The sequence below is a fragment of the Ralstonia sp. 110700041-2 genome (genome assembly GCF_056280165.1).
The window spans coordinates 56,351-171,193 of record NZ_JBSFAI010000003.1 but is presented as its reverse complement, the minus strand read 5'-3'; the positions used below and the strand labels follow the sequence as shown (position 1 = coordinate 171,193).

Genomic DNA, 114,843 nt, shown 5'->3' with positions numbered 1-114,843 from the left:
TCGAATGCGGCCCGCGCTTGCGGCCAATCGGCATCGATGATGGAGAACCACGCGGTATCGCGGCTGCGCCCCTTGTAGACCACCGCTTGGCGGAAGATGCCCTCGAACAGAAACCCCAGCCGCTGCGCAGTCTGCCGCGACGGTGCGTTCAGGCTGTCGCACTTCCACTCGTAGCGCCGATAGCCGAGATCTTCAAAGACGTGCTTCATCAGCAGGAACTGCGCTTCTGTCGATGCCGGCGTCCGTTGCAGCAGCGGCGAGAACGTAACCGCGCCCACCTCAATCACGCCGTGTTCCGGCGTGACGCGCATCAGCGCCAGCGTGCCGACCGGCTGATCGTTGCGCGCGTCGATCACCGCGTACTGCAGTGGATCGCGCTTGGCCGCAATGCGCTCGATATAGGCGCGGTGTGCCGCCACATTGGCAAACGGGCCTTCCACCATGTACGTCCAGACACGGTCGTCCTGCGCCTGGCTGAACGCCTCGAATAGCGCGTCGGCGTGACGGGCGGCGTCAAGCGGCTCCAGCCGGCAGTAGCGGCCGGCGAGCGGCGTATGCGGCGGCAGCGGACGGGCCGTCCAGCTGGACAGCGGCGCACCGATGGGTTGCTGATAAGCGTTGAGCGTAGTCATGCGTGGAACCTGCACCGAAAGCAACAAGGACCTCTCACCCTACCTAACTTTCTGGCCCCATGAAAAGAGCCATGGATGGGCATGCCGATAGAGCCACATCAACACACCTACGGCCGGATTAAACCGTTCGATGCCCCGCCACACGCCGATAGCGCACCTGCATGCAAATCGATATGTTGGTGGCGGGGGAAGACAGCGCCACAAATGGGCGCGGGCATACGCATTGCTGTGCGGGGGTATGCACACGCCCACGGAATCGTCCGCCATCTTTTCTGCCAGGAGCCCGCGAGTGGCGCCGTTCATTACAGAGTGGTATCGCCGCTGGGGCCGCTGCGTCCGATACATATGCGCAGCCGTATGGATCACCTTTGCCGGCATGGCTCCGTGGAGCCCGACCGGCGCGGCGCCGAAATTCGCCTACCCGGTCACGCAGCGCATCGACGCCAGTGCGAGCCTCGCATTGCCGCGCACGTGGGGCCCACTGCGGCTGACCAGCGAAACGCCCATTCCGTCCATTGCGGCGACCATCAACTCGCCGTTCGGTCCGTCACGGCTCGTGTTTGCGCAGCAAACCGTGGCACCGGAGAGCTTCGCGCTGGTCACGGTGCGCAAATCCGATTTCGACAAAGGCACGCCCGGTTACCTCGAAACCCTGCGGCCACGCGATCTGGCCATCCTGCTCAACCACATGGAATCGCGCGTGCATGGCGATCGCCCGGCCTGGGCCGCCCGCCTCGTGCGCGGCAAGGCCCCGGCGTTGCAGGTGCTTGCCGGGCGCCGGGTCCTCTACTGGGAAGGCGAATGGAGTACGTCCGCCGCCCGGACGGTCGTCGTGCGCGGGTATGCCTTCTTTGGTAATGGTGCGGTTTATCTCCTGCGCATATTCGGCACCGCGAGCGGCAGCGAACCGGTGGAATTTGCCGAAGAAGCGCGCTTTGCCGACCTGGTCGCCGCTACCTTCCACACAAAATAACCGCCGAGCCTCTGCTGCAATTGTTGCAATGCAACAACAAGAGAAGCGCTGGCAACGGCGCCAGTTCCCAAGCGCAGGCCCGTCCACGCAAGGACTGAAATCTGTTGTTACTCTTGGAACAGTCTGTTCACCCAAGGCCGTATTGTTCTTCCGCATTGCAACACCTACACTTTGTGACAGTTGTTCAGACATCGATTGCCTGAACAAGCAATGCAAGTGTTGTAAGGAGAACAATGATGAAATGGTTGGATATTGGCGCCGTCATGGTCGCCTGGATTGCGAGCTGCGTGGCAGCAGGCTGGCTCATCAGCGCCGCCGCCTTCCTGGCTTAACGCCCTTGCCCTAAAGGCAAAACGGCCGAGCGGGAATCCCTTCCCCGCCCGGCCATGAACACCCCGGTCGATTGATTCGTCAGGCTGGCTTCTGACCTGCCCACTGAACGAATCGGTCGACAAACCCCTGCAAGAACTGGCGCGTACGCGCATCCGTCACCCCGCCCTGGGCATCAAAGGGCTCCCCCGCAAAGTGGAAAAACACCTCCGGCAACGGTAAGACCTTCACGCCGACCGCCGCGAGCACATTGCGCAATTGCGCCTGCGACAGTGCAGTGCCAATTGCGCCTGGCGATGCGCCCGCAATGCCTGCCGGCTTGCCGTCCCACACGCTCTGGCCGTACGGCCGCGAACCCCAGTCAATCGCGTTCTTCAGCACGCCCGGTATGCCCCGGTTGTATTCCGGCGTGACGAATAACAGGGCATCCACGCCCGCCACCGCCGCCTTGAAGCGCTGTACCGGCTCGGGCAGGCTCGCGTCCAGGTCCTGGTTGTACAGCGGCAGCTCGCCAATCTCGATGAACTGCGCGGTCGCGCCCGACGGCAACAAGCCCGACAGCGCCTGCGCCAGCTGGCGGTTGAACGACGCCTTGCGCAGGCTGCCGACGATCACTCCGATAGTCAGATTGCTCATAAACCCTCCTTGCGTGGAAAAACAGTTCAGGACTCCCTGATGCTCAATCCGCCGTCGCCGGCTCCGGGGCCACCTCGCGTTTGAGACGGTTGATCAGGGCAAACATCAGGGGGTTCAGCAGAATCGATAGAATCGCTGCCGACAACAATAGGCCCCGTGCACGGTCGGGCAGGATTTCCAGGCTGATCCCCAGCCCGATCAGGATGAACGAAAACTCGCCGATCTGCGCAAGGCTGGCCGAAATCGTGAGCGCCGTGCGGTTGCCGTGACCAAACGCGCGCACTACCGCAAACGCGGCCAGCGACTTGCCCACCACCACGATCAGCACCGTGCCGAGCACCGCCCAGGGGTCTTCGATCAGCACGCTCGGGTCGAACAGCATGCCCACCGATACGAAGAACAGCACCGCAAATGCATCGCGCAGCGGCAGCGACTCTTCCGCCGCGCGCTGACTGAATTCGGACTCGGCCAGCACCATGCCCGCAAAGAACGCGCCGAGTGCGAACGACACGCCAAACAGCACCGTCGCGCCATAAGCGACGCCCAGCGCCGTGGCCAGCACACCCAGGCGGAACAGCTCCCGGCTGCCCGTCATGACGATACGCTCCAGCATCCAGGGGATCACGCGGCGGCCCACCACCAGCATGAGCGCGGCAAACGCCACCACCTTCGAGAGCGTGACCGCCAGCACCTTGATGATGTCCCATGCGCCGACCGCTGTGCTGCCTGCGCCGCCCAGCGCACCGGCCAAGGCCGGCAGCAGCACCAGCGTCACCACCATCACGAGGTCTTCCACGATCAGCCAGCCCACGGCGATATGGCCTTCGTGCGAGTTGTCGATGCCGCGATCCTCCAGCGCCTTGAGCAGCACCACCGTGCTCGCCACCGACAGCGCCAGCCCGAACACCAGCCCCGGGCCCCAGTCCCACCCAAGCAGCCACGCCAGGCCCATACCCATGAGCGTGGCCAACGCAATCTGCCCGATGGCACCCGGAATGGCGATGGCCTTGACCGCCAGCAGCTCCTTCATCGAGAAATGCAACCCCACCCCGAACATCAGGAGGATCACGCCCAGCTCGGCCAGTTGCGGCGCGAGGCTTTGGTCGGCCACGAAACCGGGCGTGAACGGCCCCGCCACCACACCCGCCATCAGGTAGCCGACCAGTGGCGGCAGGCGCAGGCGCTGCGCAATGGTGCCGAAGATGAAGGCCAGCACGATGCCACCGATGATGGTGGAGATGAGCGGGGTGTCTACGTGCATGCGTTCGTGGAAAGGGGCGGGTTCAAAGACGGAAGAGCGGGAAAGCGAAAGGGGCCGGGCCGGCCCTGGTGCGACAACGGCGGCGCGGATTTTTATTCACGTTGCGTCACAACTATAAGGATTGCCCTTTGCGAAACCTTACGAAGCAAATGTCATGCAGAAGACATCGCGCCGCAAACCCCGCTCCTACACTGCGCCGCAGACCCGCTCGCCCAGGGCGGCACCAAGGAGACACCCCATGCGCTATGCCAACAAGGTCCTTTCCGTGGACGAGGCCATCGCACACGTCCGCAGCGGCAGCCGCCTGATGCTGGGCGAATTCGTCGGCGCCGGCGAGCCGGCCTGCTGCATCGAGGCGCTGCTCGCCAGCGGCATCGGGCAACTGACGCTCATCACCAACACGCCGGGGCTGCGCGGCGGCTTTCTCAAAGCCCGGTTGTTCAGCTCCGGCCAACTGGCCGAGTTCATCGGCACGCACGTCGGCACGACCGACGAATCGACGCAGGCTTACCTGACCGACTCCGTGCACGTGGCCGAGTTCTTCCCGATGGGCACCTGGGCCGAGAAAGTGCGTGCGGGTGCGCTGGGCCTGGGCGGCGCGCTCGTGCCGGTGGGCGTGAGCATCCTCGACCAGCCCGGGATGTTCCCCAAGCGCGGCGCCCCCAAGCAGTCGCTCACCGTCGATGGCACGACCTGCTTCGTCGAGCCGCCCCTGCGCGCCGACGTGTCGATCATCAAAGGCTGGCGCGCCGATACCTTCGGCAACGTGGAGTTTCGCGGCACGGCGCTGCAGAACCAGCGCGACATCGCCATGGCGGGCGATTACACCATCGTCGAGGTGAACGAGATCGTCGAGGTGGGCACGATTCCGCCCGAGCGCGTCGGCTGCCCGGGCGTATTCGTCAATGCAGTGGTGCAAGGTCTGTCTTTGGACGACCAGCACGCGCTCTACCGGCACCACTGGACGAAGCTTGGCCGCCTGCCCGCTGCCGCAGAAGCCTGATCGCCGATCGCCACAACAGGAAACCGCCATGCAAGCTCTGCCCGAAACACCCAAGCAACGCATCGCAGCCCGCTGCGCGCAAGAACTGCACCCGGGCGAAGTCGTCAACCTTGGCCTGGGTATCCCAACGCTCACAGCCAACTACCTGGACGCCGAAGCGGGCGTCATCTTCCATACCGAAAACGGCGCCTTCGGCTTTGGCGGACGCCCCGCGCTGGACGCCATCGACAGCGACTTCACCAACGCCGGCTGCGAGCCCATCACCCTGATGCCCGGCGCGGCGCTCATGGACCTCGCCACGTCGCTGGGCGCGATGCGCAACGGCTACATCGACGTGACGATCCTCGGCGCGTTGCAGGTGGATGCGCTGGGCAACCTCGCCAACTGGGCCTGCGATCGCAACGGCAAATGGTGGCCCGGCATTGGCGGGGCGATGGACCTCTGCTACGGCACGCGCAAGGTGATTGCCGCGCTGGCGCACACCGACAAACACGGCAATTCCAAGATCCTGCCGCGCTGCACGCTGCCGCTCACGGGCCGGGCCTGCGTGAAGGTCATCGTCACCGAGCACGCCGTGTTTGACGTGACCGATGCGGGGCTCGTGCTGCGTGAAATCCTCTCGCATGCGACACTCGACGACATTCGCGCCATGACAGCAGCGCCCTTTACACTGGCGCCGCTGCTGCAGATGCGCGCCGCCTGAGGAGACTGCATGCCCGCCACCGTCGATTGGTTCTTCGATGTCATCTCGCCGTTTGCCTACCTGCAGCTCGAACAGTTCGACGCGCTGCAGAAGGCGAACGACATCGTCATCCGCCCGCGTCCGCTCGTGCTGGGCGCGATCCTGCATCACTGGGGGCAGAAAGGGCCGGCCGAGATCAGCACCAAGCGCGTGTTCACATACCGGCATGCGCTGTTTCGCGCGCAGCAGCTCGGCATTCCCTTTCGCATGCCGCCCGCGCATCCGTTCAACCCGATCAAGGCATTGCGGCTGACGATTGCGATGGGCGGCTCGCTCGATGTCGTGCGAGCGGTGTTCCGGCATATCTGGCGCGACGGCAACGATGTGGCGTCGCCCGAGGGCTTTGCCGCGCTGTGCGAGGCGGTGGGCTTTGCAGAGGGCGCGGCCGCTGTCGAACAACCCGCTGTGAAAGATGCGCTGCGTGCGCACACCGATGCAGCTATCGCGCTCGGCGTGTTCGGGGTGCCCACCCTGGTGCACGAAGGCGAGCTGTTCTGGGGTGAAGATGCGACCGCCATGTTCCTGCAGAGCCTGCGCGCCGGCTGGCTCTCCACGCCCGAAGCGCAGCGCGTGAGCACGTTGCCGGTGGGCATTCAACGTGGCTGAACACGATACAAACTCGCGCCCCGGCATCAGCCGCGCACGGCTGGCGCATATCGCGGCGTGGTCGATTGATCTGCCCGCGGAAGAAGCCGACCGCGCCTGCGCCGGCATCGTTGAAAAAACCTACGCACGCGGCGCGTGCATCTGCCCGAAAAACACGTTGCTGGAAAGCTGGACGGGCGTGGTCACGGGCCTCATCAAAATCGGCACGGTATCGCCCGAGGGGCGCAGCGTCACGTTTACGGGCGTGCCTGCCGGCGGCTGGTTTGGCGAAGGCACGGTGCTCAAGAACGAGCCGCGCCGCTACGACATCGTTGCGCTGCGCGACACACGCATGGCCTTCATGGAGCGCGCCACCTTCATGTGGCTGGTGGAAAACAGCGTGGCGTTCAACCGCTTCCTGGTCAAGCAGCTCAACGAGCGGCTCGGGCATTTCATGGCGCTGCTGGAATACGACCGGCTGCTTGATGTCACGCCGCGCCTGGCGCGTTGCATTGCGTCGCTGTTCAACCCGGTTCTCTACCCCGGCGCGGGCGACCACCTGGAGATCACGCAGGAAGAACTCGGCCTGCTTTCCGGCATGACGCGCCAAGTTGCCAACCAGTCGCTCAAGACCCTGGAGAAGGACGGCGTGGTGCGGCTGGAATACGGCGGCGTGACGGTCGTGGACCTCGATCGGCTGCGCAGCTACGGCGCCTGAAGACGCCACCTTTATTAACGAATCTTCATCCGGCGGAGCAGACCACACCCGCTGGAATCGCGGCACAACAAGACAGGGTCATTACGCTGCGGCATGCATCACCTCTTCCCGACGTATAGCCATTGGCACTATCCAGCGCTGGCAGCGCGTGTGGCGGAGGTGGCGCGTGCCCATGCGCTCGACTACCGCGCGCTCACCTACCGGGAGCTGCTGACTGCGCAGCAGACCTTCCCGCGCGCCATGGGTCAACGACCGAACTGACGCGCAAGCCACACGCACCGTCTCGGTTGCACGCCTCGACCGCGTGCACTGCATCGAGGATCATCTTCGCTAGATCCCGCGGCCGCGACTGCTATGGCACATGGCTTGTCGGCAGCGTCGTCACCTTGGCGCTAATCTTCCTGGCCATGGCGCGCTCCAGATCCGGCTGGGCACCGAAGGCGTTTGTGCAGGCGATGCTGGATGTGGTGCGCCTCTGAGCCATCGAGCCCACGACGCTTCTGGCTTACAGCGCCGAAGCAACCCTTGCGGTCATCCGCGCGTCAGGGCCAGCAGCGTCACCACGGCCGGCGTGGCCGCTGCGGTAAAGCCGGCCATGAGCGGGGCGTACCCCTCACCACAGCCCGGAGCGCCTCAGTTACAGCGCCCACCCTTCGCACCGGCCAGACACGCCGCCTACGCCAGCATGGCAGCCAGCGCAGGAGGCAACCCGCGGTTTGGCTTGTGCGGCGGACGCGTAAAGCTGCCTTCCGCTGCACCGTTGGGCGCAAGCGCAATCAGGCTCTCGCAGTGGCGGATGGCGCTGGAGACGCCGTCCACGACCGGCACCGGAATGCGGTCCTTGAGTGTACGGGCCAGACCGGCGAGCGGCGCGCCGGCCACGATGATCACGTCCGCGCCATCTTCACGCACCGCTTGCATGCTGAGTTCCTCAAGACGTGCCGCGTGGTCTTCCTGCACGCTGCCGATGTCGCGTAGCGGCTGCTGCAAGGAGCGCACACTCGCCAGCCGCGACGACAGCCCATTGGCGGCCACGCACTCGCGGTACCACGCCTGGATGCGGTTCGAAATGGCGATGATGGAAAAGCGCTGACCCAGCAGGCAGGCGCTGGCCAGTGCCGCCTCGGTCATGCCCACCACCGGCACATTGCAGAGCTCCTTGATGCCGGCCAGGCCGGGGTCCCCAAACGCCGCCACCACCACGCCATCGAATTGGCCGGCGTGCTCAGCAACGACGCACGCGGTGGCATAGCCGCCCACCAGTGCTTCGAAGCGCGTTTCGATATAGGCCACGCCAAATGGCGCTGTCGCCATCGTGAGCGTGGTGCCGGGTGAAACGGAGCGACGCGCCTCCGCATGGATCAACTCCGTCACGCTCTCGGAGATGTTGGGATTGACGACCAGAATACGCATGATGAAACCCTGAGAATCAAACCAGAAACGTCAGACCAGCGACGGCGCGCCCGCCGGCAGGAACTGCCCCCGCCCGGGTGCCGGTTCGAGGTACTTGCCGTTTTCGACCAGCAGCTCGCCGCGCGAGAAGCAATGCACTGGCCAGCCCGTCACTTCAATGCCTTCATAGGGCGTGTAGTCGACCGCGTGATGCAACGCATCGTTGGTGATGCGCACGCGCCGCTCCGGATCCCACAGCGTGATGTCGGCATCGGCACCCACGGCAATCGTGCCCTTGCGCGGGTACAGACCGTACAGCCGTGCCGGGCGATACGACGTCAGTTCCACAAACTGATGCAGCGAAAGCTTGCCGCGCGCGATGCCATCGAACAGCAACGGCAACCGCGTCTCGATGCCCGGCACGCCGTTCGGAATATGGTCGAACGGTTGCGCTAGACCGCCGAGCTTCTTGCCCTGCGCATCGTCATAGTTGAACGGTGCATGGTCTGAAGAAAACACGCTGAATACGCCCCCTGCCAGCGCGCGCCATACAGCCGCCTGGTTTTCCGGATCGCGCGGTGGCGGGCTGCAGACGCACTTGGCACCTTCGTAGCCATCGTCACCGTGCAGGCCCATGTCTTCAGCGGTCAGGTAGAGGTACTGCGGGCACGTCTCGGCCAAAATCTGCAGGCCGCGGCTTTGCGCCCAGCGAATCTGCTCGATGGCTTCCTTGCCGGAGACATGCACGATCAGGATCGGCACGTCCACCAGCTCGGCAAAGGTGATGGCGCGGTGCGTGGCTTCACGCTCGACGGCAGCCGGGCGCGAGAGGCCGTGGAAGCGCGGCGAGATGCGGCCTTCGCCCACCAGCTTCTCGGTCAGCCACGAAATGCAGTCGGCGTTTTCTGCATGCACCATCACCAGCGCGTTGTTTTGCTTGGCCACGTCAAGCACGTCCAGCATTTCGCGGTCGGACAGCTTCAGGTCGTCATACGTCATGTAGACCTTGAACGAGGTGTAGCCCTGGTGGATCAGCTCCGGCAGTTCGTGCTTGAGCACCTCGGGCGTGGGGTCGGCCACGATCAGATGGAAGCCATAGTCGGCCACCGCCCGGCCCTCGGCACGGCGGTGGTAGTCGGCCACCGCCGCTTTCAGCGAGCCGCCCTTCTCCTGCGCCGCAAACGGGATCACCGTTGTCGTGCCGCCGCAGATGGCCGCGCGCGTGCCGGTGAAGAAGTCGTCGGCCATGCGCATGCCATCGGGCATGGGCTGATCGAGGTGGCAATGACCATCGACGCCGCCGGGCAGCGCCAGCAGGCCGCTTGCATCCAGCTCCCGCACGCCGCGCGGCAAGCCGTTGCCGAGCACGGCGATGCGGCCATCGCGCACCCCGATGTCGCAGGTAAAGCGGTCGGATGCGGTGACCACATCCGCGTTGCGAATCACCAGGTCGAGTTCCGTGGACATGCTTGGCGCTCCCTCATTCCGTTAAGCAACGTCCGCGAACAGGCGGCCCCAGCCGTGCAGCTCGCGCGTGTCGACACCCGCCAGCCGCAGCGATTTCCACACGACGGTCGAGATGGTGTCGTACACCGGGATGCCCGTTTCCGCTTCCAGTGCTTCCACCAGATGCGCGGCTCGCAGGTTCGTGCAGAACGTGGTGATGGCGGCCGGCTTTTGCTGGGCCACTTCGCGCACCAGGGTACGGATCGTGTCTTCTTCCACGTCGGCAAAGCTGTGGTTGACGTGCAAGTCCAGATGACGCTCGGCCACGCACTTGAAACCGTGGCGCGCGTAGTTCTGCACGATGCGCTGCTGCACGTCATCCAGGTACGGCGTCACGAGGGCGAAATCGCGTGCACCGGTCTTGGCCAGAATCTCGTTGAGCGCCAGCACCGAGGTGGTGGCCGGAATGCCGGTGGCTTCCGTGATCTGGCGGCACAGCGCCTCGTCCTTCTCAAAGCCGAGCCAGCCGGACGACGTGCCGTTCCAGGCGATCACGTCGACGTGCGCATCGGCCAGCAGCTTGGCGGCGTTCAGGATATTTTCCAGGTCGAACTGCCCCAGCGCCTGGTCGCGCAGCGAGATTTCCGTCACGGTAAAGCGCGAGAAATGCGCGCTGACGTTGGGCAGGCCGCTCACCATGGCGCTGGTAATGGGTTCCAGCGCCGTGTTGGATGATGGCGTGAGCATGCCGAGCTTGATGCGTTTTTTCATGGAAGTCTTCTTCGTGGTTTGTAGGCCCCGGCGCGCGCAGCAGCGGGCATCGGAGCTTGCTTGTTATGTTGACGTGTCGGGTCTCAGCTTGTCGCCGGAAGTCAGGAGCAAACGCCGCGCCGCAGGCGTAGATGGCATCGGCCTACGTGAGTGCATCGCACCTTAGACCGGCAGCTTCTTGCTGTAGTCGATCAGCAGCGTCGAACAGATGAACAGACCCGCACCGGCGGCTGCAAACAGCATCAGCGCCATGTCGTACGAACCGGTCGCCTGCACGATCAGGCCGACGATGATCGGCATGCCGACCCCTGCGAAGTTGCCGCCCAGGTTCATCGTGCCGCCCAGGAAACCGACACGCTTGCGCGTACCCAGGATCGACGGAATGCACCAGAACAGACCGCACCAGCGCAGGAAGAACAGAGTGGTCGACAACAGTGCCACCACCACAACCGGATCCTTGAAGCGCGCCACCGTGTAGATGGCGATCGTGGCCAATACCGAAGCGATGCCGAACAGGGTGCGCAGCACGCGGGCGCGCGATGCCCCGGTGGCCATCCACTTGTCGGCAATCCATCCACCGACCATCTCGCCCACAAAACCGGAGAAGAACATCGTGAAGACGGCACCGCCCATCTCCTTGATGTCGAGCCCGTGCACCTTCGACAGGTATGTCGGCATCCACGTCAACAACCCGTAGAACAGTGCGTTGAAGCACATCCAGCCGAAGAACATGCCCCACACCGAGCGGTACTTGAAGAAGTCCAGCACGTTGCCGCTCAAGGCGGCGGGCTCGGCAGCCTGGTCGGCTGCGTGTGCCTCTTCAATGTAGGCAGCTTCAGCATCATTGACGGACGGATGCTCGCGCGGGTGGTTGCGGATGTACCACCACGCGAAGAGGCCTGCCACCATCGTGCCGATACCAGCCACCACGAACGACGTGCGCCACGAATTGAACTCGGCGATCAGCCCGGCGATGATGAGCGCGCCCAGTGCCGCACCCAGCGGCGCACCGCCGTCGAGCAGCGTGGCACCGCGGCCGCGTTCGTTCTGTGTCATCCAGATGGCGTTGAGCTTGCCCCCGGCGGGGTAGATGGGTGCCTCAGCCGCACCCAGGCCAAGACGCGTGACAAGCAGCGGCACCCAACCGGTACACAGGGCCGCGATGGATTGGAAGAAGCCCCAGCCCAGCGTGGCACCGGCAATCACCACACGCGGGCCGAACCGGTCGGCCAGCATGCCGCCTGGGATCTGCATGAGCGCGTACGTCAGAAAGAACGAACTCAGCAGTAAGCCTTGCACCGCGGGGCCGATGTTGAATTCCTTCGCGATCAGCGGCATCGCGACTGACAACGATGCGCGGTCGACGTAGTTGATGGAAATCAGCATCAACATCATCAAGAAAATCTTCCAGCGCACAGAGCTCTTCGTCTCCGTTAGCGCCATGGCCGGGGCCTGGCTTGCGGTTTCCATTACGCGTGTCTCCTGGTAGCTCGGAAAGCCCTTTCGAGAAGCGGGCTGGGAGGCCGGTCTTGACGCCGATCCTCCCGCCTTCACCCACCGAAACGACCTCCTGAGTCGATTTGATTGGTTTGTGTTGCGCAACGTGGCTGAGTATAGGATACGTAATCTGTAATTACAACATCTGTAAGTCATTGATTTTATTGCATACCAAAAGCATAATATCGGTGTGTGATAGCCTTTTGTGGTGCATCTTCCCCATTCTGGTGACGTCTGTGACCCAACCGCTGCTCCAATCCCCTCGCCTGCGCACGCTCGGCATGTCGGCCGAAATCGCCTCGCGTCTGCGCACCCTCATCGAAGAAGGCGAATTGCCGCCCGGCGCCCGTATCGACGAGCGTGCGTTCTGTGAAATGTTCGATGTCTCCAAGACGCCGCTGCGCGAGGCGCTCAAGGTGTTGGTGGCCGAGGGTCTGGTGCTGCATCGTCAGTACATCGGCTACCGCGTTGCACCGCTCGATCTCGATGAACTGCGCGCGACCTTCGAAACGCTGCATGGGCTGGAATTCACGGCAGGAGAACTGGCGGCGGCCCGTCTGTCCGAGGTGGCTCTTGCGCGCCTGGAACGCAGGCACCAGGCGATGCTCGACGCGCACGCGGCAGGCCGGCGCACCGAGTACTTCCGCATCAACCAGGAAATTCACCAACTCATCATCGACGGCACGGCCAACCCCGTACTGGCCGGCATTTATGCGGCGTTGATGAGCAGGGTGCACCGCGCGCGCGGCGCAGCCAACGCGGACATGCTGCGCTGGCAGGAATCGCACGAAGAACACGAAGCCATCATGGCCGCCCTTCGCGAGCCAGGGCGCCCGCGCCTTGCACAAGTGCTGCGGCACCACTCCGAGAACACCGCCAAGGAAGTGCTGAGCGTCGTGGCAAACAGCCTCGCCGAGGCCAGCCGCCCAACCCGATCAACCAAGGAATCCCCCAAGAAAGGAGCGCAATGAAACTCGTACGCGTAGGTGCACCCGGCGCAGAACGTCCGGGCCTGATCGATACGCAAGGCCGCGTGCGCGACCTGTCAGGCGTGGTCAGCGAGCTGGGGCCGCAGCAGTTGTCTGATGCCGCCCTCGCGCGACTCGCAGGCGTCGACATGGCGAGCTTACCGGTGCTGCCGGATGCCCGTTTTGGTGTGCCATGGACGGGCATCGGCAAAATCATCGCGATCGGCCTGAACTATGCCGACCACGCAGCAGAAGCCGGCTTGCCGCCACCCGCAGAACCCATCATCTTTCTCAAGGCCAACAGCGCACTGAACGGCCCCAACGATGCCGTCATGCTGCCGCGCGGCTCGGAAAAGACCGACTGGGAGGTTGAACTCGGTGTGGTGATCGGCAAGACGGCGAGCGATGTTTCCCGCGAAGCAGCGCTCTCACATGTGGCCGGCTACTGCGTGGTGAACGATGTATCCGAGCGCGAGTTTCAGCTTGAGCGCGGCGGCACGTGGGACAAGGGCAAGGGCTGCGACACCTTCTGCCCCGTCGGCCCGTGGCTGGTCACGCGTGACGAAGTGCCCGACCCGCAAGCGCTTGGCCTGTGGCTCGACGTCAATGATGAACGTGCGCAGCGGGGCAACACAGCCACCATGGTGTTTGGCGTGGCGCATCTGGTGAGCTACGTCAGCCGTTTCATGACGCTGCACCCGGGCGACCTCATTTGCACCGGCACGCCGCCCGGTGTCGGCATGGGAGCCAAGCCCCCGCGCTATCTCAAGGCCGGCGATACCATGCGCCTGGGCATCGACGGCCTTGGCGAGCAGATGCAGACGGTCGTCGCCTACACCAAAGCCTAAGTATGCGGCGCGGCGCGCTTAGCGCTGCGCCGCCACCAGCTTGCGCATCGCATCCACCAGCTTCGGATCGACCGCGCCCAGCGTATTGGTGCGCGCGTTGATGCGCCCTTCTGCGTCCAGCAGCAGGATCGTGCTCGAATGGTTGAAATCGCCATCTGCCAAGCGTCGGTACTGCACGCCCAGCAGGGCCGCCACCTCGCGCGTGCCGCTGGCGTTTGCGCGGGCGACTTGCCAGCGGTCGTCGGCGCCATGCGCGCTGGCCGTCTTCTTGAGCGCCGCAACGGAATCACGTTCGGGGTCGACCGTCACCATCAGCACCCGCACACCATCGTGCGCGGGCTTGCCGCCCTTGGCTAGGGTCGCGCGAATGGTCTCGAAGATCATCGGGCAGACCATCTGGCACGACGCATAGAACATGCTCACCAGCACCGGCTCGCCGCGCAGATCCGCCAGGTGAAAGACGCGGCCGTTCTGGTCGGTCAGCGCCACATCGGATTGATACAGCGAGGCCGAGGGCGCTGGCCCCGCAGCATGGGCACCGGCTGTTGCGCCGGCCAGCAGGAGCACCACAAAGGCGCGTCGGATAAAAGTCGTGAACATCATGGATGATCTCCATTGAGGGATCGGGCGCAGCGAAAGCCGAGGCTGCCTGTGGCGTCTGCGCCTTCAAGGGAAGACAGCAACGCCACGCGCATCAGCACGGCATAGCTGTCGCGGCGGACGATGCTGATGGCACCGGCGCCGCAGAATTTCTGCTTGTCGGGGTCGCCCTGGGTGCGGCTGTCTCCGGCAATGAACAGTGCGTTGAAATCGTCGACCCATTCCCAGATCAGACCGTGCATATCGCGCACGCCATGGACATCCGCTGGGCCGCCCACTGGTGGCAACACACGCGTGGCGGGCCGCTCGTACCAGCCGAGAATGCGTTGTGCCCATTGCGGGTCGTCGCGGGCGTCTGTGCGTGTGGCGTCGGCCGCGGCGGCGGATTCCCATTCCAGCCATGTCGGCAGCCGAGCGCCTTCGTTTTCGCAATAGGCACGGGCGGCAAACCAGCTCACGCCGGTCACCGGCGCTTGCAGCGACGCCTGCGCATCGGCGTGCGTCGCATCGGCCCAGTCGGCAAGGTAGGCCTTACCGGCAAAGACTTGCGGCACACGGCCACGCTGCCAGGCCTCGTGGCGTTGCACGAAGGCCTGGAACTCGCCGATGGTGACGGGCGTGGAGCGCAGCTCAAACGGCTCGATGCGCACCCGCTGCGGCTGCCCCGGCGCGTTCTGGGGCAGCACGCTGTCGAAGTCGCCGCCGGGCAACCGCACATAGGTGGCCCCGTGTGCGGTTGCACTGGCCAGCGCCATCAACATGGCAGCAATGTGCGAGGTCAGGCGGGACATGGTCGTGCAGATCCGCTCAATGTTCGGCCACGGCCTTGGCGGGCGCCGGCTGGGCACGCACCTTCTTGACGTCTTCTGCGCTCACGCGGCCGCCGGGGTTGTCCCAGCTGTTGAGCACGTAGGTCAGGATGTTGGCGACCTCGTCGTCATTGAGTTGTGTCATCGGCGGCATGACGGAGTCGTATTCCTGGCCATTGACCTTGATCTTGCCGTTCAGGCCATGCAGCACGATGTTCATGGCGCGCTTCGGATCTGCCGCCAGGAAATCCGACTTGGCAAGCGGCGGGAACACGCCCGGCAAGCCGGCGCCATTGCCCTGGTGGCACACCGAGCAGGTACCCGCAAACAGCGCGCGGCCTGCCTGCACCTGATCCTGCACGGTCAGCGTGCCGCTCACCGACGCCTCGGTCGCCTTGGTGACGGCGCTCATGTTGGGCGCGGCACGATCGCCCAGGTACACCGAATCCAGTTCCTTGCCGGAATAGACCAGCTTGCTCTCCGGCCCATCGATCTTGAGGATGGCCAGCGCACCCTTGTTGAAGGCACGGAAGATCGAGTGGTCGACCAGCACATAGCTGCCAGGCACGCGCGCGGTGAACTTCACAACCGCCGCGCCACCCGCCGGGATCAACGTGGTCTGCACGTTCTTCTGCACGTTGGTGCCGCCCTCGTAGCGCACCTGATCGAAGATGGCGCCGATCACGTGGAAGCTGGAGACCAGATTGGGCCCGCCGTTGCCCACGAAGATGCGCACCGTTTCGCCCACCTTGGCGTGCAGCGCCTTGTCACCGGTGAGCGCGCCTTCCGCACCGTTGAACAGCACGTAGCTCGGGCGTTCGTCGATGGCCTTTTCCATGTCGAACGGCTGCAGGCCCTTCTCGCGGTACTTGCCGGCGGTGTAGAAATCGCCCTGCATGACGTAGTACTCGTGATCAACCTTGGGCAGGCCTTCGGGCGGTTCGACCAGGATCAGGCCGTACATGCCGTTGGCGATATGCATGCCCACGGGTGCGGTAGCGCAGTGGTAAACGTAAATGCCCTCGTTCAGCGCCTTGAAGGTGAACTGCGATTCATGGCCCGGGGCGGTAAAGCTCGATGCTGCGCCGCCGCCCGGCCCGGTCACGCCGTGCAGGTCGATGTTGTGCGGCATCTTGCTGCTCGGGTGGTTCTTGAGGTGGAACTCCACCGTGTCGCCCTGCCGCACGCGGATGAAACTTCCAGGAACGGTGCCGCCGAACGTCCAGAAGGTGTAGCTGACCCCTTCGGAGATCTGCATTTCCTTCTCGACCACTTCCAGCTCCACGATGACCTTGGCTGGATAGTTCCGGTGCACCGGCGGCGGCACAAGCGGTGGACTCGTCAGGACGGCGTGGATCGGCTCGCCGCGTGGCGGCCCGAAGTCACCCGGCAACTTGGCGCTGGCGGCGCGGGCCGCAGTGCCCGCAAGCAGTGCGCCCAGCACCACAGAAATCAAGCCCGCGCGCATCAGGCTGCGGACGGTGTGAAGACGGCTCATTTTTTCCCCCGTGTATCGGTCTGGTGTCGTCCGCTCCACGTTAGGCCCCGGCAGCCATTAGGGCTTTGATACAGCGCAAACGAAAACCCGCCCCGACCGGCCCATCCACCCCCACCGCGTGGCACGCAAGCCCAGCCGTGGCCTGATTTGCGACATCAAGGCACCCATAAAACAAGCATCTGATATACATCAATAACACCGGGGATTTCACTCACTAATATAGTTGCATCCTTAATGCATCTTTTTGATGCGACACCCACAGAGGGAATCCCCATGACACAGTCCGCCTCCACCATCCAGCTCGACCTCCGCGTGCTGGCGCCGCGCGAGCGCCATCCGCTGATCTTCTCCGCCTTTGGGGAACTCGGCATCGGGCAGAGCCTGGAGCTGATCAACGATCACGATCCGCGGCCGCTGCAGTCGCAGTTTCAAGTCGAACGCCCGGGGCAGTTTTCCTGGGACTACCTTGAGCGCGGCCCCGGCACGTGGCGCGTGGCCATCACCAAGGTGGCGTCTGCCGCCAGTGCCGGCCACTGCTGCGGTGGTTGCGGTGGTGGCGCCTGAATTTCCGATTGCATCCTGCAAGGAACCTTGTCATGAAAACCAATCAAAGGCTGTGGCGGTGGCTCGGCCTGATCTTCATCCTGTCGTTCGGAGCATTGGGCTATCTGGGCCGGCAGATCTATCTGGCAGCGCCGCCGATTCCGCATGCCGTCGTCACCTCTGTGGGCGAGGTGCTCTTTACCGGTGAGCAGATCCAGCGCGGCCAGGAAGCCTGGCTGGCAGCCGGCGGCCAGCAGCTTGGCACCGTCTGGGGCCACGGCAGCTACGTTGCACCTGACTGGTCTGCCGATTGGCTGCACCGTGAAGCCACAGCGCTGCAAGCCATCCGCGCGCATCAGCAGTTCGATACCGATGCGCCGTTGACGACCGTGCAGCAAGCCGCCGTCGACGCCAGCGTGAAGGAGGAAATGCGCCGCAATACGTACGACGCAAATCACGACATCCTGACCGTGTCGCGTGAGCGCGCAGAGGCCATCCACGGTGTGGCCCAGCACTTCGAGGCCCTGTTCGGCACCGATCCGTCGCTGGCAACGCTGCGCGATCAATACGCCATGGCCACCGGCGTGCTGCCGGAGGCGGCCGATCGTGAAGCCCTGGCGGCGTTCTTCTTCTGGACGTCGTGGGCCGCGGCCGCCGACCGCCCAGGCGAGACCGACATCTCGTATACGAGCAACTGGCCGCATGAACCGCTGGTAGGCAACACAATGACCGGCGGTGCGGCAGTGTGGTCGATGGTCAGCATCGTGCTGCTGCTGGGCGGTATTGCCGCCATGCTGTGGCTGCACGGCAGCAGCAAGCACGAAGAGGAGGCTGCGCCGCTGCCGGCCGATCCGTTCCTCAACGTGGTGGCCACGCCGTCGATGAAGGCCACGCGCAAGTACTTCTTTGCCGTGATCGGCCTGATGCTGGTGCAGATCGGCATGGGCGCCATCACCGCGCACTATGCGGTGGAAGGGGAATCGTTCTTCGGGATTCCGCTGGCGCAGGTGCTGCCGTACGTGATCAGCCGCACCGTGCACACGCAGCTTGGCGTGCTGTGGATTGCCACGGCATGGCTGGCCACGGGCCTGTACATTGCGCCGCTGCTGTCGGGGCGTGAACCGAAGTTCCAGAAGCTGGGCGTTGACCTGCTGTTCTGGGCGCTGATCTTTATCGTGGTGGGGTCCATCGCCACCGGCTGGCTCGGCACGCTGCAACATCGCGGTGCAGACTTCGGCTTCTGGGTCGGTAACCAGGGGCTGGAATACACCAGCATGGGCCGCGTGTGGCAAATCTTGCTGTTTGTCGGCCTGCTGTTCTGGGTCGTGCTGCTGGGCCGTGCCCTGTGGCCGGCACTGAAGACGCCGTCGGAATCGCGCGGTCTGATCGCCATGGTGTTCCTGTCGGCCACCTGCATCGGCGGGTTCTATTCGACTTCGCTGGTGTGGGGCCAACACACGCACTATTCGATGATCGAGTACTGGCGCTGGTGGCTCGTCCACCTGTGGGTCGAGGGCTTCTTTGAAGTGTTCGCCACCGCGGTCATCGCGCTCATCTTCACGCGCCTGGGCCTGATTCGCGCCAGCAGCGCCAACCGCGCCATCGTGGCCGAGACGATCGTGTTCCTGTTCGGCGGCATTCTGGGCACGCTGCATCACCTGTACTTCACAGGGACACCGACCTCGATCATCTCGGTGGGTGCAGTGTTCTCTGCGCTGGAAGTGGTGCCGCTTTCGCTGATCGGGCTCGAAGCGCTGCAGAACTATCGGCGCACGCAAGGCACGCCATGGCTCAACGCTTACAAGTGGCCCGTGCTGTGCTTCGTGGCCGTGGGCTTCTGGAACACCGTCGGCGCCGGCCTGCTCGGCTTTGCCATCAACCCGCCCGCTTCGCTGTACTACGTGCAAGGTCTGAACATGACGGCCGCCCACGGGCACGCTGCACTGTTCGGGGTGTACGGCATGCTCGGTATCGGCCTGATGCTGTTCTGCCTGCGCGGCCTGTATGCGCGCAGCCTGCATGCCGATCGCCTGCTCAAGCCCGCGTTCTGGGGCCTGAACATCGGCTTGGCGATGATGGTATTCATGTCGCTGCTGCCGGCCGGCATCTATCAGGCCTGGGCGAGTGTCACCAAGGGCATGTGGTACGCCCGCTCGCCGGAAGTGGTGCACTCGAAAGTGATGGAAACGCTGGTCTGGCTGCGTGTGCCGGGTGACATCGTGTTCGCCATCGGTGCGCTTGTGCTGGCCTGGTATGCGCTGCGGCTGCTGCGCCGTCCGAAGGCCCAACAGATGGAGCCATTGCCGGCTTCGGCTCGCGCGACGCGTTAATTCCTCATCCAGCAGTCCTCCCAAAAACCCGCAGGGCCCGTGTCGATCTGACCGGGCCCTGCGGGTTTTCCTGTAATGCCCTCCGCCCCCCAGCTCCCTACAATGTCAAGTCATATAGATGAATAGTTAACTACTTTCGATATCCCATGCCCGCCGATCTCCGCCTGCCCCGCTACCAGCAATTGCGCGACGATCTGGCCGCGCAGATCGCCCAACAGCACTGGCGCCCGGGCGACGCCATCCCGACCGAAGCCGAGCTTGCCAAGACGTACAACGTGGCGGTCGGCACCGTCCGCAAAGCCGTAGACGTACTGGTGGCCGAAGGGCTGCTCGAACGCTTCCAGGGCCGTGGCACCTTTGTGCGGCGTGCCAGCTTTGCCAGTTCCTTGTTCCGCTTCTTCCGCTTCCAGAGTGAAAGCGGCGAGCGGCGCATTCCTGAGAGCCGCATCCTCAAGCGGGACGTGCTGGATGCCCCGTCGGCACCGGCTGCAGGCCTGCAGATTGAAACCGGCGCACCGGTCATTCGCCTGACCCGGCTGCGCCTGCTGGATGGCGCACCCATGCTGGCCGAAGAAATCTGGTTGCCATATGACCGTTTTGCGTCGCTCGCCACGCTGGAACTCAACGCGTTTGGCGACCTGCTGTATCCGCTGTACGAATCGCACTGCGGCCAGATCATTGCGAGCGCCGAAGAAACGCTCACCGCCGAAGCCGTCAACGCAACGTATGCGCGCCTGTTGCGCATCCAGCCCGGCGATCCGGTGATGGTCATCGAACGCGTTGCGCGCGGCTACGACCGGGTGCCGCTCGAATGGCGGCGTTCGCGCGGCGCGGCGGCGCACTTCCGGTACCACGTGGATATCCGGTAACGCCCCCACACTTGCTGCCGCTCATACCGACAAAAACACACACAGGAGACAACATCATGCAGGCCAACTCACCAACGGCACCGCCGCTGCTGGACGTGCGCGGCGTCACGCTGCAGTACAAGACACGCCAGCATCTGGTGACGGCCACCTACCGCGTCGATTTCCAGGTCTACCCCGGCGAGCGCTATATCCTGCTTGGGCCGTCGGGCTGCGGTAAATCGACACTGCTCAAGGCCATCGGCGGCTACCTCACACCCACCGAGGGCGAGATCCGTCTCAAGGGCCAGCCCGTGACGAAGCCGGGGCCGGATCGCATGATGGTGTTCCAGGAGTTCGACCAGCTCCTGCCGTGGAAGACCGTGAAGGAAAACGTGCTGTTCCCGCTGCTCTCCACGGGCAAGCTGGGCGCGCGTGAAGCCGAAGAGCGCGCGCTGCACTACATCAACAAGGTCAACCTCACGAAGTTTGCCGACCACCACCCGCACATGCTGTCTGGGGGGATGAAGCAGCGTGTGGCGATTGCGCGCGGCATGGCCATGGAGCCCGACGTGCTGCTGATGGACGAGCCCTTCGCCGCGCTCGATGCGCTCACGCGCCGCAAGATGCAGGACGAGTTGCTGCAGCTGTGGGACGAAACGCGCTTCACCGTGCTGTTCGTCACGCACTCGATTCCGGAGGCGATCCGCTGCGGCAGCCGCATCCTGATCCTGTCGCCGCATCCCGGCCAGGTACGCGCCGAACTGCCGAGCCTTGCGCGCGGCGATGATGACCCGGAGCGCTTCAAAGCCCTCGAAGCCGAGATCCACGACATGCTGTTCGCCCGCGCGGTGGAGGAAACCCATGCAGACTGAAACCCTTTCCATGCCGGCCACCACCGACATCAGCAACCGCGCGCCCGTCTACAGCACGCCCGTGGCGTTCGAGCGCATCGGCGTGGTGGAAAAACCCCTCTCCGTTGCGGAGCGTTTGTACGAACAGGCATGGCTGCGCAAGGTCGTCATCCTCGTCGTGCTCGCACTGGTGTGGGAAGGCGGGGCGCGCTGGCTCGACAACCCGCTGTTGCTTCCGACTTTTTCCGACACCGTGCAGGCGCTGTGGGCAGGGTTGGCGAGCGGCACGCTGTTTGCTCGCATCGGCACGTCGATGCAAACGCTGCTTGCAGGCTACGCGCTCGGCTTGGCGTTGTCCTGCGCGCTGGTCGTGCTCGGCATCAGCAACCGGCTCGGGCAGGACTTCCTGGAAACGCTCACCGCCATGTTCAACCCGCTGCCGGCCATTGCGCTGCTGCCAATCGCCCTCGTGTGGTTCGGCCTGGGCAACGGCAGCCTGATCTTCGTGATCGTGCATTCGGTGGTGTGGGCGGTGTCGCTCAACACGCATGCCGGTTTCCTGTCGGTATCGAACACGCTGCGCATGGTGGGCCGCAACTACGGGCTATCCGGCATGGGATACCTGACGAAGATCCTGATCCCCGCCGCATTCCCGTCCATCCTCACTGGCCTGAAGATCGGCTGGGCCTTCGCATGGCGCACGTTGATCGCCTCGGAACTGGTGTTTGGCGTCAGCTCCGGCCAGGGCGGCCTCGGCTGGTACATCTACGAGAACAAGAACCAACTGCAAATTCCCGAAGTGTTCGCCGGCCTGCTGACGGTGATCATCATCGGCCTGCTGGTAGAGAACCTCGTGTTCCGTACGCTTGAAGCCCGTACCGTCAAGCGCTGGGGCATGCAGAACTAAGGGAGCGCGCGAGGCTACCGAAACCGTCCAGGCGCTTACAGTCGCCCCCAGACGGTTTGGCCGTACCCTGCCCTATGCGGCGCCTTGAATTTTTGTGAGTGGGCGGAAAAAAGAAGGAGGCCTGTTTGAGCGAAGCGAGTTTGCCTCCTTCTCCGCACGGTCACAGAAATTCAAGGGGTCTTTCGCCGCATCGGGCGCGCCTTTCTTTGCTTACTTTCTTTGGCAAGACAAAGAAAGTGAGTCGGCCCCGGCAGGGGACGAAACCCAGGATGCACCACCAAGAAACAACAAGGAGACAAACCCATGCAGCAACCCCGCCGCAACATCCTCCGTTTCACCATGGCCGCCACGCTGGCCGCATCGCTCCTGGCCGGCGCCGTCAGCACCGCGCATGCTGAAGCCAGCGAAGTCCGCATCTCCCACGGCTACGGCATCCTCTACCTGCCCATCATGGTGATGGCCAGTGAGCACCTGCTGGAGAAGCAAGCCAAAGCCGCCGGCCTGGGCGACGTGAAGGTCAGCTACCGCATCCTGGACGGCGGCAACGTCATCAACGACGCCATGCTCTCGGGCGCGCTGGACATCGCCTCGCTGGGCGTGCCGGGCTTCCTCACGCTGTGGGACAAGACGCGCGGCAGCGCGATAGAAGTGCGCGGGCTCTCGTCGCTCAGCTCCTCGTCGATGTACCTGATGACGCGCAACCCGAACGTGAAGACGCTGGCGGATTTCTCCGACAAGGACCGCATCGCCGTGCCGGGCATCAAGACCTCGCTGCCAGCCGTGGTGCTGCAAATGGCCGCCGCCAAGACCTTCGGCGACAAGCAGTTCAACAAGCTCGATCCGATCACCGTGCCGCTGCCGCACCCTGACGCCACCGCCGTCATGCTGGCCGGCGGCAGCCAGATCAACAGCCACATGGCCTCGCCACCGTTCTCGTACACCGAGGCTGCTGCACCCGGCCTGCACCGCGTGTTCAACACGGTCGACGTGCTCGGCAACATCACGCTGGACATGACCTACACCAGCAAGAAGTTCTACGAGGCCAACCCGAAGCTGTCGGCGGCGTTCGTGGCGGCGCTGGATGAGGCGAACGCGCTCATCGCCAAGGACAAGTCGAAGGCTGCGCAGATCTACATCACTCAATCGAAGGTGAAGAGTTCGCCGGAAGAGGTGAAGAAGATCCTGGACGATCCGGACTCGCGCTTCACGACCACGCCGGTGGGCGTCGCACACTATGCTGAGTTCATGCAGCGCGTGGGTACGCTCAAGAACAAGCCGGCGTCGTGGAAGGATCTGTTCTTTCCGACGGTGCAGAGCAGACAGGGTTCGTAAGCAGGCAGCGCGCAGCATCCACACGGAGACATTCCATGGCACTACGCATCGTCCGGCTCGGCGAGCCGCGTCACCCCGATGAAGGCTTGCGCATCGGCACCGTGCGGCGCCCACCGCGCGGCGTGCCCAAGGAAGAATTCGCCAGCCGCGATTTCTACGACGTCTGGATGCCGCTGCTTTCGCCAACGCCCGAGCTTGTCAAGCAAGCGCAGGCCGCGCAATCCCAGCACGACGAAAAAGCCTGGCAAACCTTCGTGCGCCACTTCCGCACCGAAATGCGCGACGGCGATGCCGCGCGCCTGCTCGACATGCTGGCCGCGCTATCGCACCAGACCCACCTGTCGGTCGGCTGCTATTGCGAGGATGAAGCGCATTGTCATCGGTCAGTGCTGCGCGCGTTGTTGGAGGAGCGTGGGGCGAAGCTGGCTCCATGAACGATCTTTCCACCTGCACAAGGAAAACCATGCCGAACCTGCCCCGCACGTCGCGCTGCGCAGTCTCATCTGCCCTCTTGCTCGCGCTGGCCATGACGGTCGCGCAGACGGTGACGGCGCAAACAGCCCCCGCCGCACTGCAACCGTCCGAGTCTCACCACACCGTCGCCACGCTATCCGCTACGGGGGTGCAGATCTACGTTTGCAAGCGCGACGGCGACAAGCCCCTGGCGTGGGTCTTCAAAGCTCCGCTGGCTGATCTTTACGATGGGAGCGGCAAGCTCATCGTCAAACACGGTGCGGGCCCAAGCTGGGAAGCCTCCGACGGCAGCAAGATCACAGGGAAAGTCTTGCAGCAGGCACCCAACACCGCGGAAGCCGGCGCCATTCCGCTACTGTTGCTGCATGCCACCAATGCTGGCAGCGCGGGGCTTTGAGCAGTGTGCGATACGTGCAACGGCTGCAGACCCATGGCGGCATCGCACCGGCACAGCCCTGCACGGAAGAAGGCCAGGAAGGCCGCAGCCCGTACCTGGCACAGTACGTTTTCCTCGACTGACGCAGCGTCGCACATACAGCGCCATACCCCATACAGGGGACGCCGCTCTCCCCTGGCACCCCTATAACGAAGACACACGCGACCGGTTGTTCACCGCGTCGCGCCGTCGTCATTCGTCATTCCAGGAGCACTGCCATGGGCCGCCGCTACATCGATTGCCGCGCCTTCCCCAGCGAGACCAACTGCTCGGTCGCCATCAGCGCCGACAGCGATGCCGAACTGCTGGAGGCGGCTGTGCAGCATGCCGTTTCCGTGCACAAGCACACCGATTCGCCCGAGTTGCGGGCGCAACTGCAAACGCTTTTCCAGGACGGCACCCCCGCCGTGGCGCCACCAAAGATGGCCACGGTCTGATCCAGATGCAACACCGCCTACCGGCGCGCAGACAGCGCCAGCATCAGCCGCACCACGTCGCACTGGCTGTGCGTGTTGGTCTTGCGGTAGACGTGTTTGAGGTGCGTGCGCACCGTGTCGAGTGAAATGCCTAGCGTGCGGGCAATGCAGGCTGGGTCGGAGCCGCTTGCGAGCAGATCGGCAACATCGGCTTCGCGGCGCGTCAGGTGGAATGCGTCGGTCAGCCAGAGGCTGGCCGGCTGCGCAGGCGAAATGCCCGCGCGCGCCGCAACGCGTTGCCAGCACAACGGCAGTGCTTGCGCAAAGTGCGGCAGCAACGCTTGTGGCGCCGCACCATGCTGCATGGGTTGCGGCACGCCCGCCTTGCGGTAATCGAGCCACACCGCCCCGCGCACTTCCGCATCGGCCATCGGCCACGCGTCGACGCCGTCACCGCGTACCGCATGCAGCAGCACGTCGGCCGAGCGTGCGCCGCGCGATGCCGCCCAGTGCCACCTCCCATCGACGCGCCACCGGATCATGGCCGCTGCATGGTCCGCGCCGCACGCATCGCGCAGCACGTTCATCACGCCCACGGCATCGCCCGCGCACGCCGCTACGTAGCATTGGCGCAGCACGGTTGCCGAGGCATGAGGTGACGTGACAGAAAGACGCGGCATGAAGGCAATACGGGCGCAGCGGCTTGCGACCGCTGCGCCCGTTTCGAAAGGGACTTCATTATAGGAAGAGTGTCACCGCCCGCACTGCCCCTTTTGCCCTAAGCCCATGGTGGATCAGGCCAGCGCGCGACGCGACATCCAACGTGCGCGCAGATGGTCGTATGCGAGGTTGAAGAAGAAGGTGTACGGCAGGAACAGCAGCATGATGCCGATGTCGAGCACGAACGCTTCCCACAGCCCCACGTCGAGCCACCAGGCGGCCAGCGGCACCAGCATCAAGACCAACCCGCCCTCGAACAGGCAGGCATGCACCACCCGCAGCACCAAGGTACGCGAGAGCCTGTAGCGACGCTCCACGCGCTCGAAGATGGCGTTGAACACCATGTTCCACACCATCGCCACCGCAGCAAACATGAGCGTCATCACACCCATCTCAGCCAACGGCAGTTCCATCAGCCAGCTGAACAACGGCGCACAAATCAGCATGGCAACCAACTCGAACGTCAGCGCATGCACAAGGCGCTCAGCTGGCGTTTTCTGTATGACTTGCATTGCAATTACCTCCAAAGAACGAGGTGCATTTTCATCGGTATGAACGGTATGATCCAGTTCATTAATATCGGTTTTTCCGATATATTGGACGATACATCGCCGTCCGGAGTGCCCAATGCGTCATTCACCCGAAGCCTTACTGGCCTTTGCCGAAGCCGCCACGCTAGGTTCCTTTTCCGCCGCTGCCCGAAAATTGGGCAAGCGGCAATCCACGATCAGCGAGGCGATCGCCAATCTTGAAATCGACCTCGGTCTGACACTGTTCGACCGCAGCACGCGCCAGCCCACCTTGACCGAAGCGGGCCACGCGATGCTCACTCAGGTGCGCCGCGTGCTCGACGCCAGCGCGCAGATGGACCGCATGGCCGCCCAGATGGCCGGCGGTCTGGAAGCGCGCCTGACGCTCGTCATGTCTGACACCTACCAATCCGATCGCTACGAGCAAACGCTGGCCACACTGGAGCAGCGTTATCCCGACCTTGAACTCGAATGCCTGATCGCCGAACACGAAGACGTGGTCGACATCATCCAGCTGGGCCGTGCCCAGATCGGTTTGGTGGCCGCGCAGGCGGCATATCCGGCCGATATCGGCTGGGCGACCATTGCAGAGCAATCGGAGATCGGGCTGTTCGTGGGGCTGCAGCACCCACTCGCCCGATACGGCGACGAGGAAGTGCCACACGCCATACTGCGCGAGGCGCGCGAGCTACGGCTGAACACCTTCGTCGACCCAACGGGGCCACGCACCGACGCGGTGCCCGTGCGCAGCCTGCGCCGCTGGTCTGCACCGAGCTACCTAATGCTGCTGGAAATGGCCGTGCTGGGCTTCGGGTGGACGGAGCTGCCGCGCTGGCTGGTGGATCACTTCGCGGCAGACCGGTTGCATGAGGTGCGTGCACGGGGCTGGCCCCGCCTCGTGCCGGTGGACGCCGTATGGTCACGCAATCGCACACTTGGGCAGGCCGGCGCCTGGCTCCTTGAAACGATGCTGGCGGGCTAGGCACTCACGCGTTTTCGTCCAGCCGTTCGATGATCAGATGCGAGAGTTGGGCTGTCTGCTCTTTCGACAGCGTGAATTCCACGCCAAACGAAGGAAACGCAGATGCGGTTGTGCCCAGCGCAGGCGACCCGCTTGCCACCCGGCCGGTCAGGGAAAACGTCTCCAACTGGCCGTCCACGTAGGCATTGAAATCCAGGGCGAGTCTGTCGCCGGGTTGGAACGCGGGGTTGGCGCTCTGCACCAGCGCACCGTTCAGGCAGATGTCGCGGATCACCGCCACGCGATCCGCAGCCGACGCGGCCTGCCCCTGCGCACGCACGCGCGCCCCGATCCGGACCTGCACGCGCTTGGCACGGCGCAGCGGCATCTTCTGCATCTTGATGGGCGCCGACAAGACCAGATACGGCGAGGGAAACTGTCCCACCGACACCACGCTGCACATCATGGTGAATACCGAGCGGCCGGAAAAACCGCGCAGTATCAGCACGTCTCGCGGCTCGGGCCGCAGCGTGCGCTTGGCGTCGGCTGGCTGCGTGACAAACAGCGCTTCGCCTTCGATATAACCGATCAGGCGGCACGGGAGCAGGCCACGTAGCGGTGCGGACTTCTCCTGCACCTGCAAGACCGTGCCGACACTCAGGCCGGCCGACCCAATGCGGGGCGGAGCTTCTGCGGGCGCGGTGGCAGGCACGGCGGCAATGTCATCACCTTCTGCCAGTGCCAGCACCGGGCCGTGATGGAACAGAAGGCGAACGTCTTCGGCATCCGGCACGACAGCACCGGCGGGCAGCAAAAGCCGGCCCACACTGTCAGCCAGGGGAAACGGCAGCGGTTGACCGACCGGAACGTCTTCCTGCGTGAGTTGCCGCGTTTTCTGAAGGATCATGGGTGGCAAAGGATCGCGTCTGTCATGGGCGGGCCAAGGCAAATGCCTTGGCAGGTACGCCCGCCATTTTGTAACAATGGCCGGCAAATCGCCTGAGAGCAACTCGCATCAACCCTCCCCGCCTGACCTGCATCAACGGCAAGCGTTTTCGTCACCCAGCAACTGCAGTGGCCTCAATCTCGACAGCCAGCCTGTAGTGCAGCGTCGGTACCGGCACGACGGCGCGCGCCGGACGCAACTCGCCGATCCACGCGCTATAGAGCGCATCGAACGCGGGCCAGTGCGATTCCATGTCTGTCACGTACACGCGCACCTGTACCAGGCGCGAGCGGTCCGTGCCTGCGGCGGCAAGCACAGCGTCCAGGTTGGACAGCACCTGCCGCACCTGCGTCTCGAACGGCGCGTCAACGAGCTTTTCGCCGGTGGGCGTCACGGGAATCTGTCCGGCGACGAACACGAAGCCATTGGCGCAGACCGCGTGCGAGTAATGCCCCGCAGGCGGGCGCAGTTGCGGCGCGTTCAGGTAGCGTGCATCGCTCATTTCGCTGCCTCCGCGCCCAGCACAAGCTTGGCGAAGAGTTGCAGATCCACATTGCCGCCCGACAGGATCACGCCGACGCGCTTGCCTCGCACATCGACCTTGCCGTTCAGCACCGCAGCTGCAGCCAGGCAGCCGGTGGGCTCGACCACCGCCTTCATACGCGAGGCGAAAAACTGCATGGCGCTGACGAGTTCTGCATCGCTCACGGTCACGATGTCGTCAACCAGTTCGCGAATCACGGCAAACGTGTAGTTGCCCAGGTGCTGCGTCTGCGCGCCGTCGGCCAGCGTCTTGGGTGTATCGATGTGGACGATCTCGCCCTTGCGCAAGCTCTGCTGACCGTCGTTGCCTGCCTCGGGCTCCACGCCGAAGATCTTGCACGCCGGGTTCAGCGCGCGCGCCGCCGTGGCGCAGCCGGAGAGCAGACCGCCACCGCCCAGCGGGGCCAGCAGCACATCCAGTGGGCCGACCTCTTCGATCAGTTCCTTGGCAGCCGTGCCCTGCCCGGCCATCACGTGCGGATGGTCGTACGGCGGGATCAGCGTAAGGCCGTGTTCTTCGGCCAGTTGGCGGCCGATGGCTTCGCGGTCTTCGGTGTAGCGGTCGAAGAACACCACCTCGCCGCCGTAGCCACGCGTGGCCTCCACCTTCACGACAGGCGCGTCCTTCGGCATGACGATGACGGCGCGCATGCCGAGCAGCTTGGCCGACAACGCAATCGCCTGCGCGTGGTTGCCCGACGAGAACGTGATCACGCCGGCCCTGCGCTGCTCCGGCGTGAATTGCGACAGCGCGTTGTACGCCCCACGAAACTTGAACGCGCCCATGCGCTGAAAGCTCTCGGCCTTGAAGAACAGTTCGGCGCCGGTCATGGCGTTGGCGGTGGCAGAGGTCAGCACCGGCGTCTTGTGGGCGACACCCTGCAGGCGGGCGTGGGCGGCAACGACGTCGTCGTAGGAAATGGGCAGGCTCATGCGAGATCCTCGGGAAGATAGGTGTAGACGGTGGAGCGCGCCACGCCGAGTGTCTGGGCGACTTCGGTCAGCGCGCGGCGCAAGTTCAGCAGGCCACTGACGGCCAGTTCGCGCATAGCCTCGCGGCGCTGGTCGAGGGTCATGGCCATGGGTGTGGTGTTGCGGGCGGCAGCAAACTGTTCGAGCGCGATGCGCACGTCTTCCACGCGACGGGAGCCAAGCGACTCGGGCACTGGCGGCGCAGCCGCATCAACGCGCATCAGTTGCGTGAGGCCGGTGGTCACGGCATGCAGCATGGAGACATCCATGTTCAGGCAGATGGCCGCCACGTAATCGCCGCGGCTGTTCTTCAGCCCGATCGATGTGCTCTTGGCCGGGCGCCCGTCGGGAAACCGGTTGGCGTAGTTCTCGATGACTTCCGGGAAGTCGGGGTCGGCCAGGCGCGCGAGTCCCAGTTCCGTCACGGCGTCGCCCACCTGGCGGCCGGACAGGTTGTTGGCGATGGCGACGACGGCATGATCGGGATCGGTCAGGTCGTGCAGGACGACTTCCACCAGCGGCGCCAGCGTCTTGCCCAGCGCCTCGACGATCTTTCGGCCTTCGCGCAGCAGAAGGCGGTTTTCTTCAGTGGGCTTCATAGCACTGACGATACGTCAGTTACTGACATTTTGTCAACGCCTTCCTCGATCTCTTCGCGCGCCACCTCTCAATATCCGGGCGTACGGCAACGCACAGTCCGGCAACTTCATCCCCATTCAGCCCGGCCGCACGCTGAGATTACGCGTGGCACACAGCTTCTGAACTTGGTTGGTCCAACAGAAGGCGCTTGTTTGGGCGCCCCGTTTGTCCGCCGAAAATGCAGTCCGCGACGGGACGGCGAGCGGGCTTGTGAAACCCGTCCGCTCATGCCGGTGACAGCGGCCAACGGATGGGCTTAAAGCTGGCTCATGCCGCCATCGGCAATGATTTCCGTGCCGACAATGAAGGCCGATTCGGGCGCCGACAGATGCAACACCGTCGACGCAATCTCTTCCGGCTGACCAAAGCGGCCCAGCGGCACCTGGCCCTGGATCTGTGCGGCGGTGGCGGCCAGCGTGTCGGCATCCAGCCCGAGCTTGCCGTACAGCGGCGTCGTCACCGGGCCTGGGCTGACCACATTCACGCGGATTCCCGAGCCAATCAGCTCACCCGACAGCGTCTTCGCCAGCGAGATCAGCGCAGCCTTGCTTGCCGCATAGACCGACGAATTCGGCATGCCGATGTGCGCGTTGATGGAGCCGTTCAGCACGATCGACGTGCCCTTGTTGAGGATGGGCAGCAGCGCCTGCATCTGGAAGAACGCGCCCTTCACGTTGGCGTTGAAGGTCGCATCCCACAGGGCTTCTTCCACGTCCGGGACGGCGGCAAACTTGGCCATGCCGGCGTTAATGAACACAGCGTCCAGACGCACGCCGGCCTCCTGCAGCTGGCGGGTCAGCTCGCGCGCGGCTGCCACGGTGCCGGTTTCGTTACGGATGGCGAGGGCCGCATTGCCGCCGGCCGTGCCCAGCGTGGCGCGCGCCGTTTCCAGCGCTGCCGCATCGCGGCCGGTGATGACCACACGGGCGCCTTCCCGCGCAAATGCCTGGGCGGCTGCCAGGCCAATACCGCTGTTGCCGCCAGTGACCAGAACGGTCTTGCCTTCGAAGCGATTCATGATGTCCTCCAGTAGGAAAGTTGAACTTGAACAATCGCGTGACTGCAGTGTGGACGCTGGCAAGCGGTTTGCCATACGATCCGGACGATGAACACGTTCGAAGGAGTTGCACATGTTGACGGACGAAGAATTGGCACTCCTGGAGGCTATCCGCCAGACGGGCAGCCTGTCGCGCGCGGCGGCGCAACTGGGCAAGGCGCCGTCGACCGTGTCATATGCCGCACGCCAACTGGAGCAGCGCTTCGACGCCCTGCTGTTTGATCGCCGTCGCTACCGGCTGCAGCTCACGCGCGCCGGGCAGTTGCTGACGGAAGAAGCCGCGCGGCTGGCGCAGGATGTGTCGCGTGTTACGCAGCGCGTGCGGCAGGTGGCCAACGGCTGGGAAGACCGCTTGTGGATCGTGACGGACGAGCTGCTGGAGTTCGAATCGCTCATGGCAGTGATGCACGCGTTCGATGCGCTGCAATCGGGCGTGGCGCTGCGCGTGACGCACGAAGTGCTGGCCGGCACCTGGGAGGCCCTGCGCGACGGCCGCGCCGATCTCGTGATCGGGGCGACCAACGAGCCGCCTTCCATCCCGAACCTCGGATGGTTCGAGCTGGGGGTGGTGGAATGGGTATTTGCCGTGTCGCCACGACACCCGCTTGCAGCCGTCGACGCGCCGCTCACGCGCGAGGAAATCGCCCGGCATCGCGCCGTGGTGGTGGCCGATTCGGCGCGCACCACCGCCGGCCGCGCCTATGGGATGCTGAGCGGGCAGCCTACGCTGGCCGTGCCCAGCATGCGTGCCAAGACGCTTGCCCAGCGCGACGGCCTGGGCGTCGGCTGGCTGCCGAGGCACCGCGTGGCGTCGCTGCTGGCGCGCGGCGAGCTGGTGGAAAAACGTACCACCGATCCGCGCGAGCCGAACCTGCTCTACGTCGGCTGGCGCAGCGGCGATGTCGACGGCGAGGGCCGCGCACTCCAATGGTGGCTTGAGCAGCTACGGCAGCCCCGCTTGGCCAGGCGGCTGGTGCAGGGCATCGACACATTCGCCTGAAACTTCGCCGCGCCGTGTGATCTTGCCTATGCTGGGATGGCGCCGACTTCGCATCGCCCGTCGGCGCAACACAAGCGACGCCGACTGTTGCGGAATGATCAACGTTGCAGCGTTTGTCTTCTGACAAACCCTCGGGTTGGTCAACGCGCGCTGTCGGCCAGCGTTAATCGGTCACGCACGTATTTCCGTGCCTCGTTGGGGGTCTCGTTATGAAACTGTCTGCGTTGATGTTTTCAATCGGTGCGCTGGTGATGGGTTCAGCGTTTGCGCAGGGCACCGCCGCACCCGCCACCGCACCGGCAGCGGCCCCGGCAGCGGCCCCGGCGGCCGTCCACGCGGTCTGCAAGGACGGCACGCCCTATAGCGGCGCGACGCTCAAGGGCGCCTGCCGCGGCCACGGTGGTGTCGACAAGAAAGCCAGCGCAGGCGGTGCTCCGGCTGCCGCGCCCGCAGCGGCGCCTGCCGCATCGGCTCCGGCCAAACCTGCGGCCGCGGCTCCTGCGGCGCCTGCCGCAGCACCGGCTCCGGCGCCAGCAGCCAAACCCGCAGCAGCAGCGCCTGCCAAACCGGCCGCGGCCGCAGCGGCCACCGTTGCCCCTGGCGGCGGCCCCGACAAGGTATGGGCCAATGCCAGCACCAAGGTCTACCACTGCCCGGGCGATCGCTACTACGGCAAGACCAAGCAAGGCGAATACATGACCGAAGCCGACGCCAAGGCCGCCGGCATGCGCCCAAGCCGCAACAAGGCCTGTACCAAGTAAGACACGCCTGCAGCCAACCCGTACGCCGCGGCCCGCCCGGGTCGCGGCGTCGTCCATTTCAGCCGGATCACCGCGTCGCATGCCCCCGAGCAACGAACATCCCGCCGCCGCCCTGCAACACCCAGAGAGCTTCGCCCCGCTGGATGCGCCGCCCCAGCCGCCACAGCAGCGCGCGGTGCGCGACGTCATCGCCGGGTTCTCGATTGCGGGCCTGTTGCTGCCCGAAGCCGTTGCCTACGCGGGCATCGCCAGCCTGCCGCCGCAGGCCGGGCTGATCGCATTGCTGTGCGGTCTGGTGGTCTACTCGTTGCTCGGCTCGAGCCGCTTTGCGATTGTCTCGGCCACGTCATCGTCGGCCGCCGTGCTGTTTGCGACGGTGCTCTCGGAGCCCGGCGCCAGCAGTGCGACGGCGCTCACGATGGCGGCGGCGCTCATCATCGCAACGGGTGTGCTGTTTATCCTGGCCGGTGCGGCGCGGCTGGGCGGCATGTCGGATTTCATCGCGCGGCCGGTGCTGCGCGGTTTCACGTTCGGGCTGGCGCTGACGATTGCCGTCAAGCAATTGCCCAAGATCCTCGACGTAACGGTTCACCACAGCGACACGCCACGCGTTGCGCTGGACCTGATCAGCAGCGCGGCCAGTGCCAACCCGTACAGCACCGCATTGGGTGCCATCGCACTCGCCCTGCTCTTCGGCCTGGGCCGCTGGGGGCGCGTTCCGGCCACGCTGGTCGTCATCGTGCTCGCCATCGCGGCCGGCTACTGGATCAACTGGCACAGCTATGGCATTGCCGTGGTCGGCCATATCGACTTGCAGAACATCAGCTTCGGCGTGCCGGCGCTGAACCGGGTGCAATGGATGCAAAGCGCCGAACTCGGCTTTGCGCTCATGCTGATCCTCTACGCCGAATCCTACGGCTCCATCCGCAACTTCGCGCTCAAGCACGGCGATGGCATCTCCGCCAACCGCGACCTCGTCGCACTGGGCTGTGCGAATCTGCTCTCGGGCCTGCTGCACGGCATGCCCGTCGGCGCCGGGTATTCAGCCACTTCTGCCAACGAAGCCGCGGGCGCGCAATCGCGTCTGGCCGGGCTGTGCGCGGCGGTCGTGGTGGCGCTGATCGTGTGGCTGTTCCTGCCGGAGCTTGCGCGCATTCCCGAGCCGGTGCTGGCGGCCATCGTGATCTTTGCGGTCAGCCATTCGCTGCATCCGGCCGTCTTCAAACCGTACTGGGCCTGGCACCGCGATCGGCTGGTGGTGATTGCCGCGTTGCTCGCCGTGCTGGTGCTGGGCGTGCTGCACGGGTTGCTCGCCGCAATTGGCGTGAGCCTGCTGCTCACCCTGCGCAAGCTCTCCGAGCCCAACGTGAGCGTGCTCGGCCGCCTGCGCGAGAGCCATGATTTCGTCGACGTGTCTCTACACCCGGAGGCCAAGCCCGTGCCCGGTGTGCTGATCGTCCGGCCCGAAGTGCCCCTGTTCTTCGCCAACACTGAGCGCGTACTCGGCAAGGTTCGTGCGATGCTTCAACAACCGCACGAGCCCGCGCTGCGCGCCATCATGCTGAGCCTGGAAGAAACGCCGGACGTGGACGGCTCGGCCATCGAAGCGCTGCGCGTCTTTGCCGCCGAATGTGCGGCGCGCGGCCTGCAACTGATGCTCGTGCGCCTCAAGCCGCGCGCGCTGACAGTCTTGCAGCGCGCTACCGACAGCACACTGCGTGCCGAGATGCTGCACGAGTTGAGCGTGGATGAATGCGTGCAGTCGCTGGCCGCAACGCCCAGCACACCGGCCGGCGCCTAGCGCGACAACGCCAGGGCACAACACGGTGCGCGAAGCGCGTCAGCCCCGGGACCGGCGTATCAGCGCGAGGCGTTGCCCGGTGCACGCGCGCCTTCGAGAATGATGCGCGCGAGCTTGGCGTAATCGCCATCAAAGTGATGGCCGCCAGGCAGCTTCACGAGCTGCACCTGCTTCGGATCCAGGCCCGGGCAATTGGTGTCCTTCTCTTCCTTGCCGTAGATGCACATGCCCAGCCCCGCCGGCAGCTTCTGCACCTCGGGCAGGATCAGCAAGCCAGAGGCGCTGCTCGACACCCAGTTGGTCATGTGGAACTCAAAATCGGCACGCTTGCCCAGGCCCATCATGACCGCCAGCGCGACATGCTCGCGCGACGCCGCTGGCAACCGGTTGACGATGAAGGGCAGCACGTCTGCGCCCTGCGAATAGCCGATCAACAGGGCCTTCTGCTTCTTCCAGCGCGACGCATAGAAACGCACGAGGCGGTCCATGTCGGCGGCGGCAGAGGCCGGCGTGCGGGGCGTCCAGAAGTAGCGCAGCGAATCGATGCCCACCACGGGCACGCCCGACTTGGACAGCGCGGCCGCAACCTCCTTGTCCAGCCCCGCCCAACCGCCGTCTCCCGAGAGCAGCACCGCAAACAACTCGGACGATGACCCGGGCTGCGCGGGCACTTCGATGATCGGCAGGTCAGACACCGCCGCGGGCGGCGGCGGGGGCGGCGGCTTGCGCTGGGCGACAAGCTTGGCGAAGGCGGTCTTGAACGGTTCGCTGGCTGTCACAGGCGGCGCATTGGCGCCCGTTGCCATGGCCGGCAACGCCACCGATTGCGCCCCGGAAATCGTATCGATGAAGGCTTGCGTGGCACGCGCGTCGCACAGCGGACCGGAGCGGCGCGCAAACGACGTCGGCATGGCGGATTGCAGCGCCACCCAAGGCGCAGACAACTTCGTGGCCGGCAGGAGCACCACCCCGGCGTTCTCGGGCGGCTTGACGCGTTTGGCCGTGGTGCGGCTCTCGCTCATGCGGCGGCTGAAGTGCACGCCCTCGCCCTTGCACAACGGCTTGCGCAGCTCCAGCACCGGACAGAACTCCATCGACATGGCCCCGGCAAAGATGTTCGGGCGCGCCTGGGCAATCATGGCGTAGGCCAGCGCACCGCCTTCGTTGTCGCCAACGAGGATGGGCGGGTAGTAGCCGGGCACCTTTTCGTAGGCCTGCAGGAAGCGGCTGAAGTTTTCGAGATCGCCATCGGGGAAAGCGCAATCGCCCGGATCTGCCTCCAGGCTGGCGAACAGCGCAGGCGTCGACAGGCCTGCCACCAATGCGCCCTGCTGCGCGAGGCTCTCTGCCATGCGCGATGCGGCGGGCGTCCAGCCCAGGTCGCCCGACAGCATCAGCACGACGGAGCGGATTTCGCCCTTCGGCTTATAGACCGGCACATCGCGAAAACGCCCGTGCGTAACGAACTCGACCGCGCCCGGTGCGGCGGCGGGCGTAGCGGGCGCCACCACCGGCAGCGACAGCACGCCGCCGTTGGCAGCCTTGTTGGCCGTCACGGCCGGCCCGCTCATTTGCAGCCGAGGCGGCATGTCACCGCGCGGCGGCACTGCCACGACACCACTGGCGCCCGTCATGCCCACGGGAGGAACCAGCACCGCGCCCTGCACGGGCGTCGGTTTGGATGTAGGCGCAGGAGCGTCGGCGGCGATGGCCCAGGACGCTGCCAGCACCATGCCGACCGCACCCACATGCCCGGCCAAACGCAAGCCTTTGCGTAGCACTCCCCGATGCCGCGCCTCTTGCGTGCGCGGTGCTTGCCAACTCATTTGGAGATCACTCCCTTCAAGCCGCCGCCGATCAGCGCAGCGACGTCCGTCAATGTGAACAGCGGCGCGATACCGCCACGTGCGAGCAGGTAGCGGGCTTCCCACACCGGCTCGAATTTGTCCTTGAAATTGCGCAGCCCTCTGAAATTGTAGAAGCGCGCACCGTGCCGGAACATCATCCGTCCGAAGCGGTGCCAGCGCGGCGCAAGCTGATGCTCAACCATGCCCGACATCGGCGCCATGCCCAGCCCGAAACGCTGATACCCCTGCGCCTGGAAGTGCAGGATGACCTTGCCAAACAGGAAATCCATCGTGCCGGGCGGAACGTCGCTGCGATAGCGCATCAGGTCCACGCTCGCCTCGATGCGCAGCACATCGGGGCACATCAGCGTGGCAAACGCCACGATGACGCCCTCGCGGCGCACCACGGCCACGGGCTGGCTGCGGATGTAGCGGTCGTCAAATGCGCCGAGCGAGAAGCCTTTCTCGCGCGCGTTCTGATTGCGCAGCCATTCATCGGAAATGGCCCGCAATTCGTCCAGGACGGTCGGCACGTCTGCCGTCGGGATGATCTCGAACGACAGCCCTTCGCGCTCGCCGCGCGTCACGCCATGGCGCAGATTGGCGCGGCGCGAGCCCTTGAGGCTGAAGTCGGGCAGCGACACATACGCCTCTTCGCCCAGCTTGTAGGCACGCAGGCCGGCATCGAGATACAGCGGCAGCGTCTGCGGCCGCGTCTTGTAGAACGCGGCGCGCCCGCCATGCGCGTCGGCCATTTCGATAAAGCGCCAGATCAGCTCGGGCCACTCCTGCTGCGCGCCCACGGGGTCGGACAGCGCCACCCACGAGCGCCCCTGCTTGGCGTACATGATGAACGCGTTGCCCGACGGCGAGAACAGCAGGCTCTTGTCGCCCATCAGCGCGAGCGTGGCATCGGCGGCAGGCTGCTTGCGGACGATCTCGGCCGCGCGGGCGAGTTCTTCGTCGCTCGGGAAGGTCGTAACGCCTGGCTCCTTGCGAAAGAGCTGCCACATGCCGAAGCCGAGCCCGGTGACGGCCACGGCCATCAGCGCGCGGATGGAACGTGGCGCATCGCCGTCAAATGTGAATTGCCACCAGAGCTGGTTGGCGTAGGCCACCTCGCGGTAGGCGAAGAAGAGAATCCACACGCACGCCGCAAACACGCACACCATGGCGAGCAGCCACCCCGCCTCCAGCCGCTGCGAGAACAGCGACGACGGCCGATCGAACTGCCGGCGCGAGATGACGAGCAGCACCGCCAGCGTCACCAGCACCGCCATCTCCGACACGGCAATGCCCTTGGGCAGCGCCAGCACGCCGGTCAGCAGCGACAGCACCAGCGCCGCCCACCACGCGGCATCCAGCCGGTGCAGCAGCCCGCGTGCGACAAACAGCATGATGAGCCCCGCCACGCTACCGATCATGTGCGAGGCTTCCACCACGAACAGCGGCACGTGCATGCGCAGGAGGTCTTCCGCTTCGTCGCTGGCAGGGGTGACGCCCGAGACCAGCAGCATCACGCCGGCCACCATCGTCAGCGCGGCCAACAGCCCCGGCGACAACTTGACCGCAGCGCGGCCGAACGGTGCCCCGGCGCCGGAGCGCAACTCGAAGGCGCCAAGCATGGCAGCGGCCACGACCAGTGGCAGCAGGAAATAGATGGCGCGGTAGAACAGCAGCGCGGCCAGCACCTCGGCCGGCGGCGCCTGGCCGCTGCAGCCCAGAAGGATGACGGCCTCGAACACACCCAGGCCGCCCGGGCTCTGGCTCAGGACGCCCAGCGTGACCGCCAGCGCATAGAACGCCACAAACGTCGGTAGGTCGACCGCGCCTGCCGGCATCAGCACCCACAGCGCCGCCGCCGCGGCAATCATGTCGGCCGCTGAAATCGCAAACTGACGCGCGGCCAAGCCCGGCGGCGGCGGGCGGACCTCCCACCGGCCAAACAGCGTCACATGGCGCTGCCGCATGCACAGCACGAGCAACGCCACGACGCCGGCCAGCACCAGCAGGGCCACGACTTCGAGCAACGGCGCCGGCAAATGCGTAATGGTAGCGATGTGCGGCGCGCCCCACAGCAGCCCGACCGCGCCAAAGGCCGTGGTGGACACGCCAAGCGCGCCCGCATCGAAGGCGACCGCTTCTGTCACACGGGCAGGATCGAGCCCGGCCGCCGTGTACAAGCGCGTGCGCACCGCCCCGGCCGTCAGCGAACCGAGACCGACGGTGTTGCCCAGCGCATAAGCAATGAACGAGGTGGTGGCCACCGTGCCTGGGGCGACGTGCGCGCCGGCATAGCGCAGGCCGGACGCGTCGTAGCCGGTCAGGGCGACGTAGCTCAGCGCCGTGGCCAGCACGGCCAGCAGCAGGTGCGAGCGCGGCGTAGCCTGCAGCGCGGCGACCATATCGGCGTAGTGCACGTGGTCCAGCAGCGCATACAGGCTGTCGAACACGAGTGCGCCAAGCACGAGCACCATGCCGACCACGATCCAGCCGGCCAGGCCTAGGCCCGATTCGGATCGCACGGGCGTGGCGGGCGCGGCAGGCGGGGTGCGGGCCGAAGATCGGCGCGATGTTGGACTGGCGTCGTTGGACGCGGCGTCAGGCATGGTGAAAAACGAAATCCTGCTGGCTTGGCGGAGTGCCGGGTCGAAGCGATATGCGAATCCGGACCCGCAGAAGTGGGAGAGCGCGGCAAGACAAACCGCCGAAGACCACGCTCCGCACGGTATCGACGTCTTGATTGGAGCCTGGCCTACCGGCACGGGCTTGTCGCGCGCGCCGGTTTTCTCTCGACCCGCGCTTCAGACGGCCCGTGTGCTGGATTCGCACGTTGTTTGCGGCCTACGTAATACGGCTGAAGCAGCCGATTCGTTGACACGCAGTCCGCATTTTACGGTTTGGGCGCGCTCTCCGGCGGCTTGGGCGGCACATTGGGCTTGCCGGCGTCGACGGAAACCGGGTCGCTCGCAGGAAAGGTTTCCTCAAGGCCCTCGTCGAGCAGGGCTTCCTCATGCGTATCGGCCACGGGCGGATGCGGGTTGGCGGGCGCCGGGGTGGGTGAGGCGCGATCGTCTGGCTCTGGCATGGCGTTCTCCAAGGATGCTTACCCAGAATAGGCAAAGCCGGCTTAACAGGATGACATGGAGGACGGCATGGGCATATGTCGGGCCGGCGGCGGGCTCGGCGCCACGGGTGCGGCACTCAGCCGATGCTCAGCAAACCGTGCGCCAGCCGCCCCAGAAAGCGTTGCACAAACGGGATCGAATGGATAACCGCAAACGTTTTGTATGCTGAAGAAGTCTTAGACAGTATTGCGTAGGAAGGAGGAGTCCGGTACACCATTGAAGCGATCGTTTTCAATATTTTCACAATTCTGCGCATGCCTTTACAGCGCGCCACTGGTGCACTCCTGCGGCGGCCTTCTCTGCTGATCATCGGCGCGTCGGCGCTGTCGCTGGTGCTGGCCGCGCTGACCGCGCTCTCGCTCTGGGAAATGCGCTCGGACGCACTGGCCCGCGCGCGCGATGCCGCCGACAACCTCGCGCTGATCCTGCAGCGCGACATTGCCCGCAACATCGAGGTGTACGACCTGTCGCTGCAGGCCGTGATCGACGGCGTACGCGACCCCGCCATGCTGGCGCTGCCGCCCGCCGTACGCCAGCTCGTGCTGTTCGACCGGTCGACCAACGCGCAGGACCTGGGCTCGCTGCTGGTGACCGACAAGGCCGGCGACGTGGTCATCGATTCGCACTCGGTGCCGCCGCGGCACATTTACCTCGGTGACCGCGATTATTTCCAAGTACATCAAGCCTCCGACGACGTCGGGCTGTATATCAGCGAGCCGTTCATGCCGCGCGCGACTGGCCTCGAGCGATCGCTGGGACTCAGCCGGCGCCTGAACGGCCCGCACGGCGAATTCAACGGCATCGTGGTCGGCACGCTGCGGCTGAACTACTTCAGGCGGCTGTTCGACGGCATCAACCTGGGGCCCCACGCCACCGTCACGCTGATCCGCACCGACGGCACGCTGCTCATGCGGCGCCCGTACAACGAAAAGCTCATCGGCCGCAACCTGGCCGATGCCACCGCGTTCCAGAAGCGGCTGCTCGCACCAGAAGGCTCGTATGTGGACATCGCGGGCATTGACGATATCGAGAGGCTGTTCAGCTTCCGCCATATCGGCGACCACCCGCTGATCGTCACCGTTGGCCTTGCCACCGAAGACATCTATGCTGAATGGTGGCGGCGCGCATGGGTGATCAGCGGCATCGTGCTGATGCTTGACGCGGTGTTCATCGTGCTGTCATTCCTCTTTGCGCAGCAGCTGCGCAAGCGGCTCGAGATGGAGCAGCAATTGCATCTGCTGGCCAATACCGACAGCCTGACCGGACTTGGCACGCGCCGCGCCTTGGATTCCGCCCTCGACGTGGAGTGGCGCCGCGCCAATCGGCATCACACCCCGATGGCGGTGCTGATGATCGACGTGGACGACTTCAAACCCTACAACGACAGGTACGGCCACGCCGCCGGCGACACCGCCCTGCGCACGGTGGCACGCTGCATCAACGACAGCATCAAGCGCCCCGGCGACTTTGCCGGCCGCTATGGCGGCGAGGAGTTCTGCGCCGTGTTGCCGAACACCGACCTGGGCGGCGCCGCGCGCGTTGCCGAGAGCATCCGCGCTGCCGTTCTGGCCGCCAACGAGCGCAATGCTGGCAGCGCGTACGGCAAGCTGACCGTGAGCATCGGCGTGGCGGTGCATTCGGGCATTGCCGCCGAGGACGACACGCTGGAAGACCTCGTTCGACTGGCGGACGGGCGGCTGTATGAAGCCAAGGCCGCCGGCCGCAACGTGGTCATGCCGCGACACGAGCGGCCCAAGCTGGCTGTCGTCTAGCCAACACCCGTCGGGCACCCCACTTTGGGGGCATGCCATCATCGGCCACCGCTTCTGCACAATGCGCGGGGCTTTCAGGAAACCGCCGTGAGCAAACCTCCGCATTCCCACTTCGATACGTCTGCGCTGCCGCGCGAGCATCAATTTGCGGCGTGGCGGGATGCCATCAACGTGCTGTTCGATTCGCGCTCCGCCGCGCCGCAGTCGCATGGCTTTCAGGCCAGCGTCGACGCCTATCTGTGCGGCGAGACAGGTGTGGGCATGCTCAGCGCCCAGGCACAGCACTATGACCGGTCCCGCTCCAAGCTGGGGCGCGACGGCATGGACGTCTACGTGCTCCAGTACTACCTGGAAGGCAGTTGCGGACAGCGCGACGGCGCAAGCGACAGCGCCACGCGCCCCGGCGATCTGTTCATCGTCGACGCAGCCCAGCCGCTCGCCACAAGCACGACCGACAGCCGCTTCCTGAGCCTGGCCGTGCCACGGCGCCTGCTGGCACCGCTGCTGCGCGCACCCGACGAACTGAGCATGCGCGTGCTGCGCGGCGGTGCTCCGATGGTCGGGCTGCTGCGCGATCACCTGTGTTCGCTCTATCACTCGGTCGGGAAATTGAGCGATGCCGAAGCACAGGCCGTCATCCCGGGCACCCTGCAACTGGCTGCGGCCGCCATCAACTGCCAGGTGACCGAAGCCAATGCGCCGGCCGTGAGGGAAAGCCTGTTTGCCTCGGTCTGCCGGCATGTGCAGCACAATCTGTCCGACCTGGCGCTTTCGCCCGAAGGCGTGTCGGTGCAGTTCGGCATCTCGCGTGCCACGCTGTACCGGCTGTTCGAGCGCGAAGGCGGCTTCTTCAACTACCTGCGCATGCAGCGCCTGCGGCAGTGCCACGCGATCCTGGCCGACCGATCGCAGACGCACCGTTCGGTAGCCGAAATCGCGCAGACCTACGGCTTTTCCGACGCCTCGAACTTTGCGCGTGCGTACCGGCGCGCGACGGGCATGTCGCCCCGCGAGACGCGCATGCTGGCCGTCGAAGGGCGCGCCGCAGCCATGCCGTTCGTGCAGCACAAGGACTGGCGCACCTGGGTCATGCAGATGCGCTGATGCGCGCGGCGCCCCCTCCCGCAACCCGTTTTTTCCTCCTACCTCTGGCGCTTGCCGCCCCCCAGGCTGAGACGCGCTGACAGGTTCGCGCGACGGCCGGACCGGTTCGCGGCCGCAGCCGCTTTCTCCGTTGAATCCCGGCTGGCGTGCGTGCGAGCATCCGGCCCGACCTGACGAGTGCCCATGTACTCGCGGCGGGCACGCGCGACGTGCCCTCTCTTCGTCGAACAGGTCGGAGCGGTGCGGACATTCCGCGCCTCGCACAACACACAACGACAAAAACGGGGGTCTTGTGAAAGACATAACGGGAAAATCGCTTGCCTTGACGCTCTTCGCCACCGTGGCGCTGGCCGCGTGCGGCGGTGGAGACTCGGGAAGCAACACCGCCAGCAATGGCGGCAACACCAGCGGCAACACGCCGCCCGCATCCACGTGCGCAGAAACCGGCGTCGATGCCAAGTACGCCTGCCAGACCGGCAGCACGGAGCCGCTGTACACCTACCAATGGGCGCTCAAGCAGGCAACGAGCTTCTTCGCGGCGTTCGGCCTGGTGGCCAACGGCACGACCGACATCAACGTTGAAGACGCGCACAAAGCCGGCATCAAAGGCCAGGGCGTGAACGTGCTCGTGCTCGATGACGGCATCGACGTGCACAACGAAGACCTGTTCGCCAATGCCAACTCGGACATGACGCACAACTTCGACGATGGTTTGAACGATCCGACACCGGCAGACAATCCCGCGAACATCAACGACGCGCATGGCACCAATGTCGCCGGCATCATCGCGGCGGCGCAGAACGGCAAGGGCGTGATGGGGATCGCGCCGCGGGCGACACTGGGCGGGGCGCGCTTTATTGGCGCGGCGAACCCGGACACCACCGCAGCCTACGGCGGCGCAAATTGGTCGAAGAACGGCCACATCATCAACGCATCGTACGGTGCAAACCCGCAGGCGCCGCTGGAGTACGACACGTCCACCTCGACACAGGCAGCGGTGCGCGCCTTCCCGAACCTGCGTGGGGGCCGCGGCCTCGTCATGCTCAAGGCGTCGGGCAACGAATATGAGTCCATCAACGACGGCATCAATGTTCCGCCGCGCACGTGCCCGACCGTGGGCGCTACCGCCGGCATGATCGGCTGCGAGACTCCGGCCAATGACCCGGAAGCGCTGGAGCCCGGCGTGATCGTGGTTGGCGCAGCAAACGCGCAGGGCATCAAGTCGAGCTACTCCAACGCCGGATCGGTCAACTGGATCACAGGCTTGGGCGGCGAATACGGCAACGGCGGCAAATATGGTGAAACCGGCAGCGGCCCGAAGATTTTCTCCACCGACCTCAGCGGCTGCGCACGCGGCTACAGCCGGGCCAATCCGGACGACACCTATGACTTTGCAATTGCAGGCACCGCCACCAACCTGAAAGACAACGCGAAGTGCGACTACTCGAGCATGAACGGCACGTCGGCGGCCACACCGACGCTCTCGGGCGTGGTCGCGCTGATGCTGGCGGCCAATCCGAACCTGACGTGGCGCGATGTGCGCGAGATTCTGCGTGCGACGGCCCGCAAGATCGACGCCGACTACGGCAGCCGTGACGGCCGCAACGCGCGGATCGACTTGCTCACCGGCGCCGCCACCGGCGACACCAGCGCCGCGCTCACCGACGGCGCGACCACCGCACGCCTGGACTACGGTTGGCAGACCAACGCCGCCGGCTATGCGTATTCGACGTGGTACGGCTTCGGGCTGGTCGACGCTTCGGCGGCCGTAAAGATGGCCAAGGCGACCGTCGCCTACAAGCCGGCAGCACTGTCGGTGCCTGACTTCGCGGCCGCCTTTGCCAACGTCAACCAGCTGAACTACGGCGCGGTGCAGAAGCTCGGCCAGTTCAACGTGTCGGGCACGGACAAGGTCGACGCCCTGCAGCTGCGCGTATCGGGCTCGGTGTGCGTGGGCAGCGTCGGCTTCTTCGTGAAGTCGCCGTCGGGCACGGTGTCGGCGTTGTCCCTGCCGTACAACGGCTATTACAACAACGGCGTCGATACCGTGAACAAGTACGGCCTTGGCAGCTACGCCTTCTACGGCGAGAACGCAGCCGGCACGTGGGAGGTCTACGCCGTAAGCGGTGTGCCGACCAATGCCTGCGCGAAGTACCAGCCCCAGGGTGGCACCCACACCGTGACCCTCACCACGCCGCTGGCTGTGGAATACCGCGTGATTGCTGCCAAGTGAGCCCGTTCGGAGACCAATCAACATGATCAATGCAACTCTTATGAAGACTGTGGCGCTGGCGGCGCTTCTCTCGATGGCTTCGGCGTGCCAGGCGGCCGACCTGACGGTGGGCAAGCGCCTGAGCACGCAGGAGCTGGCCCAGTACGCGAGCACACCGACAGTGCAGATCGAATCGCAGTCGTTCAAGGTGCTCTCCAGCGGCACGCGCACCAAGGCAGCGGGTGCGGCATCCTCAGCCGTCACGCAGGTCGTCAATGAACGCGGCGTGGTAGGGGAGAGCCGCAACGAGGTGGTCGTCTCGCAGGTGTCGGTCGACAGCGTGCGCCAGGCAGTGAGCAGCCTGCCTGCAACGCCCGTGTCGGCGGAGTATTACGGGCACCTGAACATCAGCACGCTGCGCTTTGCTTCGTTCCAGGATGCCGTGAACGCGCGTGCGCAACTCAAGAAGACGCTGCCGCAGGCGCGGGTGGACGTTCCGATCCAGTACGCCAAGCCCGTGGCGCGCTGATCAGTACCGCGCGGTTGCACAAGACGCCCCGCCTCCGCGCGGGGCGACTTGCATGGAAGGCGTATCATCCCGGCCTTTTCCCAAGCCAGGACAACACCATGACCAAGGCCACCGGCAGCTTCGAAGCGCTGGCCGCACGCGAAGGCGGCCTGCAGCACCGCCTCTCTTCTGCGCAACTCACCATGATCGCCATCGGCAGTGCGATCGGCACCGGCCTGTTCCTGGGCAGCGGGGCGGCCATTCAGTTGGCCGGCCCGGGCGTGATCGCCAGCTACGCCATCGGGGCGTTCATCGCCCTGCTGCTCATGGGGTGCCTGGCCGAGATGGTTGTCGCCCATCCCACTACCGGTTCGTTCGGCGCGTATGCCGAGCACTACGTGAGCCCGCTTGCCGGTTTCCTCGTGCGCTATGCGTACTGGGCGGCAGTCGTCTTCGTGATCGGCGCCGAAGTGACCGCGGTGGCGGTGTACATGGCGTACTGGTTTCCGGGTGTGCCAGCGTGGGTGTGGATCGTCGGGTTTTCGGCCGTGCTGGTGTGGGTCAATGCCAGCAGCGTCGAGGTGTTTGGCGTGGCCGAATATTGGTGCTCGATGATCAAGGTGGTGGCCATCGTCGCGTTCCTGGCGGTGGCGAGCTACGCCATCCATCGCGCACCCGATGACGGCCCGATCGGCTTTCACAACTACGTGAGCGCGGGCGGCTTTCTGCCGCACGGATGGAATGGCGTGTGGTTCGGCGCGGTGGTCAGCATCTTCAGCTTCTTCGGCATCGAGCTGATTGCCGTGGCCGCCGGCGAGGCGCGCGAGCCGGAAGCTGCCGCCGCCAGCGCATTCCGTTCAACGCTGTTCCGGCTGGTGTTCTTCTACCTCTGCACGTTGGCACTGATGCTCGCCGTCGTGCCTTGGCAGCAGGCCGGCACGGGCAAGAGCCCCTTCGTGCGGGTGATGGAAATCCTCGGTATCGCCGGTGGCGCGGGCGTGATGAACTTCGTCGTGCTCACGGCGGCGCTGTCGTCGATGAACGCGCAGTTGTATGTATCGACGCGCATGCTGTTCAGCCTCGCGCGCGGCGGGCAGGCGCCTCAGGCGCTGGGCGCGGTGAGCCAACGCGGCGTGCCGCTGCGCGCGCTGGCGGTGTCCAGTTCCGGTGCGGCATTGGCGGCCGTGCTGAGCGTTGTGCTGCCAGGGCAATCGTTCCTGTTGATGATGTCGCTAGCGATGTTCGGTGCGCTGTTTACGTGGCTCGTCATCTTTGTCACGCACGCGCGCTTCCGGCGCACGGCGCAGCGCGAAGGCCGCGCACTGCGCTTTCGCATGTGGGGCTTTCCTGCGCTGACCACGCTTGGCGCAATGGCCATGGCGGTCATCATCGTCAGCACGGCGTGGATGCCCGATTTCCGGATGACGCTGATGGTGGGTGTGCCGTTTCTGCTCGTGCTGGCGGCGGTGTTCCGGTGGGTGCACGGCCGGCAGTGACCGCCAGACGACGCTCCAGGGTCAGGTGCGCGCCAGCGCCTGATCCAGATCGGCCAGCAGATCATCGATATGCTCGATGCCGATCGACAGCCGGATCGTCTCCTGCCGCACACCCGCCGTGGCAAGCTCGGCTTCCGAAAGCTGCCGATGCGTGGTCGATGCCGGATGGGTTGCGAGCGACTTGGCGTCGCCAATGTTCACCAGCCGCGTGAACAACTGCAACGCGTCCTGAAAGCGCGCCCCGGCGGCAAAGCCGCCCTTCACCCCAAACGTGAGCAACCCTGGCGCCTTGCCCGAGAGGTACTTGCGCACGAGCGCGTGATCGGGGTGATCGTCCAGGCTGGCATGGTTGACCCACTCCACCTTGGCGTGGCCCCGCAGATGCCGGGCGATCTGCGCGGCGTTCTGCGTGATGCGGTCGATGCGCAGGCCCAGCGTTTCGATGCCCTGCAGGATCAGGAACGCGTTGAATGGCGACAGCGCCGCCCCGGTATTGCGCAGCGGCACCACGCGGGCGCGGCCGATATACGCCGCGTCGCCCAGCGCTTCCGTATAGACGACACCGTGGTAGCTCACGTCCGGTTCGTTCAAACGCTTGAAGCGTGCCTTGTGCTTGGCCCACGGAAACTTGCCCGAATCGACGATCGCGCCGCCCAGGCTCGTGCCGTGGCCGCCCAGGTACTTCGTCAGCGAATGCACGACGATGTCGGCGCCGTGCTCAAAGGGCCGCGCCAGGTACGGCGTCGGCACTGTGTTGTCGACGATGAGCGGCACGCCATGGCGGTGCGCAATCTCGGCCAGCGCGGCGATGTCGGTGATGTTGCCCAGCGGGTTGCCGACGGTCTCGGCAAAGATGGCCTTGGTACGGTCGTCGATCAGCGCCTCGAACGATGCCGGGTCGCGCGGGTCGGCAAAGCGCGTGGTGATGCCCGACAGCGGCAGCGTATGCGCGAACAGGTTGTAGGTGCCGCCGTACAGCGTGCTGGCCGAGACGATGTTGTCGCCCGCTTCCGCAATCGTCTGGATCGCATATGTGACGGCCGCCTGGCCCGACGCCAGCGCCAGCGCGCCGATGCCGCCTTCGAGCGCAGCGATGCGTTTCTCCAGCACATCGTTGGTCGGGTTCATGATGCGCGAGTAGATGTTGCCCGGCACCTTCAGGTCGAACAGATCGGCGCCGTGCTGCGTGTCGTCAAACGCAAACGCAACAGTCTGGTAGATCGGCACGGCCACCGCGCGGGTCGTCGGGTCCGCGCTGTAGCCGCCGTGGACGGCCACGGTGTCGAGTTTCCAGGCAGGGGTAGTGCTCAAGGACGACTGCGTCATGGTGCGTCTCCGGAAGGTTGATCCGGCGAGCATATGGGTAGCCCTTCGATGGGGGAACGATCGTTTTTGCGTTTGCTTATGCGCGAAACGTAGCTGATCAGGCGTGTATCAGTTCGTGCTGGATGACATTCTGCAACCCGACATGCTGCCCCAGCCGCGTGCGGCGGCAGCGGCCCGGGCCACGTGATTGGACGGAGGCCGCAGAACCGAAACGGGGTTGGTCAACCGAAGCCGTAGAGCTTCACCGGATTCGACACAAAGATCATCTGCTGCCAATCCGCACGGTCGATCCACGTGGCAAACGTATCTACCAGCGTGGCATCGTCCGGCTTGTGCGCCTTCTCGGTCGGATGCGGCCAATCGGTGCCCCACAGCATCCGCTCGGGCGCCATGTCGATGAATGCCTTCGCCACTGGCTCTACGTCTGCATAGCCAGGCGCGCCCGCCTTGGAATCGACATATGGACCGGACAGCGTGATCCACGTGTTCCCCTTGTCGACCAGGCGCTGCGCGGTACGCATAGCGTCGGACTGCATGCCACCGGGCTGCGGAACATGTGCGATGTGGTCGATGACGAGCGGACATGGCAGCGCAAGCAGATGCGACTCCAGTGCGGGCAGCTTGGCGCCTTGCACAACCAGTTCGATGTGCCACCCAAGCGCGCCGATGCGGGACGCCAGCGGCGCGAGCATGTCGACGGTGGTAGCGCCCGGATAGCTCAGATTGAAGCGGATGGCTCGCACACCGGCCGCGTGCATTTCGGCAAGCTGTGCCTGCGTCACGGACGTATCGACCACCGCAACACCGCGCGCACTCGGCCCGAGACGCTTTAGCGCATCCAGCGTGCAACGGTTGTCCGTTCCGTACGTCGACGGCGTGACCACCACGTTGCGCTGCATGCCCAAACGGGCCTGCACCTTGCGGTACTGCTCGATGCTCGCGTTGGGCGGGCGCAGCGTGGTGCCTGGGGCGCTGGGGAATCGGTCATCGTAGATGTGCATGTGGCAATCCACTGCGCCGGCCGGCAGCTTGAATGTCGGCGTGGCGCTACCGCTGGACCACAGCTCTTCCGCTTCGGTAAGCCCCGGAACAGCGGCCGCCACGGCACTGGCACCCGCCATCTGCAGGAACCGCCTTCTGCTGAATGCGCGCATGATCAGGCCGTCTCCGTCTTGTTCAGCACCTGCGCTTCCGGCTTCGCGCGACTAAGCAGCAGCAACGTCGTCACGCTCACCAGCGTCAGCAGCGCCAGCGGCATCAACGCCAGCGCATAGCTGCCGGTGGCCTGCTTGACCCAGCCGTACACGTTCACCATCAGGCCGCCGCCGATGAGATTGGCAATCGCGTTGATAGTGGCCAGCCCCGCAGCGGCTGCACTGTTCGAGAGCATGCCGGAGGCCAGCGCCCAGAACGGCCCCTTGAACGAATAGGCCCCGACCAGCACCGCGCACAGCATCACCATGGTCGGCACGAGAGAGCCGCTGAGCGACGTGCCAAACAGGCCCAGGCCGATCAGCAGCATGGGAATGGCGGTATGCCAGCGGCGCTCCTTGAGGCGGTCCGAGCGGCGGCCCCAAACTACCATCAGCACCGATGCCACCGCATACGGCACCGAGTTGAGCAGCCCCGTCTGCATGACGGTCAACCCGAACGATTTCAGCAGCTGCGGCTGCCACACCGACAGCGTGCTGCCGGCGGCCGATGCGCACACGTCCACCAGCGCGAGGCACAGCACGTAGCGATTGCAGAACAGCTTAAGCAGCGGCATCTGCGCGACTTTCTTCGGCCCGCGCGCTTCACCGGCCAACGTATTTGTGAGCCACTGGCGCTCTTCGTTCGACAGCCACTTGGCTTCCTCCGGCCGATTGGTCAGCACCCGCAAGCAGGCGATGCCCAGCAGCACCGTGGGAATGCCTTCGAGGATGAACAGCCAATGCCAGCCGCGCAGGCCGGCAAACCCGTCCATCTGCAGCAGCACGGCGGAGATGGGCGAGCCGATGAAGCTCGCCGCCGGAATCGCGACCATGAACGTCGCCACAATACGCGCGCGATGCGTTGCCGGAATCCAGTACGAAAGGTACAGCAGCACGCCGGGAAAGAACCCTGCCTCCGCCGCGCCCAGCAGGAAGCGCAGCGCATAGAACGATGCCGGGCCGCTCACCAGCGCCGTCGCGGCCGAGATCAGGCCCCAGGTGATCATGATCCGCGCGATCCAGATACGCGCGCCGTAGCGCTGCAGCGCCAGGTTGCTAGGCACCTCGAAGAAGAAATACGACACGAAGAAGAGGCTGCTGCCGAACCCGAATACGCGTGCTGTCAGCCCAAGGTCATGGTTCATCTGAAGCGAGGCCATGCCCACGTTGCCGCGGTCGATGAAGGCCAGCAGGTAGCAGAGCATGAGAAACGGCACGAGCCGCCAGACCACCTTGCGCAGGGTCCGCTGCTCGATTTCCGTCACACCGGTACTGCCCGTCACTTGCATGTGTGTCTCCTGGTGCCGACGTCTGCTGCGCGGCGCTGTTTGAATGTCTAGTAAGAAAGGTACTGCGATTGCGCGATCAGCGTGTTGCGGCTTCACCGGCATCGGCGCCCGGGTCGCCCAGCCAGGCGATGGACAGCGCACCGATGAGCAGCACTGCCGACACCGCCAGCAGCGGCGCGGTAAAGCCCTGCGAGAACTGCTTGATGGCACCGATCATCGACGGGCCGACAAAGCCGCCAAGGTTGCCGACGGAAACGATCAGCGCCAGCCCGCCCGCAGCCGCGCGGCCCGTAAGGAAGGTGGACGGAATCGCCCAGAACGTGGCCTGGAACGCCAGGATGCCGCTCACCGTCAGGCACAGCGCGGCGAGCTTGAGCGCCGGTGCATCCAAGGCCGTGCTGGCCGCAAGCGCCACTGCTGCAACCACCAGGGCGGCAGCCACATACGGGACGCGGTTCTGCGCGCGGTTCGCCATGCGGGCCCACCACAACATGACCACCGCACCCAGGGCATATGGGATGGCCGTCAGCCAGCCGACCACGGTGTGCTCGACGCCAAACTGCTTGATGATCTGCGGCATCCAGAGGCCCACGCCGATGGAGCCCACGATGCCGCAGAAGTTGATAAACGCCAGCACGAAGACGCGCCAGTTGGTCATCGCATCGCGCAGGGTCGTGCCGTGCTTGCTGGCGATGGCGCGCTGCTCCATGGCGAGGCGGCGCGCGAGCACGGCCTTCTCATCGTCGGTGAGCCATTTGGCCTTTTCAGGCCGATCCGCCAGCACAAACAGGCACGCAATACCGAGCAGCACCGCCGGCAGCCCTTCGATCAGCAACAGCCATTGCCAGCTGCGCAGCCCATGCAGACCGCCGAGTTCGAGCAGGGCGCCGGAAATGGGTGAGCCGACCATGTTCGCCACCGGAATGCCGACCAGGAAGGCCGCCGTCACCTTGGCGCGCCACTTGCCCGGAAACCAGTGCGTGAAGTACAGGTAGATGCCCGGCGTGAAGCCTGCTTCGGCAAGGCCCAGCAGAAAGCGCGCAGCCGCAAAACTCTTGGGCCCGACCACAAACGCCGTGGCCATCGAGAAGATGCCCCACGTGATCATGATCCGCGCGATCCAGATGCGCGCCCCCACCTTCTGCATGATGAGGTTGCTCGGGATCTCGAACAGGAAATAGCCGATGAAGAACAGCCCCGCGCCGAACCCGAACTGCTCGGCGGTCAGGCCAATGTCCTTGTTCATGGTGAGCGCGGCAAACCCCACGTTGGTGCGATCGAGATAGCTGATCACATAGCAGGCGAAGATGAACGGCAGGATGCGGCGGAACGCCTTGGCCAGCGTGCGTTCGCTCGCCTGGTAGTCCGCATCGGGCAGCGTAGCGGCGGAGCGCACATCCGCGCCATGCGCTGGCGTGGTGGCACTCAAAGTCTGGGACATTTGCATGGTCTCCTCCGTCGCGCTTCTATGAGCACTCAGGGTCGGGTATCGATGAGCTGGGGCTAGGGCGTGACTTTTGTCTGCTTTGCTCGATGCGGCAGCGGGCCGGCGATGTCCATCTCGGACTTGAGCACCGTGCCGGACACCGATTCGGTCATGAAGAGCGTCTTCATTTCGGGGCCACCGAAGCATAGGTTCGTGAGCGATGCACCTTCGGGGCTGGTCAAGATCATGTCCGGCTCCGCACGGTGGTTCAGCACCCATGCGCGGCCGAGTCCGGGGTTGGCCACGAACAGCCGCCCCGCGGTGTCGATCGTCAAACCATCCGGGCCGCTCGGGCCGTACGACGTGAAGAACTGTCCGACCTTGCTGACAGAGCCATCGGCCTGCAACGGCACACGCCACACGCAGTTGCCGCGCGTCATGGCGACGTAGAGCACTTTCTCGTCGGGCGACAGCACGAGCCCGTTGGGGCTGGGGCAATTGCCGAGCAGCATGTCGAGCCTGCCTTCCGGCGAGAGGCGATAGACGCGCCCCGTCGGGTCTTGCAGGCCGGTCTGGCCCTGGTCGGTGAAGTACAGGTTGCCGTGCGAATCGAACGTCAGGTCGTTCACGCCCTTGAAGCGCTCAGAGTTGCGGCGCTCAAGATACGGCGTGACTTCGCCGCGCTTGATGTCGAGCAGCATCAGCCCGTTGCGGTAGTCGGTGATGAGCAGGTGTGCATCGTCGACGAACTTCATGCCGTTGGGCTCGCCGTCGTATTCGGTCACCAGTTCCCAATCGCCCGCCGGCGAGATGCGGAAGACGCGGCCGTGCGGGATATCCGTCACGTACAGATGGCCGTAGCCGCGGCCATCCGGACACCACACCGGTCCTTCGAGAAACGAGTCGGTGGCTTGCCCGCCGCGATTGGCGCGTGCCCATTCCGTCTGGACATCGGGCTTGCGAAACTTGGCCGGCATGCGCGTGAAGACTTCGGCTTCACGCATCGCCGGTGGCGAGAGCAGGAACATGGACATCACGCCGCCGTGCTGGCACGTTCCTCGATCACTGCGAGCACATTGGCCGCGGCGCCCTTACCCATGTTCACGTAGGCCGCGTCGCTCACGCCGCCGATGTGCGGCGACAGAATGATGTTGGCAACGCCCTGGAACGGATGCGGCACCGTCATCGGCTCCACGTCGAAGCTGTCGAGCCCCGCTGCACGGAGTCGGCCGTTGGCCAGCGCTTCCACCAGCGCGGCTTCGTCAATGAGGCCGCCGCGCGCCGTGTTGACCAGAATCGCGCCGGGCTTGAAGCAGCTGAACGCGTCGCGGTTCAGCATCTTGCGGTTCTCGGCGGTCAACGGGCAGTGCAGCGAGACCACGTCAGACTGCGCGTACAACTCACCGAGCGCCACCAGCTGGACGCCTGCCGGCGCCTCTTTCGTGTACGGGTCGAATGCAAGAACCTTCATCCCGAACGCCAGGCCGATGGCAGCAGTCCGGCGCCCGATCGCACCCAGGCCGACCAGGCCAAGCGTGCGGCCATCCAGTTCGACCGACTTGTGCGTCGCCTTGTCCCAATGCCCAGCACGCATGCGCGCGTCGAGCTGCGGGACGGACTTTGCGCATGCGAGGATCAGCGCCCACGCATGCTCGGCCACAGCAGCCGCGTTGGCCCCCACCGCGGCACGCACCGCAATGCCACGCGCCGCGGCAGCATCCTGATCGATGACGTCGATACCGCTGCCGTGCTTGGAGATCACCTGCAGGTTGCCGGCGGCTGCATCCATGATGCGGGCGTTGATCTTGCCGTAGCGCACGATGATCGCCACCGGCTTGTGCCGTGCGCAGAGCGCGACGATGTCGTCTTCGGTGGGCTGCTTGCCGGCAAACACGACTTCAAAATCGCCCAGCATCTCCAATGCTTGCGGTGCCAGGTCAGCCGCCGTGACGAGCAGGACAGGCTTGGTTGCAGTCGTGCTCATTACAGTGCCTCGCCTTCAGCCAGCATGCCCGCCGCGCGCAGTTCCTTCTCGAGCCAGCCGGGGCGCGTATCGCCCTTGCGGATCGCCGCAATGCGGGCCGCTTCGGCATCCACCTTTTTCTGTGCGAGCACGAGAATGCGCTCAACGTCGGCACGCGGGATCACGACCACGCCATCTGCATCGCCCACCACCAGGTCCCCCGGATGCACCGTTGCGCCGGCGGCGGACACGGGCAGGTTCACGCGGCCAGCCACGCTCTTGGTCGGCCCGCACGGGTTCAAGCCGGCAGAGAAAATCGGGAACGTGCCATTCGCCAACTCGTGCGAATCGCGCACCGCGCCATCGATGACAAACCCGGCGATGCCAGTGGCCTGCGCCTGCGTGGCCATGATCTCGCCGATCAGCGCGCAACTCTGGTCACCCTTGCCGTCCACCACGATCACATCGCCGGGCTTGGCAACCGCCAGGGCGGCATGGATGGCAAGGTTGTCGCCCGGGCGAACTTCGACCGTTACAGCCGGCCCGGCCACTTTCATGGTCGGCGCGAGCGGTTTGACGCGACAGTTCAAGGTGCCGCGGCGGCCGGCAACGTCGGCCAGGATGGCCGCCTGAAAGCGGGCAGCCGCCTCGACCAGCGCGGGGGAAACGCGTTCGATATCGCGAACGATGGCGGAAGTGTTGTGCGAAGGGGTACTCATGAAAAACCTGCCTCAGACTGTGATGTTTTACTGTGTAAAACTGTGGTGTACCAAGTGAAATCACTATAGCCACGGCAAGCGGGTCGATCCACTAGCGTTTACCCTTCCGCCAGATACAACAACGTTGTACATAGTACAATTGTGCCCTTCGGAGTTCGGGGATTCGGAAATGGGGAATGACGGCGTTGCCGCAGTAGAAAAGGCGCTGGCCTTGCTGGATTGCTTCAAGCCGGGGGCGGAAGCCTTGTCGCTCGCAGCCTTGGCGCAAGCCTCGGGCATGCACAAGACCACGGTGTATCGGCTGATGAACTCGCTGGAGCGCATGAGCTATGTCATCCGCTCCGAGTCCGGCGCGTACTCGCTCGGGCCACGCCTGCTGTATCTCGGCAAGCTCTACGAGCAGTCGTTCCACTTGTCTTCCGTGGTGGAACCGGTGCTGCACGCGCTGGCGGCCGCCACGCGAGAGAGCGCATCGTACTACGTCGTCGATCACGGCCGGCGGCTGTGCCTGTTCCGCGCCGAGCCCTCGGAAGGCCTGCGTGAGACGCGGCTGCCCGGCACGTCGCTGCCGCTGGACGACACGGCCATCAGCCACGTGCTGCGTTACTGGGGGCTGGGTGAAGCGCTGTATGACGAAACACCCAAGCTGCCGCTGTTCACCTCGGGCGCGCGGGACCAGCACACGGCGGCGTTTGCCACGCCCATCTTCGGTTCCGGCGACAAGTTCATGGCTGCGCTGACGCTGTCGGGCGCAGCCTCCCGGCTGGAAGCGGCACGCACCTCTGGGGATGTCGTCGCGAAGCAGTTGCAGGCGGCGTCCGACCTGTCGCGCAAACTCGGCGCAAGTGCGGCGTTGTGCGAACGCTTCTACGGTGTTTGAGTGAGGACGCTGCTTGAATCCGAGCGCGCATCGCAGTGCTAAGGGCGCTCGGCTGACTCGGCCGGAACCTGCCCTGCCGGCGCTGCTTCGGTAGGGCGCTTCGCATGGCCGATGCGCTGCGCATGATAGATGCCGGTGTGGCCTGAGAAGAGATAGCTCACCACGCAGGCAATGCCAGCAAATGTGCCGACTTCGGGGCCGAAGAGTTCCATCGCCATCAAGGTCGACGCGATGGGCGTATTGGCGGCACCCGCAAACACGGCAACGAACCCAAGGCCCGCCAGCAGCGGGAAGGGCAACGGCAGCACGTAACCCAACGCATTGCCCAGCGTGGCGCCGATGTAGAACAGCGGCGTGACCTCACCGCCCTTGAAACCGGACGCCAGCGTCACGATGGTGAAGGCCGCCTTGCCGGCAAAGTCGTAGGCGGGCAGCGGATTGTGGAACGTATCCACGATGACCGGAATGCCGAGGCCGAGATATTTGTCCGTCCCCAGCGCCAACGCCGCCGCCACGACCACGCTGCCGCCCAGCACGGGGCGGAGCGGCCCAAAGGCGATGTGACGCTTCAACAGGCGGCTGAGCCGGTGCGTGAGCGCCGCGAACGTCATGCCCGCCAGACCGAAGACGATGCCGGCCACCACGACCAGGCCGATCGCGACGGGCGTGAGATGCGGCACAAACGGAATCGCATACGGCGTGTGGTGCACGCCCAGCAGCGGTGGCACCAGGTCGCCCACGATGGCCGCGATGAAGCACGGCAGGATCGCGTCATAGCGCAAACGGCCGATCGCAAGCACTTCCAGTCCAAATACGGCACCGGCCAGCGGCGTGCCGAACACCGACGCGAAACCGGCGCTGATGCCCGCCATCAGCAAGATGCGCCGGTCCGCCGGGGCCAATGAGAACAGCCGCGTCAGGTAATCAGCAAAGCTGCCGCCCATCTGCACGGCCGTGCCCTCACGCCCGGCTGACCCGCCAAAGATGTGGGTGACAACGGTGCTCAGCAGGATGAGCGGCGCCATGCGCTTGGGGACGACACGCTTGGGGTCGTGGATCTCGTCGATGAGCAGATTGTTGCCGCCTTCCACCGAGCGCCCCGTGTAGTGGTAGAGCAAGCCCACGGCCAGCCCCGCCACGGGCAGGAACCACAGCAGCCAAGGGTGTGCGGTGCGCGTGTTGGTTGCCCAATCGAGCGCCATCAGCAACACCGCAGAGCCAAGCCCGGCGAGCATGCCGACGAGCGAACCGAGCGAAAGCCAGCGCAGCAGATACCCGAACATGAGCAGCGGCTCGGAGCGTGTAGCCATTTTCTTCATGATGACCAGATTCGAAGAACTCAAACCTGAGCGACAGAACGTCGTTTGGGCGTGTGCCTACAACTTCCTTCGACCAGGAACTTGTAGGCATCATCAGCCGGTATCGTTACGCGCTAACCGGCGGTTAAGGGAGGCATGCCATCTCCACAACGGGGCGCATTGTGCCTGAAGGCGGCCGCGGTCACAACCGGGCACAATCGCGCGCGCCCGAGAAAAAGGCCCGCCTCGCATCACACCGGGCGGGCTTTTTGGCTTCAGGCATGCATCTTACTGCCGCAGACCTTTCACGCGGTCTGCGGTGATATCGGCGGGTTGCCCCTCAAACCGAATTCCGGTGTCACGGCTCACGCGGCCAAGGAGAGCGTTGTCCAATCGCATTCACCAGTGTGCGAAATTCGCCGTGGATTGTTCAATACTGTTCGATCCGGCATGCTGCATGGATTAAGCAACCGTCCCCAAGAGACCTCGCGCAGGAGACACACATGACCGCCCACCTGATCTTCGACGATCGCCCGACCGATGCCGAAACGCTGCTCGCGCGCGGTGCCGCCCTTGCCGGCGGTTTGCGCCGCATGGGCGTGCAGGAGGGCGACGTGATCGGCGTGCTGCTGCGCAATGCACCTGCCTACATCGACGTGATGCACGCCTGCCGCATCGCAGGGTGCTACTTCTGCCCGATCAACTGGCACTTCACGCCGGCCGAGGTGGAGTTTCTGGTTCGCGATTCCGGTGCCAAGGTATTGATCGGCCATCGCGACCTCGTCGATGCGGCAGAACCGCTGCTACCGGCCCACGTGCAGCTGCTGCGCGTGGATGCAGAAGGCACCGACCGCGCCGACGGCTATGCCAACTGGCTTGCGCTGCAGACGCCGTACGACGGGCCGATCGTTTCTCCGCGCGGGCACATGGCCTATACCTCGGGCACCACGGGGCGGCCCAAGGGCGTGGTACGCCAGGCCGTTCCGCTCGATCAGCTCGAAGCGCATCTGCAGAAGGCACGCGCCGTGGTGGCTGCAACATTCGGCATCGTGCCGGGCTGCCGTGCGCTGGTGCCTGCCCCGCTCTATCACAGCGCGCCGAGCCTCTTTGCCCAGCAAGCCGCCCAGATGGCGGAGGTGCTGGTGGTGAACGCGCGCTTTGATGCCCTGCGCGTGCTGGAGCAGATCGAGCGCTACCGCATCGACACGGTCTACTTAGTGCCGATCATGTATGTACGCCTGCTCAAGCTGACCGACGAAGAACGCAGCCGCTACGACCTGTCTTCGCTGCGCTTCGTGGCGTCCACGGGCGCACCCTGCGCGCCGGAGATCAAGCGCCGCATGATCGACTGGCTCGGCCCAGTCATCTACGAAACGTATGCATCGAGCGAGACCGGCATGATCACGGTGATGGACCCGCGCGACGCAGCCGCCCGCCCCGGCAGCGCCGGCCGCCCGGTGTGCGACGCACGCGTGCGCATCCTGCGTGAAGACGGCACGCCCTGCCCCACCGGAGAGATCGGCCTGATCTACAGCCACCAACCCGCCTATCCCGATTTCACCTACCGCGGCAACGACGAAGCACGCAGCAAGATCGAGCGCGACGGCCTGGTCACGCTCGGCGACATGGGCTACCTCGACGCGGACGGCTACCTGTACGTGTGCGACCGCGCGTCGGACATGGTCATCTCGGGCGGCGTCAACATCTACCCGGCCGAGATCGAACATGCGCTGCTGCGCCACCCCGATGTGGTCGACTGCGCCGTCTTCGGCGTGCCATGCGATGAATACGGCGAACGCCTTGTCGCGGTGGTGCAGACCGAACGCCAAGACCTGCAGGCCGAGCCCTTGATCGAATGGCTGCGCGGTCAGATTGCCGGCTTCAAGATCCCGCGCCAGATCGAGTTCACCACAGCGCTGCCGCGCGACGACAACGGCAAGATCGCCAAGCGCCGGCTGCGCGATGCATGGTGGAGCGACCGGCAGCGGCGCGTATAAAGGCGCACGAACCGCAGCCGGCACCGATCACGCGACAACAGCCTCCAGCGCTGTGCCGGACTTGGCGAACAGCGTGCGCTCCGTGAACTTGATGTTCTGCGGATCGTAGTACGGGTCGGCCCAGGCGGCAGACTGCTTCAGCACCAGCGGCTTGTCGGCCGTGGCCTTGGATTCGCCTGCGCGGAAGCGGTAGTGGTCGAACAGGCGGATGGCTTCGATCGCGTAGGCCGTGACTATGGCCGGGTCGTAGATGGCGATCAGGCTATCGCCGTTCTGTTCCTCGCCGCCCTTTGACAGGTTGGACGAGCCGCAGAACACGACAGGCTCGTCACCATTGAAATCGCATACGACAAACTTGTGGTGGATGTGCTGGCCGGTGCCGGCATCCACTTCCTGCTTGAACGGCGCAGGCGCTTCGTCCTTCAAATACGCAAACGACACGGTTTGCGAAGGCACATCGCGACCGGGCGCAAAGGCATCCACACCGCCCTGCTTGTCGATCACGCCCAGCGAGAGCAGCCCGGCCTTGTGCGGCACCACCTGTTCGAGCGTGGTCAGCATCTCGCCGCCGCCATCGGTGGCCATCACCGCAAACAGCACAGACGAAAGCGCGCCCTTCACTCGGTCGGCCGCCTCCGTTAGCAACGCATCGGTCTGATGCGGTGAAAAGCCGAAGCGCGCACGCGGCGTGCTGCCCTGCGGCACTGCCTGCCAGTCGGCGGCCAGCGCATCGGCGCGGAAGGCAGTCGCCACCTTGCGGCTGCCGGCAGCGTCCTCACCGTACTGGTCGATCCATCCCCACAGACGCTCGAACACCTGCGCGTAGAGCTGCGCAGCGTCTTGCTCGAACACCAGCACGCTGTTGGCCTGCACGTACAGGCCGCGCAGCGAGAAGTTGGCCGAGCCAGCGAGCACACGAACCGGCTTGCCGGCAGCATCACGCAGCAGGATCGCCTTGTGGTGCTGGAAGCGTGCCAGGTGTGTGCGGCGGACGTCGGCACCGGTCTGCTTGAAGTATTCAGCGGCCTGCGTCTCAAATGCGTCGTCGGTGCCATGGCCAGTGGCGTTGGCGCCGGTGCCGACGGAGTTGTCCTGAATCACGCGGACCTTGCGACCGTTCTGCGCAAGCCACGCAATCGCACGAATGATGTCAGGCTCGTCCAAGTCATAGGCGAGCACGTCGATACCGTAGCCGTCGGACGCGTGGCACTGGTTCAACAGATCGATGATGAGGCGGCGGCCGGTGGCGCCCAGATAGGCGTACTTGTCCTGATACGGCTGCGTGTCGTACAGCAGCGGCGACTTTATCTGCGCGCGCTTGTCCGGTGCCAATGCCGTGTTGCCGCCGTAATGATCGATGAACGCCTGCGACGACACATACCCGCGCACCATGCCCACGGTGGCCCAGTCGCTCATCGGTTGCTGCAGCGTGACGGTGACGATGCGCGTGGCGCGCGTCTCCAGTTGCACGGGGTTCGTCGACACGAAGTAGCGCGCGTGCACGGTGTAAGTCAGTTGCGCGGCAGCATGCGGCGGAAAGTGGACCCAGTGAAACGACTGGAACGGCGCGTCGATGGAATCGACGTACTTGCCGGCCTTCAGCGGCGCGTCTGCATGGATGGGCGTGTCGAAAGTTAGCCGGTTGGGCACCCAATATGGCGCCCCGCCCTGCGGCGTGCATTGAATGGCAAAACCGGCCAGATCGGCGCGATCGGCATCGGCCACATCAAAGGCGAACAGCACCGCGCTGTCGCCCTGATACACCTTCACCTGGAATGAATCGACGGATGTCGCCATGGGAGGAGCCTCCTTGGGGTGGCAATGCATCCGGCCAGTTAGCACCGCGATTGTGACAACAGTCTGACGGAGGGTACCAAAACCTAGCTGCCATGCGGGTTGGCAAGCGGCGACTTCAAAGCGGTTTCAATCCGATCTGCAGATCGGCCAACATATGTGTGCCCTGCTGGGCAAAAAAAACGCAGCGGAAGCCGCTGCGTACGATGAGAACGTGAGGGGTGACCTCTCCTCGCCCGTGTAAGTTACACGTAAGTTATGACAGAAATTTGTCACGAAACGGACTTACTGCCCCGGCGGACCGCATCAAATGGCGCATCCGTTGCTTTTGGGGCATTCCAGTCACATGACGATTCAGCAAAGCCCCGCCAACGGATGCCGCTCCGCCCGCCAGGGCGACGTCAGAAAATGCCGCACCCGCTCAGGCCGCACCTGCGGGAGCGTGGCGGGCGCCCAGCCAGGGCGGTGATCCTTGTCCACCAGATGCGCGCGCACGCCTTCGCAGAAATCGCCTTCCTGGATTCCGCGCGCAACGATGCCCAGCTCCATCTGAAAGCACTCCGCCAGCGACAACTGCCGACCACGCAGCAACGCTTCGCGCGTGACATGCAGCATCGTCGGCGAATGTGTGGTCATGGCTTCAAGCGTCGCCTGAAGCCATTGGCGCGGCTCCCGTGCCTGTTCGCGCTCCAGGCTCTCGCGCAGCGTGGCGACAATGCGATCGACCGACGAACGGCGGTCGAAATAGCGCTGCACCCACGGCGTCGCCTGTGCCAGCGGCGCGTGCGGAACAATGTTGCACGGCGGCTCGAACACGCGGCGCAAGGCCTGCATGAGATCGCCATCGTGCGGCATGCGCTGCAGGCGGTCTTCGAATGAGGCAAGCCATTCGGCAGGCACGCACACATCGGCCAGGTGGCAATGCAGCGCGTCGGCGCCGGTCAGCGTTACGCCCGTGAGGCCGACATACAACTCAAGCTCCGGCGACATCACGCTCAAAAAGCGCGTAGCACCCACGTCGGGCAGAAAGCCGATGCGCGTTTCCGGCATCGCCATCTTCGTGCGCTCGGTCACGACGCGCAGCCTTGCGGCCTGCCCAAGGCCCATGCCGCCGCCCATGGTGACGCCGTCCATCAGCGCAACGATGGGCTTCGGAAACTGGTGCAGCGCGTAGTCGAGCCGGTATTCGTCGACGAAGAATTGCAGCCAGCCGTCGTCGCCGTCCATGCGGCCCTGTTGCGCAAGCTGATAGAGCGCGCGCACATCGCCGCCGGCGCAGAAGCCTTTCTGGCCCGCGCCGCGCAGCACCAGCGCGGCAATGCCGTCGTCATGGCGGCATTGCTCCAGCAGCGTGGCCAACTGGCGCACCATGCCGTGCGACAGCGCGTTCAGCGCAGACGGCCGGTTCAGGGTGATGATGGCCAGGCGGTTCACCACACGCATCAACATCTCGGGCTCGGCAGCGGCGGCCTGGGGCGGCACCGTCTCCAATTGGACGGCGCTCATTGCCGCGTCTCCGATTCGTGCGTGGAATGCCAGCGCGGCGCACGCTTCTCCAGAAAGGCGTTCACGCCTTCGCGCTGATCCGGGTGGTCAAACAGATCGACAAAGCGCTCACGCTCGACGGCCAGCGCCGCGCCGCGCGGCACGCCGTTGCGCGCCTGATGGATGAGTTGCTTGCTGAAGGTGACGGCTTGCGGGCTCAACGTTGTCACACGCAGCGCCATGGCGATGGCGGCTTCGCGCGCGGCCCCCGTTTCCACGACCTCTTCCACCAGTCCGATACGCAGGGCGGTCTGCGCATCGACGCGCTCGCCGGTCAGGATCATGCGCTTGGCCCAGCCTTCACCCACGAGCCATGGCAGTGTCTGCGTGCCGCAACCGCAGCACAGCAGGCCGACGGCCGTTTCTGGCACGGCCAGCTTGGCGTGTGCCTCGGCGATGCGGATGTCGCATGCGAGCGCGCACTCCAGGCCGCCGCCCATCGCAAAACCGTTGATGGCGGCGATCACCACCGGGCGCGCATTCTGCAGCGCCTCGAACGCGGCACCGAAACGTGCAGCGGCCTCGCGCGCCACATCGCGGTCGCCATCGGCAAAGGTGTTGAGGTCTGCGCCTGCGCTGAAGAACTTCGGACCATCGCCGGTGACGACGAGGGCGCGCACGCGTGCATCGGCGTTCAATCGTGCGACGGTGCCTTGCAGTTGCAGCAGACCTTCCGGCGTGAACGCGTTGGCTGGCGGACGCTTGAGCGTCAGCACCGCGACGGTGTTCTGGTGCAGTGTTTCCAGTTCAATCATCACGCCGCTCCGTCTTTCCGATAGAGCTTGATGACGGCGGAGAAATCCAGCTTGCCATCGCCCTTGCTGCTCACGGTTTGATACAGCTGCTGTGCCAACGCGCCAAGGTAGACCGGCTGTCGGACGGACTTTGCTGCGTCACCGGCCAGGCCCAGATCCTTGAGCATCAGGTCGGTACCAAAGCCACCCGTGTAGCCGCGCGAAGATGGCGCGGTGTCGATCACGCCGGGGAACGGGTTGTAGGTGTCCGAACTCCAGCACCGACCCGTCGACGTGTTGATGATGCCGCCCAGCACCTTCGGGTCGATGCCCAGCGCCTCGCCCAGCGACATGGCTTCGGCCACGCCGGCCATGGTGATGCCGAGCACGAGGTTGTTGCAGATCTTCGCGCCTTGCCCCGCGCCGGTGTCGCCGCAATGCACGAGGTTCTTGCCCATGGCAGAAAGCACCGGGCGCACCTGTTCGAACGCCGCCGCGCTGCCGCCCACCATGAAGGTCAAAGTGCCAGCCGCTGCACCACCCGTTCCGCCAGAGACTGGCGCATCGACGAAAGGATTGCCGTGCTCGGCTGCCAGCGCGGCAAGTGCCTTCGCACTCGCTGGGTCGATGGTGCTCGAATCGATGATGGGCACGCCCTTCGCGATGCCCGCCAGCACGCCGTCTTCCGCCGTCAGCACGTGGCGCACATGCGCGGCGGCGGGCAGCATGGTGATCACGGTCTCCGCGCCGGCCACGGCGTCCTTGGGAGACGCGGCGGCCATGGCACCGGCTTCCACCAGCACGCCCACTGCCTGCGTATTCAGGTCGAACACGCTGAGCACATGGCCTGCCTTGAGCAGATTGCGCGCCATGGGGGCGCCCATGTTTCCCAAACCGATGAATGCGATTTTCATGACAACACTCCGGGAGCGATCAGCGCAGGCTGATGGTGGTGTTGACGCCGCCGGTGTCGACCGCGTCGTCAAACCAGCGCGCCGTTACCGTTTTCGTTTGCGTATAGAACTGCACGACCTGCTTGCCATACGGGCCCAGATCGCCGAGCTTGGAGCCGCGCGAGCCGGTAAAGCTGAAGTACGGCACCGGCACCGGAATCGGAATGTTGATACCGACCTGCCCGACGTCGATCTCGCTCTGGAACTTGCGTGCTGATGCGCCGCTCTGCGTGAACAGGCCCACACCGTTGCCGAACCGGTTAGCGTTGACCAGCGCAATGGCGTCGTCCAGCGTAGGCACAGTCAGCACCAGCAGCACGGGCCCGAAGATTTCGTTGGTGTAGATGTCCATGTCGGTCTTCACGTCGGTGAAGATCGTCGGGCCGATGAAGTTGCCGTCTTCGTAGCCGGCCACGCGCACATTGCGGCCGTCGAGCGCCAGCGTGGCGCCCTGCTGCACGCCCGATTCGATCAGGCCGAGAATGCGTTGCTTGGCGGCACGCGAGACGACGGGGCCGACATCGGTACCCGGCTCGACACCGGCATTCACCTTGAGCGTTTTTGCCTTGGCGATCAGGTCCGGCACCCACTGCTGCGCAGCGCCCACCAGCACGACGACGGAGGTCGCCATGCAGCGTTGCCCCGCCGCGCCGAAGGCCGCACCCACCAGCGCATTGATGGCCTGCTCGCGGTTCGCGTCGGGCAGCACCACGGCGTGGTTCTTGGCGCCCATCATCGATTGCACGCGCTTGCCGTGCTCGCTGCCCAGGCGGTAAACATGCGTGCCCACTGCGGTCGAGCCCACAAACGAAATCGCCTTCACGTGTTCGTGCGTGCACAGTGCATCGACCACGTCCTTGCCGCCATGCACGACGTTCAATACGCCGGGCGGCACACCTGCTTCAAGGGCCAGTTCCACCAGTTGCATGGTCGACAGCGGATCCTGCTCCGACGGCTTGAGCACGAACGTGTTGCCGCACACGATCGCCATCGGAAACATCCACAGCGGAATCATGGCCGGGAAGTTGAACGGCGTGATGCCGGCGCACACGCCAATCGGCTGGCGCAGCGTGTAGGTGTCGACCGCGCCGGCCACGTTCTCCAGAAACTCGCCCTGCTGCAGTGAGCCCACCGAGCACGCGTGCTCCACCACTTCCAGCCCGCGGAAGATATCGCCTTCGGCATCGGGCAGCGTCTTGCCCTGCTCGGCCGTCAGCGTGCGGGCAATGCGCGGCGAGTGCTCGCGAATCAGCGCCTGGAACTTCAGCATGATGCGCATGCGCGCACCGACTGGCGTGTTCTTCCACGTGGCAAACGCAGCATGTGCGGAGCGGATGGCTGCATCCACTTCGCCGGCCGTGGCAAACGGCACGCGCGCCAGCACTTCCTGCGTGGCGGGGTTCACGATGTCGCGCCATTCCTTCGACTGCGATTCGACAAACTCGCCGCCGATCAGCAGCTTGACGGTGGGCGGGGTGTCCTGCTGTGCGGCAGGCTTGGCGGAAGCGAGAGAGGCAACGGCGCTCATGGGAGTCTCCTGGCGAATCGGTATCGGTTGCGGTTTCGGTAGTGGTAATCGGTTCAATGCGGGACGGGCATATCAGGCAAAGTCTTCTTCCCAGTACTCGCCAGGCAGGCGAGCCGGTTGCGGCGTGCGTTCAAGCTCCAGCCGACGCAGTTCCACGCGCCGGATCTTTCCGGAGATGGTCTTGGGCAGCTCGCTGAACTGCAGCCGGCGGATGCGTTTGTAGGGCGCCAGCTTTTCGCGCGAGAACAGGAACACGGCCCGGGCCAGTTCAGGGCCAGCCTCATAGCCCTGGCGCACCGTCACGAATGCCTTGGGCACCGACAGGCGCAGCGGATCGGAACTCGGCACCACGGCGGCCTCGGCAATGGCTTCGTGCTCGATCAGCACGCTTTCCAGCTCGAAGGGGCTCAGGCGGTAGTCGGACGACTTAAACACGTCGTCGGTGCGGCCCACATAGACGAAGTAGCCGTCGTCGCGCCGCATCGCGACGTCGGAGGTGTGGTAATAGCCGTTGCGCATCGCCTCGGCCGTGGCTTTGGCGTTGTTGGCATAGCCCTGCATCAACCCGAGCGGGCGGTGCGAGAGCGGCAGCACGATCTCGCCTTCGCTGGCGGGCTGATCGTCGTGGTCGACCAGCTCCACGCGGTAGCCGGGCAGCGGGCGCCCGACCGAGCCCGGCACGACCGGCTGGCCCGGCGTGTTGCCGATCTGGCAGGTGGTCTCGGTCTGGCCAAAGCCGTCGCGAATGGTCACGCCCCAGGCGCTGCGCACGCGCTCGATGATCTCGGGGTTCAGCGGCTCGCCCGCACCGACGATCTCGCGCAGCTTGACGGCGTAGGTGGCCAGCGGCTCCTGCACCAGCATGCGCCACACGGTGGGCGGCGCGCACAGCGTGGTCACGTTAAAGCGCACCAGCACGTCCAGCGTGTCCTTCGGCACGAAGCGCGCGTAGTTGTAAACGAAGACGCAGGCCTGCGCGTTCCACGGGGCAAAGAAGCAACTCCACGCGTGTTTCGCCCAGCCGGGTGAGCTGATGTTCCAGTGGATGTCGCCGGGTTGCAGGCCGATCCAGTACATGGTCGACAGGTGTCCGACCGGATAGCTCTGGTGCGTGTGTTCGACGAGCTTCGGCTTGGACGTGGTGCCCGAGGTGAAGTACAGCAGCAGCGGGTCGGTCGCCTTGGTCGGGCCGTCGGGCACGAACTCCGCGGGCGCGTCGTAAGCCGCTGCCAGGTCGATCCAGCCATCGCGCTGCGCGCCCACGGCGATGCGCTTGACACTCGCATCAACACTCTCGAATTTGTGCAACTCTGCCGCATCAACAACCACGCATGTCGCGCCGCCCAGTTCAACGCGGTCGCGCACGTCATCCGGCGAAAGCTGCGTCGTAGCCGGCAGCACCACCGCACCGAGCTTCATCGCCGCGAGCATCACGTCCCACAGTTCGACGCGGTTCGGCAGCATCAGCAGCAGACGGTCACCACGCACGATGCCAAGCCCGCGCAGGAAGTTCGCCATGCACGACGAGCGCTCCGACATCTGCGCAAACGACAGCTTCAACCCTTCGCCCTGCGCGTCATCGACGATCCACAGCGCCGGGTTATCGTTGCCGCGCGCCATCACATCGAAGTAGTCGAGCGCCCAGTTGAACGTGTCCAGCTTCGGCCACGCGAACTCGCGATACGCGCGGTCGTAGTCGGTGCGATGGCGCAGCAGAAAATCGCGCGCTTCCACAAAACCCTGTGCTGCAGATACCGCTTCGTTCATCGTCGTCTCCTGGTCGGCGCGTTTGCGCTCTTTCGTATTCGGTCGATGTGCGCGGTGCGTGCTACACGTGCCGCGCGATCACCATCCGCTGGACTTCGCTGGTGCCTTCGTAGATCTGGGTGATGCGTGCATCGCGGTAGTGGCGCTCGACGGCGTAGTCGGCCAGGTAGCCATAGCCGCCGTGAATCTGGATGGCGTTGGAGCAGATCTCTTCCGCCAGTTCCGACGCGTAGAGCTTGGCCTGCGAGGCCTCCGACAGGCACGGCTTGTCTGCACTGCGCAGGCGCGCTGCGTGGTGAACGAGCAGGCGCGCCGCATTCAGGCGCGTGGCCATGTCGGCCAGCATGTTGGCGATGGTCTGGTGCTCGCGCAGCGCCTTGCCGAACTGAATGCGCTCATTCGCGTAGTTGCGCGCCGCATCGAACGCGGCGCGCGCAATGCCCACGGCTTGCGCAGCAATGCCGATGCGTCCGCCTTCCAGGTTCGACAATGCGATCTTCAGGCCCTCGCCACGCTCACCCAGCAGGTTCTCTTCGGGCACGGCGCAGTCTTCCAGGGTGATCGGGCAGGTGTCCGATGCGCGAATGCCGAGCTTGTGTTCGGGACGCCCGACGTGAAAGCCCGGCGTGTCCGTCGGCACGATGAAGGCCGAGATGCCGCGCTTGCCCGCCTCAGGGTCCGTCACGGCAAAGACGATGGCGATGTCCGCGCGTGCGCCGTTGGTGACGAACTGCTTGTTGCCGGTGAGCACCCACTTGCCGTCGCGCAGTACCGCACGGGTGCGCAGGTTGTTGGCTTCGGAGCCGGCGTGCGGCTCGGTCAGGCAGAACGCGCCAATCGCGCGGCCCGTGGCCAGGTCCGGCAGGTAACGCGCCTTCTGCGCCTCGGTGCCGAACTTGAGGATGGGGCCGCAGCCCACCGAGTTGTGCACGCTCATCATCGTCGCGCTGGCAGCGCACCCGGCAGCCACCTCTTCCAGCGCAAGCGCATAGGCCACGTAGTCGGTGTACGAACCGCCCCACTCCGCCGGCACGATCATGCCCAGCAGGCCCAGCTCGCCCATCTCGCGCACCACCTCGTCGGGTAAGGCGCCGTCACGGTCCCACTGCGCGGCGTTGGGCGCCAGGCGTTCGGTGGCAAAGGCGCGCGCAGCGTCGTGGATCATCCGCTGCTCTTCGGTATAGAAGTCGTCCATCGCTTGGCTCTTGCTTGTTTGCTGGCCGGGGCCGCGTGACGCTGCCTGTGCAGGCGCCTTACACTGTGCAGCCCGCGGCGCTCGGGTTCGATGGGGAAAAAGTGTAGGCACGCGGCCGGGCGGCTTCGATGCCCGTCACGATCAACTTGCGTGAGCGGATTTGCCATGCCGATGAAAAACAACGAGAAAGGAACCGTCTCTGTCAGCCTCGTCAACGAGGCCGTGACGCGCGCCCGCGCGCATGGCGTGGACATGCAGCCCATCATGGCCGCTGCGGGCATCACGCCGCAGATGCTGGCGCAGCCGCGCAGCCGCGTGTCGTCCGCACAGTACGGTGCGCTGTGGGCCGGTATTGCGCAGGCCATGGACGATGAGTTCTTCGGACAGGATGCGCACCCCATGCGCTGGGGCAGCTTCGTGACGATGACGCAGGCGGCGCTCACGGCGCGCACCGGCCGGCAGGCGCTTGCACGGGCCACGGGTTTTTTGCGGCTGGTTCTGGATGACCTGCATGTACGCGTTGAAGAAGACGATCAGCGTGTGCGTCTCGTGTTCGTGCACCGCAAGGGCACGCGTGTGCCGCCCATGTTCACCTACGCCACGTGGCTCATCATGGTCTACGGGCTGGTGTGCTGGCTCGTGGGGCGGCGCATTCCCTTCATTGCCGCGCGCTTCCGGTGCGCCGCGCCGCAGGATGCGCAGGAATATCGCCTGATGTTTTGCGACGACATGGCGTTCAAGCACGATGCGTCGTACGTCGACCTATCGCCCACCTTTCTCGACCTGCCGGTCATTCAGACGGCCGCGTCCATCAAGACGTTCCTGCGCGATGCGCCGGGCAGCTTCATCGTCAAGTACCGCAACCCGGATTCCTTCGCCGCGCGCGTGCGCAAGACGCTGCGCAATCTGCCCGTGGCCAGTTGGCCCGCGTCGGACGCAATGGCGCTCAAACTGAACGTGGCCGAGGCCACCATGCGGCGGCGCCTGAAGCTGGAAGGCCACACGTATCAGTCGATCAAGGACGACCTGCGGCGCGACATTGCCATCGGCCAGTTGCAGGACACGCGCCGCACCATCGCCGACATTGCCGTCGCGGTCGGCTTTGCGGAACCGAGCGCCTTTCACCGCGCCTTCCGCAAATGGACAGGCATGCGGCCAACGGACTATCGGACGGAGCGCTAGGCGTCCAGCCGCAGCGCCATGTGTTCTTCGTCGTAGAAGCGATCACCGACACGCATGGCGCGGCGCTCAATGCCGAAGGTTTCGAAACCCGCGTTGCGATACAGCGCTTGCGCACGCGGGTTTTCGGCGTTCACGCAAAGATGAATCTGCAATACGCGTGCAGCACGCGCGTGCGTAATGGCGGCGTGCAGCAGGCGGCCGGCAATGCCGCCGCGCCGATGTGCAGGGTCAACAAACACGCCCCACAGCACGGCCTTGTGCGCGACTTGCGCAAGCGCTTCACGCCGCAAGCCGGCAATACCGACCAGCTCAGGCCCGGCAAAAGCACCCAACACGATCTGATGATCGGTTGTGCGGATGCGGTTACGCGTTTCATCAAGCGTGCGCGCAGCCTCTTCATCGTGCGTCGGCCAGATGGCGGTGGGCGCGTCTTGAATGGCCCTCAGGCGCAGCGCCTTGAACGCTGCAACATCCTCATCGATCAACGGGCGGATGGCGATAACGCTCATAGCTGTTTCACCTCGACGGTGAACGCTTCGCCGGTCTCAAAGAATGCACCGCCCGCGAGGTAGTGCAGGGTCTTGCTGCCAGCATCCGTAAAGTGCCAGCGACCGTTGCTGAACAGCGCAGGATTGGCCCAGGCGGCGGTCACTTCTGCGATGAAGAGGTCGTAGCGCTTCTCGTTGTGCGGCTCCGGAATGACGCGGCATTCGAGCCACCCTGCACAACCTGCCACCAGCGGCACGTCGATCGTACGGGCGGGCATGGTGACGAGGCCCAGGGCATCGAACTTGTCGACATCGCGGCCCGAGAGTGTGCCGACCGTCAGCGTGGTCTCGGCAATCGCGCGGGTGGGAATGTTGAGTGCAAACACGCCCGAGCCTTCGATCAACTCACGTGTGAGTGTGCGGCTGTCGACCACGACCAGCACCTTGGGTGGGTCAAAGTCGAGCGGCATCGCCCAGGCGGCAGCCATGACGTTGCGCACGCCGTTGTGGGCGGAGGTGACCAGCGTGGTCGGGCCGTGGTTCAGGAGGCGGTAGCACTTCGCCAGTTCTACCGGGGCTGGCGTGATGGGATTGGGCATGATGGCGAGGGGACTAGGGGGAGGCGTCATCATAGGGTAATGGTGTTGGAGGGGCTGGGGCGTGGTTTGTGCCTTGTTCTTTTGTTGTTGGTCCATCCCCCTTTCGTTCCCTGCCGGGACCGACTCACTTTTCTTTGTCTTGCCAAAGAAAAGTAAGCAAAAGAAAGGCGCGCCCGAGATGGCGACACCCCCTTGAATTTGTGTGACCGTGCGGGGAAGGAGGCAAACTCGCTGCGCTCAGACAGCCTCCTTCCTTGATCCGCCCGCTCACAAAAATTCAAGGCGCCATCAAGGGCTCAACGTCAAAAGAGAAAAGCCAACCCGTCGCGCGGTTGGCCTTGTCGTTTGGGCTGGCGCCCAGAGGGTGTGGCTTTTGTCTTTTGACTTTCCTGCCCTAGATGGCGCCTTGAATTTCTGTTGCAGGGAGGAAAAAGGAAGGGAAACTGTCTGAGCGCAGCGAGTTTTTCCCTTCCCCTCCCTGCGACAGAAATTCAAGGAGGGGGTCGCCATCTCGGGCGCGCATTTCTTTGCTTACTTTCTTTGGGCAAGACCAAAGAAAGTGAGTCAGCCCCGGCAGGGGATGAAACAAGGGATGCACCACAAAAACAAAACCAAAACCCCAGCGAAGTTCACCGGGGTTCTAATCTACTCAGCAACCCGCCGAGCAATATGCTCCAATGCCTCCTCCACCTGATCAATCAAAATCAGGCAGAGGTCCCCCGGCTGCAACCGCCCCAGCGCGGTGTCGATAGCCAGAAATTCACCACGGATTTCATCAACACGGCTCGTGCGTGACGCACCCTGCAACCCTTCACGCAGCAGCGCAAGCACTTCACCATCGGCGCGCCCGCGCTGGCATTGGTCTTCATACAGCACGACATCGTCAAACACGCCGCCAAGAATCTGCGTCTGCTTGCGGATATCTTCGTCGCGGCGGTCGCCGGCCCCGCTGATCACCACCATGCGACGCTGCGCCGGCATGGTGGCTACCGCGTTACACAGTGCCTGGATGGCATCCGGGTTATGGCCGTAGTCGGCGATGAGCGTGGCGCCCTTGTAGTCGAACAGGTTGAAGCGCCCCGGCGCGGTTGCGGCGTCGTTCACAAACGTCGCCAGCCCGCGGCGGATCACCGTCCAGTCGATGCCAAGCGCCCATGCCGCCGCAATCGACGACATCGCGTTTTCCACCTGGAATCCGATCGTGCCGTTGCGCGTGAGCGGAATGTCGGCCAGTGCGATGCGCGTTTCGTTGGCACCTTCGGCGGCTACGATCTCGGGGCCATCGACAAACACCACGCGCTTGCCCTGCGCGCGGTGCAGCGCCAGGGTCGGCAGGCCCGGATCGTGCGCGAAGAACGTGACCGAACCAGGGCAGCCCTCCGCCATGCGCGCGACCATCGGGTCGGCGGCGTTGAGCACCGCCATGCCGCGCGGCGCCACGTTCTGCACGATCACGCTCTTGAGCACGGCCAGGTCTTCCACCGTGCTGATGTAGTTCAGGCCCAGGTGGTCGCCTTCGCCCACGTTCGTCACCACGGCCACATCGCAGCGGTCGAACGCAAGACCTTCGCGCAGCAGGCCGCCGCGCGCGGTTTCGAAGACGGCGGCATCGACATCCGGATGCAGCAGCACGTTGCGCGCGCTGCGCGGGCCGCTGCAGTCGCCGGTGTCGATGCGCTGGCCCTGGATGTACACGCCATCGGTGCCGGTCATGCCCATGCGCAGACCACTGGACGCCAGCAGATGGGTAATCAGGCGCACGGTCGTCGTCTTGCCGTTGGTGCCGGACACCGCCACCACGGGGATGCGGCCGTCGTCGCCATCCGCAAACATCGTCGAGACAATCGCCTCGCCCACGGCACGGCCCTTGCCGTACGACGGCTGCAGGTGCATGCGCAAACCCGGTGCGGCGTTGACTTCCACGATGCCGCCGGCCTGGTCCTCGAACGGCTTGAGCATGGTTTCGCACACGGCGTCTACCCCGCAGATGTCGAGGCCGACCATCTGCGCGGCCGCGACGGCACGCGCCGCGATAGCCGGGTGCACGTCGTCGGTCACGTCGGTGGCGGTGCCGCCCGTGGAAAGGTTCGCGTTATTGCGCAACACCACGCGCGTGCCCTTGGGCGGCACGGCGTCGGCGCTCAGGCCCTGCTTGGCGAGCGTGGCCAGTGCAATGTCGTCGAAGCGGATTTTCGTGAGCGACGTGGCATGTCCTTCGCCGCGGCGCGGGTCGCGGTTCACTTCGTCGACCAGCTCGCGCACGGTGTGCTTGCCGTCACCGATGACTTGCGGCGGGTCGCGGCGCGCAGCTGCCACCAGGTGCTTGCCCACCACGAGCAGACGGAAGTCATGGCCGGGGATGTAGCGCTCGACGATCACGTCCGAAGAAATGTCGGCCGCCGCTTCGTACGCCGTCATCACTTCTTCGCGCGTGCGGATGCGTACGGCCACGCCCTTGCCCTGGTTGCCGTCGCGGGGCTTGACCACGACCGGGCCGTGGATTTCCTGCGCGGCTTCCCAGGCTTCCTCGGCGCTGCGCACCGAACGGCCCAGCGGCACTGGCACACCGGCCGCATGCAGCAGGGCCTTCGTGAGGTCCTTGTCCTGCGCGATCGATTCGGCCACGGCGCTGGTCATGTCGGTTTCGGCGGCCTGAATGCGGCGCTGTTTGCTGCCCCAGCCAAACTGCACCATCGAGCCCTGCGTGAGGCGGCGATACGGAATGCCGCGCACCACGGCGGCGTCGACGATGGAGCCGGTGCTCGGCCCCAGGCGTACGTCTTCGTCCAGCTCGCGCAGGCGGTGCAGTGCATCGTCCAGATCAAACGGCTGGTCGTCGCGGGCGGCCAGGCAAAGTTGGCCGGCCAGCTCGAATGCCAGTCGGCCCACTTCTTCTTCGGTGTATTCGACGACGACCTGATACGTGCCCGGTTCGAGCGTGGGCTCGGTGTGGCTGAACGTCACCGGGCAACCGGCGGCAGCTTGCAGGCCCAGCGCGGCGGCTTCCAGCGCGTGCGCAATCGATGGCGCATCGGCTTCGTCATCGGGGCGCATCGGGCCAATCGCCGGAAAGCGCGCGCGCAGGCGGTCTTCAAAGCCCGGCAGCTCGGCCAGCAGTTGGGATTGGTCCGAGCAGGCCACGATGGCCTCGATGGCCGTATGGCGGCACCAGAGATTTGGGCCGCGCAAGGCCCGGATACGAGAAACTTCCATGCAATCAGCTTTCCGTTGTGCTTTGGGCGTTCTTTCTGACTCAGGCCCGATCGTCAGTTCTGGGATTCGGCACGGCCCATCCACTGGTGTACCTGCTGGACGGTGCCCTCGATGGCACACTCATCGCATTGCAAAACCAGCAGGTCGCCTGCTGTGACCTGCGAGAGCGCCGCGTCCACGACATCCCGGCGCTTGGCCGCTTCGACGACGACTTCAGCCACGCGACCGCCTGCCTGCAACCCTTGCTTGAGCAGCGCGCGTGCTTGGCGATCGAACTCGGCATCGGTGCGCTTGACGCTGGCGTCTTCGCACAGCAGCACGCGGTCGAATGTCTGTCCGATAACCGTGCCTTGCGCCACCAGGTCTTCATCGCGGCGTTGCAGGCCGGCGCCGAACACAAGCGTGCGGCGTTGCGCCGGGAAGTTGTCCAGCGCAGCGGCCAGGGCTTCCAGTGCCGACGCGTTGTGCGCGTCATCCACCACGATCGTGGCGCCATGGTGCTGGAACAGCGTGAAGCGGCCCGGCACATCCACCTGCCCCACATCGAAGGTCATGATGCCGGCGCGCATCAGATCGTTCGAAATGCCCAGAGCCCAGCCGGTGGCCACAGCCGCCAGCACGTTTTCAAGCTGGAACGGCACGCGGCCGTCGTAGGTCAGGGGAATGGCCGACACGTCGGCCAGCGCCAGTTCGGTCGGGCCAGTAGCGAGCACCACCTTGCCGTCGCGCACGAACACGGCCCGTTTGCCAGCAGCGCGATGCGCGGCGATGGCCTCCAGATCGCCCGACAAGGCGAAGAAGATCACTTCGCCATCGCACAGCTCTGCCATTTCAACGAGGCGCGCATCGGCGGCATTGAGCACGCCGACGCCGGTCTTCAGCACCACGTCGATCTGCGTGCGCAGGACGCTGACCATGCGGTCTTCGTCTTCGACGTAGAAATCGCCCAGGTGATCGGGCTTGCCGAAGTTGGTGACGACGCCCACCTGGCAACGGTCATACGGCAGCCCCTGCGAGAGGATCATGCCGCTGTCGCTCTCGAACACGGCGGCTTCCACCGCGCGGTTCATCAGGATGCGATGGCAGGCGTCCCACGCGGCGCGGTCGGTACGCGCGCCGGATTCCACTTGACGGCGATCGAGGTACAGGCCATCGCTGCAGCCCAACCCCGTGTGCTTGCCCGACAGTTGCAGCATCTGCGCCACCAACTTGGCCACGACGGTCTTGCCGTTGGTGCCCGTGATGCCGACGATAGGAATGCGGCCATCGTCCTGCGTGCCATCCTTGTCGGAAAACAGGTGGTCGACAATCGCGCGGCCCACGGGGCGTGGTTCGCCCTGGGCCGGCCGAATATGCATCAGCAGACCGGGCCCGGCGTTGACTTCGACAATGGCGCCGCGCTGCTCGTCCAGCGGGCGCGAGATGTCTTCGGCCACCAGGTCTACACCGGCAATGTCGAGTCCGACAACCCGCGCGGCCAGCGATGCGTGCGCGGCCACGCTCGGGTGCACGCGGTCGGTCACGTCAAAGGCGACGTTGCCGTTGCGCTGTATCAGCACGCTGCGGCCCGCGGGCGGCACGGCGCTGCCGTCGGCATAGCCCTGGCGCTTGAGTTCGAGGCGCGCGGCGGAATCCAGGCGCACGCAGTTCAGCGGGTGTTCTTCGGTGTTGCCGCGGCGCGGGTCGGAGTTGATCTGCGATTCGATCAGTTCTTCGATGGTCGAGTTGCCATCGCCGACCACCGACGCGGTTTCGCCCATCGCCGCCGCCGCCAGGCGGCCGCCCACCACCAGCAGGCGGTGTTCGTTACCGGAGACGAAGCGCTCGACGATCACGCCGTTGCCTTCCTCGATGGCCACGGCGTAAGCGGTTTCCACCTCTTCGCGCGTCATCAGGTTCGTGAATACGCCGCGGCCGTGATTGCCGTCGTAAGGCTTGACCACCACCGGCACGCCGATGTCTTCGGCCGCATCCCAGGCGTCTTCGGCGCTGTCGACCATGCGCCCTTCCGGCACCGGCACGCCGCACGACTGCAGCAGGCTCTTGGTCAGGTCCTTGTCGCGCGAGATGGATTCGGCGATAGCGCTGGTGCGGTCGGTTTCGGCCGTCCAGATGCGGCGCTGGCGAGCGCCGTAGCCGAGTTGCACGAGATTGCCGTCCGACAGGCGGATGGACGGGATATTGCGGTCATCGGCGGCTTCGACGATGCAGGCGGTGCTGGGGCCCAGGCACTGTTCGTCCACCATGTCGCGCAGCGTTTCGACGGCGGCGTCCACGTCGTACGGGCGGTCTTCGATGGCCGCCATGACCAGATCACGGGCGGCGAACAGGGCAGCACGGGTCACGTCTTCGTGCCAGGCGCGGACGATCACCTTATAGACGCCGCGCACGGGTGTCTCGCGCGCCTTGCCGAAACCGCCGGGCATGCCGGCCAGGTTCTGCAACTCGAGGGTGACGTGTTCCAGGATGTGCCCCGGCCAGGTGCCTTCCTTCAAGCGCATCAGGAAACCGCCGCGCACGCCGGGGCTGCAGCGGTGCTCGATCAGCGTGGGCAGCCATGTCGACAGACGCTCGTAGAACCCCGGAATCGTGTTGGAGGGAGAGTCCTCCAGTTCACCAATATCGACCCATGCCTCCAGCACTGGCCGATATGTCCACATATTCGGGCCGCGCAGCGACATGACATCGAGAATCTCAATGTCCTTCTTCTTCATTGAATTTGCTTGGAAGCAGGGGGCGATGTACCCGTGAATTGGTCCGTGAAACCGAACCGTTACCTTTCAATAACGTTACAACGGCGTCGGCGTTGACGTCTTGAGCCCGGAGTGCGTTGTGCAGCGCACCAAATGCCGTGCTGGCGTGGCTATGTATACTTGCGAGCAAATTTTGCAGGCCGCAACAATTGCGACGCCGCACTCTTGCCTCGATTTATGTTCGTCCTTTTCCCGTTTTGGGCTGTTTTTTGGCCATTTGGACGCGCTTTTTGAATTCTTTGCGCCACTGATGACCCAGTCCTCCCCATCGTCCGCCCCCACCGTCGTCCGCGCTCAGGAACCCTGGCGTGTCGTGCTCGGCTCAAGCCTTGCTCCAGAAGAAACCGTCCTGGCCGGGCTGCAGCTGGATTTGGACGCGAGATTGCATTTTACCCAAGGGTGGCTGGTTGTTACGAACCGTCGCCTGATCGGCCAAGCCGTGGGTGAAAAGGATTTGCAAAGCTGGGACATCGCCCCCGGCATGACGCTGGCCCACAGCGACCACGCCGGCGTCGGCACGCTGGAGTTGTCCGACGGCCAGCGCCGGCTGGCAAGCTGGCGCTACACGCTGGGCCACAATACCGACGCGCTGCGGCTGGCCGATGCTTTCGACGCCCAGCGCAACGCCCTGACCACCGGCGCCAAGGCCGCGCAGCCCGACGCGGACATCTGCCCGACCTGCAAAGCGCCCCTCCCGGCCGGTGAAGACAACTGCCCGCAATGCAGCCGTGAACTGGAGCAGCCGCCCTCGACCTGGGCGCTGCTGCGCCTGTGGCGCTTCGCCCAGCCGTATCGGTGGGAATTGCTGGCCGGTTTCGCCCTGCTGCTGATCGGCACGGCCGCCACCCTGGTGCCGCCGTACCTGACGATGCCCTTGATGGACAAGGTGCTGATCCCCTACCAGAACGGGCAGCCGGTCGATTACCGCCTGGTGACGCTCTATCTGTCCGGCCTGTTTGGCGCCGCGCTGGTGGCCTGGGTGCTGGGCTGGGCGCGCACGTATCTGCTGGCGCGCGTGTCCGAGCGCATCAGCGCCGACCTGCGAACGACCACCTACGAGCACCTGCTCAAGCTGTCGCTCGAATATTTCGGTGGCAAGCGCACCGGCGACCTCATGGCGCGCATCGGTTCGGAAAGCGACCGCATCAGCGTGTTCCTGTCGTTGCACCTGCTCGATTTCGCCACGGATGTGCTGATGATCGCGATGACGGCCGTCATCCTGGTTTCGATCGACCCATGGCTGGCGCTCGTGACACTCGTGCCGCTGCCATTCATCGCGTGGATGATCCACCTGGTGCGCGACCGCCTGCGCCACGGCTTCGAGAAGATCGACCGGATCTGGTCGGAAATCACCAACGTGCTGGCCGATACGATCCCGGGCATCCGCGTGGTCAAGGCCTTTGCGCAGGAAAAGCGCGAGGTGACGCGCTTTGCCGAGGCCAACAAGCACAACCTGGCGATCAACGATCGCGTCAATGCGGTGTGGTCGCTGTTTACCCCGACCGTCACGCTGCTGACCGAAGTCGGGCTGCTGGTGGTGTGGATCTTCGGCATCTGGCGGGTGAGCCACGACGCCATTACCGTCGGTGTGCTGGTGGCGTTCCTGACCTATATCAGCCGCTTCTACACGCGCCTGGATTCCATGAGCCGCATCGTGTCCGTCACGCAGAAGGCGGCGGCCGGCGCCAAGCGGATCTTCGATATTCTCGACCACGTGTCGAGCGTGCCCGAGCCGGCCAGGCCCGTGCATCTCGAGAAGGTGAAGGGCGCGATCGAACTGCGCGACCTGGGCTTCCGTTATGGCAACCGCGCGGTGATCCGCGGCCTGAACCTGTCGATCCAGCCGGGCGAGATGATCGGGCTGGTGGGGCACAGCGGCTCGGGCAAGAGCACGCTCGTGAACCTGATCTGCCGTTTCTACGATGTGTCCGAAGGCGCGATCCGCCTGGATGGCACCGATATCCGCTCGCTGCCCGTGTCGGAATTCCGACGCAACATCGGCCTGGTGCTGCAGGAGCCGTTCCTGTTCTTCGGCACGATCGCCGACAACATTGCCTACGGCAAACCCGACGCCACGCGCGAAGAGATCATTGCCGCCGCGCGTGCCGCCCACGCCCACGAGTTCATCCTGCGCCTGCCGCACGGCTACGACTCGCTGGTGGGTGAACGCGGCCAGGCCCTGTCGGGCGGCGAACGCCAGCGTATTTCGATTGCGCGGGCCCTGCTCATCAACCCGCGCATCCTGATCATGGACGAGGCCACGTCTTCCGTGGACACGACCACCGAGAAGGAAATCCAGAAGGCGCTCGACAACCTCGTGCAGGGCCGCACGACCATTGCCATCGCGCACCGTTTGTCGACGCTGCGCAAGGCGGATCGCCTGGTCGTCATGGATCGCGGCCAGATCGTCGAAGTCGGCAATCACGATGAGCTGCTCGCGCGCGAAGGGGCGTACTACAAGCTCTATCAGGCGCAGGCCCGCAATGTCGATGCCGAAACCGATCTGACCAGCGACGGCGAGCGCGTGGACGCCGCGGCGCCGGCTTACGCGCAGTGATCCCCACTCTGAAATGACTGCGATGCAAACGCCCGATTTCGCCCTGAGCCGCAACGGCTTCGGCAAACTTGTGATGACCCTGGCCGACGGCACCGTGCATGAAGGCGTGGTGCCCGTGCGCGCGTTCCCGATCTCCGCCGCGGGCGAGGGCTTGAGCCTGATGAGCACGGACGGCCGCGAGCTGGCATGGATCACGCAACCCGACGCGCTGCCCACGCCAATGCGCGCGCTGATCGAAGCCGAACTCGGCGCGCGGGAATTCATGCCCGAGATCCGCACGATCGTCGGCGTATCGACCTACGCCACGCCCAGCACGTGGACGGTGCAGACCGACCGCGGCCAGACCGACCTCGTGCTGCGCGGCGAAGAAGATATCCGCCGCCTGACTGGCACCACGCTGCTCATTTCCGACAGCCACGGTATCCACTACCTGATCCGCGATCTGCTTGCGCTGGACAAGCACAGCCGCAAGATCCTCGACCGGTTCCTGTAAGCCCCATTCAGACGTTCAGCCGCGCAGCCGTTACCGGGGCGTTGGCTGCACGGCTGTCATCACCTCGTTGAGCAGGGTTTCGGCCTGTTTCCAGATTGCGCGCTGGTTGTAGTCGCCCGCCGTGGTGACGACCACCAGGTCTAGCCCGGGCACGATCCACAGGCGCTGGCCACCGTTGCCGATGCCGCCGATCCACGCGTATTCCGCGCTGCCAGCCGCCACCTTGCCGAGCCACCACTGATAGCCGTACTGCAAGCCCATGCCGGTGTCGATGTGCGGGCGCGTTGATTCGGCAATCCACTCGGCGGGCACGAGTTGCCGCCCGTTCCATTGGCCATGCTGCAACACAAGCTGGCCGATGCGCGCCAGGTCTCGGGGGCGCAGGCGCACCCCGGCAAACGCCAGCGGACGGCCACGGTAGTCGTCCACCCATTCCCAGTCGGTGATACCCAGCGGTTCGAGCAGTTGCTTGCGGGCGTACTCTGGCACAGGCATACCCACGCGCTCCGCCAGCAGTTGCGCAAGCACTGCCGTGTTGCCCCCGTTGTAATTGAACTGCGTGCCAGCCGCAGCCGCCATCGGCCGGTCAAACACGTAGTGCGCCTGAGACGTGTGCCAGAACAGCCCGAACTCGTCGTTGTTGAACAGGCTCGTCGCACGCCATTCGTTCCAGGCCAGGCCGCTCGACATCGACAGCATCTGCGAGAGCGTGATCGCCTCACGACCGTCGCGATTCAGATCCGCCAGCCCCGGAAACAGCGACAGCACCGGCGTGTCGAGCGGCGGCGTCTTGCCTTGCCCTTGCGCAATGCCCCACAGCAGGCTCGTCACCGATTTGCTGATCGAGCGGATGTCGTGAAGCGTGCTGGCATCGAACGTGCGCGTGGTGCGGAACAGATCCTTCACCCGCTCATCCTTGCCAGCACGATAGACCTCCGCCACCAGACGGCCGTGGCGCACCACGAGCAGGCTGTGGAAATTGATATCGGCGTCGGCAACATTGCGCAGGACGGTGCAGAGTTGGCCGGCATCGAAGCCGGCTGCGGCGGGGTCGGCTTCGACCTGCCAGCCGTCGTTCAACCGGGCGGGCGCATCGCAAGGTGCCGCCTGGGCGCCGCATACCGTGCAGACCCATGCCAAAGCGATGCCGATGCTGCGAAGTCGTCGCGCCATCCCAGCCCCCCAGGTCGATGTTCCGCCAAGTATCGTAGCCGGCACTTGAAGGTGCAAACCCGCTGCGATGAATGGTCGTTCTGCGCGTCTGAACGGCAATGGATCGGCCATCCGGTGGACCCTCCACCCACGTCGGAACCCGGGCCCGCGTTACCATGTCGGACCCTTCTTATTCATCAGTCACATCACAGGCACCTATGGTCACACGTCGAACCCTTCTTGCCTCCGCCTCGGTTACCGCCACGCTGGCGGCGCTCGGCATCACGCCCGAAGCACTGGCCGCCGATCGCGTCAAGCTGGGCGATGCCGCGCCGTTTTCTTTCGATGCGCTGATCGAGCGCGCCCGCACGATGGCCGGCAAGCCTTACACGCCCCCTGCAACGGCGCCGGCCGACATCCTGTCCAAGATCGACTACGAGGCACACGGCAAGATCAAATTCGACACCGCCCACGCACTCTTTGCGGACGGCCCCGGCCAGTTTCCGGTGACGTTCTTCCACCTCGGCACGTTCTTCCGCGCCCCGGTGCGCATGCACGTGGTGGAAAAAGGCGCCGCCCGCGAAATCGTTTACGACGAATCGTACTTCGACATGCCCGCCGACAGCCCGGCGCGCAAACTGCCGCGCGGCAGCGGCTTTGCCGGTTTCCGCTTCCAGGAAAGCCGCCTGGGTGACCAGAAGAAACTCGACTGGAAGAAGAACGATTGGGTCGCCTTCCTGGGCGCGTCGTACTTCCGCGCCATCGGCGAGCTGTATCAGTACGGGCTTTCCGCACGGGGCATTGCGCTGGACGTGGCGCAGGCCGGCAAGCCGGAAGAGTTTCCCAATTTCACGCACGTGTGGTTCGACACGCCGGCAGACAACCGCGCCGATTCCGTGACGATCTACACGCTGCTCGACGGCCCGAGCATCACGGGTGCATATCGCTTTGTCATGCACCGCACGAAGGGCGTGGTGATGGACATCGACACGGCCATCTTCCTGCGCAAGGACGTCGACCGTTTCGGCATCGCGCCCGCCACGTCGATGTACTGGTTTTCGGAAACCGCCAAGGGCACCGCCACTGACTGGCGCCCCGAGGTGCACGACTCCGACGGCCTCGCCCTCTGGACCGGCAATGGCGAGCGCATCTGGCGCCCGCTGAATGATCCGCCGCGCACGATGGCGTCTGCCTTTGGCGACAACAACCCGCGCGGCTTCGGCCTGCTGCAGCGCGATCGCGATTTCAACAACTACCAGGACGGCGTCCACTACGAGCGCCGCCCGAGCCTGTGGGTCGAGCCGCTGGAAGGCTGGGGCGAGGGCGCCGTGCAGCTTATCGAAATCCCGACCGACGACGAGATCCACGACAACATCGTCGCCATGTGGGTGCCGAAGGCACCGGCGCGTGCGGGCAGCCAGTACCGTCTACGCTATCGCCTGCACTGGCTGGCCGATGAACCGTATCCGACACAACTGGCGCGCTGCGTGGCCACGCGCATGGGCAACGGCGGGCAGCCGGGCCAGCCGCGGCCGCGCGGCGTGCGCAAATTCATGGTCGAGTTCAAGGGCGGTCCGCTGGAGAAACTGCCTTTCGGCACCAAGCCGGAGGCCGTGCTGAGCACCTCGCGCGGCACGTTCTCGTATGTGTTTACCGAAGCCGTGCCGAACGGCGTGCCGGGCCACTGGCGCGCCCAGTTCGACCTGACGGTCGACGGGAAGGAACCGGTCGACATGCGGCTGTTTTTGCGTGTGGATGGCAAGCCGCTGTCCGAGACGTGGCTGTATCAATATCACCCGTTCCAATCGCCGGTGGGGCCAGTGGCGTCCTAAACGCCGTCGCAGCGGTCCACAAACAAGGCGGGGATTCCCCCGCCTTTTTCATTACTGGTAGGACAGCGTCACCACCGCGAGCGCTGGTTCCACCCCCGGCGCGCGCGACAAGGTCAGCGTGCCGTTGTTTGCCGTCAGCAGGTTGGCCTTGAAACCGCCGTATTTGGCCAGGACGTCCGCCTTGCTGCGTGCATCGCCCACCCGCAGGGGGTTGAGCGACGATGCCGCGCGAGCCTCCACCGACACATCGACCGGCACGGCCCGCACCGCTGTCGAGCGAAAGTCGAGCACCACCTGATCGCCTGACGCAGAGCGACGCGCCTGCAAACCCTCGCCCGTGCCCGTCGCCTGCAGCGCTGGCAGCACACGGAACCCCGCCTCGACGATGGCGCCCGTGAAATAAATCACGCCGTCCTGGCTGCCGGCCGCAAGCGCGCCACTCGCTCCGACGGCCGCCGTGATGGCGACGGCCATTGCCTTGTAGACCCTGAACATAAGACCCCCGATGCCCGACCCTTGGGCGATGTGTCACATCCGCCCGTCTTCAGCCGGTCTGACGCAACAGTTTTTTACGATTTTCATCGTCCTCTGGATCGATCTGATTGGGGATTCCGAACATCCCTGATTGCGAGTCAGACAGGGTTCCTCGCAAATCCACCTCTCACGGTGCCGGCCACACCGCCAGCGCCTGCATCAACTGCTTGCCCAGCGGGACTCGCTTGGCCATATCGCCCTCGCGCGGCATGTCGATGTTCAGAGCAAAGGCATACACGTGGCCGGCACGCTCCACCCAGCCGACCCACCAACCGATCTCCGGCTGGTATTCGGTGGCGACGCCGGTCTTGGCATACAGCGCGGCATCGCCCTGCTGCTCGATCAACAGCATGCGCTGGACCATGTCCCACGTGCGCGGCTTCACCGGCAACTGCTTGAGCGCCATGCGGCTGGTGAAGCGCGCTTCTTCGAATGCGGAAATCTCCAGCGGGCCACGCAGCCAGAATTGATCGATCACGCTGCCGAGCTGGCGATTGCCGTACTCAAAAGCGTCCACATAAGCCTGCATGCGTTCAAGGCCGACACGCCGTGCCACCTCCTGGTATATCGGCACGGCCGACAGGCGGATCGCCTCGGGCAACGCCATGTCGTGCTCCCACTGCTGGTAAGGCTGCGGCTTGCCGCCGTAAGGCAGCACTTCCTGATCGTCGCGCACGGCCCCGGTGTCGAAGGCGATCAGGCTGTTCGGAATCTTGAACGTCGATGCCGGATGGATGCGCCGCGCGGCGCGCGCCGGATCGACGACATAGGTGCGGTCGGCGCCGATGTCCATCAGTACAAAGGTGCCCGAGACACCCGCGTCGTCGAACGCGCGCTTGAGGTCATTACGCACGACCAGCTCGGCGTGGGCGGTGGTGGTGCTCATCGCAACGGCGCAGGCCGTGAGGGCGGACGCGAAAGTCTTCGACCAGCGAGAGAACATGAAAGGCTCCTTGAAATGGGTAGATGGCTGCCGGCAACCGTCGATGCGCACAGGCACCGGCGCTGCGCATCGTAAGGAGCGCTCCGTGCTGCCGCCAGCGTGCACAACAAGCTGCACGTCACGCGCGTAACGCCTGTAACAATGGGTGTGGCGCACAATGGCGCCACATTTCGCTTCGCCTGATTGTTTGCATGACGCCGCCCACCCTGCCCGCCCTCCATGTCGAGCTGACCACACCGCAAACTGTGGATGGACGACGCGCCCCGTTCCAGAGCCTGTGGCTGCTCGTGCGCCTGGCCTACGCGCATCGTCTGTCGCCGGAGCAACCGCTGGTGCGCCTGGCCGACCTGCGCGGCGCTGTGTCGGACGCCAGCACGCAGCGCATGATGATCAGCCGCGCCTTTCGCGACTGGCAGAACTGGGGCGTGCAGGCAGGCTGGGGCGAACAGCGCGACCGCGAGCCCCGCTTCCTCAACGCAGACAAGCGCAGCCAGGGCCCGTTCTGGCTTACGCCTGAAGACGCGGCGCGCGTGGTCTGCCTGGTGGAAGGACGGATTGCCGATGACACAGATGTGCGCGCCTTTCTCGGTATCGCCGCGCCGGAAAGCAGCACGGACAACAGCGCCGAAGCCAACGCCAGCGCGCTCTCCGGCCCTGCGCCTGGCACGCCCAACCCCGCGTTCTGGCACGCCTTTCTGACCGCGCGTCACGCCATGCGCGAAGGCCGACTGCTGCATGCGCTGAGCACCGGCACAATTGCCTCCGACACCGAGCGCGGCGGCGCCCTGCTCGCCTTGCGCCACGCTGGCGACGCCGCAGACAATGACTTCCAGCGCGCCCTCGTCACCCTGGGCGAGGCAATGGCCGCGCGCCGGCTGGGCGACTCGACACGCGCCAGCGCCCTGCTCTCGCAGTTGCGCGCGCACCGCCGGCAGCGCCATGTGCTGGGCAACGACTACCTCGCCGCCATGGAGCGCATCGTCACCGCATGGTGTGCGTATGACCGACGCGACCTCGACCTTGCCGCCGGCCTGCTCGCCCGCCTCGCCGATGCCGAGCCCGGTCGCAGCCTGCTGCGCTATCACCCGCAGATCCGTTTTGAGTGGAACAACTTGAGCGCCCTCATCGAGCGCGCCCGCCTGCTCTACGCGGATGCCGACGGCATTGCATTGGAGGCACGCGCACACGCCGCACAGCGCATCGTCGCGCAGTTCGAAACCGCGCTGGCTGCCGCGCTGGAAAGCCAGGCCTCCGACGCCGTGCAGCAAGTTGCCGCCAACCTCGGCATGACGTGCTGGCTGCTGCGCGACGTGCTTGGCAACGCGGTGCATGCCGACGGCACGGTCGATGCCGTCCGCTGGCTGGCCATGAGCGAATGGCAGGCGCTACGCAACGGCGGGCCGCTGCAATCGGCGTGGAACGCCATCGCGCTGATGCGCATAGCACGCGCCGACACAAGCCGCGCAGCGCTCAAGTTGAACGACCTCGGTACGCAAGCGGGCCCGTTTGCCGAGGCCTTTGACGCGCGCTACTGGCCGCAGCGCTGGTCCGACGTTGCCGCACTGCGTCTGCGCGAACACGACAGCGGCCGCCATCGCTACGGCCACGTGCAGGTGAGCGGGTTGCTGCTGGAGCTGGCGTGGTTTGCTCACGCAGACGGCGATCACGTTACTGCTCGCACGGCGATGAACCGCCTCGCGCAAGCCACGCAAGACCTGGCACCGCACGATCGCGCGTACTTCGTCCAGGCACTGAAGCAGCTGACGCAGATGGCGGATGCGCCGCCCTGAGCTGCACGCTGAGCCGCCCCCCCAGTAGATCGATGGATGAATAAATTCGTTGTATCCCTAATGATCCGTCGCTAGACTACGGTATATGTTTGATCACTGCCTGTACTTCAACACCACCGCTCTGGCGCGCTCGGTCGAGCGCGAATGGACGGTCGCGTATGCGCCGTTCAGCCTGACGCCGCCGCAAGGGTTCGTGCTGCGCGTGGTGCTCAAACGACCCGGCGTGCTCAACCGCGAACTGGCCGAGGTGCTGGGCATTGCGCGGCCCACTGCCACGCGTCTTGTGGACGGCTTGATCGCCAAGGGCCTGGTGGAACGCCAACCTTCTGCAGAGGACGGCCGAGAGTGGAACCTCTTCCCCACGGAAGCCGCCCGTGAACTGGAAACCGCGTTGCAGGCCGCCAGCGCCAAGGTGGCGCGGCGCTTGCGCGAGCATGTCGGCGCAAGCGCGTTCGACGATACGGTGCAGGCCATCCGTAACGTTCGGAGTACGCTGAACACGTAAGACAAACGGGGCGGCCATTGCCGCCTTTTTGATCGGAAAATAGTTGCATCACTACGGATATTACCAAGGAGCGCCTGCATGACTACCGTTCTTGTCACCGGCATCGAGCCGTTTGAATCCGACCCCACCAACCCTTCGTGGGACATCGCGCAGGCACTCGACAGCACGCAGGTGGACAGCGCGGTCATCGTGGCGCGGCAGTTGCCGTGCGTGTTTGGTCTCGCCAACGAAATATTGGTGGACGCTATCGAGGCCACATCACCCGCCCTGGTGTTCGCGCTGGGGCTGGCCACGGGCCGGACGGAGATTTCGGTGGAGCGCGTAGCCATCAACGTGATCGACGCACGCATTCCCGACAACGCGGGCAACCAGCCGGTTGATACGCCTGTGGTGGCCGATGGGCCAACGGCGTACTTCTCCACCCTGCCGATCAAAGCCATCGTGCATGCGCTGCGCGAGGCCGGCGTGCCCGCGGGCGTGTCGCAGAGTGCAGGCACCTACAACTGCAACCACCTGTTCTACGGTTTGATGCACCACATTGCCATGCGCGCGCCGCAGGTGCGCGGCGGCTTCATCCACGTGCCGACCACGCCCGAACTGGCAGCGCGGCATGCGGGCCGGCCGAGCCTGTCGATCGATACGCAGATCAAAGGAATACGTCTGGCGGTGCGTACGACGCTGGCCACGCAGTCAGATCTGAAGATGAGCGCAGGTGCAGTGCATTGACACGCGCACGCGAATGGCTGGCCGGCGCCGCGGACCTGGCACGCTGGCTCTTCGCGTGACAGTCCTCAGGCCACCAGCGGCATGAGCAACATCCGCGCAGCCAGTTCCTGCCGGAAACTTTCGAAGGCCTGCATGGCGGAATCAGCACCGCGCGCAGTGTTCTGCAAGCGGATGCCTTCCACCTGATGGATGCCCACCGTGGCAAACACATAACGCAGATATGGCATCAGGAAATCGGTCTGCGCGTGGGCGCCGTCAAAGTGGCCGCCTGAAGCGGATACCACCAGCACCGAGCGATCGGTCAGCATGCCCACCTTGCCCGTGGGCGTGCGGCGGAACGTGCGTTCGGGCCGCACCACCAGATCGATCCACGCCTTCAACGCCGAAGGCACCGTGTAGTTGTGCACCGGCGTGGAAATCAACACGGCATCCGCTGCTCCCAGTTCGCCGATCAGCGTTTCCGACAGCGCAAGCGCTGCACGGTGCGCTGCGGTGCGGTCGGCATCGGGCGTGAGGCTGGCCTCGACAAAACCGGCATCGGGATGCGGCAACGGCGTGGCCGCCAGATCGCGCTCGATGACGCGCAGGCCACCAACGGCCTCTGCCAATTGTGCGACCACCCACTTTGCGCCACGCCGGCTGTGCGAGCGATCGTCGCGCGGGCTCACGGTCACGTGCAGCAGTGTTGTCATCGCGCAGCCCCCGTTTTCGTGTTCATGCCAAAGCGCAAAGCGCCTGCAAGCAGCCCGTTGCGATAGTAGAAGCGATGGCCAAGCACGTTGGACAGCGGCGTATCGAGCACGAGCCGCGCACAGCCCAGGCGCTCGGCTTCGGCTTTGAGGTGGCTCATCAATACGTTGCCGAGGCCGCTGCTGCGCAGGTTGGCGTCGGTCACCAGATCGTCGACATACAGGAACGGCCCGTAGACGAGGTTCTCCTGCTGCCGATAACCCGCCAGCGCTACCGGCACCCCGTCACGCCAGACGGCGATGAGGCGGTAGCCGTCTTGCACCTGCCGGCGCCAGCGCGCGACCAGCTCGTCGGCGTCGGCAAGATGCGGCCGCAGTTGGTGCATGACGGGAAAGCACGCACGCAAGGCAGCTTCATCTTCGATGGGGCGGACGGCGTCCATGGTCATGCTTGCTCCGCGGTCACGGCAGCCGGCACCTGCGGCGCAAAGCGCATTGCGACGGCAATACGGTTCCACGCCTGGATGTTGGCGACGGCGGCTGTGAGGAAGGCGACTTCCGTCCTGGAGAAATGCTCGAGCACGGCGTCGTATTCGTGATCCTCCACCCCGTGGTCGGCCGCGCGGGCCAGGGTGGTCAGCGCTTCCGTCCAGGCCAGCGCGGCGCGCTCGCGCGGCGTGAAGACCGCCGGCGTGTCGCGCCAGACCGCCACCAGATCGAGCTTGGCCGGCGCCACGCGCAGCTTGCGCGCCAGGTTCAGGTGGAATTGCACGCAGAACGCGCAGCCGTTGATTTGCGAGGCGCGCAGCTTGATGAGTTCGGTCAGCGGCTTTTCCAGCCCCGAGGCGTCCACCGCCTTACCGAGCGCCTGCAGCGCCGGCGCCACGCCGACGGCAGTATCGACAAATTCCGAGTAATCCATGCGAGGGGAAAGATCTTCCATGTCTGGCTCCTGTTGAGGGTCCATGTAAGGAGGAGTGGTAATATCAGTGCTCGAACATCATATTCGAACTCTTACATCATGAGCAAGCGTGCTACCGCCGGCAAGGACAACGACACCTCCCGCAACGCGCCCTCCATCCCCGAGCCCGGGCAGGGCAAACGCGGTGAAGAAGGCTATCTCGGCTACCTGCTGCGCCAGGCCAGCGCCGCTCAGCGGCTGCGCATGGAGCGCGCCATGGCCGACGTGGGCGTCACGCTGCCGCAATTCCTGGTGCTCACGATGCTCCGCGCCTACCCGGGTATCTCGAATGCCGACCTCGCCCGGCTGACCATGCTGACGCCCCAGACGGTAAGCGTCATCGTCACCAACCTGGAGCGCAGCGGCGCCATTACGCGCCGACCCCACGCGGTGCACGGCCGCATCCAGCACATCGACGTCACCCCGGAAGGGTCCGCCCTGCTCGCCGCGTGCCGAAAACGCTCGGGCGGCATCGAGCAGGATCTGCTCGAGGGGTTCACGCCCGAAGAGGAAGAGGTCGTGCGGCGCTGGCTCGTACACGTCGCCAAGCTCGGTAGCGACAAACCTGCCTCCTGATTGGCCGATCCGTTCTTCCGCCTTCGCGATTGATGCCTTGACTTCTGGACGGCCGCCACTATCATTAGATGTATCTTACGATATATCTGATGATGCTCTTCAGGAGAATGCAATGCGCGGTTGGTTCGGACATCACCACAAAATGTGGATTGAAAAGCATTTCATGATGGGTCGCCACGGTCATGGCGGACACGGGTTCGGGCGTGGCATGGGCGGCCCCGGCGGCTATGGCGAAGGTGACGACGAAGGCGGCAGCCCCTGGCGCGGCCGCCGGCTCAGTTCAGCCGACCTGCAACTGGTGCTGCTGGCGCTGCTCAAGGGCACACCCCGCCACGGCTATGAGTTGATCAAGGCGGTGGAAGAGCATTCGCTCGGCTTCTACACACCGAGCCCGGGCATGGTGTACCCAGCGCTGTCGTATCTGGAAGACCACGGTTTCGCTTCCGTCACTGTCGAGGGCAACAAGAAGCGCTACGGCATCACCCCCGAAGGCGAAACATGGCTGGCCGAGCGCCAGCACAGTGCCGATGCCATCCTCGCCCAACTGCGTGCCATGGGCGAGCGCGTCAAGCGCATGAACGAAGCCATGGCCTTCGACCGCGAAACCGACAACGCCGCCGAATGGACGGACACGGGCCACGACCCGCTGCGCACCGCGCGCTGGCGCCTGAAGTTTGCCCTCATGGAAAAACGCTTCGCTTCGCGCGAAGAACAGCAACGCGTGGCAGACATCCTGCTACGTGCCCTCAAGGAAATCACCGGCGAGCGGTAAGCGGTAAGCGGCAAGCAGCAGCATCTGTTCAGCCGCCCCGGGCGATGTTTGGTCGCCCGCGCTACCGCGTCGGTCCAGTCGGTCCATTCCGCAGCCATCTATGTTTGCCTTCAATCGCACACAAGGTCTCATGTCGCAGCTGCTCAGTTCTGTCAAACCCGCCACACGCCGCATGCGCGTGCGCGTGCGCGCAATCCATACACTGTCGCCGCGCATGCGCCGCGTAGTCTTTACCGGCGTGGCGGCTATGGATCTCGCTGATCTGGCTGGCGCGGCGCCCGGCGCGGCCATCAAGCTGATGTTTCCGCACGATGCCGCGGGCCCCGGCCGCACGCTGGGGCGTGCTTACACCATCCGTCGCTATCACGCAGCGCGCGATGAACTGGAAATCGATTTTGTGGTGCACGACGAAACACCGGCCGCGCAGCATGGCCCCGCTGCACGCTGGCTCGAACACGCCGCCCCTGGCGATGAAGTGGAATTCGCCGGCCCCAAGCGCGGATTCCGTGCCGACCCAGCGGCGCCGTGGACGCTGCTGATCGGCGATGAAACCGCGTTGCCCGCCATCTTCGCGATTTTGGAGGCGTTGCCCGAGCACGCGCAGGTGCTGACCTATATCGCCATTGGCGACGCCCGCGCCCGACTCCCGCTGGAGGGCGCCCTGGCCGAGCACCCGCGCAGTCGCGGCATCCACTGGGTGGAGAGCGACACGGCGCACGCCGGCGCCATGATGGTCGGTGCGCTCAGCGCTCAAGCCATGCCGGCCGGCACGCCGCAGGTGTTCCTGGCCGGCGAGGCGTCCTTGCTCAAGCAGGTCCGCACGCTGCTCGAAGGCGCCTGGGCCGTGCCGCACGATGCCATCGACGCCAAGGGCTATTGGACGGCCGGCCTCTCGCGTGAAGAACGCAAGGCGAGCGAGGCGCGCTGATCTCCGGGTCGCGTCAGGTCGCGACTTCCGTCTGGGGTGTGGCGCCCCTCACCCACTCGCGCAACAGGCGCTGCCCGTGCAGCAGCGCCGCGTCCATCGCTTCGCGCGGCGAGCCGAACGTGCATCCGGGCCGCACCGGCCGCGAGCCCGACAACGATTGCCCTTCCGCACCGCGGAAGACCACCTCGACACGCGCCTCCCAGCCCCGCCCGCCAGCGGGAACCACACGCGGGACGATCTCAACGTCTCCACAGATCTTGTGCACCTCGTTCCTCCGTCTGCAGCGCCTGAACAGCGCATTGCCCGCAATCTAGCAACGGGCATGCCAACCTGCGCCGCTCTTGGGATTTGATCCAGATCAACTTGCGGCGCAGACATGATCTTTAGGCCGCCCGCAGCATGCCGATGCAAAGAAGGACAGTGTGCCTTTCACGCTCACGCCTCCTTTCGACCATCCGCGCCCACGAAGCGCGGCACCATCATGCGCAAGAACCTGCCGGTCACCCAAGCCGAAACCGCCCTCAACCCGACGGACTACCTCATCTCCCGCACCGATCTCAAAGGCCTCATCGTCTTCGCCAACCCGGCGTTCGTGCGCATCAGTGGTTATGCGCACGACGAACTGATGGGGGCGCCGCACAACCTCGTGCGCCACCCGGACATGCCCGAAGCCGCCTTCGCCGACTTGTGGGCCACGCTGCAGGCCGGCAAGCCGTGGCGCGGCTTCGTCAAGAACCGCCGCAAGGACGGCGGCTTCTACTGGGTGCTGGCCAACGTGACGCCGGTGTTTCAGAACAACGCGGTGGTCGGCTATACGTCGGTGCGTTCGATGGCCATGCCCGCGCAGATCGCACGCGCACAACGCGCCTATACCGCGATCAACGAAGGCGACACGTCGTACACCGTGCGCGCCGGCCGCATTCTGCGCACGGGATGGCGGCGCGTCGTCAACCTGTTCCAGATCGACAGCCTGCGCTTCAAGGTGATCGGCCTGCAAACGCTGATTGCATCGGCCATCCTGATCGGCACGGTGTGGGCGCACATCGCGCTGGAAGCCGCCGATCTGCATGGCGCAGCGTGGCTCGTGTTCAGCCGCGATTGGCTGTGGCTCACCGGCGTGGGTTGCGCCGGGCTGGCAACGATGTCAGGCGTGCTGCTCGCACGCACGCTGATCCGACCATTGGAAGAAGCCGCGACGCTGGCCACACGCCTGGCTGCCGGCGATCTGACCACCGTAGTCGAAGCCCGCTCCAGCGACGAGCTGGGCGAAGTCATGCGCGCCATGGGCACCATGCGCGCAAGCCTGTCGTCCATCGTGCGCGACATCCAGGACGGCGCCGCCAGCGTCGCCCACAGCACGCAGCAGATTTCCGCCGGCAACCATGATCTCTCCGCCCGCACCGAGCAGCAAGCTGCCGCGCTGGAAGAAACCGCTTCGAGCATGGAAGAGCTGACATCGATGGTCGCGCAGAACGCCGACCACGCCCGCGCCGCCAGCGCCCTTGCCGAGCAGGCCTCCACCATTGCGGCTGACGGCGGCCAGGTCGTGCAGCGCGTCGTGCAAACCATGGACGCCATCCGTGCTGACAGCCAGCGCGTGACCGAGATCATCGCCACCATCGAGAGCATCGCGTTCCAGACCAACATCCTTGCGCTCAACGCGGCTGTTGAAGCCGCGCGCGCGGGCGAAGAAGGCCGTGGCTTTGCAGTCGTTGCCGGCGAGGTGCGCAGCCTCGCGCAGCGCAGCGCGCAGGCCGCAGCGCAGAGCAAGGAGATCATCCGCGCATCCGATCAATCCGTGCGCGACGGCGTGGATCTCGTCCATAAGGCGGGCGCCACCATGACGCAGATCGTGCAATCGGTGCAGACCGTCACGCAGCTCATGTCGGAAATCTCCGCCAGCTCGCGCGAGCAGAGCAGCGGCATCGCGCAGATCAACGCGTCGGTTTCGCAGCTCGATGGGGTCACGCAGCAGAACGCCATGCTGGTGGAAGAAGCGGCGGCGGCCACCTCGGTGTTGGCACGCCAGTCGGAAGATCTGAAGCACGCCATCGCGGTGTTCCGCGCATAGCGCCGCAGCAGGTGCGGCGCCTTACAGCGTGAAGCGCGTGTTGCGCTCCAGCAATGCCGTCACCGCCTCGGGCAACAGCGGCTCGCTGAAGTAATAGCCCTGCAGCACGTCGCATTGGTGCGAGGCCAGAAAGGCCGACTGCGCAGCGTCTTCCACACCTTCGGCGCACACCTTCACGCCAAGGTTGTGGGCCAGCACCACGACGGTGGTGCAGATCGCGGCATCGTTGGAATCTCGATCGATGTCCTTGACGAACGCGCGGTCGATCTTGATGAGGTCGATCGGCAAGCGCTTCAGATACGCCAGGCTCGAATACCCCGTGCCGAAGTCGTCGATGGCAATGCGCACGCCAAGCTGTCGAATGGCCGTGAGGTCTTCGATGGTGCGCTCGGTGCCTTCCATCAGCATCGACTCGGTCACTTCCAGTTCAAGGAAGCCGGAGCCCAGGCCATATTGGCGCTGCAGCTTGAGCAGCGTCGGCAGCACGGTGCCGCGCTTGAACTGCAGCGGCGACACGTTCACAGCCAGTGTCAGGTCATCGGCCAGGCCGCGTTTGTGCCACTCGGCGCGCTGCCGCGCGGCCTCGGTCAAGACCCAGTTGCCGATCTCGACAATCAGCCCGCTCTCTTCGGCCACCGGAATGAACGCGGCCGGCGGCAGCAACCCGCGTGTCGGATGAATCCAGCGGATCAGCGCTTCCAGCCCGCACACGCGGCCGGTCTTGGTGTCGATCTGCGGCTGGTACAGCAAGCGGAACTGCCCCTGCTCCAGCGCAGCACGAATCTGGTGCTCCAGGTTCAGCCGGTACGACACGCCGATGTCCATCTCCGGCGCGAAAAATTCCAGCCGATTGCGGCCGTTCTGCTTGGCGTAGTACATCGCCATCTCGGCGTGGCGGATGAGGCTATCGGCGTCTGCGCCGTGCGCCGGGTATTCGGCCACGCCAATACTCGCCGTCACGAACACCTCGTGCCCTTCCACGCGCACCGGTTCGGCAAACAGGTCAAAGCCGAAATCGACACCGCGCGAACCCGCGTGCGAGATCACCAGTGCAAACACGTCGCCGCCAAAACGCGCCACGGTGTCCACTGTATCGGCCGCATCGCGCAGGCGCTCGGCCACACGACGCAGCACCTCGTCGCCCAGCAGGTGGCCAAGGCTGTCGTTGACAACCTTGAAACGGTCAATGTTGACGAGCGCCACATAGAAGCGGCTACGCTGGCGTGCGGCCATCTCCACCGACTGCTGCACGCGGTCAGCCAGCAGCGTGCGGTTGGGCAGGCCCGTGAGCGAATCGATGGTGGCGTGCTGCGCCAGGCGCGTGCGCGTCATCTCCTGCTCGGTCACGTCGTCCTGAATGCCGACGTAATGCGTGACCGCACCCTTGGCATCACGCACGGGCGAGAGCAGGAAGTTATTCAGGAAGGCGTGGCCGTCCTTGCGGAAATTGCGCAGCAGCACGCGGATCTCACTCTCGTCGCGCAGCGCGGTTCGCACTTCGTTCAGCGCCGGCTGCCCAGGCTCGGACGAATGCAGGAAGCGCGCGTTGCGGCCCAGAATTTCCTCCGCGCGATAGCCCGTCATGCGCTCGAAGCCGGGGTTCACGTACACGATCGGAAAGTCGGGCTGCTGTGCGTCGGCCACAGTAATGCCGGACGGCACCGATTCGACCACGCGGCGCAGCAACCGCAGTTGCTCGTCCGATTCGCGCCGATCTGTGATGTCCTGCATGGTGCCGAACAAGGCGACGACCTCATCGCGATCGTTGCGCTCGATGTTGCCGCGCGAAAGCACCCAGCGGTGCTCGCCGTCGCGGCGGATCATCTCCAGCTCCAGCGAGTACGCCTCACCTTCGGTCACGGCACGGCTGGCGGCTTCGCGCAGACGGTTATAACTGTCAGCGGTAAAGAACTGCGCCTGCTGCGCAAAGGCCGGCGGCGCACCCGGCGGCATGCCAGTCAACACGTACATGCCCGACGACCACGTGGTCGAGTCGCGCAGCACGTCCCAGCGCCAACTGCCCAGGAGCGCAATCTGTTCCGCCACACGCAGGTTCGCTTCGCTGCTGCGCAGTTCCTGCTCGATTGCCGAGCGCTGCGAAATGTCGGTCACCCCGCCGACCATGCGCACGGCGCGGCCGTCCTGATCACGATAAAGGCTTGCGCGAATCTCCACCGTGCGCGTGGCACGGTTGGCATCGATCACCCGGCAGACGTGCTGCCAGCTGTCGCGGTCCGAATTCAATACAGTGCGCAGCTCGTGCGCGAAGGCGTCGACGTCGTCCGGGTGCACGAACTGTTGGAATGTCAGCGTGCGCGAGGTACCTCCACCTGTACCGTCGTCGTCGCCCTGGCCCAGCAACGCGTCGCTGCCAAGCAGCCGATGCAGGCTGGCGTTGGCCCAGGACTCGCCGGTGGCGATATCCCAATCGAAGATCCAGTCGTTGGTGGCGCGCGCCACGCGCTGGAAGCGTTCGGTCAGGCGGTGGACGGTGGCGTCGTGGCGCTGGATGGCGGCACGCATTTCGTTGAAGGTGCGCTCAAGCAGCGAGAGTTCATCGCGCGAGGAGCCGTGCTCGGGCACGCGGGCGGAAAAATCGCCCGTTGCGTAGTGGCGGGCCGCATCCACCAGCGCATCAATGCGCGGCATGACCATCCGCCGCAGCGCCATCTGTATGAGCGCCAGCAGCATCACCACCATCAGCAGGATGGCGCCGCCGCCGGCCAGCGTCACGTTGCGCTGCTGGCGAACGATGTCGGTAGCGTCCACGCCGCGCACGATGCGCAAATGCCCGCCGGCCGCGTGCGGCACCACCATGGCGGCGTAGGCGCGGCGAACGCCGTCGGTGTCGTCCACGAACACCGGTTCGCCTGGCTGCTGGGCCGCAGCGGCCACCAGCGGCCCGCGCACAATGGCCGGCACCTGGGCGGCCTCCAGAGCACCGTGGGTCGACAACACGTTGCCCGCCGCATCTACGAGGTAGACCGGCGCCTCCGACATGCCGTCGACGGCCGCCGCAATCAACGCGCTCTGCCGCACGGCCGCGTACGCCACGCCCCGGATGGTGCCGTCGTTGCCTGCCATCGGCCGCGCCGAAATCAACACTGCCTGGCCGGAGACGCGTCCGATCACAAATGTCGACAGGGACGGTCGGCCCGTCGCCATGATCTCGTTGATGTACGGTCGGTCCGACAGATCGATGGCAAGCTTCGCCGTATCGGGCGTACATACCAGCTTGCGATGCGCGTCGATGATGCCGAGGTTCGCGAGTTCGCTCTGGTTATGAAAGACGCGGTTGACGAAACTGCTGCACTCTTGCCGCTCCATGCGCAGCGCCGAATCGTCCGCGATGAGCACCGAGAGCAGCGTATTGGCGTTGGACAGCACCATGCCGACGCGCGCAGCGGCAGTCTCGGTTTCGTGGGTCAGGTGCTGGGCAAGGTGATCATTGAGCCGGTCACGATAAAGCGCCACACCAGCAATCGCGACAACAATGGCCGGCAAGGCGGCCACCGCGGCCAGGGCAAGCAAGCGGCCGCGCAGCGTGGTGGGAAAGAAAGCGTGCTTCGGCACTTGAATGACCGGTAGAGCCTTATGTGGAGAGCGGATGCACTCTGCGGTTGCACGATGCGCGGCTCAAGGACCATCCCCTCGACGCACGATGCAGTTGCGGCATCGTGCCGGATGACGGCTGACGCAGTGCGCAAGCATTTTGCTTGCAATTCCTATCGCACGCAACTTGTGGATAGCCTGTAGCCGACCCGGCCGCAAATCGGCGCGGCAGGCGGCACGAGGGGTGGTAGCAATGTGGGCGATGGGGTGTCCGAACCACCACTGCCAATGCCCTGATCGACGGCGATGCAAGCCCTGCTCACCGCGTCGACACCGTTCGGCGAAAGTCGCCTTGACGCGGCAGGCGCCCATAGAAAAAGCCACCGGGTAGCGGTACCCGGTGGCCTCAAGAATACGCTTTGAACGGGGAAGTTCAGCGCAGTTGAAGCATAGGCAATGGTCCCCATTCAGGCCAATACCCAGGATAGGGTAATTTAGGAAAAACCCTGCACGGGCAGCGGCTTTTTGGCCTCCGCGCCTTTCGCGTGTGCTTTCTGCACAACGCCGGGCTCCGTAACAACCCGTCCTCCGAAATATCCATCCTGGCGACCGGGTGCCGCAGCCCGTCTCACGGGATGTTGCGTTATAATGAAAACGATTCGCATTTAGCCACCTTGCTTTACCACGTTACGTAAACGACCACACACGATGCGGCTTTCCGAGCTTTCCCGCCGGGCGACGGCGGTGGTGGATCACGTTGAAGACCGTGAACCCGCCGATCCCATCAGCCAACGCCTGCGCGAACTCGGGTTCGTGACGGGCGAAGAGGTGCGCGTGGTAGCCGTCGGCCCGTTCGGCGGTGATCCGCTGGTCGTGCAAGTGGGCTTTACCCGCTTTGCACTGCGGCGCCAGGAGGCTGCCCGCGTGTGCGTGCGCGCCGAATCGGCCACGCAACCCGCCGCCGCCATCGCTTCGCCCGAAACGGCCCCGCCCGTCAAGGTGCGCGAGGCGGCATAGGCCGCCTTCTATTGCCGCCGCTTTCCGGCTCCGCTTACCCGGCTTCATGCAGATGCACGCTTCTTCCTCCTCCGCTTCCACACCCGCATTGCGCGTTGCCCTGGTCGGCAACCCCAACTGCGGCAAGACCGCGCTGTTCAACCTGCTGACGGGCAGCCGCCAGAAGGTCGCCAACTATGCGGGGGTGACGGTCGAGCGCAAGGAAGGGCGCTTTACTGCGCCGTCGGGCCGGCATGTGCAGATCCTTGATCTGCCCGGCGCCTACAGCCTGATCGCCACCAGCCCCGACGAAGCCATCACACGCGATATCTGCCTTGGCACGTTCCGTGGCGAGTCGCGCCCGGACATGCTGATCTGCGTGGTCGACGCCACCAACCTGCGCCTGCACCTGCGCTTCGTTCTGGAGCTGCAACGCCTGGGCTTGCCGATGGTGCTGGCGCTGAACATGGTGGATGCGGCCGAGCGGCGCGGCATCCGCATCGACCGCGCCAAGCTGGAAACCGCCCTGGGCGTGCCGGTGGTGCAGACAGTGGCCATCAAACGCAATGGCGCGGCTGACCTTGTCGCCCATATCGATCACGAACAACTGCCGGCCGTCCCGGTCGGGCTGCCGGCTGATGCGGATCCGCACGTTGAAGTGAAGCGCCTGCTGGATACCGCTGTGACCATGCCGCGCAGCACCGCCGAGCTGGACGACCGGCTCGACCGTATCGTCCTGCATCCGGTGCTGGGCCTGATGCTGCTGGCCGTGCTGATGTTCTTCATGTTCCAGGCGGTGTTCTCGTGGGCGCAGCCGCTCATGGACGGCATTCAGGGTGCCGTGGAAGCCGTGGGCGTGTGGGTCGGCAATGTCATGCCCGACGGCATGCTCAAAAGCCTGCTGGTGAACGGCATCATCGCGGGCACGGGCAGCGTGCTGGTGTTCCTGCCGCAAATCCTGATCCTGTTCCTCTTCATCCTGTCGCTGGAAGAATCGGGCTATCTGCCGCGCGCGGCCTTCCTGCTCGACCGGTTGATGGCGGGCGCGGGGTTGTCGGGGCGCTCGTTCATTCCGCTGCTGTCGAGTTTTGCGTGCGCGATCCCCGGCGTGATGGCCACGCGCACGATTCAGGACCCGCGCGACCGGCTGGTGACGATTCTCGTGGCACCGCTGATGACGTGCTCGGCGCGGCTGCCCGTGTATGCGCTGCTGATCGGCGCGTTCATCCCGGTGCGGAAGGTGTGGGGCCTGTTCAATCTGCAGGGGTTGGTGCTGTTCGGGCTGTACATGGCGGGCATCGTATCGGCGCTGGTCGTGGCCTACGTGCTCAAGTACCTGAAGCGCGATCGCAACGAGCACCCGCTCATTCTCGAACTGCCGTCGTACCGCCTGCCCAGCGTGCGCAACCTGATCGTCGGCCTCGTCGAGCGTGCACGCATTTTCCTGCGCCGCATCGGCACGGTCATCCTCAAGATGATGGTGCTGCTGTGGTTCCTCTCGACGTTCCCGGCGCCGCCGGCCAACGCCACGCTGCCGGCCATCGATTACAGCTTTGCCGGGATGATCGGCCGTGCGCTTGAAGTCGTGTTCGCGCCGATCGGCTTCACGTGGCAGATGTGTATTGCGCTGATCCCGGGCATGGCGGCACGTGAGGTGGCCGTGGGCGCGCTGGCGACGGTGTACTCGCTGTCGGCAACGCATGAAGATGCGGCTGCGCAGCTGGCGCCGATCATCTCGCAGCAATGGTCGCTGGCCACGGCATTGGCCTTCCTGGCTTGGTACGTCTACGCGCCGCAGTGCATCTCGACGCTGGCCACCATCCGCCGCGAGACCAACTCGTGGAAGGTCATGGCGGGCACCGCCGGCTACCTGTTCGCGCTGGCCTACCTGGCCGCTTTCGCTACCTACCAGATCGCACGGGTGCTGACATGAGCGTGTACCACGTTGTCGAAACCGGCGTTGTCGCCACCGTCGTGGCGCTGAGCGCGTTGTCGCTGACCGGCCGCTATGCGCCGGCGATGCGCGCCCGCACGGCGGCGCGCGTGGCAGGCTGGTGTAATCGGCCGTCACGGCCGGGTTGGATGCGCGCCTTCGGGCAGCGCTTGCTCACGCCGGGCGAGTCGCCCTCGTGTCACTCCGATCCCCTTTCGGGTAGCGCATGCGGCACCGGTTGCAGCGGCTGCGCTTCGGGCGACTCGGTATCCGCCGCGCCGGTTGTACAGCCGATCCACTTCGTACGGCGCAAATAACAGCCGACGCAACGCCACAACACTCACGGGCTCGCATCGCGCGGGCCCGTTTTGTTTTCGCGCAACGCAGGCGTAGACTGGTCCAAACCTGAACGGGGGACGCGTCATGACCGAAGAGTTGCTGGTCCAGTTGATTGCGGAAGTCGAGAAGGAAGACCCGGTGGATTTCGCCAACCTGCCCTTTGACGAGCAGATGTTGCGCGACCTGGTCTGCAAGCTGGTGTCACGCCAGCTGACGCAGATGGAAAAAGCCCACTTCAGCCAGGACGAGGTGATCGTCTCGCTCACGGCGAGCATCGCCAAGCTGGTCCTCGAAAATCTGGTGCTGAATGCGCGCCTGCTGGCACAGCAGGGGCACGGCGAAAGCGCACGCGCGCTGCTGGAGCGGATCTCTCGTCAGGCGAAGGGATAAGCGGCGCGGTTACTGCGCGGGCACCACGTTGTACTGCGTGCGGGCCCGCGTCAGCAGGCGCTTGGCGACGGAGAGGCCGCGAATGGCGGCGGCATCGTCGTCCACGGGGAAATCAAACTCGGCGCTCCAATTGCAGCCGGTGTGATCGGGGCGGTGAATGCACATCGCGCGCAATTCGCACTGTGCGCATTCCGGGTGTTGCTGGACGCAGCGGGCCAGCAAGGTCTTGAGTTCATCTTCGGACTTCAGACGGCGTTGCATCGGCATCTCCTGATTAACAGGGAGTTGGAACCCCGAGCGCGCACTGAGTTTCGCCATGAATGCGCCGATACTGTTTCAGCAAGTTACCGGATCACATCACGCGTTCAACCCGACCATGCTGGACACGCCCGCACCGGCCTGACACGCGGGGCACACGCCGTAGAGCGCCAGCGCGTGATCGCGCAGCACAAAGCCGCGCTCATTGGCCACACGTTCCTGCCGCGACTCGATGGCGTCGTCGTGAAACTCTTCCACGCGGCCGCACGACACGCAGATCAGGTGATCGTGGTGTGCCCCCTCGTTCAGCTCATACACGGCATGGCCAGCCTCGAACGCATGGCGCAGCAGCACGCCGGCGTCCACCAGCTGATTGAGCACGCGATAGACCGTTGAGATGCCAACGTCGATTTCCGATGTGAGCAACTGGCGGTACACATCTTCGGCGCTCAGGTGGCGGCCGTGCTCCGTACCGGCGGTAAGGATTTCCAGAATCTTGACGCGCGGCGACGTGGCTTTGAGCCCCGCCCGGCGCAGGTCGGTCGAGTTTGGCATGGCGTTCGTTGGGGCAAGATTTGGGTACAGCAGGCGGGGCACGACAGCGGGCGAGAACCCGAAACGGCGACGTTGCACGCATGCATGCATGCCGGGCCGCTGAGTTCTTGAAAAAAAAACGGCATGGCTGGCAGCCCGGAAAAGTCGCAGTCGGGAAAGCGGGGTCTGAGTGCTTTCCCGACTGTCGGGCGGCTTGCTACTGCCAAACGCTCTGTGTATCAGAGCGGTCCCCACAAAAGATCGGTTGCCGGGCGCTGGCTCGCAAAGAGCAGCGAGCGCACGCAGCGAAATTCGGTTCGACGCGGTGTGCTTGGAAGACGTGCCCTGGGGGTGAGTCCATGTGCTGCAGCGCTGTCGATGGACACACTATAAATGCGAATCATTCGCATTACAAGTATTTTCTTTGCGAACTGAGGAAGGCCTCACTCCAAGCGTGGTTGGATCGGGGGAAACGTTAGCCGGGCTCGAGCAGCAACCCGCCGGCGTTGACCTGATGGCGCGCAAGCGCCCCGCCTTACGCACGTGCCGTTCATAGGCCATCGAGTGCACCGCTGACGAAATTGCGGGGCGATGATGGTTGCGCCCCTAAACATGTTCAAATTAGATAGTGGACTGATGTTCAGTGGGTTTCTAAATGATCGATCTTGTCTTGCTGCGCAGCTTTGTCACGGTGGTCGATACGGGCAACTTCACGCGCGCGGCCGAGCATTTGCACCTGACGCAATCGACCGTCAGCCAGCAGATCCTGCGGCTTGAGCAGCAGTTGGACTGCCGCCTGCTCGACCGCAGCCAGCGCCAGGTACTGCCGACGGAAGAAGGCGACCGCCTGCTCGGCTACGCGCGCCGCCTGCTGCGCCTGGCCAACGAAGCCAGCGAGGCGCTCAGCCCCGAACACACCGGCGGCGTGCTGCGCCTGGGCGTGCCGGAAGACCTTGGCAGCGGCGCGCTGATGCCGCTCATCGCCAGCTTTGCGCGCGAGCGCCCGCGGCTGCGCCTCGAGGTGGAAAGCGGCCTATCCCACCACCTCCTGCGTCTGTATCGCAATGGCGACCTCGACATGCTGCTCGTCAAGCAATGGGGGACCGACAGTGACTGCCATGCGCGCTGGGCTGAGCCAGTTTGCTGGATCGACAGCGCCGAGCGGCCGCACACGCTGCCGCTCGGGCCATCGCAACCTTCATTGCCGCTGGTGGTGTTTCCGGTGGGCGCCCTGTATCGGCAGGAGATGCTGCATGCGCTGGAATCGATCGGCCAGCCGTGGCGCATCACATATTCAAGCCCGAGCCTGGCGAGCCTGTGTGCTGCCGTCAGCGCGGGGCTGGGCGTGAGCCTGCTGCCGGCCAGCACCGTGCAGGCCGGGCATCGCGTGCTCGGGGCTGCGGATGGTTTTCCGGAGATCGGCGGGCTGGAGCTGGCGCTGTTTGCGCGGCCCGACCTCGACAGCGCGGGGCGTGCGCTGCGGGATCGCCTTGTCGAGATGTGCGCCGCGCGTGCGCAGGCGCTGCAATCTGCCGCCGGCTGAACGCCGAGGCACCAAAGAAAAAGCCGGACCCGCAGATCGCGGAGTCCGGCTCGGCACAGGTACGGCTGAGTTCAGCTTCAGGCCGCTTCGGCCAGCGGCACGCGGATCAGATGATCGAACGCCGACAATGCGGCCTTCGCGCCATCGCCGGTGGCGATGATGATCTGCTTGTACGGCGTCGTGGTCGCATCGCCTGCAGCGAACACACCTTCCGCGCTGGTCTGGCCACGTGCGTCGACGACGATCTCGCCAAAGCGATTGCGCTCAAGCGCGCCGTCCAGCCATTCGGTGTTGGGCACCAGGCCGATCTGCACGAACACGCCTTCGAGCGCGACCGTGTGCTCGACGCCATCCACGCGGCTCTTGTAGCGCAGGCCATTGACCTTCTGGCCGTCACCGGTGATCTCGGTGGTCTGCGCGTTGGTGACGATGGTCGCGTTCGGCAGGCTTTGCAGCTTGCGCACCAGCACGGCATCGGCCTTCAGCTCGCTGGCGAATTCCAGCAGCGTGACGTGGCTCACCAGGCCGGCCAGGTCGATGGCGGCTTCCACGCCCGAGTTGCCGCCGCCGATGACGGCCACGCGCTTGCCCTTGAACAGCGGGCCGTCGCAGTGCGGGCAGTACGCCACGCCCTTGTTCTTGTATTCCTGCTCGCCCGGCACATTGACGTTGCGCCAGCGTGCACCGGTCGACAGGATGACCGAGCGGCCCTTGAGCACCGCGCCGTTGGCCAGCGTCACCTCGGCAAAGCCGCCCGGCTTGTCTGCCGGCGTGAGCTTGACTGCGCGCTGCGTGTTCATGATGTCAACGTCGTACTGGCGCACGTGCTGCTCCAGCGCGGCGGCAAACTTCGGCCCTTCGGTCTCCTGCACGGAGATGAAGTTCTCGATGCCCAGCGTGTCGAGCACCTGACCGCCAAAACGCTCGGCCACCACGCCGGTGCGCACGCCCTTGCGTGCCGCGTACACCGCAGCCGCGGCACCCGCCGGGCCACCGCCAACGATCAGCACATCAAACGCTTCCTTGGCGGCGAGCTTTTCAGCGTCACGCGCGGCGGCGCCGGTGTCGATCTTGGCGAGGATCTCTTCCACGCCCATGCGGCCCGTGCCGAACGTCTCGCCGTTCAGGAACACGGTCGGCACGGCCATGATCTGGCGTGCTTCGATTTCGCCCTGATACAGCGCGCCGTCAATGGCGACGTGCTGGATGCGCGGGTTGATCACGGACATCACGTTCAGCGCCTGGACCACGTCCGGGCAGTTCTGGCACGTGAGCGACATGTAGGTCTCGAAGCGGAAATCCCCTTCGATATTGCGAATCTGCTCGATGACGTCGGCTTCGAGCTTGGGCGCATAGCCGCCCACTTGCAGCAGCGCCAGCACGAGCGAGGTGAACTCGTGGCCGGTCGGGATGGCGGCAAAACGCACGCTCACATCCGCGCCGGTGCGGCGGATCAGGAACGACGGTGCGCGCTCGGCAGCGTCGCGTTGTTCGGTCAGCACGATCATGCTGGACTGCTCGGCCACGTCGCGCAGCAGGTCCATCATGTCGCGGGAGCCCTCGCTGTCATCGACGTTGGCGACCAGCTCAATGGGCTGCACGAGGCGTTCGAGGTAGGCCTTCAGTTGGGCCTTGACATCAGCATCCAGCATGACGACTTCCTTTATTCGTTTTGATTCAATGACAGGGCACGGCACATGCCTGCGCCCTTAAGCAAACGGCCGGCAGAGCCGGCCGTTTTTTCTCGCTGCATTTCTGCAGCAAACAGCCTTACAACTTAGATCTTGCCGACCAGGTCCAGCGACGGCTTGATCGTCTTGGCGCCTTCGTTCCACTTGGCCGGGCACACGTTGCCCGGGTTGTTGGCGACGAACTGGGCAGCCTTGAGCTTGCGCAGGGTTTCCTTCACATCACGGGCGATGGCGTTGTCGTGCACTTCCATCGTCTTGATCACGCCTTGCGGGTCGATCACGAACGTGCCACGCAGTGCCAGGCCTTCTTCCGGAATGTGCACGCCGAAGGCGTTGGTCAGCGCGTGCGTCGGGTCACCCACCAGCGGGAACTGTGCCTTGCCCACGGCCGGCGACGTTTCGTGCCACACCTTGTGCGAGAAGTGCGTGTCGGTCGTGACGATGTAGACCTCGGCGCCAGCCTTCTGGAATTCAGCGTAGTTGTCCGCTGCGTCTTCCACTTCGGTCGGGCAGTTGAAGGTGAATGCGGCCGGCATGAAGATCAGCACGGACCACTTGCCCTTGAGCGACTCATCCGTGACTTCGATGAACTTGCCGTTGTGGAACGCTTGGGCCTTGAACGGTTGGACTTGAGTATTGATCAGCGACATAGTGGTTTTCGGTTGGGTTGCTTGGTTGACAACGGAGTGGATCGTATCGTCGATCGATGCATTGCACAAGTTGATTGATATGATTTTATCGATTGTTTTTTTCTATTGAAGAGGCAACCGAGCGCCCACCGCTCGAAGCGCCGTATATCCCAAAGGTGCGCCTGCGCGCATAGACGAAATTACATAGCGCACCCGCAGGTTGCACACCCCGCACGTGCTCTCGCGGCGCGCATATCACGTAAAGCCAAGGCGGCGCGGGCTAAGACTACAGCCTTGTCAGCGTCTGTCTGACTGGCATAGGTCTTGCGCGATGAGGTCGATCGCAAACCTCCGCCGCGCATCGGCGCCCTCCACTGTCCCTGCAGTTGGCAGACGGCCCGGCAGGCGAATTCCCTCGGGAGCATGACCTTGTCGCTGAACGTTCTCTTCGTCGCTTCTGAAGCTGTGCCGCTGGCCAAGACCGGCGGGCTTGGAGATATGGTCGGGGCCTGCGCGAACGCACTGCGCCGCGCCGGCATGAAAGTGACGGTGATGCTGCCGGGCTATCCCGACGCCATCACGCAGTTGCAGCACACCCGCACGGTGTGCGAGTGGACCGACCTGCCCGGTGGCCCCGCACGCCTGTTGAGCGGGCACATGGGCGCGCAAGGCATCCCGGTACTGCTGTTCGACGCGCCGGCACTGTTCGCGCGGCCGGGCAACCCATATCTGGATGCACATGGCGAGCCCTATGAAGACAATGCGCTGCGCTTTGCGTCGTTCAGCCAGGCCGCTGCGCGCGTTGCCGGCGGCGTACCCGGGGTGCATCGCTCTGACACCGTGCAGGCGCATGACTGGCACGCGGGGCTGGTGCCGCTGTTCGTCAAGCGCGCGCAGGCGCCGGTGAAGACCGTCTTCACGATCCATAACCTCGCGTTCCAGGGCAATTTCCCGATGCACGTGGTGCCGGACATTGGCGTGCCGCCCGATGCCGCGCATGAAGCCGAGTTCTGGGGCCAGTTCAGCTTCCTGAAGGCCGGCCTGCTTTGGGCCGATCGCATCACCACCGTGAGCCACGCGTATGCGCGCGAAATCCTGACCGACACGGCGGGTTGCGGCATGCAGGACCTCCTGCGCGCGCGCCAGCGAGACCTCATCGCCATCCTCAACGGCATCGACAACGATGTGTGGAACCCGTCGAAAGACCCGCTGCTGCCGCAGCCGTTTGTTGCTTCCAACCTGAGCGGCAAGCACACCGCCAAGCGCGTGCTGCAGCAGCGCTTTGGCCTGCCGGAAGACGCCAAAGCGCCGCTGCTGGCCGTCGGCAGCCGCCTGACGCATCAGAAGATGGCCGACGTGACGTTGCAGGCGCTGCCGCAATTGCTGGAATCCAACCCGCAATTGCAGGTGGCGGTGCTCGGCTGCGGAGAGCACGCCTACGAGACCGGCATGGCGGACCTGGCGGCGCGCTATCCGCGCCAGGTGGCCGCAAAAATCGGCTACACCGAGGCTTTTGCCCACCTGCTGCACGCCGGCGCCGATATCCTGCTGCATGGCAGCCGCTTCGAGCCGTGCGGCCTGACGCCGCTCTATTCGATGCGCTATGGCACGGTGCCCGTCGCGTCACGCGTGGGCGGGCTGATGGACACCATCACCGATCGTGGCTCGCCCGAAGCGGCGCTGCACGGCGCCACGGGTTTCCTGTTTGACGGCGACACCGCCGACGCCATGGTCGCCGCAGTGGAGCGTGCGTTGCACGTCTTTGCCCAGCCGCAGGCGTGGCGCATCCTGCAATACAACGGCATGACGACCGACTTCGGCTGGTCGCAGCCTGCCCGCGAATACATCGCGCTGTATCGCACCCTGGTGCCGGCCGCTACGCCCATGCCCGCTGTGGCGCTGGTGCAAGCGCCCGTCGCACCGGACGCTGTGCACACGCCCCGCCCCGAACAACCTGTGCGTACGCCGGCGCGGCGACGCTCGACGGCGCTGTCCGACGAGATCCGAGCGCACGCGGTGGCGCGCGCCGCCAGTGCCGAAAAGATCCGTGCCTGACCGCGCCTGACGCCCTGCCCCGCTTTCACGCATGCCCGAGACCAAGTCGGCCAAACCCGTTACGCCTCGCAAAACCACAGCCGCACTGAAGGCGGCCAAGCCGCCCGGCAGCAAAGCCAAATCGGTCACGAAGCCGGCCGCGCCGCCCGCCGAGGGGCCGCCGGCTGCCGTGGAAGCTCCGTATGCGCCCGCCATCTGCTACGTCCATCCACTGCAACTGGGCAGGCTCGACCGGTGGGACGGCGTGCTTGATCGCATCGCCGCACTGGGTTTTGACCATGTGTTGATGGCGCCGCCGTTTGCCGTGGGTGCGGCCGGCAACGTCTTCGTCACGCGAGACCATGCGCAACTGCATGCCGCATTGGGCGGTGGGCCGGCCGACGCCGCCCTCGCCACCCTGGCCGAAGGCTGCCGCGCGCGCGGGCTTACGTTGCAGCTCGATCTGGTGATCGACCGCGTGGCCATTGACGCGCCCCTGCGTGCCGACCACCCCGACTGGTTCGCCAGCCAGGCCGAAGACGGCGACGCGCTCGACCCACGCCTGCCGCCGTCGCACCTCGAGGTCGCCTGCTTCCGACACGACGACCCGCGCAGCGCCGACGCCATCCTGATGTGGTGGACGCAGCAGTTGCGTGCGTGGGCCGCATTGGGCATCGGCGGGTTCCGCTGCGAAGCGCCTGCACGCCTGCCAGCGGCACGCTGGCGCACATTGATTGCCGACGTGCGCAAAGACGTTGGCGTCATACGCTTCCTGGCGTGGACGCCCGGCATGGATGGCGCAGCGGTCGATGCGCTGGCAGGTGCCGGCTTTGACGCAACGTTCTCGTCGCTGCGCTGGTGGGATTTCCGCGCCGGTTGGATGGTGGAAGAGCACGCCCGCCTGGCTGCCGTGGCCCCGCCCATCGCCGCAGTGGAAGCACCGTTCGGCACGCGCTACGGCCAGGCATTTGGCGACGCGATGATCCGCGAACGCGCCTACCGCCGTCTCCTGCACGTGGCCGACACGCTCGATGCCGGCTGGCTGATGCCGCTGGGCTTCGAACGCGGCGCACTGCTGCCGATGCTGGCCGAGCGCGGTGACCCATCCGACCAGCAATGGATTGACGCGCACGCCGCGTTTGACCTGAGCGACGCGGTGCGCGATGTGAATGCGACCATCCGCGCCGCACGCGAGACGAACACCGTCGCACCACATGCCGAACTGCGCATGCTGACCGGCCCAGACGCACCCGCCACCGCCCTCTTGCGCGCCGATGGCCCGGACCTGCGCGCAGGCGATGCCGCCACGCTGACGGTCATCAACCCCGACCTGTACATGGGTGTGTCGGTGCATGCCGACCACTTTCTGCCCGGCGTGGCCGGCGGCTTTACGCGCGGCGTAGCGCTCGATCTGTTGACGGAGCCCGTCGGCAGTTGCGACGACACGCTGCGCGCCCGGGCACGGCCCTTGGCCGAGATCGATTTGCTGCCCGGCGACGTGCAGGTCTGGCGCGTGTTCCGCAATGCTCCGGTGCGCACTCCCGCAGCGGTCAAACCGGCCAAGAGCCTGCGCACCAAGGCCGGCGAAGCGAAGGAACCTGTCAACGCTGCCATTGCCTCGCCGCGCATCGGCATCGAACAGGTGCAGCCCTCCGTTGAAGACGGACGCTTTGCCGTGAAGCGCCTGGTGGGCGATGACATCATCGTCGAGGCCGATGTGCTGATGGACGGGCACGACAAGTTGGCCGTGCACCTGCTGTGGCGCGCGCAAGATGAAGACACGTGGCAGCACGTACCGATGATGCCGCTGGGCAACGACCGCTGGCGTGGCGCGTTCCGGCCCGAGCGGCTGGGGCGGCACGTGTACGCCGTGGCCGCTTGGCGCGACGCGTTCGGCACCTACCGGTCCGAACTGGAGAAGAAGCACACCGCCGGCGTGGAGGTGACGCTGGAGCTGGAAGAAGGCGCGCGGCTCGTCGCACTGGCGGCCGAGCATGCGCCCAACGACGCACCGGTCGACGCGCTGCACAAGCTGGCCCGCCTGTTGGCGGAGGCAGACCAGGCGCACCGGCTCAAGCTATTGCTCGACCCGGTGACCGAGCACGTGATGGCGCAGGCCTCGCACTACCGGCCGTTCTATGTCGAAAGCGTGGCGTACCCGCTCGACGTGGAACGCGCTGGCGCGGCATTCGCCAGCTGGTACGAACTGTTCCCCCGCTCGGCATCGGACGATGAACAGCGGCATGGCACGTTCGACGATGTGATCCGCCGCTTGGGCGCCATTCGCGGCATGGGCTTCGACGTGCTGTATTTCCCGCCCATCCACCCCATCGGCCGCACGAATCGCAAAGGCCGCAACAACAGCCTGCGCGCGGAGCCCGACGACCCCGGCAGCCCATACGCCATTGGTGCCACCGAAGGCGGGCACGACGCCATCCACCCGCAGCTCGGTACGCTGGAAGACTTCCGCCGCCTGATGCGCGCCGCGCGTGAGAAGGGCCTGGAGCTGGCACTGGACTTTGCCATTCAATGCTCGCCCGACCACCCCTGGCTGCGCGAGCACCCCGGGTGGTTTGCATGGCGCCCAGACGGCAGCATCAAATACGCAGAGAACCCGCCCAAGAAGTACGAAGACATCGTCAACGTCGACTTCTATGCCGACGACGCCAAGCCCGGCCTGTGGACCGCACTGCGCGATGTGGTGATGTTCTGGGCCGACGAGGGCGTGCGCCTGTTCCGCGTCGACAATCCACACACCAAGCCGCTGCCGTTCTGGGAATGGATGATCGGCGAGGTGCGTGCGCGCTATCCGGATACGGTGTTCCTGTCGGAAGCCTTTACGCGCCCCAAGGTGATGTACCGGCTGGCGAAGGTGGGCTTCTCGCAGTCGTACACGTACTTCACGTGGCGGCACACCAAGCAGGAATTCATCGATTACCTGACCGAGTTGACGCGCACGCCGGTGCGTGAGTATTTCCGCCCGCACTTCTTCGTCAACACGCCCGACATCAACCCGGTGTTCCTGCAGACATCGGGGCGGCCGGGTTTCCTGATTCGTGCAGCGCTGGCGGCCACGCTGTCCGGCCTGTGGGGCGTCTATAACGGCTTCGAGCTGTGCGAAGGCGCTGCGGTGCCCGGCAAGGAGGAGTACCTCGACTCCGAGAAGTATCAACTGCGCGCGTGGGACCACAACCGCCCCGGCAACATCGTCAAAGAGATTGCGCTGCTCAACCGCATCCGCCGGGCCAATCCGGCGCTGCACTCGCACCTGGGCGTGACGTTCCAGCCCGCCTCGGGCGACCGGATCCTGTTCTTCAGCAAATCGACGCCGCCCGTGCTGCCGGCGCAGCTGGAAACCTCGCAGGCCGAACCGGCCAACGCCCTGTCGCCGGATCGCTTTGGAGACAACACGGTGTTCGTGGCCATCAACCTCGACCCGCACCACGCGCACGAATCCGACATCGAACTGCCACTGTGGCAATGGGGCCTGCCCGACCACGGCGCGCTGATGGCCGAGAACCTGGTCAACGGCCAGCGCACCGTGTGGCGCGGCAAGTGGCAGCACATCCGTCTTGAACCCGAGCATCCGTTTGCCATCTGGCGCGTGCGCCCGGCCCTGCCATCGGAGGAACAACCGTCATGACGCGCAATCCGACCGCGCTGCTGGTGGACGACGCGCTCTGGTACAAGGACGCCGTCATCTATCAGCTGCATGTCAAATCGTTCTGCGATTCCGACAACGACGGCGTCGGGGACTTCCCCGGGTTGATCTCCAAGCTCGACTACATTGCCGAGCTGGGGGTGGACGTCATCTGGCTGCTCCCGTTCTATCCGTCACCGCGCCGCGACGACGGCTACGACATCGCTGAATACCGCGGCGTCCACCCCGATTACGGCAACATGGCCGACGTGCGCCGCTTCATTGCCGAAGCGCATGCGCGGGGCCTGCGCGTGATCACGGAACTGGTCATCAACCACACGTCCGATCAGCACCCGTGGTTCCAGCGTGCGCGGCGCGCCAAGCCGGGCTCTGCGCTGCGCGACTTCTACGTGTGGTCCGACAACGACAAGAGGTACGCCGGCACGCGCATCATCTTCATCGATACCGAGCCTTCAAACTGGACGTGGGACCCGGTGGCCAACGCCTATTACTGGCACCGCTTCTACTCGCACCAGCCCGATCTCAACTTCGACAACCCGCGCGTGCTCAAGGCAGTGATCGGCGTGATGAAGTTCTGGCTCAATCTGGGCGTGGATGGTCTGCGGCTCGATGCCGTGCCGTATCTCGTGGAACGCGAAGGCACGTCGAACGAGAACCTGCCCGAGACACACGAAGTGCTGCGCAAGATTCGCGCGGCCATGGATGGGGAATTCAAGAACCGCCTGCTGCTGGCCGAGGCCAACCAGTGGCCGGAAGACACGCAGGAGTACTTCGGTGCCGGCGACGAATGCCACATGGCGTTCCACTTCCCGCTGATGCCGCGCATGTATATGGCGATCGCGCGTGAAGACCGTTTTCCGATCACCGACATCATGCGCCAGACGCCGGAGGTGCCCGCCGGCTGCCAATGGGCCATCTTCCTGCGCAATCACGACGAGTTGACGCTCGAAATGGTGACCGACGCCGAGCGCGACTACCTCTGGGAGGTCTACGCAAGCGATCGCCGCGCGCGCCTGAACCTGGGCATCCGCCGCCGGCTGGCACCGCTGCTGGAACGCGACCGCCGCCGCGTCGAGCTGATGAACAGCCTGCTCTTCTCCATGCCCGGCACGCCCGTCATGTATTACGGCGACGAAATCGGCATGGGCGACAACATCCACCTGGGTGACCGCGACGGCGTGCGCACGCCAATGCAGTGGTCACCCGACCGCAACGGCGGCTTCTCGCGCGCCGACCCCGAACAGCTCGTGCTGCCAGCCATCATGGGCTCGCTGTACGGCTATGAATCGGTGAACGTGGAAGCGCAGAGCCGCGACGCGCATTCGCTGTTGAACTGGACGCGCCGGCTGCTGGCCACGCGCAAGCGGCATCGCGTGTTCGGCCGGGGTTCCATCCAGTTTCTGCAGCCGTCCAACCGCAAGGTGCTGGCGTATATCCGCGCGCTCGAAGGCGAAGCGCCGATCCTGTGCGTGGCGAACCTCTCCCGCGCCTCGCAGGCTGTGGAGCTGGATTTGTCCACCTTTGCGCAGCGGGTGCCGGTGGAGCTGATTGGCGGGACGGCGTTTCCGCCCATCGGCCAGTTGTCGTATCTGCTCACGCTGCCGCCCTACGCCTTCTATTGGCTGGAGCTGCGCGAGAACGAGCCTGGCCCGACCTGGTCGCAACCGGCTGCCGAGCAATTGCCCGAGTTCACGACGCTGGTGCTGCGCGCGGGGCTGGATGCCCTGGCCGATACGCGACAGCGCGAGGCACACCGCCAGCTGATCGAACGCGAAATCCTGCCAACCTATCTGCCCAAGCGCCGCTGGTTTGCCGCCAAGGACAGTGTGCTGCGTAGCGCAAAGTTTGCCTGGGGCGCCCCCGTGCCGGTGGATGCCGCATCCACCAACCGCCCGCTGGCCGGGGCGACGCGGCCCGAGGTGTTCCTCAACGAAGTGGCCGTCACGCTGGGCAGCCCCGACGGCACCGAGCGCGTCGAGCGCTACCTGCTGCCGCTTTCCATCGCATGGGAATCGGCCACGCTGCCGGCTCTGCCCATTCAGCTCGCCCTGGCGCGCGTGCGGCGCGGCCGCCATGTCGGCTACCTGACTGACGCCTTCACCACCGAGACCTTCGCCCGGGCGCTGCTCACCAACCTCGTGCGCGGCACCACGCTGGAAGCCAATGACGGCACCGTGCATTTCGAGCCTGAACCGAACATCGCAGAGCTGGCCGAACCTGCCGGGGCGCCTGAAGCCGGCAGCACACGGCCTGCGCCGCTGCCGCTGGCACCCGACACGCCCATCCAGTGGCTGGCGGCCGAGCAATCGAACAGCTCGCTGGTGATTGGCGAGTCCGTTATCGTCAAGCTGATCCGCCGTATCGCAACGGGCATCCACCCCGAGGTGGAGATGACGCGACACCTCACGCGCGTGGGCTATGCCAACACGGCGGCGCTCATCGGCGAAGTCTCTCACCACGCTGCCGACGGCGAACGCTCGACGCTGGCCGTCATGCAGAGCTTCGTTCCCAACCAGGGCGATGCCTGGACGTGGGCACTGGACTACCTGCGACGCACCATCGACGAACTGGCCGTGCAGATGGAGGGCGTGACCACGGGCGATGGTGAATCGTCTCCGGTGGCGGTCTCGGAAGCGCGCGTGGATACCGACGAGGCACTGGCCGGCTACGTCAACTTCATCGGCGTGATCGGCACGCGGCTGGGCGAATTGCATGCGGCTTTGGCGGCGCCCACCGAAGACCCGAACTTCGGCGCGCGCATTGCAGATGCCGACGATGCCGCCTACTGGATCGCCCGCGTGAGCGAGCAGCTGACCCGCGCGCATGACAACCTGACGGCATGGCAACGGCAAAATCCCGACAGCGCACGGCAACCCGACGTGCAATGGCTGCTGTCGCAACACCAGGCGCTGCTCGACGCCGCCCGCGCGCATGCCGAAAACGGCCTGGGCGCAACGCTCTCGCGCATCCATGGCGATTTTCACCTCGGCCAGGTGCTGGTGGCGCAGGGCGATGCCTTCCTGATCGACTTTGAAGGCGAGCCCTCCCGCCCCGTGGAAGAACGCCGGCGCAAGACCAGCCCGCTGCGCGACGTGGCGGGGCTGATGCGCTCGCTCGACTACGTGGTGGGCGCCATGCGTCAGGGCCCTGAACACGTGGCCGGCCCAGCGCAGGAGCGCCGCAACGTCCTGCTGGAACGGTTCCGCGCTGCGTCCACCGAACGCTTCCTGGAGGCGTATGCCGCTGCCATTCGCGGGCCCGATCTGAACGCGCTGGATCAGCCCGTGGTCGACTTTCACCTGCTCGATCTTTTCCTGCTGGAAAAGGCCGCATACGAAGTCAACTACGAAGCGTCCAACCGCCCGACCTGGCTGCCGATTCCGCTGGAAGGCTTCACACGCGTGGCACGCCGCCTGCTGCATGCAGAGCCACCATCACCCGCTGCAGAAGACCCGACGGGAGGCCCACCGTGACCGCACTCGACTTTGCCTCTCCAACCAAAACCGCCGCCGCCCCTGAGGCGCCGATCGTGCTACCGCCCGGTGTCGACCAGATGCGCGTCGACGCGCTCACGCATGGCCGCCTGGGCGATCCGTTTGCCGTGCTTGGGCCGCATCGCGTGGACACCGACGACGGCGCGCGCTGGGTGGTGCGTGCCTTCTATCCCGGAGCGCGCCGCGTGCAGGCCATCGACGCACGCGGCCAGATCATCACCGAGATGACGCCGGTGGGCCGCACGGGACTGTTCCATGGCCCGCTGCGCGCCGATGCGCAAGACGTGTACGGCCACCCGGACCTTTATCGCCTGCGCATCATCTGGCCTGCGGGCACCAGCCATGAAGCCGTGCAGGAAACCGAAGACCCATACGCCTTCGGCCTGCTGCTTGGGGATCTGGACCTGCATTTGCTAAACGAAGGCACGCATTGGGCGCTGGCAAGCTGCCTGGGCGCGCAGGCGATGCGCATCGACGGCATCAGCGGCGTGCGCTTTGCGGTGTGGGCGCCGAACGCGCAGCGCGTGTCGGTGGTGGGCGAGTTCAACCAGTGGGACGGCCGTCGCCACCCCATG

98 protein-coding genes, 1 pseudogene and 1 riboswitch (2 of these 100 only partly in view) are annotated in these 114,843 nt (G+C 65.2%); of the genes and pseudogenes, 48 read left to right on the top strand and 51 right to left on the bottom strand.

Translation table 11 applies throughout. The features are described from left to right. On the bottom strand, positions 1-632 hold the 5' portion of the coding sequence (locus ACUXH0_RS05705) for a GNAT family N-acetyltransferase (RefSeq protein WP_004627798.1). 76 nt of this gene lie to the left of the window's left edge; the window shows 632 of its 708 coding nt (coding positions 1-632); its start codon is at positions 630-632; its stop codon lies beyond the left edge, outside the window. Between the two features lie 289 nt (positions 633-921). On the opposite strand from ACUXH0_RS05705, the gene ACUXH0_RS05700 reads away from it, so the two are divergent. Continuing rightward, entirely contained in the window at positions 922-1,605 is a 684-nt protein-coding gene (locus tag ACUXH0_RS05700) for a hypothetical protein (RefSeq protein WP_004627799.1), read from the top strand. 411 nt (positions 1,606-2,016) lie between these two features. On the opposite strand, the gene ACUXH0_RS05695 is transcribed toward ACUXH0_RS05700, so the two are convergent. Together ACUXH0_RS05695 and ACUXH0_RS05690 are read right to left on the bottom strand one after the other, a co-directional pair. After that, the gene (locus ACUXH0_RS05695) at positions 2,017-2,571 is read right to left on the bottom strand and encodes an NADPH-dependent FMN reductase (protein ID WP_012430138.1); all 555 of its coding nucleotides are present in this window, start codon (positions 2,569-2,571) and stop codon (positions 2,017-2,019) included. A 43-nt stretch (positions 2,572-2,614) separates the two neighbouring features. Then, on the bottom strand, positions 2,615-3,832 hold the full coding sequence (locus ACUXH0_RS05690) for a cation:proton antiporter domain-containing protein (protein WP_012430137.1): 1,218 nt from the start codon (positions 3,830-3,832) through the stop codon (positions 2,615-2,617). A 238-nt stretch (positions 3,833-4,070) separates the two neighbouring features. Between ACUXH0_RS05690 and ACUXH0_RS05685 the strand changes: the two genes are divergently transcribed. The 5 genes from ACUXH0_RS05685 (at position 4,071) to ACUXH0_RS05665 (ending at position 7,141) form a co-directional block, all read left to right on the top strand. Continuing rightward, positions 4,071-4,835: a CoA transferase subunit A gene (locus ACUXH0_RS05685; RefSeq protein ID WP_182593998.1), complete on the top strand. Its 765-nt coding sequence runs from the start codon at positions 4,071-4,073 to the stop codon at positions 4,833-4,835. A 28-nt stretch (positions 4,836-4,863) separates the two neighbouring features. Beyond that, positions 4,864-5,538, top strand: coding sequence for a 3-oxoacid CoA-transferase subunit B (locus tag ACUXH0_RS05680; RefSeq protein WP_012430135.1), 675 nt, complete (start codon positions 4,864-4,866; stop codon positions 5,536-5,538). A gap of 9 nt (positions 5,539-5,547) precedes the next feature. Further along, complete coding sequence (locus tag ACUXH0_RS05675; protein ID WP_012430134.1) at positions 5,548-6,183, top strand: 2-hydroxychromene-2-carboxylate isomerase; 636 nt, start codon at positions 5,548-5,550, stop codon at positions 6,181-6,183. Beyond that, positions 6,176-6,880: a Crp/Fnr family transcriptional regulator gene (locus ACUXH0_RS05670; protein ID WP_012430133.1), complete on the top strand. Its 705-nt coding sequence runs from the start codon at positions 6,176-6,178 to the stop codon at positions 6,878-6,880. Before ACUXH0_RS05675 ends, ACUXH0_RS05670 begins: the two co-directional genes overlap by 8 nt. 93 nt (positions 6,881-6,973) lie before the next feature. Beyond that, on the top strand, positions 6,974-7,141 hold the full coding sequence (locus ACUXH0_RS05665) for a hypothetical protein (RefSeq protein ID WP_004627807.1): 168 nt from the start codon (positions 6,974-6,976) through the stop codon (positions 7,139-7,141). Between the two features lie 414 nt (positions 7,142-7,555). Here ACUXH0_RS05665 and ACUXH0_RS05660 read toward each other — a convergent pair whose 3' ends face one another. The 4 genes from ACUXH0_RS05660 to ACUXH0_RS05645 all read right to left on the bottom strand — a co-directional run bounded on the left by ACUXH0_RS05660 (position 7,556) and on the right by ACUXH0_RS05645 (position 11,959). After that, positions 7,556-8,293, bottom strand: coding sequence for an aspartate/glutamate racemase family protein (locus tag ACUXH0_RS05660; RefSeq protein WP_182593997.1), 738 nt, complete (start codon positions 8,291-8,293; stop codon positions 7,556-7,558). Between the two features lie 30 nt (positions 8,294-8,323). Beyond that, the gene (hydA, locus tag ACUXH0_RS05655) at positions 8,324-9,739 is read right to left on the bottom strand and encodes a dihydropyrimidinase (RefSeq protein WP_012430131.1); all 1,416 of its coding nucleotides are present in this window, start codon (positions 9,737-9,739) and stop codon (positions 8,324-8,326) included. Between the two features lie 21 nt (positions 9,740-9,760). Continuing rightward, positions 9,761-10,489 (bottom strand): maleate cis-trans isomerase family protein, encoded by a 729-nt coding sequence (locus tag ACUXH0_RS05650; protein ID WP_004627812.1) that lies wholly within the window; start codon positions 10,487-10,489, stop codon positions 9,761-9,763. Positions 10,490-10,651: 162 nt separating this feature from the next. Next, entirely contained in the window at positions 10,652-11,959 is a 1,308-nt protein-coding gene (locus ACUXH0_RS05645) for an MFS transporter (RefSeq protein ID WP_004627814.1), read from the bottom strand. A gap of 230 nt (positions 11,960-12,189) precedes the next feature. Here ACUXH0_RS05645 and ACUXH0_RS05640 point away from each other — a divergent pair, with 230 nt between their 5' ends. Both ACUXH0_RS05640 and ACUXH0_RS05635 read left to right on the top strand, forming a co-directional pair. Then, positions 12,190-12,957, top strand: a complete 768-nt coding sequence (locus tag ACUXH0_RS05640) for a GntR family transcriptional regulator (RefSeq protein ID WP_012430130.1) — start codon at positions 12,190-12,192, stop codon at positions 12,955-12,957. Next, entirely contained in the window at positions 12,954-13,802 is an 849-nt protein-coding gene (locus ACUXH0_RS05635) for a fumarylacetoacetate hydrolase family protein (RefSeq protein WP_004627818.1), read from the top strand. The genes ACUXH0_RS05640 and ACUXH0_RS05635 overlap by 4 nt, the downstream gene beginning before the upstream one ends. A gap of 18 nt (positions 13,803-13,820) precedes the next feature. On the opposite strand, the gene ACUXH0_RS05630 is transcribed toward ACUXH0_RS05635, so the two are convergent. From ACUXH0_RS05630 to nirK, 3 genes are read right to left on the bottom strand one after another with little or no spacing between them, the layout of a single operon-like run. Next, positions 13,821-14,405 carry an SCO family protein gene (locus tag ACUXH0_RS05630; protein WP_004627821.1) on the bottom strand — a complete coding sequence of 195 codons (585 nt, stop codon included), beginning with the start codon at positions 14,403-14,405 and terminating at the stop codon, positions 13,821-13,823. Then, complete coding sequence (locus ACUXH0_RS05625; protein WP_004627824.1) at positions 14,402-15,193, bottom strand: formylglycine-generating enzyme family protein; 792 nt, start codon at positions 15,191-15,193, stop codon at positions 14,402-14,404. The genes ACUXH0_RS05630 and ACUXH0_RS05625 overlap by 4 nt, the downstream gene beginning before the upstream one ends. A gap of 16 nt (positions 15,194-15,209) precedes the next feature. After that, the gene (nirK, locus tag ACUXH0_RS05620) at positions 15,210-16,709 is read right to left on the bottom strand and encodes a copper-containing nitrite reductase (protein ID WP_012430128.1); all 1,500 of its coding nucleotides are present in this window, start codon (positions 16,707-16,709) and stop codon (positions 15,210-15,212) included. 273 nt (positions 16,710-16,982) lie between these two features. Between nirK and ACUXH0_RS05615 the strand changes: the two genes are divergently transcribed. The 9 genes and pseudogenes from ACUXH0_RS05615 to ACUXH0_RS05575 all read left to right on the top strand — a co-directional run bounded on the left by ACUXH0_RS05615 (position 16,983) and on the right by ACUXH0_RS05575 (position 24,867). Further along, positions 16,983-17,273 carry a DUF2249 domain-containing protein gene (locus tag ACUXH0_RS05615; protein ID WP_004627827.1) on the top strand — a complete coding sequence of 97 codons (291 nt, stop codon included), beginning with the start codon at positions 16,983-16,985 and terminating at the stop codon, positions 17,271-17,273. A gap of 32 nt (positions 17,274-17,305) precedes the next feature. Further along, the gene (locus tag ACUXH0_RS05610) at positions 17,306-19,582 is read left to right on the top strand and encodes a nitric-oxide reductase large subunit (RefSeq protein ID WP_004627828.1); all 2,277 of its coding nucleotides are present in this window, start codon (positions 17,306-17,308) and stop codon (positions 19,580-19,582) included. Between the two features lie 146 nt (positions 19,583-19,728). Beyond that, positions 19,729-20,451 carry a GntR family transcriptional regulator gene (locus ACUXH0_RS05605; protein ID WP_012430127.1) on the top strand — a complete coding sequence of 241 codons (723 nt, stop codon included), beginning with the start codon at positions 19,729-19,731 and terminating at the stop codon, positions 20,449-20,451. A 56-nt stretch (positions 20,452-20,507) separates the two neighbouring features. Then, positions 20,508-21,302, top strand: a complete 795-nt coding sequence (locus ACUXH0_RS05600) for an ABC transporter ATP-binding protein (protein WP_012430126.1) — start codon at positions 20,508-20,510, stop codon at positions 21,300-21,302. Beyond that, positions 21,292-22,188: an ABC transporter permease gene (locus ACUXH0_RS05595; RefSeq protein ID WP_012430125.1), complete on the top strand. Its 897-nt coding sequence runs from the start codon at positions 21,292-21,294 to the stop codon at positions 22,186-22,188. Before ACUXH0_RS05600 ends, ACUXH0_RS05595 begins: the two co-directional genes overlap by 11 nt. A gap of 303 nt (positions 22,189-22,491) precedes the next feature. Next, positions 22,492-23,520, top strand: a complete 1,029-nt coding sequence (locus tag ACUXH0_RS05590; protein WP_012430124.1) for an ABC transporter substrate-binding protein — start codon at positions 22,492-22,494, stop codon at positions 23,518-23,520. Between the two features lie 35 nt (positions 23,521-23,555). Continuing rightward, a complete protein-coding gene (locus ACUXH0_RS05585; RefSeq protein WP_004627833.1) occupies positions 23,556-23,954 on the top strand; it encodes a DUF488 domain-containing protein in 399 nt (132 codons plus the stop codon). 29 nt (positions 23,955-23,983) lie between these two features. Then, positions 23,984-24,513 (top strand): annotated as a pseudogene (locus ACUXH0_RS05580) (DUF3455 domain-containing protein). Positions 24,514-24,648: 135 nt separating this feature from the next. Further along, positions 24,649-24,867, top strand: coding sequence for a DUF1059 domain-containing protein (locus tag ACUXH0_RS05575; protein ID WP_004627835.1), 219 nt, complete (start codon positions 24,649-24,651; stop codon positions 24,865-24,867). Between the two features lie 17 nt (positions 24,868-24,884). Here ACUXH0_RS05575 and ACUXH0_RS05570 read toward each other — a convergent pair whose 3' ends face one another. Together ACUXH0_RS05570 and ACUXH0_RS05565 are read right to left on the bottom strand one after the other, a co-directional pair. After that, positions 24,885-25,526 carry a helix-turn-helix transcriptional regulator gene (locus tag ACUXH0_RS05570; RefSeq protein WP_024974578.1) on the bottom strand — a complete coding sequence of 214 codons (642 nt, stop codon included), beginning with the start codon at positions 25,524-25,526 and terminating at the stop codon, positions 24,885-24,887. A gap of 114 nt (positions 25,527-25,640) precedes the next feature. Beyond that, positions 25,641-26,078: a multidrug/biocide efflux PACE transporter gene (locus ACUXH0_RS05565; RefSeq protein ID WP_012430122.1), complete on the bottom strand. Its 438-nt coding sequence runs from the start codon at positions 26,076-26,078 to the stop codon at positions 25,641-25,643. 115 nt (positions 26,079-26,193) lie between these two features. Between ACUXH0_RS05565 and ACUXH0_RS05560 the strand changes: the two genes are divergently transcribed. Beyond that, positions 26,194-27,078 carry a LysR family transcriptional regulator gene (locus ACUXH0_RS05560; RefSeq protein ID WP_004627841.1) on the top strand — a complete coding sequence of 295 codons (885 nt, stop codon included), beginning with the start codon at positions 26,194-26,196 and terminating at the stop codon, positions 27,076-27,078. A 4-nt stretch (positions 27,079-27,082) separates the two neighbouring features. Here ACUXH0_RS05560 and ACUXH0_RS05555 read toward each other — a convergent pair whose 3' ends face one another. From ACUXH0_RS05555 to ACUXH0_RS05535, 5 genes are all read right to left on the bottom strand, one after another. Beyond that, positions 27,083-27,964, bottom strand: a complete 882-nt coding sequence (locus ACUXH0_RS05555) for a flagellar brake protein (protein ID WP_004627843.1) — start codon at positions 27,962-27,964, stop codon at positions 27,083-27,085. 151 nt (positions 27,965-28,115) lie between these two features. Continuing rightward, the gene (locus ACUXH0_RS05550; RefSeq protein ID WP_182593996.1) at positions 28,116-28,505 is read right to left on the bottom strand and encodes a RidA family protein; all 390 of its coding nucleotides are present in this window, start codon (positions 28,503-28,505) and stop codon (positions 28,116-28,118) included. Beyond that, complete coding sequence (locus ACUXH0_RS05545; RefSeq protein WP_012430121.1) at positions 28,502-29,479, bottom strand: threo-3-hydroxy-L-aspartate ammonia-lyase; 978 nt, start codon at positions 29,477-29,479, stop codon at positions 28,502-28,504. The genes ACUXH0_RS05550 and ACUXH0_RS05545 overlap by 4 nt, the downstream gene beginning before the upstream one ends. Continuing rightward, a complete protein-coding gene (locus tag ACUXH0_RS05540; RefSeq protein ID WP_004627849.1) occupies positions 29,476-30,117 on the bottom strand; it encodes a helix-turn-helix transcriptional regulator in 642 nt (213 codons plus the stop codon). Before ACUXH0_RS05540 ends, ACUXH0_RS05545 begins: the two co-directional genes overlap by 4 nt. Positions 30,118-30,413: 296 nt before the next feature. Next, positions 30,414-31,175 carry an SDR family oxidoreductase gene (locus ACUXH0_RS05535; protein ID WP_004627865.1) on the bottom strand — a complete coding sequence of 254 codons (762 nt, stop codon included), beginning with the start codon at positions 31,173-31,175 and terminating at the stop codon, positions 30,414-30,416. Positions 31,176-31,287: 112 nt separating this feature from the next. Here ACUXH0_RS05535 and ACUXH0_RS05530 point away from each other — a divergent pair, with 112 nt between their 5' ends. The 3 genes from ACUXH0_RS05530 (at position 31,288) to ACUXH0_RS05520 (ending at position 34,776) form a co-directional block, all read left to right on the top strand. Continuing rightward, positions 31,288-32,214 carry a LysR family transcriptional regulator gene (locus tag ACUXH0_RS05530; protein WP_012430120.1) on the top strand — a complete coding sequence of 309 codons (927 nt, stop codon included), beginning with the start codon at positions 31,288-31,290 and terminating at the stop codon, positions 32,212-32,214. Between the two features lie 209 nt (positions 32,215-32,423). Beyond that, the gene (locus ACUXH0_RS05525) at positions 32,424-32,975 is read left to right on the top strand and encodes a sunset domain-containing protein (protein ID WP_012430119.1); all 552 of its coding nucleotides are present in this window, start codon (positions 32,424-32,426) and stop codon (positions 32,973-32,975) included. Between the two features lie 79 nt (positions 32,976-33,054). Next, complete coding sequence (locus tag ACUXH0_RS05520) at positions 33,055-34,776, top strand: SulP family inorganic anion transporter (RefSeq protein ID WP_012430118.1); 1,722 nt, start codon at positions 33,055-33,057, stop codon at positions 34,774-34,776. A gap of 59 nt (positions 34,777-34,835) precedes the next feature. Here the strand turns inward: ACUXH0_RS05520 and ACUXH0_RS05515 are convergent, their stop codons facing one another. From ACUXH0_RS05515 to ACUXH0_RS05505, 3 genes are all read right to left on the bottom strand, one after another. Continuing rightward, positions 34,836-36,602: a virulence factor gene (locus ACUXH0_RS05515; protein WP_182593995.1), complete on the bottom strand. Its 1,767-nt coding sequence runs from the start codon at positions 36,600-36,602 to the stop codon at positions 34,836-34,838. Beyond that, positions 36,599-39,232, bottom strand: coding sequence for a bifunctional lysylphosphatidylglycerol flippase/synthetase MprF (mprF, locus tag ACUXH0_RS05510; RefSeq protein WP_012430116.1), 2,634 nt, complete (start codon positions 39,230-39,232; stop codon positions 36,599-36,601). Before mprF ends, ACUXH0_RS05515 begins: the two co-directional genes overlap by 4 nt. Before the next feature lie 284 nt (positions 39,233-39,516). Further along, on the bottom strand, positions 39,517-39,711 hold the full coding sequence (locus ACUXH0_RS05505; RefSeq protein WP_004627872.1) for a hypothetical protein: 195 nt from the start codon (positions 39,709-39,711) through the stop codon (positions 39,517-39,519). A gap of 294 nt (positions 39,712-40,005) precedes the next feature. Here ACUXH0_RS05505 and ACUXH0_RS05500 point away from each other — a divergent pair, with 294 nt between their 5' ends. From ACUXH0_RS05500 to ACUXH0_RS05480, 5 genes are all read left to right on the top strand, one after another. Next, the gene (locus ACUXH0_RS05500; RefSeq protein WP_024542226.1) at positions 40,006-41,523 is read left to right on the top strand and encodes a sensor domain-containing diguanylate cyclase; all 1,518 of its coding nucleotides are present in this window, start codon (positions 40,006-40,008) and stop codon (positions 41,521-41,523) included. 87 nt (positions 41,524-41,610) lie between these two features. Beyond that, the gene (locus tag ACUXH0_RS05495) at positions 41,611-42,627 is read left to right on the top strand and encodes a helix-turn-helix domain-containing protein (RefSeq protein ID WP_004627875.1); all 1,017 of its coding nucleotides are present in this window, start codon (positions 41,611-41,613) and stop codon (positions 42,625-42,627) included. A 322-nt stretch (positions 42,628-42,949) separates the two neighbouring features. After that, the gene (locus tag ACUXH0_RS05490; protein WP_220485412.1) at positions 42,950-44,860 is read left to right on the top strand and encodes a S8 family serine peptidase; all 1,911 of its coding nucleotides are present in this window, start codon (positions 42,950-42,952) and stop codon (positions 44,858-44,860) included. A 22-nt stretch (positions 44,861-44,882) separates the two neighbouring features. After that, positions 44,883-45,368: a hypothetical protein gene (locus ACUXH0_RS05485; protein WP_004627881.1), complete on the top strand. Its 486-nt coding sequence runs from the start codon at positions 44,883-44,885 to the stop codon at positions 45,366-45,368. A 98-nt stretch (positions 45,369-45,466) separates the two neighbouring features. Next, the gene (locus ACUXH0_RS05480; protein ID WP_004627883.1) at positions 45,467-46,843 is read left to right on the top strand and encodes an amino acid permease; all 1,377 of its coding nucleotides are present in this window, start codon (positions 45,467-45,469) and stop codon (positions 46,841-46,843) included. Positions 46,844-46,864: 21 nt separating this feature from the next. Here ACUXH0_RS05480 and ACUXH0_RS05475 read toward each other — a convergent pair whose 3' ends face one another. The 7 genes from ACUXH0_RS05475 to ACUXH0_RS05445 form a co-directional block, all read right to left on the bottom strand. After that, positions 46,865-48,169, bottom strand: coding sequence for an O-acetylhomoserine aminocarboxypropyltransferase/cysteine synthase family protein (locus ACUXH0_RS05475; RefSeq protein WP_080693864.1), 1,305 nt, complete (start codon positions 48,167-48,169; stop codon positions 46,865-46,867). A gap of 221 nt (positions 48,170-48,390) precedes the next feature. After that, positions 48,391-49,323 (bottom strand): amidohydrolase family protein, encoded by a 933-nt coding sequence (locus tag ACUXH0_RS05470; RefSeq protein ID WP_024974565.1) that lies wholly within the window; start codon positions 49,321-49,323, stop codon positions 48,391-48,393. Between the two features lie 2 nt (positions 49,324-49,325). Continuing rightward, positions 49,326-50,651, bottom strand: a complete 1,326-nt coding sequence (locus tag ACUXH0_RS05465) for an MFS transporter (protein ID WP_004627889.1) — start codon at positions 50,649-50,651, stop codon at positions 49,326-49,328. 76 nt (positions 50,652-50,727) lie between these two features. Then, a complete protein-coding gene (locus ACUXH0_RS05460) occupies positions 50,728-52,092 on the bottom strand; it encodes an MFS transporter (RefSeq protein ID WP_037057196.1) in 1,365 nt (454 codons plus the stop codon). Positions 52,093-52,154: 62 nt separating this feature from the next. After that, positions 52,155-53,105: an SMP-30/gluconolactonase/LRE family protein gene (locus ACUXH0_RS05455; protein WP_024542229.1), complete on the bottom strand. Its 951-nt coding sequence runs from the start codon at positions 53,103-53,105 to the stop codon at positions 52,155-52,157. Between the two features lie 5 nt (positions 53,106-53,110). After that, entirely contained in the window at positions 53,111-54,061 is a 951-nt protein-coding gene (locus tag ACUXH0_RS05450) for an NAD(P)-dependent oxidoreductase (protein ID WP_012430111.1), read from the bottom strand. Beyond that, positions 54,061-54,759 (bottom strand): RraA family protein, encoded by a 699-nt coding sequence (locus ACUXH0_RS05445; RefSeq protein WP_012430110.1) that lies wholly within the window; start codon positions 54,757-54,759, stop codon positions 54,061-54,063. The genes ACUXH0_RS05450 and ACUXH0_RS05445 overlap by 1 nt, the downstream gene beginning before the upstream one ends. Positions 54,760-54,928: 169 nt before the next feature. Here ACUXH0_RS05445 and ACUXH0_RS05440 point away from each other — a divergent pair, with 169 nt between their 5' ends. Further along, entirely contained in the window at positions 54,929-55,639 is a 711-nt protein-coding gene (locus ACUXH0_RS05440) for an IclR family transcriptional regulator (RefSeq protein WP_004627900.1), read from the top strand. 38 nt (positions 55,640-55,677) lie between these two features. Here the strand turns inward: ACUXH0_RS05440 and ACUXH0_RS05435 are convergent, their stop codons facing one another. Then, positions 55,678-56,958, bottom strand: coding sequence for a voltage-gated chloride channel family protein (locus ACUXH0_RS05435; RefSeq protein WP_012430109.1), 1,281 nt, complete (start codon positions 56,956-56,958; stop codon positions 55,678-55,680). A 77-nt stretch (positions 56,959-57,035) separates the two neighbouring features. Further along, a riboswitch (Fluoride riboswitch) is annotated at positions 57,036-57,113 on the bottom strand. 327 nt (positions 57,114-57,440) lie between these two features. Here ACUXH0_RS05435 and ACUXH0_RS05430 point away from each other — a divergent pair. Further along, positions 57,441-58,934 (top strand): acyl-CoA synthetase, encoded by a 1,494-nt coding sequence (locus ACUXH0_RS05430; RefSeq protein ID WP_012430108.1) that lies wholly within the window; start codon positions 57,441-57,443, stop codon positions 58,932-58,934. A 27-nt stretch (positions 58,935-58,961) separates the two neighbouring features. Here ACUXH0_RS05430 and ACUXH0_RS05425 read toward each other — a convergent pair whose 3' ends face one another. From ACUXH0_RS05425 to ACUXH0_RS05395, 7 genes are all read right to left on the bottom strand, one after another. Beyond that, positions 58,962-60,731, bottom strand: a complete 1,770-nt coding sequence (locus ACUXH0_RS05425; protein ID WP_182593994.1) for a phospholipase D-like domain-containing protein — start codon at positions 60,729-60,731, stop codon at positions 58,962-58,964. A gap of 351 nt (positions 60,732-61,082) precedes the next feature. After that, entirely contained in the window at positions 61,083-62,234 is a 1,152-nt protein-coding gene (locus ACUXH0_RS05420) for an enoyl-CoA hydratase/isomerase family protein (RefSeq protein WP_182593993.1), read from the bottom strand. Beyond that, entirely contained in the window at positions 62,231-63,028 is a 798-nt protein-coding gene (locus tag ACUXH0_RS05415; RefSeq protein WP_012430105.1) for an enoyl-CoA hydratase, read from the bottom strand. The genes ACUXH0_RS05420 and ACUXH0_RS05415 overlap by 4 nt, the downstream gene beginning before the upstream one ends. Then, positions 63,028-63,921, bottom strand: a complete 894-nt coding sequence (gene mmsB / locus ACUXH0_RS05410) for a 3-hydroxyisobutyrate dehydrogenase (RefSeq protein ID WP_012430104.1) — start codon at positions 63,919-63,921, stop codon at positions 63,028-63,030. The genes ACUXH0_RS05415 and mmsB overlap by 1 nt, the downstream gene beginning before the upstream one ends. Positions 63,922-63,940: 19 nt before the next feature. Next, on the bottom strand, positions 63,941-65,488 hold the full coding sequence (locus ACUXH0_RS05405) for a CoA-acylating methylmalonate-semialdehyde dehydrogenase (RefSeq protein WP_012430103.1): 1,548 nt from the start codon (positions 65,486-65,488) through the stop codon (positions 63,941-63,943). 72 nt (positions 65,489-65,560) lie between these two features. Then, complete coding sequence (locus ACUXH0_RS05400) at positions 65,561-67,255, bottom strand: AMP-binding protein (protein WP_182593992.1); 1,695 nt, start codon at positions 67,253-67,255, stop codon at positions 65,561-65,563. Positions 67,256-67,316: 61 nt separating this feature from the next. Continuing rightward, on the bottom strand, positions 67,317-68,450 hold the full coding sequence (locus ACUXH0_RS05395) for an acyl-CoA dehydrogenase (protein ID WP_012430101.1): 1,134 nt from the start codon (positions 68,448-68,450) through the stop codon (positions 67,317-67,319). A 171-nt stretch (positions 68,451-68,621) separates the two neighbouring features. Between ACUXH0_RS05395 and ACUXH0_RS05390 the strand changes: the two genes are divergently transcribed. Then, a complete protein-coding gene (locus ACUXH0_RS05390) occupies positions 68,622-69,632 on the top strand; it encodes an AraC family transcriptional regulator (protein WP_004627919.1) in 1,011 nt (336 codons plus the stop codon). On the opposite strand, the gene ACUXH0_RS05385 is transcribed toward ACUXH0_RS05390, so the two are convergent. The 4 genes from ACUXH0_RS05385 to cphA (ACUXH0_RS05370) form a co-directional block, all read right to left on the bottom strand. Continuing rightward, entirely contained in the window at positions 69,629-70,141 is a 513-nt protein-coding gene (locus ACUXH0_RS05385; protein ID WP_004627921.1) for a GNAT family N-acetyltransferase, read from the bottom strand. The two genes, ACUXH0_RS05390 and ACUXH0_RS05385, sit on opposite strands and share 4 nt — an antisense overlap. Further along, positions 70,138-70,752, bottom strand: a complete 615-nt coding sequence (locus tag ACUXH0_RS05380; RefSeq protein ID WP_024542299.1) for a flavin reductase family protein — start codon at positions 70,750-70,752, stop codon at positions 70,138-70,140. The genes ACUXH0_RS05385 and ACUXH0_RS05380 overlap by 4 nt, the downstream gene beginning before the upstream one ends. Positions 70,753-71,364: 612 nt before the next feature. Beyond that, on the bottom strand, positions 71,365-73,932 hold the full coding sequence (gene cphA / locus ACUXH0_RS05375; protein ID WP_012430098.1) for a cyanophycin synthetase: 2,568 nt from the start codon (positions 73,930-73,932) through the stop codon (positions 71,365-71,367). 53 nt (positions 73,933-73,985) lie between these two features. Next, the gene (gene cphA / locus ACUXH0_RS05370; protein ID WP_182594915.1) at positions 73,986-76,646 is read right to left on the bottom strand and encodes a cyanophycin synthetase; all 2,661 of its coding nucleotides are present in this window, start codon (positions 76,644-76,646) and stop codon (positions 73,986-73,988) included. A 289-nt stretch (positions 76,647-76,935) separates the two neighbouring features. Between cphA (ACUXH0_RS05370) and ACUXH0_RS05365 the strand changes: the two genes are divergently transcribed. Together ACUXH0_RS05365 and ACUXH0_RS05360 are read left to right on the top strand one after the other, a co-directional pair. After that, a complete protein-coding gene (locus tag ACUXH0_RS05365) occupies positions 76,936-79,242 on the top strand; it encodes a cyanophycin metabolism-associated ABC transporter (RefSeq protein ID WP_012430096.1) in 2,307 nt (768 codons plus the stop codon). Positions 79,243-79,264: 22 nt separating this feature from the next. Beyond that, entirely contained in the window at positions 79,265-79,735 is a 471-nt protein-coding gene (locus tag ACUXH0_RS05360) for a cyanophycin metabolism-associated DUF1854 family protein (protein WP_024542523.1), read from the top strand. 30 nt (positions 79,736-79,765) lie between these two features. On the opposite strand, the gene ACUXH0_RS05355 is transcribed toward ACUXH0_RS05360, so the two are convergent. Then, complete coding sequence (locus ACUXH0_RS05355; RefSeq protein ID WP_012430094.1) at positions 79,766-80,908, bottom strand: serine hydrolase domain-containing protein; 1,143 nt, start codon at positions 80,906-80,908, stop codon at positions 79,766-79,768. A gap of 197 nt (positions 80,909-81,105) precedes the next feature. Between ACUXH0_RS05355 and ACUXH0_RS05350 the strand changes: the two genes are divergently transcribed. Next, positions 81,106-82,719 carry an OpgD/OpgG family glucan biosynthesis protein gene (locus tag ACUXH0_RS05350; protein ID WP_012430093.1) on the top strand — a complete coding sequence of 538 codons (1,614 nt, stop codon included), beginning with the start codon at positions 81,106-81,108 and terminating at the stop codon, positions 82,717-82,719. A 51-nt stretch (positions 82,720-82,770) separates the two neighbouring features. Here ACUXH0_RS05350 and ACUXH0_RS05345 read toward each other — a convergent pair whose 3' ends face one another. Then, on the bottom strand, positions 82,771-83,214 hold the full coding sequence (locus ACUXH0_RS05345) for a hypothetical protein (protein ID WP_012430092.1): 444 nt from the start codon (positions 83,212-83,214) through the stop codon (positions 82,771-82,773). Between the two features lie 166 nt (positions 83,215-83,380). Next, the gene (blaOXA, locus tag ACUXH0_RS05340) at positions 83,381-84,196 is read right to left on the bottom strand and encodes an OXA-60 family carbapenem-hydrolyzing class D beta-lactamase (RefSeq protein ID WP_012430091.1); all 816 of its coding nucleotides are present in this window, start codon (positions 84,194-84,196) and stop codon (positions 83,381-83,383) included. Between the two features lie 191 nt (positions 84,197-84,387). On the opposite strand from blaOXA, the gene ACUXH0_RS05335 reads away from it, so the two are divergent. From ACUXH0_RS05335 to pcp, 3 genes are all read left to right on the top strand, one after another. Further along, positions 84,388-85,986 (top strand): hypothetical protein, encoded by a 1,599-nt coding sequence (locus tag ACUXH0_RS05335; protein WP_012430090.1) that lies wholly within the window; start codon positions 84,388-84,390, stop codon positions 85,984-85,986. An 85-nt stretch (positions 85,987-86,071) separates the two neighbouring features. Further along, positions 86,072-86,491, top strand: a complete 420-nt coding sequence (locus ACUXH0_RS05330) for a MarR family winged helix-turn-helix transcriptional regulator (RefSeq protein ID WP_004627946.1) — start codon at positions 86,072-86,074, stop codon at positions 86,489-86,491. Between the two features lie 78 nt (positions 86,492-86,569). After that, on the top strand, positions 86,570-87,217 hold the full coding sequence (gene pcp / locus ACUXH0_RS05325) for a pyroglutamyl-peptidase I (protein ID WP_012430089.1): 648 nt from the start codon (positions 86,570-86,572) through the stop codon (positions 87,215-87,217). 65 nt (positions 87,218-87,282) lie between these two features. Here the strand turns inward: pcp and ACUXH0_RS05320 are convergent, their stop codons facing one another. The 3 genes from ACUXH0_RS05320 to ACUXH0_RS05310 are packed head-to-tail and all read right to left on the bottom strand — an operon-like array spanning position 87,283 to position 88,849. Beyond that, entirely contained in the window at positions 87,283-87,909 is a 627-nt protein-coding gene (locus ACUXH0_RS05320; protein WP_012430088.1) for an FMN-dependent NADH-azoreductase, read from the bottom strand. Further along, positions 87,906-88,355: a GNAT family N-acetyltransferase gene (locus ACUXH0_RS05315; protein WP_004627953.1), complete on the bottom strand. Its 450-nt coding sequence runs from the start codon at positions 88,353-88,355 to the stop codon at positions 87,906-87,908. Before ACUXH0_RS05315 ends, ACUXH0_RS05320 begins: the two co-directional genes overlap by 4 nt. Beyond that, positions 88,352-88,849 carry a carboxymuconolactone decarboxylase family protein gene (locus ACUXH0_RS05310; protein WP_012430087.1) on the bottom strand — a complete coding sequence of 166 codons (498 nt, stop codon included), beginning with the start codon at positions 88,847-88,849 and terminating at the stop codon, positions 88,352-88,354. The genes ACUXH0_RS05315 and ACUXH0_RS05310 overlap by 4 nt, the downstream gene beginning before the upstream one ends. 78 nt (positions 88,850-88,927) lie before the next feature. Here ACUXH0_RS05310 and ACUXH0_RS05305 point away from each other — a divergent pair, with 78 nt between their 5' ends. From ACUXH0_RS05305 to ACUXH0_RS05295, 3 genes are all read left to right on the top strand, one after another. Continuing rightward, entirely contained in the window at positions 88,928-89,443 is a 516-nt protein-coding gene (locus ACUXH0_RS05305; RefSeq protein WP_012430086.1) for a MarR family winged helix-turn-helix transcriptional regulator, read from the top strand. A 112-nt stretch (positions 89,444-89,555) separates the two neighbouring features. Beyond that, positions 89,556-90,215, top strand: coding sequence for a PadR family transcriptional regulator (locus ACUXH0_RS05300; RefSeq protein ID WP_012430085.1), 660 nt, complete (start codon positions 89,556-89,558; stop codon positions 90,213-90,215). A 100-nt stretch (positions 90,216-90,315) separates the two neighbouring features. After that, positions 90,316-91,143 carry a siderophore-interacting protein gene (locus ACUXH0_RS05295; protein ID WP_012430084.1) on the top strand — a complete coding sequence of 276 codons (828 nt, stop codon included), beginning with the start codon at positions 90,316-90,318 and terminating at the stop codon, positions 91,141-91,143. 13 nt (positions 91,144-91,156) lie between these two features. Here the strand turns inward: ACUXH0_RS05295 and ACUXH0_RS05290 are convergent, their stop codons facing one another. Beyond that, on the bottom strand, positions 91,157-91,408 hold the full coding sequence (locus tag ACUXH0_RS05290) for a hypothetical protein (RefSeq protein ID WP_182594914.1): 252 nt from the start codon (positions 91,406-91,408) through the stop codon (positions 91,157-91,159). A gap of 216 nt (positions 91,409-91,624) precedes the next feature. On the opposite strand from ACUXH0_RS05290, the gene ACUXH0_RS05285 reads away from it, so the two are divergent. After that, positions 91,625-93,214, top strand: a complete 1,590-nt coding sequence (locus tag ACUXH0_RS05285; protein WP_182594913.1) for a methyl-accepting chemotaxis protein — start codon at positions 91,625-91,627, stop codon at positions 93,212-93,214. Positions 93,215-93,235: 21 nt separating this feature from the next. Here the strand turns inward: ACUXH0_RS05285 and ACUXH0_RS05280 are convergent, their stop codons facing one another. Further along, complete coding sequence (locus ACUXH0_RS05280; protein ID WP_024542524.1) at positions 93,236-96,787, bottom strand: EAL domain-containing protein; 3,552 nt, start codon at positions 96,785-96,787, stop codon at positions 93,236-93,238. Positions 96,788-97,474: 687 nt separating this feature from the next. Here ACUXH0_RS05280 and ACUXH0_RS05275 point away from each other — a divergent pair. The 4 genes from ACUXH0_RS05275 (at position 97,475) to ACUXH0_RS05260 (ending at position 100,424) form a co-directional block, all read left to right on the top strand. Continuing rightward, positions 97,475-97,783 (top strand): FeoA family protein, encoded by a 309-nt coding sequence (locus ACUXH0_RS05275; RefSeq protein WP_004627969.1) that lies wholly within the window; start codon positions 97,475-97,477, stop codon positions 97,781-97,783. A gap of 46 nt (positions 97,784-97,829) precedes the next feature. Beyond that, on the top strand, positions 97,830-99,695 hold the full coding sequence (gene feoB, locus ACUXH0_RS05270) for a ferrous iron transport protein B (protein WP_012430080.1): 1,866 nt from the start codon (positions 97,830-97,832) through the stop codon (positions 99,693-99,695). Continuing rightward, positions 99,692-100,012 (top strand): DUF6587 family protein, encoded by a 321-nt coding sequence (locus ACUXH0_RS05265; RefSeq protein WP_004627973.1) that lies wholly within the window; start codon positions 99,692-99,694, stop codon positions 100,010-100,012. Before feoB ends, ACUXH0_RS05265 begins: the two co-directional genes overlap by 4 nt. 106 nt (positions 100,013-100,118) lie before the next feature. Beyond that, the gene (locus tag ACUXH0_RS05260; protein WP_012430079.1) at positions 100,119-100,424 is read left to right on the top strand and encodes a hypothetical protein; all 306 of its coding nucleotides are present in this window, start codon (positions 100,119-100,121) and stop codon (positions 100,422-100,424) included. Positions 100,425-100,433: 9 nt separating this feature from the next. Here ACUXH0_RS05260 and ACUXH0_RS05255 read toward each other — a convergent pair whose 3' ends face one another. Further along, entirely contained in the window at positions 100,434-100,685 is a 252-nt protein-coding gene (locus ACUXH0_RS05255; protein ID WP_004627975.1) for a hypothetical protein, read from the bottom strand. A gap of 96 nt (positions 100,686-100,781) precedes the next feature. Continuing rightward, complete coding sequence (fur, locus tag ACUXH0_RS05250) at positions 100,782-101,237, bottom strand: ferric iron uptake transcriptional regulator (protein WP_012430078.1); 456 nt, start codon at positions 101,235-101,237, stop codon at positions 100,782-100,784. A gap of 634 nt (positions 101,238-101,871) precedes the next feature. Here fur and ACUXH0_RS05245 point away from each other — a divergent pair. Further along, positions 101,872-102,759, top strand: coding sequence for a LysR family transcriptional regulator (locus tag ACUXH0_RS05245; RefSeq protein WP_012430077.1), 888 nt, complete (start codon positions 101,872-101,874; stop codon positions 102,757-102,759). Between the two features lie 77 nt (positions 102,760-102,836). On the opposite strand, the gene ahpF is transcribed toward ACUXH0_RS05245, so the two are convergent. Further along, entirely contained in the window at positions 102,837-104,411 is a 1,575-nt protein-coding gene (gene ahpF, locus ACUXH0_RS05240) for an alkyl hydroperoxide reductase subunit F (RefSeq protein ID WP_012430076.1), read from the bottom strand. A 125-nt stretch (positions 104,412-104,536) separates the two neighbouring features. Further along, positions 104,537-105,100, bottom strand: coding sequence for an alkyl hydroperoxide reductase subunit C (ahpC, locus tag ACUXH0_RS05235; RefSeq protein WP_004627987.1), 564 nt, complete (start codon positions 105,098-105,100; stop codon positions 104,537-104,539). A 402-nt stretch (positions 105,101-105,502) separates the two neighbouring features. Here ahpC and glgA point away from each other — a divergent pair, with 402 nt between their 5' ends. The 4 genes in view from glgA to glgB are tightly spaced (at most 31 nt apart) and all read left to right on the top strand, a layout consistent with a single transcriptional unit that may run on beyond the window. Beyond that, entirely contained in the window at positions 105,503-107,134 is a 1,632-nt protein-coding gene (gene glgA, locus ACUXH0_RS05230; RefSeq protein WP_012430075.1) for a glycogen synthase GlgA, read from the top strand. 31 nt (positions 107,135-107,165) lie between these two features. Continuing rightward, on the top strand, positions 107,166-110,756 hold the full coding sequence (locus tag ACUXH0_RS05225) for a maltotransferase domain-containing protein (protein ID WP_182594912.1): 3,591 nt from the start codon (positions 107,166-107,168) through the stop codon (positions 110,754-110,756). After that, the gene (treS, locus tag ACUXH0_RS05220) at positions 110,753-114,247 is read left to right on the top strand and encodes a maltose alpha-D-glucosyltransferase (protein WP_182594911.1); all 3,495 of its coding nucleotides are present in this window, start codon (positions 110,753-110,755) and stop codon (positions 114,245-114,247) included. Before ACUXH0_RS05225 ends, treS begins: the two co-directional genes overlap by 4 nt. After that, positions 114,244-114,843: the beginning of a 1,4-alpha-glucan branching protein GlgB gene (glgB, locus tag ACUXH0_RS05215; protein ID WP_182594910.1), read on the top strand. The gene runs 1,707 nt beyond the window's last position; the window shows 600 of its 2,307 coding nt (coding positions 1-600); it begins with the start codon at positions 114,244-114,246; the stop codon falls past the right edge of the window. The genes treS and glgB overlap by 4 nt, the downstream gene beginning before the upstream one ends.

Bases quoted from the DNA above. Each gene is read 5' to 3' on its own strand.
- ACUXH0_RS05695 (WP_012430138.1), bottom strand. From the start codon at position 2,571: ATGAGCAATCTGACTATCGGAGTGATCGTCGGCAGCCTGCGCAAGGCG.
- ACUXH0_RS05690 (WP_012430137.1), bottom strand. From the start codon at position 3,832: ATGCACGTAGACACCCCGCTCATCTCCACCATCATCGGTGGCATCGTG.
- ACUXH0_RS05685 (WP_182593998.1), top strand. From the start codon at position 4,071: ATGCGCTATGCCAACAAGGTCCTTTCCGTGGACGAGGCCATCGCACAC.
- ACUXH0_RS05680 (WP_012430135.1), top strand. From the start codon at position 4,864: ATGCAAGCTCTGCCCGAAACACCCAAGCAACGCATCGCAGCCCGCTGC.
- ACUXH0_RS05675 (WP_012430134.1), top strand. From the start codon at position 5,548: ATGCCCGCCACCGTCGATTGGTTCTTCGATGTCATCTCGCCGTTTGCC.
- ACUXH0_RS05665 (WP_004627807.1), top strand. From the start codon at position 6,974: ATGCATCACCTCTTCCCGACGTATAGCCATTGGCACTATCCAGCGCTG.
- ACUXH0_RS05660 (WP_182593997.1), bottom strand. From the start codon at position 8,293: ATGCGTATTCTGGTCGTCAATCCCAACATCTCCGAGAGCGTGACGGAG.
- hydA (WP_012430131.1), bottom strand. From the start codon at position 9,739: ATGTCCACGGAACTCGACCTGGTGATTCGCAACGCGGATGTGGTCACC.
- ACUXH0_RS05650 (WP_004627812.1), bottom strand. From the start codon at position 10,489: ATGAAAAAACGCATCAAGCTCGGCATGCTCACGCCATCATCCAACACG.
- ACUXH0_RS05645 (WP_004627814.1), bottom strand. From the start codon at position 11,959: ATGGAAACCGCAAGCCAGGCCCCGGCCATGGCGCTAACGGAGACGAAG.
- ACUXH0_RS05635 (WP_004627818.1), top strand. From the start codon at position 12,954: ATGAAACTCGTACGCGTAGGTGCACCCGGCGCAGAACGTCCGGGCCTG.
- ACUXH0_RS05630 (WP_004627821.1), bottom strand. From the start codon at position 14,405: ATGATGTTCACGACTTTTATCCGACGCGCCTTTGTGGTGCTCCTGCTG.
- ACUXH0_RS05625 (WP_004627824.1), bottom strand. From the start codon at position 15,193: ATGTCCCGCCTGACCTCGCACATTGCTGCCATGTTGATGGCGCTGGCC.
- nirK (WP_012430128.1), bottom strand. From the start codon at position 16,709: ATGAGCCGTCTTCACACCGTCCGCAGCCTGATGCGCGCGGGCTTGATT.
- ACUXH0_RS05615 (WP_004627827.1), top strand. From the start codon at position 16,983: ATGACACAGTCCGCCTCCACCATCCAGCTCGACCTCCGCGTGCTGGCG.
- ACUXH0_RS05610 (WP_004627828.1), top strand. From the start codon at position 17,306: ATGAAAACCAATCAAAGGCTGTGGCGGTGGCTCGGCCTGATCTTCATC.
- ACUXH0_RS05605 (WP_012430127.1), top strand. From the start codon at position 19,729: ATGCCCGCCGATCTCCGCCTGCCCCGCTACCAGCAATTGCGCGACGAT.
- ACUXH0_RS05600 (WP_012430126.1), top strand. From the start codon at position 20,508: ATGCAGGCCAACTCACCAACGGCACCGCCGCTGCTGGACGTGCGCGGC.
- ACUXH0_RS05595 (WP_012430125.1), top strand. From the start codon at position 21,292: ATGCAGACTGAAACCCTTTCCATGCCGGCCACCACCGACATCAGCAAC.
- ACUXH0_RS05590 (WP_012430124.1), top strand. From the start codon at position 22,492: ATGCAGCAACCCCGCCGCAACATCCTCCGTTTCACCATGGCCGCCACG.
- ACUXH0_RS05585 (WP_004627833.1), top strand. From the start codon at position 23,556: ATGGCACTACGCATCGTCCGGCTCGGCGAGCCGCGTCACCCCGATGAA.
- ACUXH0_RS05575 (WP_004627835.1), top strand. From the start codon at position 24,649: ATGGGCCGCCGCTACATCGATTGCCGCGCCTTCCCCAGCGAGACCAAC.
- ACUXH0_RS05570 (WP_024974578.1), bottom strand. From the start codon at position 25,526: ATGCCGCGTCTTTCTGTCACGTCACCTCATGCCTCGGCAACCGTGCTG.
- ACUXH0_RS05565 (WP_012430122.1), bottom strand. From the start codon at position 26,078: ATGCAAGTCATACAGAAAACGCCAGCTGAGCGCCTTGTGCATGCGCTG.
- ACUXH0_RS05560 (WP_004627841.1), top strand. From the start codon at position 26,194: ATGCGTCATTCACCCGAAGCCTTACTGGCCTTTGCCGAAGCCGCCACG.
- ACUXH0_RS05555 (WP_004627843.1), bottom strand. From the start codon at position 27,964: ATGATCCTTCAGAAAACGCGGCAACTCACGCAGGAAGACGTTCCGGTC.
- ACUXH0_RS05550 (WP_182593996.1), bottom strand. From the start codon at position 28,505: ATGAGCGATGCACGCTACCTGAACGCGCCGCAACTGCGCCCGCCTGCG.
- ACUXH0_RS05545 (WP_012430121.1), bottom strand. From the start codon at position 29,479: ATGAGCCTGCCCATTTCCTACGACGACGTCGTTGCCGCCCACGCCCGC.
- ACUXH0_RS05540 (WP_004627849.1), bottom strand. From the start codon at position 30,117: ATGAAGCCCACTGAAGAAAACCGCCTTCTGCTGCGCGAAGGCCGAAAG.
- ACUXH0_RS05535 (WP_004627865.1), bottom strand. From the start codon at position 31,175: ATGAATCGCTTCGAAGGCAAGACCGTTCTGGTCACTGGCGGCAACAGC.
- ACUXH0_RS05530 (WP_012430120.1), top strand. From the start codon at position 31,288: ATGTTGACGGACGAAGAATTGGCACTCCTGGAGGCTATCCGCCAGACG.
- ACUXH0_RS05525 (WP_012430119.1), top strand. From the start codon at position 32,424: ATGAAACTGTCTGCGTTGATGTTTTCAATCGGTGCGCTGGTGATGGGT.
- ACUXH0_RS05520 (WP_012430118.1), top strand. From the start codon at position 33,055: ATGCCCCCGAGCAACGAACATCCCGCCGCCGCCCTGCAACACCCAGAG.
- ACUXH0_RS05515 (WP_182593995.1), bottom strand. From the start codon at position 36,602: ATGAGTTGGCAAGCACCGCGCACGCAAGAGGCGCGGCATCGGGGAGTG.
- mprF (WP_012430116.1), bottom strand. From the start codon at position 39,232: ATGCCTGACGCCGCGTCCAACGACGCCAGTCCAACATCGCGCCGATCT.
- ACUXH0_RS05505 (WP_004627872.1), bottom strand. From the start codon at position 39,711: ATGCCAGAGCCAGACGATCGCGCCTCACCCACCCCGGCGCCCGCCAAC.
- ACUXH0_RS05500 (WP_024542226.1), top strand. From the start codon at position 40,006: ATGCCTTTACAGCGCGCCACTGGTGCACTCCTGCGGCGGCCTTCTCTG.
- ACUXH0_RS05485 (WP_004627881.1), top strand. From the start codon at position 44,883: ATGATCAATGCAACTCTTATGAAGACTGTGGCGCTGGCGGCGCTTCTC.
- ACUXH0_RS05480 (WP_004627883.1), top strand. From the start codon at position 45,467: ATGACCAAGGCCACCGGCAGCTTCGAAGCGCTGGCCGCACGCGAAGGC.
- ACUXH0_RS05475 (WP_080693864.1), bottom strand. From the start codon at position 48,169: ATGACGCAGTCGTCCTTGAGCACTACCCCTGCCTGGAAACTCGACACC.
- ACUXH0_RS05470 (WP_024974565.1), bottom strand. From the start codon at position 49,323: ATGCGCGCATTCAGCAGAAGGCGGTTCCTGCAGATGGCGGGTGCCAGT.
- ACUXH0_RS05465 (WP_004627889.1), bottom strand. From the start codon at position 50,651: ATGCAAGTGACGGGCAGTACCGGTGTGACGGAAATCGAGCAGCGGACC.
- ACUXH0_RS05460 (WP_037057196.1), bottom strand. From the start codon at position 52,092: ATGTCCCAGACTTTGAGTGCCACCACGCCAGCGCATGGCGCGGATGTG.
- ACUXH0_RS05455 (WP_024542229.1), bottom strand. From the start codon at position 53,105: ATGTTCCTGCTCTCGCCACCGGCGATGCGTGAAGCCGAAGTCTTCACG.
- ACUXH0_RS05450 (WP_012430111.1), bottom strand. From the start codon at position 54,061: ATGAGCACGACTGCAACCAAGCCTGTCCTGCTCGTCACGGCGGCTGAC.
- ACUXH0_RS05445 (WP_012430110.1), bottom strand. From the start codon at position 54,759: ATGAGTACCCCTTCGCACAACACTTCCGCCATCGTTCGCGATATCGAA.
- ACUXH0_RS05440 (WP_004627900.1), top strand. From the start codon at position 54,929: ATGGGGAATGACGGCGTTGCCGCAGTAGAAAAGGCGCTGGCCTTGCTG.
- ACUXH0_RS05435 (WP_012430109.1), bottom strand. From the start codon at position 56,958: ATGAAGAAAATGGCTACACGCTCCGAGCCGCTGCTCATGTTCGGGTAT.
- ACUXH0_RS05430 (WP_012430108.1), top strand. From the start codon at position 57,441: ATGACCGCCCACCTGATCTTCGACGATCGCCCGACCGATGCCGAAACG.
- ACUXH0_RS05425 (WP_182593994.1), bottom strand. From the start codon at position 60,731: ATGGCGACATCCGTCGATTCATTCCAGGTGAAGGTGTATCAGGGCGAC.
- ACUXH0_RS05420 (WP_182593993.1), bottom strand. From the start codon at position 62,234: ATGAGCGCCGTCCAATTGGAGACGGTGCCGCCCCAGGCCGCCGCTGCC.
- ACUXH0_RS05415 (WP_012430105.1), bottom strand. From the start codon at position 63,028: ATGATTGAACTGGAAACACTGCACCAGAACACCGTCGCGGTGCTGACG.
- mmsB (WP_012430104.1), bottom strand. From the start codon at position 63,921: ATGAAAATCGCATTCATCGGTTTGGGAAACATGGGCGCCCCCATGGCG.
- ACUXH0_RS05405 (WP_012430103.1), bottom strand. From the start codon at position 65,488: ATGAGCGCCGTTGCCTCTCTCGCTTCCGCCAAGCCTGCCGCACAGCAG.
- ACUXH0_RS05400 (WP_182593992.1), bottom strand. From the start codon at position 67,255: ATGAACGAAGCGGTATCTGCAGCACAGGGTTTTGTGGAAGCGCGCGAT.
- ACUXH0_RS05395 (WP_012430101.1), bottom strand. From the start codon at position 68,450: ATGGACGACTTCTATACCGAAGAGCAGCGGATGATCCACGACGCTGCG.
- ACUXH0_RS05390 (WP_004627919.1), top strand. From the start codon at position 68,622: ATGAAAAACAACGAGAAAGGAACCGTCTCTGTCAGCCTCGTCAACGAG.
- ACUXH0_RS05385 (WP_004627921.1), bottom strand. From the start codon at position 70,141: ATGAGCGTTATCGCCATCCGCCCGTTGATCGATGAGGATGTTGCAGCG.
- ACUXH0_RS05380 (WP_024542299.1), bottom strand. From the start codon at position 70,752: ATGATGACGCCTCCCCCTAGTCCCCTCGCCATCATGCCCAATCCCATC.
- cphA (WP_012430098.1), bottom strand. From the start codon at position 73,932: ATGGAAGTTTCTCGTATCCGGGCCTTGCGCGGCCCAAATCTCTGGTGC.
- cphA (WP_182594915.1), bottom strand. From the start codon at position 76,646: ATGAAGAAGAAGGACATTGAGATTCTCGATGTCATGTCGCTGCGCGGC.
- ACUXH0_RS05365 (WP_012430096.1), top strand. From the start codon at position 76,936: ATGACCCAGTCCTCCCCATCGTCCGCCCCCACCGTCGTCCGCGCTCAG.
- ACUXH0_RS05360 (WP_024542523.1), top strand. From the start codon at position 79,265: ATGCAAACGCCCGATTTCGCCCTGAGCCGCAACGGCTTCGGCAAACTT.
- ACUXH0_RS05355 (WP_012430094.1), bottom strand. From the start codon at position 80,908: ATGGCGCGACGACTTCGCAGCATCGGCATCGCTTTGGCATGGGTCTGC.
- ACUXH0_RS05350 (WP_012430093.1), top strand. From the start codon at position 81,106: ATGGTCACACGTCGAACCCTTCTTGCCTCCGCCTCGGTTACCGCCACG.
- ACUXH0_RS05345 (WP_012430092.1), bottom strand. From the start codon at position 83,214: ATGTTCAGGGTCTACAAGGCAATGGCCGTCGCCATCACGGCGGCCGTC.
- blaOXA (WP_012430091.1), bottom strand. From the start codon at position 84,196: ATGTTCTCTCGCTGGTCGAAGACTTTCGCGTCCGCCCTCACGGCCTGC.
- ACUXH0_RS05335 (WP_012430090.1), top strand. From the start codon at position 84,388: ATGACGCCGCCCACCCTGCCCGCCCTCCATGTCGAGCTGACCACACCG.
- ACUXH0_RS05330 (WP_004627946.1), top strand. From the start codon at position 86,072: ATGTTTGATCACTGCCTGTACTTCAACACCACCGCTCTGGCGCGCTCG.
- pcp (WP_012430089.1), top strand. From the start codon at position 86,570: ATGACTACCGTTCTTGTCACCGGCATCGAGCCGTTTGAATCCGACCCC.
- ACUXH0_RS05320 (WP_012430088.1), bottom strand. From the start codon at position 87,909: ATGACAACACTGCTGCACGTGACCGTGAGCCCGCGCGACGATCGCTCG.
- ACUXH0_RS05315 (WP_004627953.1), bottom strand. From the start codon at position 88,355: ATGACCATGGACGCCGTCCGCCCCATCGAAGATGAAGCTGCCTTGCGT.
- ACUXH0_RS05310 (WP_012430087.1), bottom strand. From the start codon at position 88,849: ATGGAAGATCTTTCCCCTCGCATGGATTACTCGGAATTTGTCGATACT.
- ACUXH0_RS05305 (WP_012430086.1), top strand. From the start codon at position 88,928: ATGAGCAAGCGTGCTACCGCCGGCAAGGACAACGACACCTCCCGCAAC.
- ACUXH0_RS05300 (WP_012430085.1), top strand. From the start codon at position 89,556: ATGCGCGGTTGGTTCGGACATCACCACAAAATGTGGATTGAAAAGCAT.
- ACUXH0_RS05295 (WP_012430084.1), top strand. From the start codon at position 90,316: ATGTTTGCCTTCAATCGCACACAAGGTCTCATGTCGCAGCTGCTCAGT.
- ACUXH0_RS05285 (WP_182594913.1), top strand. From the start codon at position 91,625: ATGCGCAAGAACCTGCCGGTCACCCAAGCCGAAACCGCCCTCAACCCG.
- ACUXH0_RS05275 (WP_004627969.1), top strand. From the start codon at position 97,475: ATGCGGCTTTCCGAGCTTTCCCGCCGGGCGACGGCGGTGGTGGATCAC.
- feoB (WP_012430080.1), top strand. From the start codon at position 97,830: ATGCAGATGCACGCTTCTTCCTCCTCCGCTTCCACACCCGCATTGCGC.
- ACUXH0_RS05265 (WP_004627973.1), top strand. From the start codon at position 99,692: ATGAGCGTGTACCACGTTGTCGAAACCGGCGTTGTCGCCACCGTCGTG.
- ACUXH0_RS05260 (WP_012430079.1), top strand. From the start codon at position 100,119: ATGACCGAAGAGTTGCTGGTCCAGTTGATTGCGGAAGTCGAGAAGGAA.
- ACUXH0_RS05255 (WP_004627975.1), bottom strand. From the start codon at position 100,685: ATGCAACGCCGTCTGAAGTCCGAAGATGAACTCAAGACCTTGCTGGCC.
- fur (WP_012430078.1), bottom strand. From the start codon at position 101,237: ATGCCAAACTCGACCGACCTGCGCCGGGCGGGGCTCAAAGCCACGTCG.
- ACUXH0_RS05245 (WP_012430077.1), top strand. From the start codon at position 101,872: ATGATCGATCTTGTCTTGCTGCGCAGCTTTGTCACGGTGGTCGATACG.
- ahpF (WP_012430076.1), bottom strand. From the start codon at position 104,411: ATGCTGGATGCTGATGTCAAGGCCCAACTGAAGGCCTACCTCGAACGC.
- ahpC (WP_004627987.1), bottom strand. From the start codon at position 105,100: ATGTCGCTGATCAATACTCAAGTCCAACCGTTCAAGGCCCAAGCGTTC.
- glgA (WP_012430075.1), top strand. From the start codon at position 105,503: ATGACCTTGTCGCTGAACGTTCTCTTCGTCGCTTCTGAAGCTGTGCCG.
- ACUXH0_RS05225 (WP_182594912.1), top strand. From the start codon at position 107,166: ATGCCCGAGACCAAGTCGGCCAAACCCGTTACGCCTCGCAAAACCACA.
- treS (WP_182594911.1), top strand. From the start codon at position 110,753: ATGACGCGCAATCCGACCGCGCTGCTGGTGGACGACGCGCTCTGGTAC.